Below are 115343 nucleotides of genomic sequence, written 5' to 3'. Positions count from 1 at the left end.
CGGCGTCGTACAGCTGGGCCTGGGGCTCGACCAGGCGATCAACGGTCGGACACTGCAAGAGAAGGAAGCCGGTGTCGGGAACATCACCTGGGGCCTGTTCAATGCCGTGCCATTGGCAATCGCTGGCGCCCGTGGAGCCAAGGCGCTGTTCGAGTTCAAAAGCGAGGGTTTCGTCTCGCCTACGCGCCTGAACGAACAGTTCGGTTACCCACTGAGCCCGATCACTCCACCTCGCTTTCCGGAACCTGAGGGTGCGCGCTATTTCCACACGCCCGAGTCGATCCTCCCCCTACCGGATGGCGACCAGGCCATCGCCGATTCCGTTGTTCGAGTGCCGCTCTACAACGGCGATCCCGACCACCTCAGGGTGAGCATCGCTGACTACAACGATCACGTCGTTTATGACGTGGAGCGCGATGTATTCATTCGTGAAGAGGACCTCAACGAGATAGACCCCGTCGGTTACATAGCCCAGGCCGGAAGAAGGGACCTGGTGCCGGCGCCCACCACCCGCCTAATCACCAACGCCATGCGCACCCGAAGCCTGCGTGCGCTGGGGGTCAACCTTCCGTTACCGGTAGAAATACCGATGCAAGCCACTGACAGCTACCCCATCCCCAAGACGGTCAATTGCCTCTGGGTAGGCGACAAGGTCATCAACCCTGAACTGCTGACCAACCTGGGCAAGAATGCCGCACGGCTCAAGGACAGTGACTATTCTCTGCGCCTGTTCCTTTCGCGCGCCAACCCCGACGTCTATGCCGAAAACCAGTGGCTGCTCGCTGCGCAGGCACCAGGGCTGCAGGTTCTGCCGCTGGAAGAGCAAGCCTTCTTCAGAGTATTTCGGCAGAGCAAGTACTACGCCCAATATGATGCAGCGCTGGATGGCAATGGCGGTGTCGCCAGCAACTACGCCTCGGCATCCGACGTGTTGCGCTACCCTATGCTGCACCACGAAGGGGGCTTGTACATGGATGTGGACGATACCCTGCTGAGCCAAGGGGAACATCCGCAGGTTATCGATGGGCAAGCGGCGGACAGCCCCAGCGAAGCCATCGACCAGGTTGAACTGAGCACTACGCCCGATGGCCTGCTGCTGGCGCCGCCGATGTCCAACGAAAAGATGGGCATGAACTGCCTTTACAACACCAGCCTGATCGGCAGCCACGCCGGCAACCCCACCCTCGAGGCCATTTCCGAAGAAATGCATGCCCGCTTCCAGACCAATCCGGACTTCTACGACAGCAAGCCCAGCCTGGCCGATGACCCGGCCAACTTCTATCGCTATGCCAACCGCCTCAGCCGCATGACCGGCCCAGCCTTGCTCAGCGATGTGGTCGACCGCCACCTGCCGGCGCTGCGCACCTTGCGCCAGATCGTCAATCTGTACGCCATGCCACGGATCAACGCCTACCAATACCTCGACCTGCAGCGTGGCAAGGACGCCGTGCGCACGCTGCTGCCGCTGAATCGCTTCGCCAAGGTCGGCGGCAATCACTCATGGAGCAAATAAGTCAGTAGCAAGGTGCAGGGAACTACCTCGCACAGTCGCTGAGTGGTCTTTTACCGCGAACTGGATATCGCCAATCATCGTGATTGGGACAAAACCCAAGAAAAAACAAGGCGACTTGCGTCGCCCTGTTCATCACTCGCCGCGGTGCAGCTTGCTCATCAACTGCGCCTCGGCCTGGGTCAACCCACAGGTCTGGGTCAACTCCTCGACACTGGCGCCCATCCCCACCAGCTTGGCGGCCTGGGCGAAAGTGACGCTATTAGGGTCGCGCTGCTCGAGTTGCTGGAGCTTCTCGGGCAGCGGCGCCACTACCGCGCGCAGTTCATGTATCGCTTCGCCCATGCGCACGGTGCCATTCTGGTAGTCGTCCAGGCGTTTGGCGAGGTCCTTGATGCGCTGGTCACGCAGCGCATCGCCCTGGGCCTGCTGGGCGGCCAGCTCGCGCTGGCGCTTGCTGTAGTTGAGGAAGAACCACAGGCTCAGCGCCCACAGCAGCGCCAGGAAGATGACAGCAACCTCGAAGATCAACTCAGATGTTCTCCAGCTCGGACCACTCTTCCTCGGTCATCATCTTGTCCAGTTCGACCAGGATAAGCAGCTCGCCGTTCTTGTTGCACACGCCCTGGATGAACTTGGCCGACTCTTCGTTGCCGACGTTCGGCGCGGTCTCGATCTCCGACTGGCGCAGGTACACCACTTCAGCGACGCTGTCGACGAGGATGCCGACCACCTGCTTGTCCGCCTCGATGATGACGATACGGGTGTTGTCGGTGACTTCGCTCGACATCAGGCCGAAGCGCTGGCGGGTGTCGATCACCGTCACCACGTTGCCGCGCAGGTTGATGATGCCCAGCACATAGCTGGGGGCGCCCGGTACCGGGGCGATCTCGGTGTAGCGCAGGACTTCCTGCACCTGCATGACATTGATGCCGTAGGACTCGTTGTCCAGACGGAAGGTTACCCACTGCAGGATCGGATCTTCGGAACCTTGTGCAGACGACTTTTTCATTCCCCTAGCCCTCAAAATCCGCCATTGGCGGTGTGCTCTGTATTGCCGCGGCAGTAGCGGCGTTGATTCAGTTGTGTTTGGTGTTCATCTGCTTGACCGCGCCACTGGCAATCAGCTCGGCCAGTTCGGCGACATCGAGCAGCGCGCACATGTGTTCAATCACCGTGCCGGCCAACCATGGGCGTTGGCCACGCTGGCTGCGCCATTTGATCTCGTTCGGGTCCAGGCGCAGCGAGCGGCTGACCTGGTGCACGGCCAGCCCCCATTCGTAGCCCTGGACCGAAATGACGTATTGCAGGCCCTGGCGGAAGTCGTCCCGGTAGCGGTCAGGCATGACCCAGCGGGCAGTATCCAGCACCTTGAGGTTGCCCGCCTGGCAGGTGAGGATGCCGAGGAACCAGTCCGGCTGGCCGAACAGCGGCGTCAGCTCCTGGCCGGCCAGGGTATAGATCGAGCCCAGGCACACCAGCGGTACCGCCAGGGTCAGCCCGGCGACATCGAACAGCAGGCATTCGAATGGTTCGGCGGCCCATTCAGGGCGCCCATCGACCGTCGCCGGAGGTGTTGGCGCGGCAGGCGCCGCCGGCACGTGCAGCTCCACCAGTGGCGTCGCCGGCTCGATGGCCGGGGCTTCGGTCAACAGCGGGATGCTGGCTTCAGCCACCACCTCGCGCTCGACCACTGCTACCACCGGCTCCATGACAGGCGTGGCGGGCGGCAGCACGGTTGGCAGGACCTTGGCCTGCGGTTCGGCGAAGGGCCGGGACGCAGGCGCGGCTGGCATGACCTGGCGCTGAGCATCGCGGGCCTGCTCCTCGCGGACCGCCGCCTCGAACTCATCGCCGGGAGCCTGCTCCACGGGCGGCGCGACAGGCAGATCCCGCTCGGGCGGCAACTCGAACGGCTCGGTGGCTTCCTGCAGCAAACCATCAAGGTAGGACTGCAAGGCCATCTGTGGCTTGCTGGTGATGTGCGGTGCCTGGTTCATCAGGCCACCTGCAGCGCGGAGCGGTAGGTGAGCAGATGCTTGAGCAGCGCCCGGTAGGCCACCACGCCACGGCTCTTGCCATCGAACTGCGAGGGCGTGACGCCGTTGCGGCTGGCATCGCGCAGGCGCGTATCCACCGGGATGTAGCCTTGCCAGACCTGATCGCCATAGGTGTCGCGCAGCACTTTCAAGGTACCCAGCGAAGCTTGCGTGCGGCGGTCGAACAGGGTCGGCACGATCTGGTACGGCAACGCCTGCTTGCGCGAACGGTTGATCATGCCCAGCGTGCCAACCATGCGCTCCAGGCCCTTGACCGCGAGAAACTCGGTCTGCACCGGGATCACCAACTGCTGACTGGCGGCCAGGGCGTTGACCATCAGCACGCCCAGCAAGGGTGGGCTGTCGATCAGGGCGAAGTCGAAATCCTGCCACAGCTGCGCCAGACTCTTGGCGATCACCAGGCCCAGGCCACTCTGGCCCGGCGACTGACGCTCGAGCACCGCCAACGCGGTGCTCGACGGCAGCAGCGAGATACGCTCGTCACTGGTGGGTAGCAGCAGCTGGCCTGGCAGCCCCTCGGGCACCGTGCCTTTGTGCAGGAACAGGTCGTAGCAGCTGTGCTCCAGCGCATCGGGGTTGTGCCCGAAATAACTGGTCATCGAGCCGTGCGGGTCGAGGTCGACCACGACCACGCGCTTGCCCGCCTCGGCCAGCAGGCCGGCCAAGGCGATGGTGGTGGTGGTCTTGCCGACGCCACCTTTTTGATTGGCTACTGCCCAGACTCTCATCGTGCGTTGCTTCCTCCCGGTATGGCCGCCTGCCCTGCCGGGAACGGTGTGAAGTTCAGTGACGGGGATTTGACGAAATCAGCCCCCGGTCCTCGGTGCTGGCGAGGCTGGTGCACTTTGTGTGCCAGCCCGGCGCATCGCCGCATCCGGGGTGGCGTTGGCGCTGCCGCTGCCGGTCAGGCTGCGACGCACCTCCAGATTGCGCGAAATCACCAGTACCACCCGGCGGTTGCGCGCACGGCCGTCGGCATTATCGTTGCTTGCCACCGGCTGGTACTCGCCGTACCCCACCGATGCCATGCGCGCCGGGTTGACCCCTTCCATGGCCAGCAAGCGGACGATGCTCGCGGCCCGCGCCGACGACAGCTCCCAGTTTGTAGGGTACTGGGCGGTGCGGATCGGCAGGTTGTCGGTGAAACCCTCGACGTGCACCGGGTTGGCGAACGGCCTGAGGATCTTCGCCACCTTCTCGATGATCTCGAAGGCGACATCACTGGGCATGGCATCGGCGCTGGCGAACAACAGCGAGGAGTTGAGCTCGATCTCCACCCACAGTTCATTACCGCGCACGGTCATCTGGTTGGACTTGATCAGGTCGCCGAAGGCGTCACGCACATCGTCGGTGATGGTCTTGAGCGGGTCGACGCTGGTCTGTGCCAGGCCCGCGTCGGTCTGCTCGCTGTCCTTGATCAACGGCTCGGCCGGTTTGACGCTCAGCGGTCGCTCGTCGCCGATCGGGATCGGCTTCATGCTGCGCTCGGGGTCGTTGAACACCCCGATCAGTGCCTGGGAAATCTGCTTGTACTTGCCTTCGTTAATCGACGAAATCGAGTACATGACCACGAAGAAGGCGAACAGCAGGGTAATGAAGTCAGCATACGAGACCAGCCAGCGTTCGTGGTTCTCGTGCTCTTCGATCTTGCGACGGCGGGCCATGGCTTACTCCATGAAGCCTTGCAGCTTCAGCTCGATCGAGCGTGGGTTCTCGCCTTCGGCGATCGACAGCAGGCCTTCGAGCAGCATCTCGCGGTAACGCGACTGGCGCAGGGTGATGGCCTTGAGCTTGTTGGCGACCGGCAGCAGAATCAGGTTGGCACTGGCCACGCCATAGATGGTGGCGACGAAGGCCACGGCGATGCCGTTGCCCAGTTGCGACGGATCGGCGAGGTTGCCCATCACATGGATCAGGCCCATTACCGCGCCGATGATACCGATGGTCGGCGCGTAGCCGCCCATGCTCTCGAACACCTTGGCGGCCTGGATGTCACGGGACTCCTGGGTCAAAAAGTCGACTTCGAGGATGCTGCGGATGGCTTCCGGCTCGGCGCCGTCGACCAGCAACTGCAGGCCTTTGCGCGCATAGGGATCGGGCTCGGCATCGGCCACGCCTTCCAGGCCCAGCAGGCCTTCCTTGCGCGCCGTCAGGCTCCAGTTCACCACCCGGTCGATGCCGCCGGCCAGGTCCACCCGTGGCGGGAAGAAAATCCAGCGAATGATCTGCAGGGCACGCTTGAACGACGACAGCGGCGACTGCAGCAATGCCGCCGCCAGGGTACCGCCCAGCACGATCAGCGCCGCCGGGCCGTTGATCAACGCACCGACGTGGCCGCCCTCCATGAAGTTGCCGCCGACGATGGCGACAAAGGCGAGGATCAGGCCGATCAGGCTCAACACATCCATCAGACGCACGCCTCGACCAGGTGCTTGCCGATCTCGTCCAGGCTGTAGACGGCGTCGGCGAGGTTGGCCTTGACGATGGCCATGGGCATGCCATAGATCACGCAGCTGGCTTCATCCTGCGCCCACACGGTGCTGCCACCCTGCTTGAGCAGGCGCGCGCCTTCGCGGCCATCGGCGCCCATGCCGGTGAGGACCACCGAGAGCACCTTGTCGCCGTAGGACTTGGCGGCGGAGCCGAAGGTGATGTCCACGCAGGGCTTGTAGTTCAGGCGTTCGTCGCCCGGCAGGATCTTCACCGTGCCACGGCCGTCGACCATCATCTGCTTGCCACCCGGGGCCAACAGGGCCAGGCCCGGGCGCAGTACGTCACCGTCCTCGGCCTCCTTGACACTGATCTTGCACAGTTTGTCCAGGCGCTCGGCGAAGGCCTTGGTGAAAGCCGCCGGCATGTGCTGGATGAGCACGATCGGCGCCGGGAAACCGGCGGGCAGTTGGGTCAGCACCCGCTGCAGCGCCACCGGACCGCCCGTGGAGGTGCCGATGGCAACCAGCTTGTATGGTTTGCGCTTGGGTGCCGGCGAATGCGTGGCAGCCGGTGCCGCGGCGCGGGCCGGGGCGGCAGTGCGCGCAGGCGCGGTACCGGCGAAGCTGCTGGCTGGGGCATGGCTGCTGGCCGGTGCCGGCGCTGCGGCCGGTGCCGGGCTGGAATAGGCACTGAAACGGCGGTTGCTGCGCGAGATGGTGTGGACCTTCTCGCACAGCATCTGCTTGACCTTCTCCGGGTTACGCGAGATGTCTTCGAAATTCTTCGGCAGGTAGTCGACCGCACCGGCATCCAGGGCGTCGAGGGTGACGCGGGCGCCTTCGTGGGTCAGCGAGGAGAACATCAATACCGGCGTCGGGCAGCGCTGCATGATGTGACGCACTGCGGTGATGCCGTCCATCATGGGCATTTCATAGTCCATGGTGATGACATCGGGCTTGAGCGCCAGCGCCTGGTCGATCGCTTCCTTGCCGTTGGTCGCGGTACCCACGACCTGGATCGTCGGGTCGGACGCGAGAATTTCCGAGACACGGCGGCGGAAGAAACCGGAATCATCCACCACCAGGACCTTGACTGCCATAAACACTCCGTTAGGCGGCGCACCCGCCTGGGCGCGCCACCGAAATCAAATACGCCGGGCGGCGTAACGCTTGAGCATGCTCGGGACGTCGAGGATCAGCGCGATACGGCCGTCACCGGTGATGGTCGCGCCGGACATGCCCGGGGTTCCCTGCAGCATCTTGCCCAGCGGCTTGATCACCACCTCTTCCTGGCCGACCAGCTGGTCGACCACGAAACCGATGCGCTGGGTGCCGACCGACAGGATCACCACATGACCTTCGTGCTGCTCCTCGTGCTCGTGGTCCTGGACCAGCCAGCGCTTGAGGTAGAACAGCGGCAGCGCCTTGTCGCGCACGATCACCACTTCCTGGCCGTCGACCACGTTGGTGCGCGACAGGTCGAGGTGGAAGATCTCGTTGACGTTGACCAGCGGGAAGGCGAACGCCTGGTTGGCCAGCATCACCATCAGCGTCGGCATGATCGCCAGGGTCAGCGGTACCTTGATGACGATCTTCGAGCCCTGGCCCTTGGCCGAGAAGATGTTGATCGAGCCGTTGAGCTGGGAAATCTTGGTCTTCACCACGTCCATACCGACACCGCGGCCGGACACATCGGAGATCTCGGTCTTGGTCGAGAAGCCCGGGGCGAAGATCAGGTTGTAGCAGTCCGACTCGCTCAGGCGGTCGGCCGCGTCCTTGTCCATCAGGCCCTTTTCCACGGCCTTGGCGCGCAGGATGCTCGGGTCCATGCCCTTGCCGTCGTCGGAAATCGACAGCAGGATGTGGTCACCTTCCTGCTCGGCGGACAGTACCACCCGACCCATGCGCGACTTGCCGGAGGCCTCACGCTCGTCGGGCATCTCGACGCCATGGTCGACGGCGTTGCGCACCAAGTGCACCAACGGGTCGGCCAGGGCCTCGACCAGGTTCTTGTCCAGGTCGGTTTCTTCGCCGACCAGTTCCAGGTTGATCTCTTTCTTGAGCTGGCGGGCCAGGTCGCGAACCAGGCGCGGGAAACGCCCGAAGACCTTCTTGATCGGCTGCATGCGCGTCTTCATGACCGCGGTCTGCAGGTCGGCGGTGACCACATCGAGGTTGGACACGGCCTTGGACATGGCCTCGTCACCGCTGTTAAGCCCCAGGCGCACCAGGCGGTTACGCACCAGCACCAGCTCGCCGACCATGTTCATGATCTCGTCCAGGCGCGCGGTGTCGACCCGCACGGTAGTCTCCGCCTCGCTGGCGCCATGCTTGTCGGCGGCCGGTGCTGGCGCCCGGGCCGGAGCGGCAGGCTTGGCAGCGGCTGGCGCGGGAGCAGGCGCCGGCGCAGGCTTGGCAACCGGCTTGGCTTCGGCCTTGGCCGCGACAGGTGCGGCAACAGCGGCGGTTGGTGCTTCGGCAACAACCGCCTCGCCAGAGAACTTGCCCTTGCCGTGCAACTGGTCGAGCAGCGCCTCGAATTCGTGTTCGGTGATGCTCTCGTCAGTCGCCGCTGGTGCCGCGCTGGCTGCAGGCGCAGCAACGCCAGGCAATGCGTCGACGGCGAAGGTGCCCTTGCCGTGCAACTGATCGAGCAGCGACTCGAACTCGTCGTCGGTGATCTCATCACTGGCAGGGGCAGCGGCCGCTGGCTCACTGGCAGCGGTATCGGGCGAAAACTGGCCTTTGCCGTGCAGCTGGTCGAGCAACGACTCGAATTCGGCGTCGGTAATCTCGTCACCACCCGCGCTGACCTGTTCACCCTGCAGTTGCTCGTGAACCTCGGCTTCGGCCTTGACTGCATCGAGCGAGTCGAGCAGTTGCTCGAACTCGGTGTCGGTGATGTCGGGCTCGGCAGCCGGCGCTTCGGCGACAACGGCCACCTCTACCGGTGCCGGCTCTTCGGCGCCAGCGGGCTCGGCCAGGCGCGACAGCGCCGCCAGCAGCTCGCGGGTGGCCGGCGTGACGTCGGTGCGCTCACGTACCTGGCCGAACATGCTGTTGACCGTGTCGAGTGCTTCGAGCACCACGTCCATCAGCTCCGCGTCGACCCGGCGCTCACCTTTGCGCAGGATGTCGAACACGTTCTCGGCAATGTGGCAGCACTCCACCAACTCATTGAGCTGAAGGAAGCCGGCGCCCCCTTTTACAGTGTGGAAACCGCGGAAAATCGCGTTGAGCAGATCCGCATCATCAGGCCGGCTTTCCAGCTCGACCAATTGCTCGGACAGTTGCTCGAGGATTTCGCCGGCTTCTACCAGGAAATCCTGAAGGATTTCTTCATCGGCGCCGAAGCTCATTAAACGTGCTCCTTAAAAACCCAGGCTGGACAACAGATCGTCGACATCGTCCTGGCTGGACACGACGTCTTCACGCTTATCGGCATGAATCTGCGGACCTTCACCCCGAGTCGGATGTTTTTCTTGATCTTTTTCAGCACGCAACTGCTGGTGGTCATGTTCGATACCGGCAAAGCGGTCGACCTGGCTTGCCATCAGCACGAGCTTGAGCAGATTGCTTTCGACTTCGGTGACCAGCGTGGTCACCCGTTTGATCACCTGGCCGGTGAGATCCTGATAATCCTGGGCCAGGACGATATCGTTGATATGGCCTGCGACCTTCTGATTACCTTCGGCGCTGTGCGTCAGGAAACTGTCCACACGCTTGACCAGCTCACGGAACTCCGGCGCCGCCACCTCGCGGCGCATGAAGCGCTGCCAGTCGGCGGACAGGCTCTGGGCCTCGGTAGCAAGGTCGTTGAGCACCGGGGTGCACGCCTCCGCCAGGTCCATGGTGCGGTTGGCCGCACCTTCGGTGAGGCGGACCACGTAGGAGAGGCGCTCGGCGGCATCGGTAATCTGCGACACTTCCTCGGCCTGCGGCATGGCCGGGTCGATCTGGAAGTTGACGATTGCACTGTGCAGTTCGCGGGTGAGCTTGCCGACTTCCTGATACAGCCCGCGGTCGCGGGTCTGGTTCAGTTGGTGGATCAGCTGCACCGCCTCACCGAACCGGCCGCGCTCGAGGCTCTCGACCAGCTCCTGGGCATGCTTCTTCAGGGTTGATTCGAACTCACCCAAAGAGTTGTTGGTTGACTCCATTGCGCCCCCCAGACGTGACTCAGCCGTTGACGCGTTCGAAGATCTTTTCGATCTTTTCTTTCAGCGCCAGGGCGGTGAAAGGCTTGACCACATAGCCGTTCACGCCGGCCTGGGCAGCTTCGATGATCTGCTCGCGCTTGGCTTCCGCGGTGACCATCAGTACCGGCAGGTGCTTGAGGCGCTCGTCGGCGCGAACGGCGCGCAGCAGGTCGATACCGGTCATGCCCGGCATGTTCCAGTCGGTCACCAGGAAATCAAAATGCTCGCTGGTGAGCATCGGCAGTGCCGTGTTGCCGTCATCAGCTTCCTTGACGTTGGTGAACCCCAGGTCACGCAACAGGTTCTTGATGATCCGCCGCATCGTCGAAAAGTCGTCAACGATGAGGATTTTCATGTCTTTGTTCAATTAGACCTCCAAGCAGTCTTTAACGCGCTCGGCGCCGAGCGCGCGCTCAATCAATTCGGCACTACAAAAAAACGACTGCACTGAACCCGGGTTCAACGTGCCCGCCACTCCCCAAGGCGGCTGCGCAAACGCGCGGCGCACTGGCTGTGCAACTGGCTGACACGCGATTCGCTGACCCCCAGCACCTCACCGATTTCCTTGAGGTTCAGCTCTTCGTCGTAGTACAGCGCCAGGACCAGGCGCTCGCGCTCCGGCAGGTTGGCGATCGCATCGGCCAGCGCAGCCTGGAAGCGCTCGTCTTCCAGGTCACGCGCTGGCTCCAGCTGGCCGCTGGCACCGTCCTCGTGCAGCCCTTCATGTTCGCCGTCCTGCAGCAGGTCGTCGAAACTGAACAGGCGGCTGCCCAAGGTGTCATTCAAAATCCCGTAGTAATCATCGAGACTCAATTGGAGTTCGGCAGCAACCTCGTGATCTTTAGCGTCGCGGCCAGTCTTTGCTTCGACACAGCGGATCGCGTCACTGACCATGCGCGTGTTGCGGTGCACCGAGCGTGGCGCCCAATCCCCCTTGCGCACCTCGTCGAGCATGGCGCCGCGAATACGGATACCGGCGTAGGTTTCGAAACTGGCACCCTTGCTGGCATCGTATTTGTTGGCCACTTCCAGCAAGCCGATCATCCCGGCCTGGATCAGATCCTCGACCTGGACGTTGGCCGGCAGGCGTGCCAGCAGGTGGTAGGCGATACGCTTGACCAACGGCGCGTAGCGCTCGATCAGCTCGTACTGCGCATCCTTGGCGGCCTTGCTGTACATCTTGAAACCGCTCGCGTTCATAGCACCGGCCCTGCACTGGTGGGCTGCACCAGGCGCTCGACAAAGAATTCCAGGTGCCCGCGCGGGTTGGCAGGCAGCGGCCAGCTGTCGACCTTCTGCGCGATGGCCTTGAACGCCAGCGCACACTTGGACCGAGGGAAGGCCTCATAGACCGCCCGCTGCTTCTGCACGGCCTTGCGCACGCATTCGTCGTAAGGCACGGCACCGACGTATTGTAGGGCGACGTCGAGGAAGCGGTCCGTGACCTTGGTCAACTTGGCGAAAAGGTTGCGGCCTTCCTGCGGGCTCTGGGCCATGTTGGCCAGCACACGGAATCGATTCATCCCGTAATCGCGGTTGAGCAGCTTGATCAGCGCGTAGGCGTCGGTGATCGAGGTCGGCTCGTCGCACACCACCAGCAGCACTTCCTGGGCGGCGCGGACGAAGCTGACCACCGAGTCACCGATACCCGCAGCCGTGTCGATCACCAGCACATCGAGGTTGTCGCCGATATCGCTGAAGGCCTGGATCAGGCCGGCGTGTTGCGCGGGCGCCAGGTGCACCATGCTCTGCGTGCCAGAGGCCGCCGGAACGATGCGCACACCACCCGGGCCTTGCAACAGCACATCGCGCAGCTCGCAGCGGCCTTCGATCACATCGGCGAGGGTGCGCTTGGGCGTGAGCCCCAGCAGAACGTCGACATTGGCCAGGCCCAGGTCGGCGTCCAGCAACATCACCCGGCGGCCGAGCTCGGCCAGCGCCAGGGACAGGTTCACTGAAACGTTAGTCTTGCCGACGCCACCTTTGCCACCGGTCACGGCGATCACCTGTACGGGATGCATGCTACCCATGTCTGTTCTTTACCTTGTCTCGCTTGGACCCAGGCCACATGAGGGGCTGAACATTCAAGGCCACGGTCCGGCCGGGCAACCCCATGATGTAGGTACTTTGCACAGTATTCACCCTCAACCCGCGCGCTTGCCAGGGCTGTGGTACAGATCAGCGAACATGTCGGCCATGGCCTCGTCGCTGGGCTCTTCCTGCAATTGCACACTGACGGCGCGGCTTACCAACTGGTGCTTGCGCGGTAGCTGCAGGTCGTCGGGAATGCGCGGCCCATCGGTCAGATAGGCCACCGGCAATTCATGACTGATGGCCAGGCTCAGCACTTCGCCGAGGCAGGCCGTTTCGTCGAGTTTGGTCAGGATGCACCCGGCCAGGCCGCAGCGCTTGTAGCTGTGGTAGGCGGCGGTGAGCACCTGCTTCTGGCTGGTGGTCGCCAGCACCAGGTAATTCTTCGCGGCGATGCCGCGCCCGGCCAGGGTCTCGAGCTGCATGCGCAGCGCCGGGTCGCTGGCCTGCAGGCCGGCGGTGTCGATCAGCACCACGCGTTTGCGCAGCAGCGGCTCCAGGGCCTGGGCCAGCGACTCGCCCGGGTCGACGTAGGTGACCGGCACATTGAGGATGCGGCCCAGCGTCTTGAGCTGTTCCTGGGCGCCGATGCGGAAGCTGTCCATGCTCACCAGCGCCAGGTTGTTCGCGCCGTACTTGAGCACGTAGCGCGCGGCCAGCTTGGCCAGCGTGGTGGTCTTGCCCATGCCGGCGGGGCCGACCATGGCGATCACCCCGCCCTCCTCGATCGGTTCGATCTCGGGCACGTCGATCATCCGCGCCAGATGCGCCAGGACCATGCGCCAGGCATGGCGTGGTTCTTCGATGCCGGCGGTGAGGTCGAGCAGCTCGCGGGCCAGGCCACCGGAAAGGCCGAGGCGCTGCAGCCGGCGCCAGAGGTTGGCCTGTTGCGGCTTGCTGCCTTGCAGCTGGCTCCAGGCGAGCGAACCGAGCTGGACTTCGAGCAGCTCGCGCAAGCCGGTCAGCTCGAAACGCATGGCATCGAACAGGCGTGGATCAACCGGTGCCGACGCCGGCGCGGCAACCGCCGCGGGCTCATCGACATGCTGCTCGATCAGCGGCTCCGAGGCGGTCAGCGGCTGCCCGGCGAACAATTGCCGGTTGCCGCCTTCGACGGCATCGCCACGCCCGGTCAGTTCGGCCTGGGCGGTAACGATGCGCGACTGGGTCTTGCGCAGCTCGTCTTCGAGCTCTGCGTTGGGCACGCGCGGGGCCAGGGCGGACAGCTTGTAGTCCAGCGCAGCCGTCAGCTCGACACCGCCGGCAATGCGCCGGTTGCCAATGATGGCGGCATCGGAGCCGAGCTCATCACGGACCAGCTTCATGGCCTGACGCATATCGGCGGCAAAAAAACGCTTAACTTGCATAACCCACTACCTCAGCCGTTGGGGCCCACGGTGGCAACGATGGTGACTTGCTTGTTGTCAGGTATTTCCTGATACGCCAAAACATGCAAATTCGGTACAGCCAGGCGACCGAAGCGCGACAGCATGGCGCGGATCGGGCCGGCTACCAGAAGGATGGCCGGCTGGCCCTGCATTTCCTGGCGCTGGGCTGCCTCGATCAACGAACGCTGAAGCTTTTCGGCCATGCTCGGCTCAAGAAGAACACCATCTTCCTGACCCTGCCCGGCCCTTTGCAGACTATTGAGCAAGATCTGTTCCAACCTTGGCTCCAAGGTGATCACAGGCAGCTCGGACTCAACGCCGACAATGCTTTGCACGATGGCGCGGGACAATCCGACGCGCACCAGCGCCACCAGCGCGGCGGTATCTTGACTCTTCGCCGCGTTGTTGGCGATGGCTTCGGCAATGCTGCGGATGTCACGCACCGGCACCTGTTCGGCAAGCAGCGCCTGCAGGACCTTGAGCAGGCCCGACAAGGAAATGACACCCGGCACCACCTCTTCGGCCAGTTTCGGCGAGACCTTGGCCAGCACCTGCAGCAGTTGCACCACCTCCTCGTGCCCGATCAGCTCGTGGCAGTGCTTCTGCAGGATCTGGTTGAGGTGGGTGGCGACCACGGTGCTGGCGTCGACCACGGTGTAGCCCAGCGACTGCGCCTGAGCGCGCTGGCCGACATCGATCCACACCGCCTCCAGACCAAACGCCGGATCTCGCGAGGCGATGCCGTTGAGAGCACCGAACACCTGACCCGGGTTGATCGCCAGCTCCCGGTCGGGGTAGATCTCGGCCTCGGCCAGGATCACGCCCATCAGCGTCAGGCGATAGGCGCTGGGCTGCAGGTCGAGGTTGTCGCGAATGTGCACGGTGGGCATGAGGAAGCCCAGGTCCTGGGAAAGCTTCTTGCGCACGCCCTTGATCCGCGCCAGCAACTGGCCGCCCTGGTTGCGGTCAACCAGCGGAATCAGGCGGTAGCCGACTTCCAGGCCGATCATGTCGATGGGGGTGACGTCGTCCCAACCCAGCTCCTTGGTTTCGATGGCGCGTTGCGGCGATGGCAGCAGGTCCTGCTGACGCTGGGCCTCCTGCTGGGCGACGATCTTGGTCTTCTGCTGCTTCTTCCACACCAGGTAGGCGCCACCGGCGGCCAGGGCGCCGAGGCTGAGGAAGGCGACGTGCGGCATGCCCGGCACCAGCCCCATGACGATCATCAGCCCGGCAGAGACCGCCAGGGCCTTGGGCGAATCGAACATCTGCCGATTGATCAGCTTGCCCATGTCCTCGGAACCCGAGGCACGAGTGACCATGATCGCGGCGGCGGTGGACAGCAACAGCGATGGCAACTGCGCCACCAAACCGTCACCGATGGTCAACAGGGCGTAGACCTTGCCGGCGTCGGCGAAGGTCATGTCATGCTGCAACATGCCGATGAGCATGCCGCCGATGAGGTTGATGAACAGGATCAGCAGGCCGGCGATGGCGTCACCGCGGACGAACTTGCTGGCACCGTCCATGGAGCCGTAGAACTCGGCCTCCTGGGCGACCTCGGCACGGCGCGCCTTGGCCTGAACCTGATCGATCAGACCGGCGTTGAGGTCAGCGTCGATGGCCATCTGCTTGCCGGGCATGGCGTCGAGGGTGAAGCGCGCGCTCACCTCGGAGATACGCCCGGCGCCCTTGGTGACCACCACGAAGTTGATGATCATGAGGATGGCGAACACCACCGCGCCGACGACGTAGTTGCCGCCGATCACCACCTCACCGAAGGCCTGGATCACCTTACCCGCGGCGCCGTGGCCTTCCTGACCGTGGAGCATGACCACACGAGTGGAGGCAACGTTGAGCGCCAGGCGCAGCAGCGTCGCCACCAGCAGAATCGTCGGGAACGCGGCGAAATCCAGCGGACGCAAGGCGTAGACGCAGACCAGCAGGACCACGATCGACAGGGCGATGTTGAAGGTGAAGAACACGTCGAGCAGGAACGGCGGGATCGGCAACATCATCATTGCCAGCATCACCAGCAGGAGCAGCGGCACGCCGAGGTTGCCCCGGCCGAGACCGGCCAGGTTGTTACGGGCGCTGCTGATTAACTGAGTGCGATCCACCGCGATTCCTCTTCAAGCAAAACTTTGACGCCCAAGGGGCGCTTGGGCGTGGCTCTGCAAGAAGCCTTCCAACTTTGTCCGCCCAGGCGCAGAATGCGCCAAGGCGGACAGCTGTCAGGACCGGCGGAATCGACAGGTCTTCCTTCAACGGCTCGGCCGCATGCCATTGCCAGCGCGACACTGACGCATCTGGAATACACAGGACAGCAATCAACCAAACTTTCTATGTCGCTGATCAGTATAGTTGCAGCACGTTCATATCACCGGCTGTGCGCATGCGCCAAGAGGCAGAGTTACCCCATTCGTCGTAAGAATCAAAGGAAAAATGAATTTCATCCTTTTCGCCCTCTACCCACTTTCTATCCACCTTTATCCGCCCAAAGCCTATCTGATACCCCGTGAAATCCATAGTCTGATAAATGCGATCCTTATACGCATTCACTCTCTTATTGACCCCGCCTGCGTAAATCCAATTTGTTATGTTCCCCCCAGCATAATCCCAACCCAACGAGGCTTTTGTGAGAACAACAAAAGCCAACCTATGGCCCGTGTCCGACTTCAATCGCAAGTCATAGAGATCAAGATCCCTGACCCCATTTGCAATGCCTTCAGATATATCATGACGCCTGAGCTCGAAGTCTTCGCTGGTATAAGAATAGTTTCGAGACATCGCGTAGACAGTGGCAGAGTTATTGGACCGCCCCCTTGATGTCACGCCCTCACCCGCAGGCAACGAAGCATCCCGAGTATCATAAACCTTACCGCCGATGATCAATTTTGCCGCAACACGTGAACCCGGGGAAGCAGTGGACACTTTGATATAAAAAGTGACAACCGAAGCGCCCGGCTCTTTTGGCAGTGTGTCTGAGGGCGTGGGTTGGTATGGGTAGAACTCAAAATGTATGTCGACAGCACTCCGACTTTGACTGACCGTAAAGTACTCGGACAGCGATTCGCCGGTGTCGTAGTCCACCAGCGTTACAGCATCCAATACCTTCCGAGGAATCGGCACACCCCTCCCTTCACTATCTTCCGCTTTTAGCAAGACCTTTATATAGGTTTGCTGGAGACTATTTCCATAAAGCAGGCAACTGTCATTATCGAATATTGAACCACGGCCCGCCACCTTGAAAAAAGTGATGTTACTAATTTCCGCTGGCAATCGATGCTTGATCTGGAGATTCACGCGCTCTTCGGCTGATTCGAAATCAATCGCTAGACGGTGCACTGCGCCATACCGATCATACGCATCAATCTCCAGCGGCCGCCCCTGAGGAACATTTCCCTCTGCGCGGGAATCACCACGGACTCCTTGAGCAACGACAACGATCTGATGATCGTTGGGTGTCAAAACATGCTTGACAAGACGCTCCGCCAATTCAGTACCAGGTTCGATCACAGGATCGTAAGCAATGGCTGCCGACTGCGGAAATGCGACACCGACGACAGTTGCCAGATGCTGATTGGGTTGACCGTTCCCCCAGCGGATGAGGTTGCACCCCGTTACTGCTGACGAGGCAAAGTCGGCATGCGAAAAATCAACGTACTTTGGGCGCAAGGCATATTCGAAAACGAAACGGTCAAGCCTGTACCATGTAGGGTTGAACAGGCGATCACCCACTCGCATTCTTTTCTGCCAATGGTAATCCTCTGGAAAGCGGTAGCAGGGAGAGGGTTCGGCCAGCAACTTGTGCTCCAACTCAGCTGTCTGCACCCGGACCCCTGGCGCCTGGTCAATGGTGCCGCGCAACGTTAACGCGTCCCCCGGGGCAGCACTGCAGTGCACGTAAAATCTCTTCAATTTACCACTACTCGTTTCGCACGGCAGTTCAACGGGGACTGCCATATCGAAAGCCGACGGATAATAGTCATAGCGGTTGTCGTGATCGGATTGGTAGCACCACCCCAGGCTATCGACAACGCCTGGCAGCGCTACCCATTCCTCGTTAGCGTTCAAATACGCCAGGCCAAGCGAGTCATACTGCGCATCGGTTACTGTCTGACCATCAGCGGGTATGATCAGCACCGTCACTTCTATCTGCTGGCGCCCGTTGTTATAGACGCGGTCACTGCGGGAAGTCAGAAAAATACTGAATTGGTCCAACCAAGGTGATGATTCAGTTGCCGTAACGTTTTCAGAAGGCATGTCCGTCTCTCCTTGATAGATAATCGATGAGCGGACAGCTTAAGTTGCTGCTTAAGGGTAATTCTACTGTCAAAAATGCTAGTTGTACGGTCGCAAAATATAGGAGCAGGATACGCCACCCGGGCGGCACCCGATCTCCCAAGCGCAGAATACATCAAGGCGGACAGCTGTCACTCATCTCACCGCAGGTCCGATGGAATCGGCAGGTCTTCCTTAAGCGGCTCCGGCCATTTGCCCTTGCCGGCGCGACACTAGCAGTTCCAGGTACGCGAGGAAGCCTCTATTACCGTGTACGTGCCGCCAAACCGAACCTCGAACCCAGGCGGAGAGGCATTATTCGAGCGCAAGGACTTTACCTACGACGCTGAACAGGATCGGTACCAGTGCCCGGCAGGTCAGTGGTTGACGCAGTACAAAAACAAACGCCCCGCAAGTCGGGGCGTTTGGCGTAGGGCCTGTCAGTGTGCCTTCACACAGTCTGAATCATCCCAAATTTCCATGTAGCTAATGGGTCCAGTTGCAGCACGTTCATATCACCGGCTGTGCGCATGCGCGGATTGGCAGGATTACCCCATTCATCGTAAGCATTAAGGTAAAAATAAATATCTTCATTAGTTTCGCCTTCTATCCACTTTCTATATACCTTAATTCGTCCAAAGCCTAGCTGGAACCCCGAAAAAACCATAGCCTGAGAAATGCCATCCTTACTCGCAGTCACGCTCTGATTGGCCCCACCTATGTAAATCCAATTTGTTATGTTTCCCCCAGCATAGTCCCAACCCATAGAGGCATTTGTGCCGCCAACAAAAGCCAACCTATGGCCCGTACTCGGCTTTAATCGCAAGTCATAGCGATCAAGATCTCTGACACCTTCTGCGATATCACGATACTCATCATACCTCGTGAGCACGAAGTCTTGGTCGGTATAACGGTAGTCTTGAGACTTCGCGTCGAGAGTGGCAGAATTATTGGACCGCCCCCCTGATGTCATGCCCTCACCCGCAGGTAACGAAGCAGCACGAGTATCATAAACCTTACCGCCGATGGTCAATGTTGCCGCAACACGTGAACGATGGAAAAAAAGCACGGACGCTCTGATATAAAAAGTGACAACCGAAGCGTCTGGCTCTTCTGGCAGCGTGTCTGAGGGCGTGGGTTGGTGTGGATAGAACTCAAAATGCATGTCTAAAGCACTCCGGCTTTGACTGTATGCAAAGTGATGGGACAGCGGTTCGCCGGAGTAGTAGTCTACCAGCCTTACAGTGTCCAGTACCTCCCGAGGGATCGGCACACTACGCCCCTCGCTGTCTTCCGCTTTCAACATGACCTTTATGTAGGTTTGCTGGAGACGATTCCCATAAAAGAGGCACCTGTCATTATCGTTTTTTGAGCCACGGCCCGCCACCTTGAAAAAAGTGATGTTACTAATTTCCGCTGGCAATCGATGCTTGATCTGGAGATTCACGCGCTCTTCGGCTGATTCGAAATCAATCGCTAGACGGTGCACTGCGCCATATCGATCATACGCATCAATCTCCAGCGGCTGCCCCTGAGGAACATTGCCCCCTGCGCGGGAATCACTACGGACTCCTTGAGCAACAACAACAATCTGATTATCGTTGGGTGTCAAAACATGTTTGACAAGACGCTCGGCCAATTCAGTACCAGGCTCGATTACAGGATCGTAAGCAATGGCTGCCGACTGCGGAAATGCGACACTGACGACAGTTGCCATATGCTGATTGGGTTGACCGTCTCCCCAGCGGATCAGGTTGTGCCCCGCTGCTGCTGACGAGGCAAAGCCGGCATGCGAAAAATCAACGTGCTTTGGACGCAAGGCATATTCGAAAACGAAACGGTCAAGTCTGTACCATCCAGGGTTGAACAGGCGATCACCCACTCGCATTCTTTTCTGCCAATGGTAATCCTCTGGAAAGCTGTAGCGGGGAGAGGGTTCGGCCAGCAACTTGTGTTCCAAACTTTCATCTGTCCGCACCCGGACCCCTGGCGCCTGGTCAATGGTGCCGCGCAACGTTAACGCATCCCCCGGGGCGGCACTGCAGTGCACGTAAAATCTCTTCAATCTACCACTACTCGCTTCATACGGCAGCTCAACGGGAACTGCCATATCGAAACCCGACGGATAATAGTCATAGCGATTGTCGCGCTCGGATTGGTAGCGCCACCCCAGGCTATCGACAACGCCCGGCAACGCTACCCATTCGCCACTTGCGTTCAAATACGCCAGGCCAAGGGACTTATACTGTTCTTCGGTTACTGTCTGACCATCAGCGGGGATGATCAGCACCGTTACTTCTATCTGCTGGCGCCCGTTATTATAGACACGGTCACTGCGGGAGGTCAGAAAAATATTGAATTGGTCCAACCAAGGTGATGATTCAGTTGCCGTAACGTTTTCAGAAGGCATGTCCGTCTCTCCTTGATAAATAATCGAAGAGAGGACAGCTTAAGTTGCTACTTAAGAGCAATTCTACTGTCAAAAATGCTAGTTGCACGGTCGCAAAATATAGGAGCAGGATACGCCGCGCGGGCGACACCCGATCTCCCAGGCGTAGAATGCATCAAGGCGGACAGCTGTCACTCATCACGCCGCAGGTCCGATGGAATCGGCAGGTCTTCCTTAAGCGGCTCCGGCCGCTTGCCCTTGCCGGCGCGGCACTAGCAGTTCCAGGCGTGTGAGGAAGCCTCCATTACCGTATACGTGCTGCCAAACCGAACCTAGAACCCAGTCGGAGAGGCATTATTCGAGCGCAAGGACTTTACCTTCGACGTCGAACAGAATCGGTACCAGTGCCCGGCCTGTCAGCGTGTTCTCACACAGTCTGAATCATCCCAAATTTCCATGTAGCTGATGGGGCCAGTTGCAGCACGTTCATATCACCGGCTGTACGCATGCGCGGATTGGCAGGATAACCCCATTCATCGTACGCCTCAAGGTAAAAATAAACATCTTCATTAGTTTCGCCTTCTATCCACTTCTTATATACTTTAATTCGTCCAAAGCCTAGCTGGAACCCCGAAAAAACCATAGCCTGAGAAATGCCATCCTTATGTGCAATCACGCTATGATTGGCCCCACCTATGTAAATCCAATTTGTTATATTTCCCCCAGCATAGTCCCAACCCACAGAGGTATTTGGGCCGCCCCCAAAAGCCAACCTATGGCCCGTACTCGGATTTAATCGCAAGTCATAGAGATCAAGATCTCTGACACCTTCTGCAATATCACGATACTCATCATACCTCTTGAGTACGAAGTCTTGATCGGTATAACGGTAGTCTTGAGACATCACGTCGAGAGTGGCAGAACTATTGGACCGCCCCCCTGATGTCACACCCTCACCCGCAGGCAACGAAGCATCCCGAGTATCATAAACCTTACCGCCGATGATCAATATTGCCGCAACACGTGAACGCCGGGAAGAATACACGTTCGCTCTGATATAAAAAGTTACAACCGAAGCGCCTGGCTCTTCTGGCAGCGTGTCTGAGGGCGTGGGTTGGTGTGGGTAGAACTCGAAATGCATGTCGAAAGCAGTCCGGCTTTGACTGTACGCAAAGTGAAAGAGCAGCGGTTCGGCGGTGTAGTAGTCTACCAGCATCATAGTATCCAGTACCTCCCGAGGAATCGGCACACTACGCCCCTCGCTGTCTTCCGCTTTCAACATGACCTTTATGTAGGTTTGCTGGAGACGATTCCCATAAAAGAGGCACCTGTCATTATCGTTTTTTGAGCCACGGCCCGCCACCTTGAAATAAGTGATGTTACTAATTTCCGCTGGCAATCGATGCTTGATCTGGAGATTCACGCGCTCTTCGGCTGATTCGAAATCAATCGCTAGACGGTGCACTGCGCCATATCGATCATACGCATCAATCTCCAGCGGCTGCCCCGGAGGAACATTTCCCCCTACGCGGGAATCACCACGGACTCCTTGAGCAACAACAACGATCTGATGATCGTTGGGTGTCAAAATATTTTTGACAAGACGCTCGGCCAATTCAGTACCAGGTTCGATCACAGGATCGTAAGCAATGGCTGCCGACTGCGGAAATGCGACACTGACGATAGTTGCCACATTCTGACTGGGTTGACCGAGCCCCCAGCGGATGAGGTTGCGCCCCGTTACTGCTGACGAGGCAAAGTCGGCATGCGAAAAATCAACGTTCTTTGGGCGCAAGGCATATTCGAAAACGAAGCGGTCAAGCCTGTACCACGCAGGGTTGAACAGGCGATCACCCACTCGCATTCTTTTCTGCCAATGGTAATCCTCTGGAAAGCTGTAGCTGGGAGAGGGTTCCGCCAGCAACTTGTGCTCCAACTCAGCTGTCTGCACCCGGACCTCTGGCGTCTGGTCAATGGTGCCGCACACCGTTAACGCGTCCCCCGGAGCGGCACTGCAGTGCACGTAAAATCTCTTAAATCTACCACTACTCGTTTCGCACGGCAGCTCAACGGGGACTGCCATATCGAAACCCGACGGATAATAGTCATAACGGTTGTCGCGCTCGGATTGGTAGCACCACCCCAGGCGATCGACAACGCCCGGCAGCGCTACCCATTCGCCGTTAGCGTTCAAATACGCCAGGCCAAGCGAGTCATACTGCGCATCGGTTACTGCCTGACCATCAGCGGGTATGATCAGTACCGTCACTTCTATCTGCTGGCGCCCGTTGTTATAGACGCGGTCACTGCGGGAGGTCAGAAAAATACTGAATTGGTCCAACCAAGGTGATGATTCAGTTGCCGTAACGTTTTCAGAAGGCATGTCCGTCTCTCCTTGATAGATAATCGATGAGCGGACAGCTTAAGTTGCTGCTTAAGAGCAATTCTACTGTCAAAAATGCTAGTTGCACGGTCGCAAAATACAGAAGCAGGATACGTCGCGCGGGCGGCACCCGATCTCCCAGGCGCAAAATACATCAAGGCGGACAGCTGTCACTCATCACGCCGCAGGTCCGATGGAATCGGCAGGTCTTCCTTAAGCGGCTCCGGCCGCTTGCCCTTGCCGGAGCGATACTGCCGAATCTGGAACACATAGGCCAACACCTGCGCCACCGCCAGGTACAACCCCGCCGGAATCTCCTGCTCGATCTCGGTAGAGTAGTAGATGGCCCGCGCCAGGGCCGGCGATTCAAGGATCTGCACCTTGTGCTCAACCCCGATCTCACGGATCTTCAAGGCCATGAAGTCCGTACCCTTGGCCAACAGCAACGGCGCCGAGCCACCCTTCTCGGGGTCATACTGCAACGCCACCGCGTAATGGGTCGGGTTGGTGATGATCACATCGGCATCCGGCACCGCCGCCATCATCCGCCGCTGCGACATCTCCCGCTGCAGCTGGCGGATCCGCTGCTTGACCTCGGGCTTGCCTTCACTGTCCTTGTACTCGTCCTTGACCTCCTGCTTGGTCATCTTCATCTTCTTGTTCGTCTGGAACAGCTGGTACGGCACATCGAGCCCGGCAATCAGCAGCAACCCCGCCGCCATCCACAAGGCGCTCCAGCCCACCACCTGCACCGCATGGATGATCGCCTGCTCCAGCGGCTCATTGGCAATGGCCAGCAACGCCTCGCGGTCACTGGCCAGTACCAGCAACGCCACCATCAGGATCATGACGAACTTGGCCATCGCCTTGAGCAGCTCGGTCAGCGCGTTCATCGAGAACATGCGCTTGATCCCCGACAACGGATTCATCCGGCTGAACTTCGGTTGCAGCAGGCTCCCGGAGAACAGGAAGCCACCCAGGGCGATCGGCGCAACGAAGGAAATCACGAACAGCAGGATCAGGATCGGCTGCACCGACCAGATCGCCATCTTGCCCGAGGCCAGCAGGAACGCACCCATGCTGCGCTCGTCGACGATCACCTCGCGCGTCAGGCTGAAGTTCATGCGCATCAGGGTCATCAGCGTTTCCGCAAGATAGCCGCCGAATGCCAGCAAGCCACCGGCGCCCGCCAAGGTCACCGCGACGGTGTTCAGCTCCTTGGAGCGGGCAACCTCACCCTTCTCCCGTGAGTCGCGCTTGCGCTTCTCGGTGGGTTCCTCTGTCTTGTCCTGACCGCTTTCGCTCTCTGCCATGCTCAGCGCGCCCGTGCCAGCTCACGCAGCCACTGCAGCGCTTCGCTGGCCAGTGCCTGATAGTGCGGAAGGATGTCGGCCAGGCCGACCCAGAAAATTCCCATGCCCAACACCAGGGTCAGCGGGAAACCGATGGAGAAGATGTTCAACTGCGGTGCGGCGCGGGTCATCACGCCGAAGGCGATGTTGACCACCAGCAAGGCCGCGATCGCCGGCAGGATCAACAGCAGCGCGGCGCCCAGCACCCAGCTCAGGCGCCCGGCCATCTCCCAGAAATGATTGACCACCAGGGCGTTGCCCACCGGCAACGTGGTAAAACTCTCGGTCAGCACCTCGAACACCACCAAGTGACCGTTCATCAACAGGAATAGCACACTCACCAGCATGGTCAGGAACTGACTGATCACCGCCACGTTGACCCCGTTGGCCGGGTCGACCATGGAGGCGAAGGCCATGCCCATCTGCACGGCGACGATCTGCCCGGCAATGACGAACGCCTGGAACAACAGCTGCAGGGAAAACCCGAACAGCGCCCCGACGATGATCTGCTCGGCGCACAGCAACATGCCCCGCAAACTCAAAGGGTCGATCTCGGGAAGCGGCGGCAGGCCCGGCACGATGACCACGGTGATGGCCACGGCGGCGTATAGCCGCACCCGCGCCGGCAGCATCTTGGTGCCGAAGATCGGCATGGTCATCAGCACCGCCGCCACCCGGAACAGCGGCAGGATGAAGGTGGCGACCCAGGTGCCGATCTGCGTGTCGGTCAGCTCCAGCATGGCAGCCTCAACCGATCAGCTGCGGAATGCTGGTGTACAGGCCGATGAAGTACTCCATGAACTTCTGCACCAGCCAGGGCCCGGCGACGATCAAGGTGATCAGCATCACCAGCAGGCGCGGCAGGAAGCTCAGGGTCTGTTCGTTGATCTGCGTGGCCGCCTGGAACATCGCCACCACCAAGCCGATCAGCAGGCTCGGCACCACCAGCACGGCAACCATCAGGGTGGTCAGCCACAAGGCGTCACGGAACAGGTCGACTGCGACTTCAGGTGTCATGCAAGGCTCTCCTTGACGGCGTCAGACACCGCCGAAACTGCCGGCCAGGGTACCCATGATCAGCGCCCAGCCATCGACCAGCACGAACAACATGATCTTGAACGGCAGCGAGATGATCAACGGCGACAGCATCATCATACCCATGGCCATCAGCACGCTGGCGACCACCATGTCGATGATCAGGAACGGAATGAAGATCATGAAACCGATCTGGAACGCGGTCTTGAGCTCGGACGTGACGAACGCCGGCACCAGGATCGTCAGCGGCACCTGGTCGGGCCCGGCGATGTCGGTGCGCTTGGACAGGCGCATGAACAGGTCGAGGTCACTCTGCCGGGTCTGCGCCAGCATGAAGTCCTTCAAGGGCCCCTGGGCCTTGTCGATGGCCTGCTGGGCGGTCAGTTGCTCGGCCAGGTACGGCTGCAGCGCGTCCTTGTTCACGCGCTCGAACACCGGCGCCATGATGAACATGGTCAGGAACAGCGCCATGCCGGTAAGCACCTGGTTCGATGGTGTCTGCTGTAGGCCCAGGGCCTGGCGCAGGATGGAAAAGACGATGATGATGCGGGTGAAGCTGGTCATCAGGATGACGAACGCCGGAATGAAGCTCAGCGCCGTCATGATCAGCAGGATCTGCAGGCTGACCGAATACTCCTGCTGCCCGTCCGCCCCACTGGACAGGGTGATGGCCGGGATCGACAGCGGGTCGGCGGCCAGGGCCAGCGGCGCGGCCAGCAGCAGCGCCAAGGTCAACAGAAAGCGCACTGCGCCGCTCATCACGTCTTGTCCTTATGATCCTTGCCCATCAGCTCGAGCAGCCGCTGGGCGAATTCCGGTGCGGCCTGGCGCGCCGTGGCAGGCACGGTCACGGGTTCGGCCAGCACATGCAGCGCTTCGATGCTGCCGGGGGTATGGCCGATGAGGATCTGCTCCTTGCCGACCTGCACCAGCAACAGCCGGTCACGCGGGCCGATGGCCCGGCTGCCGACGATCTCGATGACCTGGGCACCGCGCTGGGCGTTGCCCTGCATGCGCCGCAGCAGCCAGGCCAGGAAGAAGATCAAGCCCACCACCAGCAGCAGGCCGAACACCATCTGTGCCAGCTGCGCCCCCAGCCCGCCCGGCAGCGGCGAGCCTGCTGCCGGCGCGGCGGCTGGCTCGGCGGCGGCGATCACCACCTCGCTGGCGAGCAAGGCACCGAGGGCCGTGACGCCCCGCATCATGTGCTTCACTCAGCGCAGCTTCTTGATACGTTCGCTGGGGCTGATCACGTCGGTCAGGCGGATGCCGAACTTCTCGTTGACCACGACTACCTCGCCATGGGCGATCAGGGTACCGTTGACCAGCACGTCCAGCGGTTCGCCAGCCAGGCGATCCAGTTCGATCACCGAGCCCTGGTTGAGCTGCAGCAGGTTGCGGATGCTGATCTCGGTGCTGCCCACTTCCATGGAGATGCTCACCGGAATGTCCAGGATCACGTCCAGGTTCGGGCCTTCGAGGCTTACGTGCTCGTTAGGTTTGGGCGAGCTGGCGAACTCTTCCATCGGCAGGCGGCCGGCGCCGGAGCCCGCGGCATCGGCGGCCAGCAGCGCGTCGATGTCGGACTGGCCGGCATCGCCGGTTTCTTCCAGGGCGGCAGCCCACTCATCGGCCAGGGCCTGTTCCTCTGGAGAGTTGATCTCGTTTTCGTTAGCCATGATTTCCTCGACAGGCATTCAATACGTTGGAGCGACCGGCACGCCTTCAGCGGCGCTCGATCGGGTCGATGATCTGCAGCGACAGGGTGCCTTTGTGCGACCCCAGCCGCGCCTTGAACGACGGCACGCCGTTGGCGCGCAGCACCAGGTGTTCCGGCAGTTCAACCGGAATCACGTCACCGGGCTGCATGTGCAGGATGTCGCGCAGCTTCAGCTGGCGACGGGCAACCGTGGCCGAAACCGGGACATTGACGTCCAGCACGTCCTCGCGCAGGGCCTTGACCCAACGCTCGTCCTGGTCGTCCAGGTCGGACTGGAAGCCCGCGTCGAGCATCTCGCGCACCGGCTCGATCATCGAGTACGGCATGGTCACGTGCAGGTCGCCGCCGCCACCATCGAGCTCGATGTGGAAGGTCGAGACCACCACTGCCTCGCTGGGGCCGACGATGTTGGCCATGGCCGGGTTGACCTCGGAGTTTATGTACTCGAAGTTGACCGGCATGATCGCCTGCCAGGCCTCCTTGAGGTCGACGAAGCACTGGTCCAGGACCATGCGCACCACGCGCAGCTCGGTCGGGGTGAACTCCCGCCCCTCGATCTTGGCGTGGCGGCCGTCGCCACCGAAGAAGTTGTCCACCAGCTTGAACACCAGCTTGGCGTCGAGGATAAACAGCGCGGTGCCGCGCAACGGCTTGATCTTGACCAGGTTCAGGCTGGTCGGCACGTACAGCGAGTGCACGTACTCACCGAACTTCATCACCTGCACGCCGCCCACCGCCACGTCGGCGGAGCGACGCAGCAGGTTGAACATGCTGATGCGGGTGTAGCGGGCGAAACGCTCGTTGATCATTTCCAGGGTCGGCATGCGCCCCCGGACGATACGGTCCTGACTGGTCAGGTCGTAGCTCTTGATGCTGCCGGGCTCGCCGGTGCTCTCGGTTTGTACCAGCCCATCGTCCACCCCATGCAGCAGGGCGTCGATCTCATCCTGGGACAGCAGGTCCTGCACGGCCATCTATGTGCTCCTACTGCAATACGAAATTGGTGAACAGCAGCTGGTCGACGACCGGCCTGCCGACTTCCTTCTGCGCCACTTCCTGGACCACCGCAGTGGCCTTCTGGCGCAGCATCTCCTGGCCGACCGAGCTCGCGGCAAGGGTGTCGAAACCCTGCCCGGAGAACATCATCACCAAGTTGTTGCGAATCACCGGCATGTGTACTTTCAGCGCTTCCAGGTCGGCCTGGCTGCGCCCCTGCATGGTGATGCTTACCTGCATGTAGCGCTGCCGACCGTTCTGGTTGAAGTTGACCACGAAGGCCGGGGCCAGGGGTTCGTAGATCGCCGCCGGCTTGACGTTGCTCTGTGCCGCCTCGGGTGCCGGCTCCGACCCGCTCTTGTGCATGAAGAACCAGGTAGCACCTACCGACAGGCCGACCGCCAGGAGCAGGGCCAGCACCAGCAGCAGGATCAACTTGAGTTTGCCTTTAGCGGCGGGGTCTTTCACTGCGTCACTCTTCGCCATGCCAATAATCCGTCGTCCATCGGGGTTTCAAAGAAGGATGACGTGGCTTGAGCAAGTGTTATGCCAGATTTGCCAGAGTGGCAATGTAGCGGCCTTGAGGCGGGACGCGCCTGCTGTCGCAGGCACGTCGGCCAGGCCGGCAACTGTCAGGCGTAGTAGTCGACCATGCTGTCGCCGACCACCGCCTGATGCTCGACGGGACGCCCGGCGTCAACTTCACCACTCTCGCCGGCAGCCTCGGCACGGCGCGCCGCAACCCCGGACAGGCTCGACCCACCCTGCTGCGCCTGCTGTTGCTGCTGACCACGGGACTGGTCAGCGACGCTGACGTCCGGCTGCGCCAGGCCCTGCTGGGCGAACAACTCGCGCAAGCGATGCAGCTGGCTGTCGAGCGCATCACGCACGCCGGCATGACCGCTGACGAAATGAATCTGTGCGGGCTGGTCCGCCGCAACATTGACGCGAATGTCCAGACGGCCAAGCTCTGCGGGCTCAAGCTGGATATCCGCCGACTTGAGGTTCTGGCTCGACAGGTACATGACGCGGTTCACCAGCCCCTCGGTCCAGGCACCCTGGTTCATGGCCAGGGGTTGCTGCAGCGGGCTTGGAGTCACCGGCACGGCATTGGCGGTCTTGGGCGTCGCCGCCTGGGTGAGGCTGGCCAGGCGATCGGCGAAGTCATCCACGCGCGTATCGCTGCTGGCCCCCTTGATATCCTTGAGACCATCGTCGATCAGCCCCGCGAAGGCCTTGTCGCCGCGCTCGGAATGCCCGGCCTCCGATTCGGCCCTCTGCACCAAATTCGCCAAGGTATTGACGGCCGTGGCAGCCGGGTCGGCAGGTGCCTGGCTGCTGTCGGAACGGGCGGCCGCATGGGCGGACGTGGTGCCCTTGGCCTGGGCATCGTGCTCCAACGCCAGGCGCAAGGTCGGCATGTTGGCCAGAGGATCGGCCTCGGGATCGAACGCGGCATTCTTGGCGGCCTCATCGACCGCCGCCGGCGGCAATACAGGCTGCGGCACCTGCGCTGCCGCCTGCAACACCGGGGCAACCGCTTCGGCCTGGGCCTGGATCAACTGCGCTCCCGGCTGGGCATCGGTGACCTGCCCTGCTACCAGGCTGGCATCGATAGGCGTGGTATTGCCGCTGTCGGCAGATTCGTCCGCTTCCTCGGCCGGCTTGGGGGCCGTGGCCACTGGCAAGTTCTTGCCGTCATCGGCAACCGTCGGCTTGCTGCTTTCCTCCGGCTTGCCGCCAGCGGCCGGGCCGGCGTCCTCCTTGGGCTTGACCTGATCGGCGCCTTTGGCAACCTTGTCGTCGCGCGCTGGAACGCTGTCGCGCCCCTGCCGGGCCATGACCTGATCGAAGCCTGCGCCCTGGCTGGCCGGGCCCTGCAGCGATTTGTCCGGCACACTGGCAGCCGGGCGCGACGTCTTGTTGACGAGGCTGGCTTGCAGCAAGGGATTGGATGCGACAGGCATTGAAAGGTCTCCGCGGCAGAACTGGTAAAGTGCGTCTGTGCGAAGAAAAGCAAAACTCGCGCCAGCTTTTACTCCGTGGCTACTCTTTGCCACTCGTCACGGTAAAAGCGCCGGACTTCGATGTACTCCAGATCGATGCGGTTGATCAGATCCTCGATACCGTACAAAGGCTGCTGGCGCACTCGCTCTTCCAGCTCCCGGCACAGCTCGGCCAGGCCAACGGCCCCCATGTTGCTGCTGCTACCTTTGAAGCTGTGTGCGGCCAGGCCAAGCTCATCGGCATCCTTGGCCTCATGGAGCTGGCTCAGGCGTCGCTCGGAGTCTTCCAGGAAAGTTTCCAGCAACTGCAGGTAGCCATCTTCCATGACCTCCCGCAAGTCACTCAACACCTTCTGATCGATATGCATGTCCACCACTTGCTCACTCCCTGATCAAGCCTGATTAAGCCCGAGCCGCGGCCTCCCGACGCCGCCGGCTCACCATTGGAACTCCACACGCGCCAGACGACCACCTTCCAACCACTGGGCATTGCCTGCCAGCCGCCGCACCAGACTTACTCCACGCCCACTGAAGCCCTGCGCCGCGGGCTCGCCGGCAAGCATGCCCGCCACATCGAAGCCCGCCCCACTGTCGCGAACCTCTATCGTCAGACGCCCACCCGCCCCCTGCGGTTCCACCCGCAGGGCAATGCCGACAACCCCCTGCACCTGCCGCGCCAGGCGCTCGGCGCGCTGGCGATAGTACTCGGAGAAGCCCTCGGCGTCGCGCTTGAGCCCCGAGTCGAGGCCAAGCACGCCGTGCTCCAACGCGTTGGAATACAGCTCGCTGAGCACGCTGTGCAGCCTGCCGCTGCTGGGGCGCAGCCCATGTATTTCTTGCAACAGCTGTACCAGGTAAGGGACCGGGTTGAAACGTCTCAGGCTCTCGCCACGCAGTTCGAACTGCATCGACCAGTCCAGCGGGCTGGAACGACCGCTGTCGGAATACACCACGGCTTGGGCCATCCCGTGGTCAGGCTCCAGCATGCGGATATCACACAGGCTGATGTCGTCACGGGACTGGCCACCGAAGCGTGCCAGCGCCTGCATGACCTCATCGAACAGCACAGCCGGGTCTCGATTGACGGCCAGGACCTGGCGCAAGCGTTGCACACCGAACAGGCAATCCTGCGCATCTCCGGTATCGACCACGCCATCGGACAGCAGGAACAAGCGCTCCCCCGCCGCGAGCGGGATCACCTCGGTGGTGTCGTCGAACTGCTCGGGAGGCAGGATCCCCAGTGGCAGGTGGCGGGAAGGCAGCACTTCGAGCACCTCGCCTGCCGCGGACAATCGATAGCCATCCGGCATGCCGCCGTTCCACACCTCCACCGTTGCTCGCTGGAAGCTGAGCTTGAGCAGCAGCGCACAGCAGAACATGTCCACGGGCAGGATACGCTTGAGCTTGGCGTTCATCTCCCGCAGTGTTTCGACCAGGCCATAACCCTTGGCGGTCATGCCATAGAACACCTCGGCCAACGGCATCGCGCCGACCGCCGCCGGCAGGCCGTGGCCGGTGAAGTCACCCAACAGCACATGCATGTCGCCCGAAGGCGTGAACGCCGCCAGCAAGAGGTCGCCATTGAACAGCGCGTACGGCGATTGCAGGTAACGTATGTTCGGCGCATTCAGGCAGCCGGCATGGGCAACCTTGTCGAACACCGCCTTGGCCACTCGTTGCTCGTTGAGCAGGTGATGATGATGCCGGGTGATCTGGTCACGCTGCTCGAGCACCGTCGCCTGCAACCGGCGCAAACGGTCCATGGCGCGGATCTTCGCCGCCAGGATGACGGCGCTGTAAGGCTTGGCCATGAAGTCGTCGCCCCCGGCCTCGAGGCAGCGCACCAAGCCCTCTTCTTCGTTGAGCGATGTCAGGAAGATGATCGGCACAAGGGCCTCGCCGGCCAACGCCTTGATCCGCCGCGCCGCTTCAAAACCGTCCATGACCGGCATCAGGGCATCGAGCAGCACCAGTTGCGGCCGCCATTCGGCGAACATTGCCACGGCCTGCTCACCGTTTTCGGCGGTGAGCACCTCATGCCCCTGGCGCCGGACGATCTGCGCCAGCAACAGGCGATCCGCAGCGCCGTCTTCGGCCACCAGCACGGTCAACGCCTGCTCGGCGGACATGACGGCACTCAACTGATGTCGAACAGTTTTTCGAAATTGGAGATGGCGAGGATCTTGCGCACATCCGGGCTCGCATGAACCACGCGGATATCCGACTCCTCACCGCCGACATGGTCGCGCAGCAACAGCAACATGCCCAGCGCCGAGCTGTCGAGGTAAGTGGCCTCCTTCAGGTCGACCACCACGGAGTCCGGGCGCGGACGCTGCCGCTCGTAGGCATCCCGGAATTCCTGGTGCTTGCCGAAATCGAAACGACCCTTGACCTTGATCGTCAGCTTTTTCCCGTCCTGTGAAAAATCAGTTTCGACTGCCATGCGAGCGATTCCTTCGATGATGGCGAATGCGACTTCTGAAGGTTTAGCAGGCGCTGGCGACAGGCGCCAGTCAGGTCGATCAGGGGTGGCTCTGGCGCGGCAGACGCTGGGACAGCTCGTCGAGCAGCTTCTGCTCGCGCTTGTCCTCGGCCCGGCGCGCTTCGTCCAGATAGCGCTGCACCAGCTTGCGCAAGCCTTCCACCCGGGCATAGGCCTGCTGCCAGGTGTTGCGGGCGTTGTTCAGGTTGTTCTGGTGCCAGGCCATGCTCTGGCGCTGCTGGGTCATCGCCGTTTCCAGCTGGCCGAGGAAGCGCTGGTAGTTGACCAGCCAGTTGCCGTCGACACCCTGGCTGCCGCGATTGATCCACTGCTGCTGATAGGCCTCGCGGAAGCTCTCGAGCTCAGCCTGCTTGGCCTGGGCATCGCTGAGCAGCTTCTGGAAATGCCCCAGGCGCTGGGCGGCCTTGCGCTCGGCCTCCTCGGCCATCTCGACCACCGGCACCAGGCGTGCGGCTCGGCTGGGCTGGGCCATGGTCTATCAGCCCGCTGGCGGCGCGAATACCGCCGCCAGTTCTTCGCGGCTCTGCGCCATGCCGACGTTCTCGTCCAGGCGCTGGCGCAGGAAGTCCACCAGCTTGGGCTGCAGGGCAATGGCCAGGTCGGTTTCCGGATCGCCACCAGCCACGTAGGCGCCGACGCTGATCAGGTCACGGCTCTGCGACAGGCGCGACCACAGCTGCTTGAACTTCTGCGCCTGGCGCAAATGGTCGGGGTCGACCACCTGCGGCATGACCCGGCTGATCGAGGCCTCGATATCGATGGCCGGGTAGTGCCCTTCCTCGGCCAGGCGCCGGGACAGCACGAAGTGCCCATCGAGCACGCCCCGCGCCGAGTCGGCGATCGGGTCCTGCTGGTCGTCACCTTCGGACAGCACCGTATAGAACGCAGTGATCGAGCCACCACCCGGTTCGCCGTTACCGGCACGCTCCACCAGCTTGGGCAGCTTGGCGAACACCGAGGGTGGATAGCCACGGGTAGCGGGCGGCTCGCCGATGGCCAGGGCGATCTCGCGCTGGGCCTGGGCGAAACGGGTCAGCGAATCCATCAGCAGCAGGACGTTCTTGCCCTTGTCGCGGAAGTACTCGGCGATCCGCGTGCAGTACATCGCGGCACGCAAGCGCATCAGCGGCGCGTCGTCCGCAGGCGATGCCACCACCACCGAGCGCTTGAGTCCCTCCTCACCGAGGATGTGTTCGATGAATTCCTTCACCTCCCGGCCCCGCTCGCCGATCAGGCCGACCACGATGATCTCGGCCTCGGTAAAGCGCGTCATCATGCCCAGCAACACCGACTTACCAACACCAGTACCGGCGAACAGCCCCAGGCGCTGGCCGCGGCCGACGGTGAGCAGGCCGTTGATGCTGCGGATACCGACATCCAGCGGCTGGCTGATCGGGTCACGGTTGAGTGGGTTGATGATCGGGCCGTCCATCGGCACCCAATCCTCGGCCTTCATCCCGCCCTTGCCGTCCAGCGCACGACCGGCGCCGTCAAGCACCCGGCCGAGCATGCTCATGCCCATGGGCAGGCGACCGCTGTCATCCAGCGGTACCACGCGAGCACCGGGCGCCAGGCCGACGATGCTGCCGACCGGCATCAGGAACACCTTGCTGCCGGCAAAGCCCATGACTTCAGCCTCCACCTGCACCGGGTGGTAGCTGTCGTCGTTGATCACCAGGCAGCGGCTGCCCACCGCGGCGCGCAGACCCTCGGCTTCAAGGGTGAGGCCGACCATGCGCAGCAGGCGCCCCTCGACGATCGGCTGGTCGGGCAGCTTCACCGCATCGGCGTAGCCCTCCAGGCGCTTGCCGAAACTGGTGCGGTCAAGGCGCATCGGGTTCACCTGCCGGGACGTCCAGCTCAACGGAAATATCCGCCGCCGCCGGGTGCAGGGCCTGGTCGTGGGACTGGTCGAACAGTTGCGCCACGGCCTTTTCGATACGTGTTTCCATGGTAGCATCGATACGGCTATGGGCGGTTTCGATACGGCAGCCACCCGGCAACAGCGCTTCGTCCTCGAGTAACTTCCAGCTTTCCTCGTGTCGCTCGCGCAAGGCCTTGGCCAGCTCGAAATCCTGCGGGTTGAGGTGGATGCGAATGTTGTCGGCGCCCATCGGCAGCAGTTTCAGCGCTTCGCGCAGCACATGGGTGATCTGGCTCGAATCGCTGCGCAATTCGCGACCGATGACCTGGCGGGTCATGCTGGCGACCAGTTGCACCAAGGCCTTTTCGATCTGGGTATCCTGCTCGGCGATCGGCTCGAGCAGATGCCCCATGATCTGCTCGAGGCTGGCCAGCTTGGCTGCCAGCGCCACTTCGGCTTCCTGGCGCACTTTCAGCTGGGTGCTGTGGAAACCTTCGCGCTCGCCGGTGGCGAAGCCTTCGTTGTAGGCCTCCTGGCGAATGGCTTCGAGCTCCTCGAGGGTCAGCGGCTGGACTTCCTCCAGCGGTACTTCCTCGACTTCTTCCTCGATGACTTCAGGCTCAGGTTCCGGCTCGGGTTCCGGCTCCGGATCGAAGCTGGGCAGCGCCCAGACGTCGACGCCCTCGAGGTCGCGGGCACGGATCAGGTCGCTGGGGTGTTCGGTGGTGGACATGCTCAAAAACCTCTTTAGCGGCAAGCATCAAGCTTAGAGCAGCAAGAAAAGGCAGCCCTCGCTCGGTCCGCCGTTTCTTGTTGCTTGCCGCTTGAGACCTGCCGCTTAAATCATTTCCTCGGCGCCCTTGCCGCCAAGCACGATCTCGCCGGCCTCGGCCATGCGGCGGGCGATGGTGAGGATTTCCTTCTGCGCCGTTTCCACGTCGCTGACCCGTACCGGCCCCTTGGCCTCCAGGTCGTCGCGCAGCAGCTCGGACGCACGCTTGGACATGTTCTTGAAGATCTTGTCCTTGACCCGCTCGTCGGCACCCTTGAGCGACACCACCAGCACGTCCGAGGATACTTCGCGCAGCAGCGCCTGGATGCCACGGTCGTCGACGTCGGCCAGGTTGTTGAAGACGAACATCAGGTCTTCGATCTGCTCCGACAGGTCGCTGTCGATCTCGCGGATCGAGTCCATCAGCGCGCCTTCCACGGAGCTGTCGAGGAAGTTCATGATATCGGCGGCGCGCTTGATGCCACCCAGGGTGGTGCGCGCGGCATTGGAGTTGCCGGAGAACTGCTTCTCGAGGATCTGGTTGAGCTCCTTGAGCGCCGCCGGCTGCACGGTGTTGAGCGACGAGACGCGCAGGACGATGTCCAGGCGCACCTTGTGGTCGAAGTTGCTCAGCACCTCGCCGGCCTGGTCGGGGTCTAGGTAGGCGACCACGATGGCCTGGATCTGCGGGTGCTCGTAGCGGATGACATCGGCCACGGCACGCGGCTCCATCCACTTGAGGCTGTCCAGGCCGCTGGTGTTGCCACCGAGCAGGATGCGATCGATCAGGCCGTTGGCCTTGTCCTCGCCGAGGGCCTGGTTGAGCATCTTGCGAATGTAGCCGTCGGAACCGACGCCCAGGCTGGTCTGGTCGCCGACGATCTCGACGAACTCGCTCATCACCTGCTCGACCTGCTCGCGATGGACGTTGCCCATCTGCGCCATGGCCACACCGACCCGCTGCACTTCCTTGGGCCCCATGTGGCGCAAGACTTGCGCGGCATCGGTCTCGCCGAGCGAGAGCAGGAGGATGGCCGCCTTGTCGACGCGGCTCAGCTTGGCGGTAATGGCTCGATTGTCACTCATCGGCGTTGATCCACTCTTTCACGACCTGGGCCACGCGGCCCGGGTCTTCGGCCACCAGGCCCTTGATTGCGTTGAGCTGTGCCTCGTAACCCTCGCTCGGGCTCGGCAACAGAATGCTTGTCGGGCCACCCAGGCTGACGCGGTCGTTGGCCAGTTCGCCATCCAGACCGATCATGCCGCCCAGCTCCATGTCGCTGTCCGTGGCCGCCTGCTTGCCGCCACCTGTAATGTTGTTGAGCACCGGCCGCAGCACGCCGAACACCAGCACCAGGATGAACAGCACGCCCAGCACTTGCTTGACGATGTCCCAGAACCACGGCTGCGAGTAGAACGGAATATCGACCAGCTCGTCGCCACGGTCGGCGGCGAACGGCACGTTGATCACGGTGACGCTGTCGCCACGGCTGGCATCGAAGCCCACGGCGTCCTGCACCAGGCGGGTAAAGCGCGCCAGATCCTCGGCGCCCCACGGAGTACGGGTCGTCTCGCCGGTGGCGGCGTCCAGCTTGACCTGGTCATCCACCACCACGGCCACCGACAGGCGGGTCAGGCGACCTTGCTGCTGGCGGGTGTGGCTGATGGAACGGTCCAGCTCGAAGTTCTTGGTGCTTTGCTGGCGCTTGTCGCTCGGGTACGGCGCGAGCATCGGCTGGCCGGTGGCCGGATCCATGATCTGCTGGCCATTGGCATCCACCAGGGGTTGGCCGGGCTGGATGGCACCGGCTGGCGTGGCGGCGGCCTTGGCGTTCTCGGGCGCGGAGGCACCGGCCGGCGGCTGGTTGCTCAACGCCCCCGGCACACCTTGCGGACCCTGGCTGCTGGCACGTTGCTCGTTGACCGACTGCTCGCTGCGCAGCGCAGGCTGATCAGGGTTGAACTGTTCGGAAGTGGACTCGACGGCACTGAAGTCGACATCGGTCGACACTTCGGCCTTGTAGCGGTCGTTGCCCAGCACCGGCTGCAGGATGTTGTGCACACGCTGGGTGAGCATGCCTTCCATGCGGCGGCTGTAGTCGAACTGCTTGCCGGCCATGGTCAGGGCGGTGTCCTGCAACTGATCGGAGAGCAGGTTGCCTTTCTGGTCGACCACGGTCACCTGGGACTTGTCCAGTTCCGGGACACTGGTAGCCACGAGGTTGACGATGGCCATGACCTGCCCAGCCTCAAGCGCACGCCCTGGGTACAGCTCAACCAGTACCGAGGCACTTGGCTTGCGCTCGTCGCGCACGAACACCGAACTCTTCGGAATCGCCAGGTGCACGCGGGCAGCCTTGACGTTGTTCAGGCTCGACACGGTGCGCGCCAGTTCGCCCTCCAGGCCACGGCGGTAGCGGGTGGCTTCCATGAACTGGCTGGTACCCAGGCCCTGATCCTTGTCGAGCAGTTCGAAGCCGACATTGCCATCGCTTGGCGCCACGCCGGCTGCTGCGAGCTTGAGGCGCGCACGGGAGAGATCGTCGGCCTTGACCAGCAAGGCGCCGGAGTTCGGCTCAACCTTGTAGGGAATGTCGGCTGTGGCCAGCGCGTCCACCACCTGTTTGGTGTCCATGCCCGCCAGGCTGCCATACAGGGGCCGATAGTCCGGCTGCTGCGACCAGAGCACCACGGCAAAACCAATGGCCACACTGGCGGCCAGGCCGACCAGCAGGCCGACCTGACGCAGCATGGGCATCTGCGAGATGTTTTCCAGGAACGCCATGCCGAACAGCGGCGGCTTGGCAACTGGCGGGCCACTCTTGGCGGGGGCGTTATCGACGACTGCTTCGGCCATGACTCACTCTCGCCCTTATACCGGCATCTGCATGATGTCCTGGTACGCCTGTACCAGCTTGTTGCGCACCTGGGTCATGGCCTGGAACGATACCGAGGCCTTTTGCGAGGCAATCATCACGTCAGTCAGGTCGACACCGCTCTTGCCGATCTCGAAGGCATTGGCCAGCTGGGAGGAAGCCTGTTGCGTTTCATGCACCTTGCCAATGGCCTGGCCGAGCATGTCGGCGAAGCTGCTCTGGCCAGGCGCCAGCTCAGGCGCGGCGGCAACCTTGGGCTGGGACATGGCTTCGGCCTGCATGGCGCGCATGTCCAACATCAGACGATTGAATTCAACACCTTGGGTCATGGACTTCTCTCTCCGGCTGCCGCACTTTTTTTGACACTCGTGCAGCGAATGGGTTGGAGCTAGCAAGAGGAGTGCCAGCCAACCCGAAAATCATTCAAAACGACGTATCAACCGAACAGGCTGGCCTCGACATCCAAGCCCGCGTCACGCATCTGCGCCAGCTTGTAGCGCAAGGTGCGCGGGCTGATGCCCAGGCGTTCGGCAGCCTCCTTGCGACGCCCGCGCTCGGCGCGCAAGGTGTCGATGATCATCTGGAACTCATGACGACGCATGTCGTCACCCAGCCCTCCAGCTTCGGCACCCAACTCGGCGGATAATGGCTCAATAGTGGCCACTTTTGGCACCGACAATGGAATGGCGCCAGCCAGACAGAAATCCGCCGCTTCGATCACTCCACCCTGCTGCAAAATCAGCGCACGCTGTATCGCGTTGTCCAGTTCGCGTACGTTGCCCGGCCAGGCGTAGGCCTGCAGGCACGCCCGCGCCTCGGCGGACAAGCGGACCTGGGCATGACGCATCTTTTGCGCATGCCGTGCCAGCAAGCGCTCGGCCAGCGGCACGATATCGGCTGGGCGCTCGCGCAGCGCCCGCCACGCCATGGGGAATACCGAAAGACGGTAGTACAGGTCTTCCCGGAAACGCCCGGCCGCCACTTCTCCTGCCAGGTCACGGTTTGTCGTGGCGAGAATGCGGATATCCAGGGCGATGGGCTTGCGCCCACCCACACGCTCGACCTCGCGCTCCTGCAGCACGCGCAACAGCTTGGCCTGCAAGCCCAGCGGCATCTCGGAGATCTCGTCGAGCAGCAGGGTGCCGCCGTCGGCCTGCTCGAACTTGCCGGCCTGGGCGGCGATCGCCCCGGTGAAGGCGCCCTTCTCATGGCCGAACAGGGTCGCCTCGAGCATGTTGTCCGGGATCGCCGCGCAATTGATCGCCACGAACGGCTGATCCACGCGTCGTGACTGCTGGTGGATATAGCGCGCCAGCACCTCCTTGCCGGTCCCCGACTCGCCGGAGATCAGCACGGTGGAATCGCTTTGCGCGACCTTGGCCGCCAACTCCAGCAATTGTCGGCTGGCAGGCTCGCAGGCCACCGGCCCCTCTTCGCCCGCCGATGCGCCGGACCCGACGGCATGCCGCGTCACCAGGCTGAGCAGCGCCTTGGGCTCGAACGGCTTGACCAGATAGTCGACAGCTCCTTGACGCATAGCTTCGACGGCCCGCTCAACCGCCGCATGAGCGGTCATCAGCAATACCGGGAGTTGCGGGTGGTTACGGCGCAATTGGGCCAACAACTGATGACCATCCATGCCTGGCATGTTCACATCGCTCACCACCAGACTGAACGACTCTTCGGTCACCGCCAGCAAGGCGTCTTCGGCACTGCCAACGGCACGGTGGCAGAAACCACCGATCTCCAGGGTATCGACCAGCGCCTGACGCAGGATCCGGTCATCCTCCACCAGCAGAACCTTGACGCTCATTGACTCGCCTCCAACCGTCCATCAATCAACGGCAACACGACGCTGACACACGTGCCACGGCCTAGCTTCGAACGCAGGCTCAGGGTGCCGCGATGCGCCCGCACCACAGCCTGCACTACCGCCAGGCCGAGGCCGGTGCCGGTGGCCTTGGTAGTCAGGAAGGGCTCCCCCAGCCGCGCCAGCAACGCGGCGTCGATGCCGCTGCCAGCATCGCTGACACATACACGCAGGCTATCCTCGCGACGCGACAGGTGAACCTTGAGCTTCGCCGGCCCGCTGCTGGCCTGCAGGGCATTCTCGATCAGATTGAGCAGTGCGCCGACCAAGGTGTCGCGATTACACAGCAACTCGCCGAGGTGACTATCACACTGCCAGCGCACCGCATGCCCCTGGACATGAGCATGGGCCGCCTGCTGCAAGGCCTGGAACAGCGCCTTCGGGCTGATCCGGTCATTGAGTGGCAGCTCGCCACGGGCAAACACCAGCATGTCGCGCACCTGATGCTCGAGCTCGTGCAGGCGCTCCTTGAGATTGCCGGCGAAGCGCTGGCGAGTCTCGTCCGCCAACACCTGCTCCGGGTCGGCCAGATGGCCGGCGTACAGCATCGCCGCCGAGAGCGGCGTACGAATCTGATGGGCCAGAGAGGCGACCATGCGCCCCAGCGACGACAGGCGCTCGTGCCGCGCCAGCTGGTCCTGCATGCGACGGGTTTCGGTCAGGTCATTGAGCAACACCAACTGCCCAGGCTCGGCATCCAGCGAACGCGTGGCGATGGACAGGCGCCGCCCGTCGCGCAGCGAGACTTCATGGCCGTCATCCTCCCGCGGAGCGAAACTGCGGGCGATCACCTGGCGCCAGAGCACGCCCACCAACGGCTCGCCGAGCAGCTCGCAGGCCGCCGGATTGGCCTCGCGCACGAAGCCCTCGGCGTCGATCACGATGACTCCGCCCGGCAGCAGGTCCAACAGATTCTGCAGACGGTTGGCCAGGCGCTCCTTCTCGTCCAGCTCGGCCATGCGCTGCGCGCTGACCACCGCCAGCTCGCCCTTGAGCTCGCTGACCCGGGCCTCGAGCATGTTGTAGGACTGGCTCAGTTGGCTGGAGACCTGATCGAACAGGGCAAACGCCTGCTCAAGACCCTGCCGGCTTTCCTGCTCGAGCGGGGTGTGTCCTCGCGGATCGGAGGAATGGGAACGGTGGGCGGCCTGGGGCATCGTGCTCTCTCGCGTGGCTGACCGTCATAAAAACGGTATGTTGCCAGCGGTGTAGCAATAGCCGTGCCGGAGATGAGGACAATGGCAGGTGGGTTAGTTGATCGAACTCAATGGCCGGAGCGATTACCCACTCCGGCCATTTCGACTTGCCGGGCGAAATCAGTCGTCCGCCTGTTCCTCGCCGCCCTGGCGACTCATGCCGTACTTGCGCATCTTCTCCACCAGCGTGGTACGGCGGATGCGCAGGCGCTCGGCAGCCCGGGCGACGATGCCGTTGGCATCGTCCAGCGCCTGCTGGATCAGCCCTTGCTCGAGGCTGCCGAGGTAGTCCTTCAGATCCAGGCCTTCAGGCGGCAGCATGGCGTGGCTGGCGAAACTCGGCGCATGCCCGTTGATAGCCACACGCTCCTCGAGATCGCTGCGCAGGCTGTCGACCAGCTGCTCGTCCTCGTCATCCACATAACGGAACTTCTTCGGCAACTCCGCGACGCCAATCACCCCGTAGGGGTGCATGATCGCCATGCGCTCCACCAGGTTGGCCAGTTCGCGGACGTTGCCCGGCCAGCCATGACGGCACAGCGACATGATCGAGGCGGAGTTGAAGCGTATCGAGCCGCGTTTCTCGTGCTCCATGCGCGAGATCAGCTCGTTCATCAGCAGCGGGATGTCTTCCACCCGCTCGCGCAGTGGCGCCATCTCGATAGGGAAGACGTTGAGGCGGTAGTACAGGTCCTCACGGAAGGTCCCGTCCTCGATCATGGTCTCCAGGTTCTTGTGCGTCGCGGCGATGATGCGCACATCGATGCTCTGGGTCTTGTTGCTGCCGACGCGCTCGAAGGTGCGCTCCTGCAGCACGCGCAGCAGCTTGACCTGCATCGGCAACGGCATGTCGCCGATCTCGTCGAGGAACAGGGTACCGCCGTTGGCCAGTTCGAAACGCCCGGCACGGCTGGTGATAGCCCCGGTGAAAGCGCCCTTCTCGTGACCGAACAGCTCGCTCTCCAGCAGCTCCGCCGGGATCGCCCCGCAGTTGACCGGCACGAACGGCGCTTCGCGACGCTTGGAGTGGTAGTGCAGGTTACGCGCCACCACCTCCTTGCCGGTGCCGGACTCGCCGAGGATCAGGACGCTGGCGTCGGTGTCGGCCACCTGCTGCATCATCTGCCGCACGTGCTGGATGGCACGGCTGGTGCCCACCAGGCTGCGGAACAGGTTGGGCTCGCGCTGGCGACCGCGCTCGCGGGCCTGGTCGTACATTTCGCGGTAGACCTGGGCACGGTGCAGGGAGTCGAGCAACTGGCTGTAGCTCGGTGGCATCTCCAGGTTGGAGAGCACGCGACGACGCAAGTCCTCGGGGAACTCCGCGGAAGAAATTTCGCCCAACAGCAGCACCGGAAGGAACTCATCCCACCCAGCCACTGTCTTAAGGAGCCCCAGCACACTTGCCGGGGCATTTACTGTGCCGATGAGGACACACAGCACTTCACGGCTGGAAGACAAACCCTCGACCACCTGCTGCCAGTCCTGGCTGGAGCAAGAAAGGTTTTCTTCGCCGAGAAAATTCAGGACCACCGCCAGATCGCGGCGGCGTTCGCTGTCGTCATCGATCAGGAGAATCTTGGTTTCACGCCACATGCAATAGCAACTTCCCTAGTCATATCGGCGCCCGAAGGGCGTGCACGACATCATTCCGACTGAATGGTCAGTGTTCGGACGTCTGAATTTCGAAAACAGCCACTAGTAAAGTCAAAAAGACCGAAGCAGTCAAATTTATGGCGCCTCTTACTCAGTTCGGTGCATCTTAACTGAATAAATGGTAAACCTTCGACGCATTCTTTGCTTGGTTGATCTGGGTCATTTCATCGGCGATGGCCTGGCGCTCACCGGTAGTGACGCTGACCAGCTCGCCATAGACCTGCAGCAACCCTTCCAACCGCTCCCGGATCAGCGCCTCGTCCAATGCCGGGGCACTGAGCATGTCATCGATGCAGGCGCGGCAGGTTTCGTCGAGCCTGCCGATGGCTTCCCAGTCGCGCGCGCCCAAGGCTTCGAGCAGGGCATCACGGGTGTCGTCGAATCGTTGCAGCTCGCTATTCACCTTGCTCTCCCCTCCCCGCCTCAGGCGGGCTGCTGCGCATCGGCAATTGCATCCCAACCGGTCTTGACGGTGATCAGCAACTGCGCGACCTCGTCGATGATCGCCGGGTCGTTGTCGATGTTGGCCTGCATCAGGCGGTTGGTCATGTAGGCGTAGAGGCTGGACAACTGCTCGATGTAGGCAGGGTCTTCGCTCTTCTGCGCGTCGAGGCCGTCGTTAAGCCCGATGATGATGTCGATGGCCTTGCCGAGCATCAGGCCTTTTTCAGCGACGTCGCCACGGGCCAGCGCACCTTTGGCCTGGGCCATGCGATCGAGCCCACCCTCCATCAGCATCTGCACCAGGCGATGGGGCGTAGCTTCGGAAATCTGGGCATGGGAATTGACCTTCTGGTACTGCCGAAGGGCTCTCATGGGATTCATCTTGCGACCTCGTGACGGGCAAAAACGGTAGGTTCGATAGTCCCTGTATCGGGCTGGCGGCGAAAAACTTTACCACCCGATGACATGAAGCCGGGCATCATGCCCGGACTTCACGCGACGTTCACGGATTATTTGTCGTTCTTGGCGTTGTTCAGCGCATTGAGCGTGCCCAGCACGTTCTGCTGCTGCTGGCGCAACTGGGAGACCAGGGTATCCATGCTGTTGTACTTGTCCTGCAGGCTGATGCGCAGGGCTTCCATACGCGTGTCCAGCGTGTCCTGCTCGGTCTTGAGCTTGGTCAGGCTTTCGGACAGGGCCTTGGAGCGCTCGGCCAGGGTGCCGGTGCTGGCCTTGGCATAGGGCTCGGTGGCCTTCTGCAGACGCGCCAGCAGGCCATCCTTGCCATTGAAGATGCTGGTCAGGTCACCGGCGTTGGTAGCCGCCGCCTTGTCCCACTTCTTGTCGTCGAGGCTGAGCGTACCGCCATCCTGGGACGACGTTACACCAAAGGCGGCAAGCGACTTCATCGTGCCGTTGCCGGAAAGCGCGTTCATTTCTTCACGGATCGAAGACATCAATGCGCGCATGGACGCATCACCCGTGAGCGCGGCGGCAGTCATGGTGCCGTCGGCATTCTTCGTCACTTTGGTCTCGGCGTTGACCGCCTTGATCAGCGCGTTGTAGGTGTCGATGAAACCTTTCAGACCCGACTTCAACGCGCTGGAGCTGGTGGTCAGCGACAGCGTGGTATTGAGGAACTCTTTGCCATCTTTGTCCTTGGGCGAAACACCCACCAGCTTGATATTCAGGCCGCTCACCGCGTCGCTGATATCGTTGCTCTTGGACTCCATGGAGATGCCATCGAGCTTGTACTTGGCATTCTGGGGCGGATCCACGACCGTGTACCCGGTGTCGATGCCCGAATTCCCCGACAGAGTGATATCAGAACCCACCCCCATCTTGTTGGAGGTGATCACCAGGCGCGAACCCGAGGCGTCGGTCAGTACGTTGGCACTCAGACCCGCAGTCCCGAACTGGCTGTTGATCGCTTCACGCACCTGCTGCAACGTAGCGCCCGGCGGGATACTCACGTCGTGGTTCTTGCCATTCTGGGTAATGGTCAGCTTGGTTGCCGTGCTACCGGGATTGACCACGCTATTAGCGCCACCGGCGTACACCTTGGTGGACACTTTGGACGCAGACGCCAACTGCTCCACCACCAGGTTGAACGAGCCAGTGGCCGCACCCGCACCTGCGGTGATGGTGGCGACTTTCTCGTCGGAAGACTTCAGCGCCAGACCACCGAAGCTGTTGTCGTTGGTCATGCTGGTCAGAGCACCACGGAAGGCATCCAGGGCCGCCTGGATCTTGCCGATCGAGGACAATGTGGTGGTTGCCTTCAGTGTCTGGGTATTGATCTGTGCCTGCTTCGGCGCCTTCTGCGCGTCCACCAGGGACTTCACAATCGCCTGGGTATCGATGCCCGATCCGATACCGCTGATAGTTGAACCTGCCATCATTGCTCTCCTTATTCGGTAGCTGCCGGGTCCTTGACGACTACACGCCTCAAATGACCGACAGCAACAAAAATCATGCCAGCCTACACCTTGTCATCAAACAACAGGCTGCCGGCTTCGCTGAGGCTTTGTGCCAGCTTCAGCGCGGTTTCCGACGGGAGTTGGCGGATCACATCACCGGATTCGGTGGCGATCACCTTGACCACTACCCGGCCGGTGGAATCATCGATTGAAAAATCCAGCTTGCGCTGGCTCGATTGGACGAAATCACGGATATCGCCAACCGCCTTCTCCAGGTCTTCGCGGGTGTGCGGCTTGTCATCGGCAGCCACGGTTTCCGGCACCTTGGCAGGCACCAGCGGATCCTTGGCAGCCGCCACTGCCTGAGGCAGCACCGGAGGATACACCTGGTTCAGCTTGACACTCATGTCCATGCTTCGAACTCCTCATGTCAAAAAAGCGAAAGGGCACGTAAACGCGCCCTTCCACCTCTTACTCAGGCGCCTGAATTACTGAAGCAGTTTCAGGACCGAGGAAGGCAGCTGGTTAGCCTGCGACAGGATCGCAGTCGAAGCCTGCTGCAGGGTCTGCTGCTTGGTCAGCTCTGCAGTTTCCGAAGCGAAGTCAACGTCCTGCACGGTGGAACGGGCAGCGGTGGAGTTCTTCTGGATGTTCTGCAGGTTGTCGACGGTGGTGGTCAGACGGTTCTGGGTAGCACCCAGGCCCGAACGGACGCTGTCGATCGAACCGATGGCCTTGTCGATGACGGCCAGGGCGTTCTGGGCCTTGGTGGCGTCGGTGACGTCGGTGTTGGCGATGGTGGTCTTGACCGACGAAGCGTCGGTACCGGCGTCGAACAGGCCGGTAACACCAGCGCCGCTCAGAGCGTAGCCCTTGGCCGAGTCCAGGTTCACAGCGCCAGTGGCGATCAGGCCGTCAGCCAGAGCGACGCCAGCACCGTAGGTGCCCGAGCCGTCCTTGGTTGCAACAGTGATGGTACCGGCAGCGGTGGAGTTGGCGAACGAGATGTTCTCGCCGGTGTCGGACTTGACCGACAGGGTGCCTTTGGCTTCGTCGTAGTTGACGCTGATGCCCAGTTTGGCAGCGTTCGACTTCAGCTGGTCAGCCAGGTTGGCGGTGTCTTTGACGCCGACGAACTTGGTGGTCTGGCCGCCAACGGTCATGTCGAAGGTAGCAGGAGCGGTAGCAGCACCGGCGCCGACAACGAACTGAGCTTCGGTGCTGGCGGTAGCGCTCAGGCCACCAATGGAACCGTTCAGCTGGCTGGCGATGGTCTTGGCGGAAGCGCCAGCGGCAACAGTGACGGAAGCGGTCTGGCCGTTACCAGTAATGGCGATGGCGCCGCCGGCAACACCAGTGGTGCTTGGGGCAACGCCCAGGCTCTTGATCTGCTGGGAACCGATGTTGCTGGCAGCAACGTTTTCCAGGGTCAGGTTGATGGTTTCGTTGGCGTTGGCGCCGACCTGGATGGCCTTGGTGCCGTAGGAACCGTCCAGCAGCTTCTGGCCACCAAAGGTGGTGGTGGTGGAGATACGGTTCAGTTCGGCGGTCAGAGCCTGGTATTCGTCGTTGTTCGACTTACGGTCGTCGGCGCTCAGGGAGCCAGTGGCCGAGGACAGAGCCAGGGTACGCATTTTTTGCAGGATGTCGGTCGAAGCCTGCATCGCGCCTTCGGCGGTCTGGGCGATCGAGATACCGTCGTTGGCGTTCTTGACTGCCTGGCCCAGGCCGTTGATCTGGCTGGTCAGACGGTTGGCGATCTGCAGGCCGGCAGCGTCGTCTTTGGCGCTGTTGATGCGCAGGCCGGAAGACAGGCGCTGCATCGAAGTGGTCTGGGCGGTGCTGGCCTTGTTCAGGTTAACCTGAGTAGTAACCGAAGCAATGTTGGTGTTTACAGTTAAAGCCATGACGAAATCCTCGTTGGATGGGTACTGCGGCTTCCGGCCCTGGCATCCGCCGGGTATGGCCTAGAGAACCTTCGTAATGGTTATCGTCGTCTGCGTGGGTTGCTTGAGGGCATTTTCGAAAAAAAAATGCCATCACCCCGCCACCCCTATGAAATCAGGGGTTTATCGATTTGGCGGCGGACGATCATGGCCTGCCGTGCAGCCCAACGCGACTCACCCCCACAGTAACCATCCCACCTTCCGAGCATAAAAAAAACGCCTGACGGGGTACGCCAGGCGTTTTTTTGATACCACATCGACTCAGTCGCGATAGAGAATCGCCGAACCCCACGACAGTCCAACACCGAAACCACTGATGGCCACACGCTGCCAGCTGCTGTCGAACATATGCTTCTGCAGCAGCAACGGCACGCTGGACGACACGGTATTGCCGGTCTCGAGCATATCCTTGACGAACTTCTCCGGATGCTGCTCCTCGAAGCGTCGCGCCACGGCATCGACGATCGCCGCGCTGCCCTGGTGGATGCAGAACGCATCGATATCCGCGGACTGCAGGTTGCTGGCCGCCAGCAATTCATGCAGGTGCGCCGGCACCTTGACCAGCGCGAAGTTGAATACCTGGCGACCGTTCATGAAGAAAGTGCCATCGCTGACCTTCAGGTGCTCGGCACCCGAGCCATCGGTACCGAAACGCGCCTCGCCCAACTGCCATACGGCATCTTCACCCATCCAGGTGGCGGTGGCGGCATCACCGAACAGCATGGTGGTATTGCGGTCTTCCGGATCGACGATCTTCGAATACGGATCGGCGGTGATCAGCAAGCCGTTCTTCAGCCCGGCCGCCTGCATGAAGCCCTTGATGGCGTACAGGCCGTAGACATAGCCGGAGCAGCCCAGCGACACGTCAAAGGCCGCCACGCGGGTCGACAGGCCCAATTTGTTCTGCACGATCGCCGCCGTGTGCGGCAGCCCTTCTTCGTCACCGTTCTGGGTGACCACGATCAACACATCGATCGACTGCGGATCCAGCTCCGGGTTGTTGGCGAACAACGCACGGGCCGCCTCCACGCACAGGTCGGAGGTCTCCTGCTCCTCGGCCTTGCGCGGCAGGAAGGAGGCGCCGATCTTGCCGAACATGAACTCTTCGTCCTTGCCGAACTTCGCACCCTGGACGTAGTTGTCCAGGCCAGCGGTGGGCACGTAACTCGCGATGCTTTTGATGCCAATCATTCTGGCTTCCCAATGAAAACAGCCAAAGACCGCCACTCGATGGATTGAGGGCGCCAACTACCGGGACGAGGGCAACAGGCCTTGGCCAGGCCGACATCTGGCCTGCCCTTCTGCGCACCGGTAACAAAATGCTGCAGCAGCTGCCGCATAGAATACAGGGAAGATGCACGATTTGACTCATTAGTCACAGTCAATTCTCGCCAGACACCTTTCAAAGCAGGCGGCCAGACACGAAAAAGCCCCGGCAGCGAAGCGCTGGCCGGGGCTTTTTGGTAGAGCGCAATCAGAGCTTGTTGAACAGACTCAGCTGCGAGATACGCGAGAAGGCCAGCTGCGAAGCTTCGAGCATGGCCTGCTGCAGGGTCAGCATGATCGACGCTTCGGCCATGTCGGTGTTGCCGATGGCGTCCTGGGTGATCTTGTTGGCCGTGGTCAGGCTGGTGTTTTCCTGACGCTGGATATCGATCGAATTGCCTCGCGCACCAATGGAGCCACGGGTGATATCCACCTGCTCGCGAGCACTGGCGAGGTTGGCGACCGCCGAGGCAACGGCGTTCTTGATCGCGTTGTTGTTGCCGTCATTGCCAGGCGGCGCATCCAGCGCGGAACGCAGCTGGCTGAGGGTTTCCAGCACGCTCTGGTTCTGGTGGTTGTTGGCATTGATGGCGAACTGGTCACCCGCCTGCGGCGCACCGGATACCTGGTAGGTCACCCCTGCCACCGTCAACGCCGGCGCGGTGAAGGTACCGCTGGCCACCGGCTTGCTGTCTGCGGTCAATGGCTGGGCATAGAACTCGTAGGTGTTCGCCCCGGTGAACTTGATCACCGCGCCATTGCTCGGGAAGGTGCTGCTGTAGGCAGCCTGGTCGGTCACGGCGCTGCCAGTCACCTGCGCGCTCGACGGGTTGCCGGCGCCACGCACGGTGGTCAGCGAATCGGGACGGGCCTGCACACTGAACTCACGACCGGCGAAGACAGCATTGGCATCATCGCCTTCTTTCAGCGATGCAGTGACTTCGAATTCGACGCCACGCAAGGCGATGCGGTTACTGCCCTCGGTCTTGCTGTCGAAAGTGCCATTGGTCGCTGTTTCGGCGGTGATGTCGTTGCCCAGGGCATCGGTCACCGTGTACTGGGTGGCGCTGGTGAAGGTGATCTTGTACGGCTGGCCAGCGGTAAAGCTGCTGTTGAACGTGTTGTTCGAGGTCATCAGCCCCGGCGACAGCGCAACCTTGCCATCATCGACCGCCGGCGCCACCAGGGTGGACTCGGTACGGCTCTTGTTCTTGGCCGAATCGAAGATGCTGAAACCGGTGTCGTTGGTCGCCAGGCTCAGGGTGTCGGACACCTGCAGGCTCAGCTGGGTCTGGTCGCCCTGGTAGCTGTAGCTGCCATCGGCATTGCGCACATAGGGTGGCGACGAAGTCTTGGTGCCACCAAACATGTAGTCGCCGTTGGCATCGCGCGAATTGAGCAGGCCGAAGATATTGGCCTCGATCTCTTTCAGCTCGCTGCTGATGGACACGCGATCGGCATCGCTGACCCCGGCGCCACCGGCGCGGATGGCCAGCTCGCTGGCACGCTGCATGGCATCGTTGATGGTGGACAACACGCTCTCTTCCTGCAGCAGCGAGTTGTTCACCGTGGTCATGTTGCCGTCGTACTGCTTGAGCAGCGCTTGCTGCTGTTGCAACAGCAACAGACGCGCGGCGCCGACTGGATCATCGGCAGCGGTCTGGATGCGCACACCGGTGTCGATCTGCGTCTTGCTCTTCATCAGGTCAGCGAAGTTCTTGGTGTAGCTACTGGCGCTCGACTCATAGAACTGAGCGGTGGAAATACGCACGATGGCTACTCCTTAAAGGGCGTTGATCAGAATGCTGAAGGTTTCCTGCGCCGCCTTGATGATCTGCGACGAAGCGGTGTAGTAATGCTGGAACTTGATCAGGTTGGCCGCCTCATCGTCCAGGTTGACACCGGAAACCCCGTTGCGGCTATCCTTGGCCGCATTGAGCACGGCCGTGGTCGCAACGGTATCGATTTTGGCCTGATTGGCCTTGGCGCCGACGCGCTCGACCAGCGAGGCATAGGAGGATGTAAAGCTGGTACCGCCGCCGGAGTTCATGCCGACCGTGGATTTGGTCTGCAGGCCCAGCAGCGCCTGGGCGTTGCGGTTGTCGGACTTGCCGTCGGCATTGAAGCCGAAGCTGAAGCTGTCATTGGCGGCCGGACTGCCGCCCACCGAGGTCTCGACACTGAATTTACGCGGATTGCCGCTACCATCGAGGATTGGCGCACCGGCGGCATCACGCATTGGCACGTTGATGGTCAGCTTGTTGTCCTGGCCGGGCACGATGGTGCCGGTGCCGATGGAGTTGCCTTTGGCATCGAACAGTTCATAAGCCTGCGTACCACCACTGGCCGCCTGGAACACCATGCGCACCGGCATCGAGTGCTTGATCGAATCCTGGATCAGCGCAGTGTCGGCGCCACCGTAGATGTTCAGGTTGGCACCGAGATTCGGCGGGGTGATGGTGCCGGAACCTTTATTGCCGCTGCCGACGATGCCATTGATCGGGCCAGCGAACGCCAGCTTGTTGGCATCGGTGAGCACGGTATTGATCGAACCCGCCGCCGTGCGGGTCGGGCTGACCTTGAAGCTGTCGCCAGCCGCCAGAGCGCCCCCCTGGAGTTTGAGGGTGAAGCCGTCGATCACCGGCGGCGGCGTGGTGGTCAGGTCGAAGTTGCCCATGTCGGTGCCGTCGGAGCGGCGCACGCTGTACTGATTGGGGCCGGTGAACTTGACTTCGTAATCGTAGGTGGTGAGCGCGCCACTGTTGGCGATGGTCACATCCAGATTGCCGGAGCCGGCGCTGTTGCCAGCAGCCGCCAGGCTGCGCTGGCTGACCGCCATGGCGCTGTTGATGCTGGAGAACAGCGCGCTGCCGAACTGCCCGTTGGCATCCAGGCCCTGCCCCAACTGGCTGTTGATGCTGTCCGCCACCACCAGGGCCACGCGGCCCAGCTCATTCATCGACGGATTGAGCACGTCCTGGCGATAGCGCAGCAGGCCACCCATCTGCCCGCCGGTGACCACCGAGGTGACGTCGGAGGAGAAGGTCGGGTAGTTGATCTGCAGGCTGTACTGGCTGTTGTCCGTGGCGCTCGGCACCGCGCTCAGGGTGTTGGCGCGGTTGCCGGTAACCAGCGACTGGCCATTGCCCAGGTACACGTCGTAGTTGCCGTCGCGCTGCTGCACGGTGACGCCGACCAGCTCATTGAGCTGGCGGACCGCTTCGCTGCGCGCATCCAGCAGGTTGTTCGGCGAAGCGCCGGACGCCGACAGCTGAGTGATCTGCTTGTTGAGGTCGGCGATGCTCGAGGTCAGCTTGTTGACCTGGCCCGACAGCGTGTCCAGCTGGCTGTTGATGCTGTCGTTCTGCTTGTTCATCTCGCTGGAGATGGCGTTGAAGCGGTTGCTCAGGGTTTGCGCCTGGGTCAGCAGCAGTTGGCGCGAGGCGACGTCACTAGGCTTGGCCGAAGCGGTCTGCAGCGCCGAGAAGAAAGCGGTCAGCACCGAGCTGATGCCCGTGCTGCTCTCGGCCAGCAGTTTGTCGATACCCGTGATCTGATCCTGGAACGCCGCCGCGTCGGTGTTGAGCGAGGTAGCGGTCTGCAGTTGATTGTCCAGGTAGGCGTTGTAGATGCGGCGCACATCCTGCAACGTAGTGCCGGTACCGACGAAGCCGACGCCGATATTGTGCGAGGCGCCGGTGCCCTGGATGACCTGCTGCCGCGAATAGCCGGAGACCGCCGCGTTGGCGATGTTGTTACCGGTGATGGACAGCGCGGTCTGGCTGGCATTCAGGCCGGAAAGCCCGATCGAGATCAGAGACATGCTTCAATCCTTATAGATTCGTGTTAGTGCCGGCCATGGCGTATTCCTGGGTTGGCCGCAGCTGCCGGGCAATGCTGATGATCTTGCGGGCGTAGTCCGGATCGGTCGCATAGCCTGCCTTCTGCAGCTCTCTTGCAAACTGTTCCGGGTTATCGGCGGCACCGACGGCATCTTTATAGCGGTTGTTGTTCTGCAACAGGCTGACCAGGTCGTGGAAGCTGTCTTGGTAGGAGTCGTACGAACGGAAGGCCGCCGTCTCCTTGACGAACTGACCGCCACGGAACTCGCTGGTGATCGCCCGCGCCTCGCCACCCTGCCAGTTGCCGGTAGCCTTGATGCCGAACAGGTTGTGGCTGCTGCTGCCGTCGGGGTTGCGCATGACCGACTTACCCCAACCGGTTTCCAGCGCCGCCTGGGCCACCAGGTAACGCGGATCGATGCCGATGCGCTTGGCCGCCTGCTCGGCCATCGGCAGCATTGTGGCGACGAAGGCATCACCGTTGCTGAACGCCTTGTTCGGCGCCAGCGGCGGCTGAGCCACGGCCCGGCCGAGAATACGCATGCCCTCACGCGGCGCAGCGAATGTCTGTGCCGGCTGCCAGTCGCCCCGGGCAACGCCGGCGAGCGAAGGGGCATTAAGCGCCGTGTCATTGCCATTTGCGCCAGCAACGGCGGCGGGCGGCACGATACCGGCCAGCAAACGGTCGGTCAGCTTGCTCGGCAGCGCCAGGCGACGCGAGTTCAGCGCCGCCACATCATTGCGCCCGGTCACAGACTGTTCGACGCGCGCCGGGTTGACCATGCGGCTGCCCCACAACGCCGGGGCAGCAACGTCGGTTCGTGGGAACGGACTGGTGTTGACGCTACCCTTGTTCTTGCTCAACTGGCGCACCAACACATCCTGCAGACCGATACCACCACCCTGGCGGGACATGCTCACCGCCATCTGCTGGTCGTACATGTCACGGTACTGCTTGACCGTGTCGCTGTTCATCGGGCTGTCTTCGTCGGCCATCACATCGGTGGCCTTGCGCGATGCCTTGAGCATTTCGCTGACAAACAGCGATTCGAATTCCTGGGCGACCTTGCGGATATTGCCCTCACTGTCGCGATCGCCATGCTTGAGCGAGCTCAGGCGATTGAGGTCGGTAAAGGCACCACTGTCGGCGCTACCGGAAATCAGGCTTTTCGTATTCATCCCCGGCGTCCTCAGATCACGATCAGGTCGGCCTGCAACGCGCCGGCCTGCTTCAGGGCTTCAAGGATCGCCATCAGGTCGCTCGGCGCCGCACCCACCTGGTTCACCGCGCGAACGATTTCATCCAGCGTGGTACCCGGGCCGAACTTGAACATCGGCTTGGCTTCCTGCTCGGCGTTGACCCGCGAGCGCGGCACCACGGCGGTCTGGCCATTGGAGAACGGGCCCGGCTGGCTGACGATCGGGTCTTCGGTGATGGTCACGGTCAGGCTGCCGTGGGTCACCGCTGCCGGCGAGACCTTGACGTTCTGGCCGATAACGATGGTGCCGGTGCGCGAGTTGATGATGACTTTGGCCACGGCCTGGCCCGGGTCGATCTCGAGGTTCTCGAGAATGGACAGGTAATCCACGCGCTGGCTCGGGTCCATCGGCGCGGTAACCCGCACCGAGCCGCCATCAATCGCCTGCGCCACGCCTGGCCCCAGCAGTTCGTTGACCTTGTCGACAATGCGCTTGGCAGTGGTGAAGTCCGGGCGATTGAGGTTCAGGGTGAGGCTGTTGCCCTGGTTGAAACCACTCGGCACCGCCCGCTCGACCGAAGCGCCACCTGGAATGCGCCCGGCGGACGGGACGTTGACGGTGATCTTCGAGCCATCACGACCTTCGGCGTCGAAACCACCGACCACCAGGTTGCCCTGGGCGATGGCGTAGACGTTGCCGTCGATACCCTTGAGCGGCGTCATCAACAGGCTGCCGCCGCGCAGGCTCTTGGAGTTGCCGATCGACGACACGGTGATGTCGACCACCTGGCCAGGCTTGGCGAAGGCCGGCAGGTCGGCATGCACCGACACCGCGGCAACGTTCTTCAACTGCACGTTGCCCGAACCTGGCGGCACCTTGATACCGAACTGCGACAACATGTTGTTGAAGGTCTGCAGGGTGAACGGAGTCTGGGTGGTCTGGTCACCGGTACCGTTCAGGCCCACCACCAGACCGTAGCCGATCAGCTGGTTGGCACGCACGCCGGAAATGCTGGCGATATCCTTCAGGCGCTCGGCGTGGGCACCGAAGGCACAGGACAGAAGCAGAGTCGCGGCAATCAACCGCCTAGCGTTGAACATGGTCATCCGTACTCAGAAAGGCCAGAGCGGGCTGATGAAGAAACGGTCCAGCCAACCAGGCTGGCTGGCATCGGCGAACGAGCCGGTGCCCGAATAGGTGATGCGCGCGTCGGCCACACGGGTGGACGGCACGGTGTTGTCGGTGGCGATATCGTCGGCCCGCACCAGGCCGGCGATGCGTACCAGCTCCTCGCCGGTATTCAGGGTCATCCACTTCTCGCCACGCACCGCGATGATGCCGTTGGGCAGCACTTCGGCCACGGTGACAGTGATCGAACCGGTCAGGGTGTTGCCCTGGGTCGCCTTGCTGTCACCCTTGGTGGAGCGGTCACCGCTGTAACCGGCCTCGAGGGTAAGGTCGCCGCTGCCCAGCGGATTGTTGGTGTTGGGCACGGTACCGAACAGCGAAGTCAGGCCGAGGTTGGCCTTGCTGTTCTTCTGGATCTGCGAGCCAGCATTCTTGCTCGCCGAGGTACGCTCGTTGAGGGTGATGGTGATGATGTCGCCAACCCGGAACGCCTTGCGGTCGGTGTACAGGCCCTGCTCGAAACCGGCCTGGTAGATCGAACCGTTGTTGGCCGCCGCCGGCAACGGGGTGCGCGGCAGGACCGGCGCATAGTACGGATCGTTGGGCTTGGGCGGCGGCGCGACGCAACCGGCCAACGATACCGCCCCCCCCAGGGCGAACACGGACAACAGACGTTTCATGACTCTTACCTCTAGGCAAAACAGGCGCTGCAACAGCGAGCGGATGGTCAGCGGCCCGCACCCGGCGGGCCGCCACGGCTTACAGCTGCTGGGTGACGAACGACAGCATCTTGTCGGCGGCGGAGATGACCTTGGAGTTCATCTCGTAGGCGCGCTGGGTGGTGATCATGTTCACCAGCTCTTCGACGGTGCTGACGTTGGAGGCTTCCAGGGTCTGTTGCTGGGTGGTGCCAAAGCCGTTCAGGCCCGGCGTGCCAATTTGCGGCGCGCCGCTGGCGGCGGTCTCAAGGAACAGGTTGCCGCCGATGGCCTGCAGGCCGGCCGGGTTGATGAAGTCGGCGGTTTGGATATTGCCGATGACCTGCGCGGCCGGGTTGCCGGCGGTAGTGATCGAGACGGTGCCGTCCCGGCCGACAGTGAAGGTCTGCGCATCTGGCGGCACGACGATGGCCGGCTCCAGGGCGAAGCCGTTGGCGGTGACGATCTGGCCGTCGGAGTTCAGGTGGAAGGTACCGTCACGGGTGTACGAAACGGTGCCGTCAGGTTGCAGGATCTGGAAGAAACCGCGACCGTCGACCGCCATGTCCAGCGGGTTCTCGGTAGTCTGCAGGCTGCCGGCGGTGAAGCTCTTCTGGGTGCCGACGATGCGCACACCGGTACCGACCTGCAGGCCCGAAGGCAGCTCGCTGTCCTGGGTCGATTGCGCACCAGGCTGGCGTTTGATCTGGTACAAAAGATCCTGGAACTCGGCGCGATCACGCTTGAAGCCGGTGGTCGAGACGTTGGCCAGGTTGTTGGAGATGACCGCGAGGTTGGTGTCCTGGGCGGACAGGCCGGTTTTAGCGACCCAAAGAGCCGGAAGCATTTAGTGTTCTCCTCGTGCGCCTGTTTTACGGCACCCGTTCAAATGTAGTTAGCCGATTTGCAAAACCCGAGCCATGGCTTCATCGCCTTCCTTGGCCGCGTTCATCATCTTGATGTGCAGTTCGAACTGACGCGACAGCGCCAGCACCGAGGTCATTTCCTCGACGGCGTTGACGTTGCTCGATTCCAGGAAGCCCGAGACCAGGCGGACGTTGACGTCGGCGTCGGCTGGCTGGCCGCTGGCGGTGTGGATCATGCCATCCAGCCCCTTGGTCATACCCTTGATATCCGGATTGACCAGCTTGATCCGGTCGACCTCGGCCATCACTCGCGGATCCTCGCCCATGGCGCGGATGCTGATGGTGCCATCGTCGCCGACCTCGACCTTCTGCTCGGGCGGAATCGCGATCGGGCCACCATTGCCGATGACAGGCATGCCGTTGCCGGCACGCAGCACGCCCAGGGCGTCAATGTTCAGGCTGCCAGTGCGCACATAGGCTTCGCTGCCATCGGGCGCCTGCACGGCGATGAAGCCCTTGCCGGCAACCGCCACGTCCAGTTCGCGACCGGTCTCGACCAGCGCACCTTCACTGAAGTCGGTAGCCGGACGCTCGGTCATGGCAAAGGCACGTGCCGGAAAGCTGTCGCCAAACACCGGCATCGAACGGGCCTGCTCCAGGTCGCGCTGGAAGCCATTGGTGGAAACGTTCGCCAGGTTGTTGGCATGGGCCTTTTGCGCCAGCGCGTTCTGGCTGGCACCGGTCATGGCCACATAAAGCATCTTGTCCACAGCATCTCCTCTACGCGAACCTTGCCGCGCTGTCGTTGGCAAGGGCAAAGCAATTATCGAACCAACATTACAAAGCCCCGCAACACGGGGCTTTCAGGGCATCCTACGGCGGTTGGCGTCAGTTTATCGGCGAATACTTGCCGCAGGCGGCAAACCCACGTCAGTCGTCACGACAGGCGCCGTTACGGTAGGGGCCAGAATGACGCTTCCAGCCCTCACCCGGATCGTTGGCCGAGCACATGTAGCGCCCGGTCGCCAGGCTTTGCCACTGATACCAGGGCGCCGGCGCGGCCCCCAGCGACAGCGCCACCAGCAACGTACCGGTCACGACCACGAACACCGACAACTTCTTCATGACATCACTCTCCGCACTGCCAGATGTGAAAAAGCCCCTGCGGGCAGGGGCTTTTTCACGCCACGATCATCAGGTCATCTGAATGATGGTCTGCATGATGGTGCTTTCGGTGGAAATGGTCTTGGCGTTGGCCTGGTAGTTGCTCTGCGCCTTGATCAGGTTGACCAGCTCACCGGTCAGGTCGACGTTGGAGTCTTCCAGGGAGCTGCCGGCGATACGGCCCAGGGTGCCGGTGTCCGGCTCGCCGATGATCGGCACGCCCGAAGCGTAGGACTCTTTCCAGGCAGTGGCGCCGACCGGGGTCAGACCCTGCAGGTTGGCGAAGTTGGCGACCACCACCTGACCGATGACCTTGTTCTGGCCGTTGGTGAAGTTGGCAAACATGTTGCCGCTCTGATCCACGGTCAGGCCGGCCAGCTCACCGGTGGCATAACCATCCTGGTCCTTGGCGGTGGTGGCCGAAGCTGCGTTGTACTGAGTGGTGGCCAGCATATCCAGGGTCACACCACCGGTACGCGCGGTGGCGCCATTGCCGACCCAGGTACCCGCCGCGTTTTTCTCGGCAGGCACCCAGCCGGTCAGCTGGAAGGTCTTGTCCGCGGCGATGGTCAGGCCACCGGTGACCGCACCGGCAGTCATGGCCGCGGTGTCGAGCTTGCCGCCCGAGGTGAACGGCAGCTTGTTCGCCAGCGGCGTGGTCAGCGCCGGGTTGGCAGGGTTGCGACCATCGATGGTGGTGTACATGGTCCAGGAGTTGGTGCCGGCATCCTTGACGAAGTACTGGTTCATCTGGTGTTCGTTACCCTGGCTGTCATAGACCGGGGTGTTGAAGGTGTAGTTGTAGCTTTTGACATTGGTCGGGTCGAACGGCGCAACCGAAGGCGCGGCGTCACTGGAGTTCAGATTGACGGTTTCAGAGATACGACCGGTCGGCTTCGGCGACAGGTTCGAGGTATCGATCTTCAGGTTGGTCAGCGAGCCCTGGATGACCTTGCCGTTCTCATCCACCGGATAGCCTTGCAGGTTGGCGCCGTTGGCGTTGACGACATATCCTTCCTTGTCGCTGTAGAAGGCACCGGAGCGGGTGTAGATACGCGAACCGTTGTCGTTCAGGGCGAAGAAGCCGTTGCCGTCAATGGCCATGTCCAGCGCCTGGCCGGTGCCGTTGATGTTGCCCGGGTTGAACATCTGCGAGACCGCCATGGTCTTCACACCGCTGCCCACCTGGGTCTTGCCGCCGGCGGTGCCGCGGATGGACTGCGAATACTGGTCGCCGAACTCGGCGCGCGACGCCTTGAAACCGCTGGTGGCAACGTTGGCAATGTTGTTGCCGGTAACGTTCAGTGCCTTGTTCGCCGCATAGAGACCGCTAAGGCCGATATTGAAAGACATGTACTCGCTCCTTGTGCCGATTCTGCGGCGTTAAATTCCGATAGTGGTTACTTTGGAGATGCCGACTTTGCCGATGCCGGCCAGGTCGAGCATCATCTCGCTGCCGTTCTGGAAGCTGACACTGTTGACCTTGGCCGGCAGCAACGTGGCCAGCGTCTTGGCCTTGCCGTCGACCTTGGTCTCGGCACTGAAGGTGTAGGTACCCGGATCGACCGCCTCGCCCTTTTCGTTTTTGCCATCCCAGATGAAGTCAGCGGTGCCGGCCTTCTGCGCGCCCAGCTCGATGGTCTTGACCACGTTGCCGTCCTTGTCCTTGATGGTGACCTTGCCTTCGGTGATGTTCGACGGCACCACGACCTGGCCATTGAAGCTCTTGGTGGTGTCGACCACCGCCTTGTCGCTCGCCACGATCACCGAACGGCCGACCAGCGAGGTAGCCTGCAATGCCTGGGACGAACCGATGCCGGTAAGGATGCCGTCGACCGACTCCTTCAGCGACTGGATGCCTTCGAGGCTGCTGAACTGCGCCAGCTGCGCGACGAACTCGCCGTTGTCCTGGGGATCGAGCGGGTTCTGGTTCTTCATCTGCGTAACCAGCAACTTCAGGAACGCATCCTTGCCCAATGCGCTGCCGGCCTGGCCGGTGCTGGCATTGTTCTTGGTGGTAGGCTTCTGCAGCGACTCCAGATAGCCGCTGCCGACCTTGTTATCGGTATTGGTGGTAGTCATTTAGGCTCGCTTACTGACCCAGGGTCAGCACTTTCTGCATCATGTTCTTGGCGGTGTTCATCAGTTCGGCGTTGGTCTGGAACGCGCGGCTGGCGGAGATCATGTCAGCCATCTCCTCGACCACGTTGACGTTCGGGTAGTAGACGTAGCCGTCCTTGTTCGCCGCCGGGTGGTTCGGCTCGTAGCGCGCCTCGAGGTTGCTCTGGTCCTCGATGATGCCCTTAACCTGTACGCCCTGCCCCGCTTCGCCCTGGTCCTCGAACAGCGACTGGCCAGCGCCACCCTGGGCCTGCTGGAAGGTGGTGGCGAACACCGGATGACGGGCACGGTAGGTCTGGTCGATGCTCGACGAGACGGTCTCGGCGTTGGCGATGTTCGAGGCAACGGTGTTCAGGCGCGTGTTCTGCGCGCTCATGCCGCTACCGGCGATGTTGAAGACACTGGCAAGGGACATGGTCACTCTCCGCGCAGGGCCGATACCAGCCCTTTGAATTTGCTGTTGAGCAGGGTGAAGCTGGCCTGGAAGCCAACGGCGTTTTCGGTGTAGTTCGATTGCTCGATCTGCGCGTCCACGGTGTTCTGGTCGATCGACGGTTGCATCGGGGTGCGGTACTGCAGCGTGTCGTCCATCATCGCCAGGCCTTCAGCCTCGATGTGGCGATTGTTGGTACGGTCCAGGGCGATGCGCCCGTTCTGCTGCTTGTCGGCCTCGGCGGCGAGCACCGACGAGAAATCCATGTCGCGCGCCTTGTAGTTCGGCGTGTCGGCGTTGGCGATGTTGTTGGCCAGCACCTCGGCACGCTGGGCGCGGAAGCCCAATGCCTTTTCGTGGATGCCGAGCGCCTTGTCGAAGCTGATGCTCATATCGGGGAAACCTTCAGAGGTTGACCAGAGTTTCGTTGGCTTAGGCTTTAGCAAGGGTTGTGCCAACCACCACAACCCCGATAAACAGGGGTCCAATGGGCTCAGCACATGATGGGCATGCCAGAAAAGCGGCAAAGTGCTTCCGCTTCGCACGCAACAAGCGGCAATTGCCAGGCGGCAAAAGCGGCAAAACAAAAAATTGACGTCAAACAACCATGCCCATTAGCCATCATTCGCGGTAGGATTCGCGCCCCGCGCAGCGCTGTGGCACGAAGCCACCCTTCTCGAAAGCCAATGGTTTCTACCCACGCATGGATGCGCGACGACTTTTTACTGTTTTCCAAGGATAGAAGCCGTGGCTTTGCCAACCTTCCGCAAAACCCTCCTCACCCTGGCCATCAGCGCCGCGCCCCTGCCTTCCCTGGCTCAGACCGTCACCCTGAACGACAGCGGGTTTCGCAGCGAACACCAGGTCATCAACGACGACCTGGCGTTTGCCGGCAGCTTCACCGGCCAGGACAAGAGCGCCATCCATCTGTTCGACACCCGTATCATGGGTGACCTCACCTTCAACAGCACCATCAACGACAACGACAACGACCAGACGGCCATCGCCACGACACAGGATAGTGATGGCATCCACATCGCCAGCAGCAACCTGAGCGGCGAACTGTTCCAACTCGGCAACGTCAAGACCACCAGCAGTGGTGGTGCTGCCCTGCGCCTGCGGGCCAGCACCCTTGATGGCGACCTGCGCAACCTGGGCCAGCTCAAGTCCACCACCGGCGTCTTCGCTGTCAGCGGCGTGCAGAACTACGGTATTGACCTGGCCTCCCCCAACACCGGCACCACGCTAGTCAGGGGCGATGTACTCAATGCCGAGGGGGCGCTCATCGAGGCTTCCTCGCCTGAAGCGCGCGCCATCAACGTGGCCGGCGCCAACCTGGAGGGCAAGGTCATCAACCGCGGCCTCATCCGCGCGACCAGCAGCAACGCTATCGGCATCCTGGCCACGTCCAGCCCCGACAGCCGAACGATCAACGCCGTGCTTGCCGGCGTCGAGAACCACGGCGAGATCTTTGCCGGCACCGAGGGCATCGTGCTCGATGGCGCGACCCTGACCGACACGCTCGGACGGCACGTCATCAACACCGGCCGGATCACGACCAGTGGCACTGCCATCAGAATCGGCAACGTCGCCCTCGATGGCCCAGGCATGCAGCCTTGGCAGAAGGCCAATGGCGACGTGAACATCTTCAACAGCGGCAGCCTCTGGGCCGACGTCGCCATCGATGCCAGCGCGAGCAGTCACCCGGTCGAGCTGATCCTGCGCGAAGGCAGCGAGATCTACGGCACCCTCACCGGAATCGCCAACATCGAAGTCGAGGGCGACAGCACCTACGGCACCACCGTCATCAACCGCGGTAGCACCGATATCCGCCTGGTGAACGACGGCTGGCTCGATGTCGGCAGCGCCGGCGATCCTCCCGTCACGCTTCACTTCGACTCCGACCACACCCGCATCGACGGCAACCTGCGCGTGGCCGACAACTCGGCGCTGGGTATGCTGCTCTCCGAGATGACCACCCCCAACGAGGCCATCGTCAAGGTCAGCGGCATCACCGAGTTCGGCCAGAACGCCAGGATCGCCCTGACCCCGGAAGGCGATGATTTCCAGGCAGGCGGCACGCGCTACCTGCTGCTCGAAGCCGGTCGGGTGAATGTGCTCGACGCCAGCGGCACACCCAAGGTTGTCAGCACCTCGGCGATGCTCAACGTCACGAGCAGCACCCTCGAGGACAACAAGGTCTACGCGATCGTCAGCACTCAGCCCACCGAACGCCTCGAACAGATCGTGACCGGGCAAGGGGGCGACGGCAACGCGCGACAAGCCCTGGGCAACTTGGCCGAGGCCGGCTTGCTGGCACGCCTGGGCAAGCATGATCCGCTGTTCCTCGCCGCCGCCGGCGCTGACGAAGCACGACTGGCCAGGCTCGCCGAACAACTGGCGCCGGACGTCAGCGACGGCGCCCGCCAAGCCGCCATGGCCAGCCAGCGACTGATCGGCAACGCCATCGCCAGCCGCTCCAGCAGCCTGCGCGCCCCTCACGCCAGCGAAGCACGCAGCGCCTCCGGCGTGTGGATGCAGTCGCTGTACAGCGATGCCAGCCAGCAGCAGCGCGATGGCATTGCCGGCTACAACGCCTACAGCCGCGGCATGGCGGTCGGCGCCGATGCCCGGCTTGACGACCAGTTCACGTTCGGCACGGCCTACAGCTTCATCGACAGCGACATCAACGGCAAGCACGGCAACAAGACCCAGGTACAGAGCCATGCCTTCTCGCTGTATGGCAGCTACACCCTGGAAAACTACTTCGTCGACGCCAGCCTGACCTACAGCTTCAACGACAACGAAGGCAAGCGTGAGATCGCCGGCACCCGGGCCAAGTCGGACTACGACAGCAACCTGCTGGGCCTGAACCTGGTGGGTGGCTACAGCTGGCAGCTGAATCCGCGACTGCTGGTCGAGCCGCGCCTGGCGGCGCGCTACAGCCGCGTCGACATCGACAGCTTCAACGAGAAAGGCTCGTCTGCCGCACTCAAGGTCGAGGCACAACGCTACGAGGCCATCGAACTGGGCGCCGGCGTGCGCGTGGCCAGCCAACTGCCGCTCGGCGCAGGCACCCTGGAGCCGCAGCTGAAGGTGATGGCGTATCACGACTTTGCCGCCGACCCTGTGCAGAACACCGCGACCTTCGTGCTTGGCAGCGCACCCTTCGTGAGCCACGGCGCCAGCGTGTCGCGCAACAGCTACGAGGCCGGCCTGGGTGCGGACTACAAGCTGGGGGCGGTGAGCGTCGGCGTCAGCTATGACTACGTGGGCAAATCGGGCTTCGATGCCGACGTGTTCTCGGCAAGGTTGCGCTACGCGTTCTGACGCGCCATCCCAGGCAAGCCCGCAGCAAAAACGAAAAGGCCGGTATCGCAGGATACCGGCCTTTTTGACTTGGCCTTACTTGGCCTGGTAGATGATCCCCGGGCTGCACTGAACCATCTGGTAGTGGTCCGGCAGCCCGTTGAGCGCCTCGGACGCGCCAAGGAACAGGTAGCCACCGGGCTTGAGCGTGCCGTGAATGCGCATGAGGATGTCCTTCTTGACCTGAGCCGAGAAGTAGATCAGCACGTTGCGGCAGAACACGATGTCGAACTTGCCCAGCGGCGCATAGCTGTCGAGCAGGTTGTAGGAACGGAACTCGACGCGGCTGCGGATCGGCGCCTTGATCGCCCAGCGCCCCGGCCCCTTGATGTCGAAGTAGCGCTGCAGGCGCTCCTGCGACAAGCCGCGGGCGATGGCCAGGCTGTCGTACTCACCGGTCTTGCAGTTGTTGAGCATGGCGCCCGACAGGTCAGTGGCGACGATCTGCGCGCCCATCTTCAACTGGCCAAGGTTGGTCCGCTCGAACTCGTCGATGGCCATCGACAGCGAGTACGGTTCCTGCCCGGAGGAACAGGCCGCCGACCAGATGCGCAGGCGCTGGCCCGGGTTGTTCTTGATGAACTCCGGAATCACCTTGTTCTTGAGCACCTCGAATGGATAGGTATCGCGGAACCACAGCGTCTCGTTGGTGGTCATGGCATCGACCACCTGCTCACGCAAGCCACCGCGTGGCTGGGTCTGGATGCGTTGCACCAGCTCGCCCAGCGACTTGATGCCCTGTTGCTCCATCAGCTTGTTGAGACGGCTGGAGACCAGGTACTGCTTATTCTCGCCCAGCAGGATGCCACAGGCTTTCTCCAGGAAGACCCGGAACTGTTCGAAATCCAAATTACCCGTAGACAATGCTGCCGCCTCTTTATCAATCGCTAGCGCCGGGGACGAACCCCGGCCGTTTTCAATGGCTCGCCTTGATCCGATCGACCACGCGCTGGGCGAGATCATCCGGCTTGAACTTGGCCAGGAAGTCATCGGCCCCGACCTTCTTGACCATCGCCTGGTTGAATACCCCGGACAACGAAGTATGCAGGCAGATGTGCAACTTTTGCATGCGTGGATCGCTGCGAATCTCCGCCGTGAGGGTATAGCCGTCCATTTCCGGCATTTCAATATCCGAGATCATCATGAGGAACTCGTCCTCAGGACGCTTGCCCTCGTCCACCAGCTTGCGCAGGTAATCCAGGGCCTGGCGACCATCGTTGAGCGCCACCACCTCGACGCCCACGGTCTGCAGGCAACGGCTTACCTGCTTGCGCGCCACCGACGAGTCATCGACGGTCAACACCCGCAGCATCACCGCCTTGTCCTGAACCTCGGCATCGATCACACCATCCGACACAGACTCGGACGATGGCGCCACCTCGGCCAGCACCTTCTCGACATCGATGATCTCGACCATGCGGTTGTCGACCCGGGTCACGGCGGTCAGGTAGTGATCACGCCCGGTGCCCTTGGGTGGCGGATGGATCTCTTCCCAGTTCATGTTGACGATGCGCTCCACCGAGTGCACCAGGAAACCCTGGGTCTTGGTGTTGTACTCGGTGATGATCACGAAGCTGTTGCGCGTCTCTTCCTTCAGCTGCGGAAGGCCCGTGGCCATCGACAGGTCCAGGATCGGGATGGTCGCCCCCCGAATGTTGGCCACGCCGCGCACCACCGGATGAGACCTGGGCAGCAAGGTCAGGTCCGGGCACTGCAGTACCTCGCGCACCTTGAACACATTGATGCCGTAGAGCTGGTCGCCATTGAGGCGAAACAACAACAACTCCAGGCGGTTCTGCCCCACCAGTTGCGTGCGCTGGTTGACCGAATCCATCACTCCAGCCATGCCGGACTCCTTCAACGATTGCCTGTGTACCAAATCGGCACGGGCTTTGCTTTTTTGAACGCCATGTACACGAAAACGACAAATTTCCGACGACTGACGCGCCTGTTGACCGGCTCACTGGCCGCCCTGTGCCTGCTGGCACCCGGCATACGTACGCTGGCGGACGCTTTTACCTTGCCTGAACAGCTTATCGGTGTCACTCAGGGGTTTCTTGAATTCACCGTAGAGGATTATCTGGCGACCACCCAGACGCCGGGGCGCTACGAGATCCAGGTCAACACCCTGGACCCGCGCCTGCGCATGCCGTTGTGCAGCCAGCAGCTGGATGCCTCGCTGGAAAGTTCGACGCCGCTCGGGCGGGTCACGGTACGGGTGCGCTGCGATGGCGCCGCGCCCTGGACGGTGTTCGTCCCGGCCCAGGTGCGCCTGCTGCGCGACGTGGTGGTGATGACTCGCCCGCTCAAGCGCGAAAGCGTGGTCGGTGAAGGCGATGTAGCCATGCGCGAGCGCGATGTAGGCACGCTGGGCCCCGGCTACCTGACTCAACTGGACCAGGCGCTGGGCATGAAGCTGCTGCGCCCCACGGTGCTCGACCAGGTGCTGACGCAACAGCACCTGGAGCAGGCCGAAGTGGTGCGCAAGGGCGACCACGTGGTGATCATCGCCCGCAGCGGCAGCCTCAGCGTGCGCATGCCGGGCGAAGCATTGGACAAGGGCGGCCTGCAGACGCAGATCCGCGTGCGCAACCTGAACTCCAAGCGCGTGGTCAAGGCACGGGTCACAGGGCCCGGCCAGGTCGAGGTGGCCATGTAGCAACACCCCGCGTCGGGATACTGACAGAACGCTGGCGATGTGGAACCGCGCACCCTAAACTGTGTCACACATCGGGTTGCGCACGCGTGCCGAGAGGCGGTGATGCATTCACGCCTAAAGTTTTGCTCGGGTAGGCCGAAAGCAAGGCATGCGTCCTAATTCCCAGGGGTTTTGAACATGGTCATCGACTTCAGTCGTCTAAACAATTCTCCGTCCGTCACGGGCGGCGTTCGCGGCAATGCCGCACCGGGCACCGCCGATAAAGCCGGCGCGGCCAGTGAAGCGCCAAAGCAGGCCAATGCCAGCGGAGAAGCCGTACACCTGAGCCCAGAGGCCCAGCAATTGCAGAAGATCAGCGACAAGCTGCGCGACCAGCCAACCGTCAACAGCGCCCGCGTGGCGGAGTTGAAGCAAGCGATCGCAGATGGCAGCTACAAGGTCGATGCCGACCGTGTCGCCAGCAAACTGCTTGATTTCGAAGCCCAGCGCTGACCCTCAGGCGCGCTGACTTCAAGGACGCAATCGCCAAGAGTTAGCCATGCACGACATCACCTTGCTGCAACTGATCGAAAACGACATCGCGCCAACGCAGGAACTGCTCGAACTCCTGCAAAACGAAGCGATAGCCCTGCACGGCCGGGATATGCTGGCCCTGGAGCACATCCTGGCCCGTAAACAGTCGTTGATCATCTTGCTCGAGCAGCAGGGCAAGCGCCGCAGCCAGCTGCTGCTGGAGCTCGGCCTGAGCGCCGACCGCGCCGGCGCACAGGCGCTGGCCGCGCAGTCGAGCAACGGCGAGGCCATCATGAGCCGCCTCGATGCCCTGGGCGAGCTCATGGACGCCTGCCAGCAGGTCAACGAGACCAACGGCCGGATCATCCAGGTCCAGCAGCAGACCACGGCCAACCAGATCAGAATCCTTCAGGGTGGCGATTCTCCGTCGCTCTATGACAGCCGTGGCGGTACCTCGCCAATGGCCAAGCCCCGCGCACTCAGCCAAGTGTGATTAGTTCTATCTTAGTTATTTCAAGGCACGGAACATACTGGCAAAATGCCGTAACTTGCGTGTGCCGTTTTGCCTGGAGATTGATAACCCGTGTTCAATGAATCCGATGCTCCCCAGCCCCCAAAGGTGCTGACCACCCCTTTGGAGATCGCGGCCAACTTGCGCCAGCTGCTGGATAGCCACGACCCGCTGATCATCAGCTTCCATGAGCGCAGCCAGCGGTTCCAGAGCTATGTGGTGCATGTCGACCGGGAAAGCGGTGTCCTGGCACTGGATGAAATGATCCCTCGCGACGGCGAGAAGTACATCGAGAGCGGCGAACCCTTCCGCATCGAAGGCTTCCACGACGGCGTGCGCATCGCCTGGGAAAGCAGCGTACCGCTGACCATCACCGAGATCGACGGCCACCGCTGCTACCGTGGCCCGCTGCCCGATGAAGTGACCTATCACCAGCGCCGCAATGCCTTCCGCGCCGCGCTGAAGCTTTCGCAACTGGTCGACGTGACCCTCGATGGCACCCACCTCAAGGGCAATGGCGCGCTGCGCGGCAAACTGCTGGATATCTCGGCCACCGGCTGCAAACTGCGCTTCGATGGCAATGTCGAGGATCGCCTGCAACTGGGCCAGGTCTACGAGCGCTTCAAAGCCGGCAACCCACTGGGGTTGACCGACACCCTGGTCGAACTGCGCCACCTGCACTTCGAAGAGCGCATCAACACCACTTTCGCCGGGGTGCGCTTCCACAACCTCAACGGTCAGGCCCAGCGCAAGATCGAGAGCTTCGTCTACCAGCTGCAGCGTGAAGCGCGGCGGTTCGACAAGGACGACTATTGATCGTCGCCAGCCCATGAAAAACGCCACCCCTCGGGTGGCGTTTTCATTGGTGCCTGAGCAGGCCGTTTAGGAAACCGATTTGCCCACCTCGCCTTGCGCCTGCGCAACGGCATCCTCCTCGGTATCTTCCGCCGCCACCGGCGCCTGCATCACATCCTGCACCGTCCGCTCATCCACCCGGGGATCGAGCGCTGCCGACAAGGGCGAGCCCGCCGCCGGCATCGCCACGTGCCCCAGTGGCGCATCCTGGACCTGATGCAGCCCGGTGACCGCCTTGGGCCGAATACGCCAGACCAGCACCAGCGCGAAGAACACGAAAAAGGCGTAGAGCATCTGCGCCCCCAGCAGCTTCATCAGCACCCCGGCCGCCAACGGCCCGATACAGGCGCCCACACCATAGGTGACCAGCAGCATGGCGGTCAGCGAGACCCGCCGCTCGCTCTCCACGTGGTCATTGGAGAACGCCACCGCCAAGGGATACAGGCAGAACTGCAACAGCGATATGACAAAGCCCATGGCAAACAGCAGCTCGAGCGGAACCCCCGGCAGGATCGCCAGCGGCGCGGCAGCCAGGGCCAGGCCGATGGCCACGCAGCGGATCAGCACGGCGCGGTCATAGCGGTCGGAAAGCCAGCCCAGCGGCCACTGCACCAGCAGCCCGGCAAAGATGCAGCAGCCCATGAACAGGCCGATCTGCTCGGTGCTCAGCCCCTGGCTGGACGCATACAGCGGCGCCAAGCCATAGAAAGAGCCGACGATCAGGCCCGAACCGAGCACCGTGGACAGCGATTGTGGCACGCGCTTGATGAAGAACTTCGGCTCCATCGGCGCCGGGCGCAACGGCGCGGGGTGAATGCGCCGGGTCATGGCCACCGGCACCAGGCACAAGGCGAAGCACATCGCCACCAGCATCAGCAGTTCCGGCCCCAGCTGTGGGTGCACCACCAGGATCAACTGGCCGAGCACCAGCCCCAGGTAGGAGGCGATCATGTAGCCGCTGAACACCGCGCCACGGTGCTTGGCGTCGGCTTGTTCATTGAGCCAGCTCTCGATGACCATGTACTGGCACATCATCCCCAGGCCGACGATCATGCGCAGCCCGACCCAGGCCGGCAGCCAGTTGGTCAGCCCATGCCCGAGCACTGCTGCGCCGACAATGCCGGCACAAGTGGCATAGGCACGGATATGTCCGACCCGGCCGATCAGCCGATGCCCTACCTTGCCCCCCACCGCCAGGCCGAAGTAGTTGGCTGCCATCAACGCACCGATCCACAGGCTGTCGACATGATCGGCGGCCAGGCGCAAGGCCAGGTAGGTACTCAGCAGGCCCGAGCCGATCAGCATCATCAAGGCAGCGAAGTACAGCGACTGAAACGGCTTCCAGATATTTCGCATACGTCCCGTCAAGCTCCTTGACCAAGTGGCGTTGGGTTGCAGGCAAGCATAAAAGCAAATCCATCTTGGCACAGGCCCCCAGGCAGCAAAAAGAGCCGTGGGGGCGCATCCAGTAGCGGTCGTGTCGCGCTCAGGCCTGCGCGGCCAGCACACGGCGCTCCCAGGGGGTGATTTCATCGAAGAAATCGCTCAGCTCCAGGGTCTTGGTGGCGATGTAGCCTTCGATGAACTCCTTGCCGAACAGTTCCCGCGCCAGGGCGCTGCGCTTGAGCCGCTCAAGCGCGGCATGCAAGGTGCAAGGCAGGCTGAGATGGTCCGGCACCTCGAACTCGCCCTGGATCGCCGGCGTCGGCGCAATCTGCCGCTCGATACCGTGCAGGCCGGCGGCAAGGCTTGCGGCAATGGCCAGGTAGGGGTTGGTATCGGCGCCCGGCAGGCGGTTCTCCACCCGCCGCGCCACAGGTGAGCTGGCCGGGATGCGCAGGCCTGCCGCACGGTTGTCCTCGGACCAGCAGGCGTTGTTCGGTGACGCATAAGGGTGGCACAGACGCTGGTAGGAATTGACGTTCGGCGCGAACAGCGCGGTGAAGTCGGCCAGGCAGGCCTGCAGGCCACCGATGAAATGGTGGAAGGTGTCGGTCGCCCTGCCCTGCTCGTCGCTGAACACATTGCGCCCGCTGCCGACCTCCACCAGGCTCTGGTGAATGTGCATCGAACTGCCGGGCGTGTGTGCCAGTGGCTTGGCCATGCACACCACGGTCAGGCCATGTTTGAGCGCGACCTCCTTGAGCAGGTGCTTGAACAGGAAGGTCTGGTCGGCCAGCAGCAAAGGATCGCCGTGCAGCAGGTTGATCTCGAACTGGCTGACGCCCATCTCGTGCATGAAGGTGTCGCGTGGCAGGCCCAGCGCCGCCATGCAGCGGTACACCTCGTTGAAGAACGGGCGCAGACCGTTGTTGGAGCTGACACTGAAGGCCGAGTGGCCCATTTCCCGGCGTCCGTCCTTGCCCAGCGGCGGCTGGAACGGCTGGGTCGGGTCGGCGTTGGCGGCAAAGACGAAGAACTCCAGCTCGGTCGCCACCACCGGGGCCAGCCCGCGCTCGGCGTACCGGGCGATCACCGCCTTGAGCTGGCCACGGCTGGACAACCCCGAAGGAGTGCCATCGAGCTCCACCGCATCGCAGATCGCCAATGCCCGAGGTTCGTCGCTCCAGGGCAGGTGGTGGATCTGCGAGGGTTCGGCCACCAATGCGAGGTCGCCATCGTCGCTGCCATAGTATCTTGCCGCTGGGTAACCGCCCATGATGCACTGCAGCAGCACGCCACGGGCCATCTGCAGGCGACGCCCCTCGAGGAAGCCCTCGGCGGTCATCACCTTGCCGCGGGGCACGCCGTTGAGGTCGGGGGTGACGCACTCGATTTCGTCGATGCCCTCCAGGAGCACTGCCTGGTTCTGCGGGCCTTCGGTCGTCATGACGCTGTCCTTCTTGTTGTGTTCGCATGCCGGGAATGGCGACGCACACAACATAGGCCGGGGGTGTTTAAAATATCAAGCACCCCAGGCACCGCGCCCGGATCATTGCTCGCGCAACGTCATGCCATTGGCCGGCAGCGGCAACGCGGTCTTGTAGCGCACCTGCTTCAAGGCAAAGCTGGAGCGAATGTTCGCCACCCCGGGCAAGCGGGTCAGGTAATCGAGAAAGCGCTCCAGTGCCTGGATGCTTGGCAGCAGTACCCGCAGCAGGTAGTCCGGGTCGCCGGTCATCAGGTAACACTCCATCACCTCCGGGCGCTCGGCAATTTCTTCCTCGAAGCGATGCAGCGACTGCTCCACCTGCTTTTCCAGGCTAACGTGGATGAACACATTCACATCCAGACCCAGCGCCTCGGGCGACAGTAGCGTGACCTGCTGGCGGATCACCCCCAGCTCCTCCATGGCCTTGACCCGGTTGAAGCACGGCGTGGGCGACAGGTTGACCGAGCGCGCCAGCTCCGCGTTGGTGATGCGGGCGTTTTCCTGCAGGCTGTTGAGGATGCCGATATCCGTTCGATCCAGTTTACGCATGAGAGAAATTGACCTGGTTTTTGTGTTTGTACGGAATGTTTATCTGCGCCACAGGAGAAAGGCAACGAACTTGAGAGAAAAATTCTCCTGCCGTCCCCCTATGATGTAAAAAGACGCTGACCTGCCAGTCACGAGCCGGCAGTCAGCGGCGGCCGCTTCAAAGCTCACAAAAACAACATTCGAGCGAGCGTAAAAAGCATGAACGAGTACGCCCCCCTGCGTCTGCATGTGCCCGAGCCTACAGGCCGGCCAGGCTGCCAGACCGATTTCTCCTACCTGCGCCTGAACGACGCCGGTCAAGTCCGTAAACCCCCTATCGATGTGGAAGCCGCTGACACCGCGGACCTTTCCTACAGCCTCGTGCGCGTGCTCAACGAGCATGGCGACGCCGTTGGCCCGTGGGCCGAGGGCATCGAGCCGCAGGTGCTGCGCCAGGGCATGCACGCCATGCTCAAGACGCGCATCTTCGACAGCCGCATGGTGGTTGCCCAGCGTCAGAAGAAGATGTCCTTCTACATGCAGAGCCTGGGCGAGGAAGCCATCGGCAGCGGCCAGGCCCTGGCCCTGAACCGCACCGACATGTGCTTCCCCACCTATCGCCAGCAGAGCATCCTGATGGCCCGCGACGTGTCGCTGGTCGACATGATCTGCCAGCTGCTGTCCAACACCCGTGACCCGCTCAAGGGCCGCCAGCTGCCGATCATGTATTCGGTGCGCGAGGCCGGCTTCTTCACCATCAGCGGCAACCTGGCCACCCAGTTCGTCCAGGCGGTCGGCTGGGCCATGGCCTCGGCGATCAAGGGCGATACCAAGATCGCCTCGGCATGGATCGGCGATGGCGCCACCGCCGAGTCCGACTTCCATACCGCGCTGACCTTCGCCCACGTCTACCGCGCCCCGGTGATCCTCAACGTGGTCAACAACCAGTGGGCGATCTCGACCTTCCAGGCCATCGCCGGGGGCGAGTCGACCACCTTCGCCGGCCGTGGCGTGGGTTGCGGCATCGCTTCGCTACGAGTGGACGGCAACGACTTCATCGCGGTCTACGCCGCTTCGCGCTGGGCCGCCGAACGCGCCCGCCGCGGCTTGGGCCCGACGCTGATCGAGTGGGTCACCTACCGCGCCGGCCCGCACTCGACTTCGGACGACCCGTCCAAGTACCGCCCGGCCGACGACTGGAGCCACTTCCCGCTGGGCGACCCGATCGCCCGCCTCAAGCAGCACCTGATCAAGCTTGGCCACTGGTCCGAGGAAGAGCACCAGGCGGTCACCGCCGAGCTCGAGGCCGAGGTGATCAAGGCGCAGAAGGACGCCGAACAGTTCGGCACCCTGAGCAACGGCCATATCCCCAGCGCCGCGTCGATGTTCGAGGACGTGTACAAGGAAATGCCCGACCACTTGCGCCGTCAGCGCCAGGAACTGGGGGTCTGAGATGAACGATCACAACAACAGCATCCATCTGGAAAACGCCATGTCCACCACCACCATGACCATGATCCAGGCCCTGCGCTCGGCCATGGATGTCATGCTCGAGCGCGATGACAACGTGGTGGTCTATGGCCAGGACGTTGGCTACTTCGGCGGCGTGTTCCGCTGCACCGAAGGCCTGCAGACCAAGTACGGCAAGTCCCGCGTGTTCGACGCGCCGATCTCCGAAAGCGGCATCGTCGGCACCGCCGTGGGCATGGGCGCCTATGGCCTGCGCCCAGTGGTCGAGATCCAGTTCGCCGACTACTTCTACCCTGCCTCCGACCAGATCGTCTCGGAGATGGCCCGCCTGCGCTATCGCTCGGCCGGTGAGTTCATCTCCCCGCTGACCCTGCGCATGCCTTGCGGTGGCGGCATCTACGGCGGCCAGACCCACAGCCAGAGCCCCGAGGCGATGTTCACCCAGGTCTGCGGCCTGCGCACCGTCATGCCATCGAACCCCTACGACGCCAAGGGCCTGCTGATCGCCTCGATCGAATGCGACGATCCGGTGATCTTCCTCGAGCCCAAGCGCCTGTACAACGGCCCGTTCGACGGCCACCACGACCGTCCGGTGACGCCATGGTCCAAACACCCGCACAGCGCCGTGCCGGATGGCTACTACAGCGTGCCGCTGGACAAGGCGGTGATCACCCGCCCGGGCAACGACGTCACCGTGCTGACCTACGGCACCACCGTGTATGTGTCGCAAGTAGCGGCCGAAGAGAGCGGCGTCGACGCCGAGGTCATCGACCTGCGCAGCCTGTGGCCGCTGGACCTGGAGACCATCGTCGAGTCGGTGAAGAAAACCGGCCGCTGCGTGGTCGTGCACGAAGCCACCCGCACCTGCGGCTTCGGCGCGGAACTGGTATCGCTGGTCCAGGAGCACTGCTTCCATCACCTCGAAGCGCCGATCGAGCGCGTCACCGGCTGGGATACCCCCTACCCCCACGCACAGGAATGGGCCTACTTCCCCGGCCCTTCGCGGGTAGGTGCGGCACTGAAACGGGTCATGGAGGTCTGAATGGGCACGCACGTCATCAAGATGCCGGACATTGGCGAAGGCATCGCGCAGGTCGAGCTGGTGGAATGGTTCGTCAAGGTCGGCGATGTGATCGCCGAAGATCAAGTGGTGGCCGATGTCATGACCGACAAGGCCACCGTGGAAATCCCTTCGCCGGTCAGCGGCAAGGTGCTGGCCCTGGGCGGCCAGCCTGGTGAGGTGATGGCGGTCGGCAGCGAGCTGATCCGCATCGAAGTCGAAGGCAGCGGCAATCATGTCGACACGCCTCAGTCCAAGCCGGCCGAGCCGGCACCTGCGCCGGTCAAAGCCGAAGCCAAGCCCGAGGCGCGCCTTGAAGCAGCGCCGCAAGCCGTCGCCAACCACAGCGCCGCGCCCATCGTGCCGCGCGAGGCCCATGACAAGCCATTGGCCTCCCCGGCGGTACGCAAGCGTGCCCTGGATGCCGGTATCGAACTGCGCTACGTGCACGGTAGCGGCCCGGCCGGGCGCATCCTGCACGAAGACCTCGACGCCTTCATCAGCAAGCCGCAGAGCAGTGCCGGGCAGGCACCCGGAGGCTACGGCAAACGCACCGACAGCGAGCAGGTGCCGGTGATCGGCCTGCGCCGCAAGATCGCCCAGCGCATGCAGGACGCCAAGCGCCGCGTCGCCCACTTCAGCTACGTCGAGGAAATCGACGTCACTGCCCTCGAGGCCCTGCGCCAGCAGCTCAACGCCAAGCATGGCGACAGCCGCGGCAAGCTGACCCTGCTGCCGTTCCTGGTGCGCGCCATGGTCGTCGCCCTGCGCGACTTCCCGCAGATCAACGCCACCTACGACGACGAAGCCCAGGTCATCACCCGCCACGGCGCGGTGCACGTCGGCATCGCCACCCAGGGTGACAACGGCCTGATGGTGCCCGTGCTGCGCCACGCCGAAGCCGGCAGCCTGTGGAGCAACGCCAGCGAGATCGCCCGTGTCGCTCACGCGGCGCGCAACAACAAGGCCAGCCGTGAAGAGCTGTCCGGCTCGACCATCACCCTGACCAGCCTCGGCGCCCTCGGCGGCATCGTCAGCACCCCGGTGGTCAACACCCCGGAAGTGGCGATCGTCGGCGTCAACCGCATGGTCGAACGGCCGGTGGTGATCGACGGCCAGATCGTCGTGCGCAAGATGATGAACCTGTCCAGCTCGTTCGACCACCGCGTGGTCGATGGCATGGATGCCGCACTGTTCATCCAGGCCGTGCGCGGCCTGCTGGAACAGCCTGCCTGCCTGTTCGTGGAGTGATCATGCAAGAGCTCATCAACACCACCCTGCTAATCATCGGTGGCGGCCCCGGCGGCTATGTGGCCGCCATCCGCGCCGGGCAACTGGGGATCCCCACCGTCCTGGTCGAAGGCCAGGCTTTGGGCGGCACCTGCCTGAACATCGGCTGCATTCCGTCCAAGGCGCTGATCCACGTGGCCGAGCAGTTCCACCAGGCCAGCCGCTACACCGAACCTTCACCGCTGGGCATCAGCGTGTCCTCGCCGCGCCTGGACATCAGCCGCAGCGTCGAGTGGAAGGACGGCATCGTCGACCGCCTCACCAGCGGCGTCGCCGCGCTGCTGAAAAAGCACGGTGTGAAGGTGATCCATGGTTGGGCGAAGATCCTCGATGGCAAGAGCGTCGAAGTCGAAGGCCAGCGCATCCAGTGCGAACACCTGCTGCTGGCCACCGGCTCCAGCAGTGTCGAACTGCCGATGCTGCCGATTGGCGGGCCGATCATTTCCTCCACAGAGGCCCTGGCGCCCAAGGCCATGCCCGAGCACCTGGTGGTGGTCGGCGGCGGCTACATCGGCCTGGAACTGGGTATCGCCTACCGCAAGCTCGGCGCCAAGGTCAGCGTGGTGGAAGCCCGCGAACGCATCCTGCCGACCTACGACGCGGAGCTCACCGCGCCGGTGGCCGACTCGATCAAGAAACTCGGCATCGCCCTGTACCTGGGCCACAGTGTCGAAGGCTATGCCGACGGCTGCCTGCTGGCCAGCGACGGCCAGGGTGGGCAACTGCGCCTGGAAGCTGACCAGGTGCTGGTGGCCGTGGGTCGCCGTCCACGCAGCAAAGGTTTCGGCCTGGAAAGCCTGGACCTGAAGATGAACGGCGCCGCCATCGCCATTGATGAGCGCTGCCAGACCAGCATGCGCAACGTCTGGGCCATCGGCGACGTGGCCGGCGAGCCGATGCTGGCGCACCGGGCCATGGCCCAGGGCGAGATGGTCGCCGAGATCATCGCCGGCAAGACGCGACGCTTCGAGCCGAGCGCAATCGCCGCGGTGTGCTTCACCGACCCGGAAGTGGTGGTGGTCGGCAAGACCCCGGAACAGGCCGGCCAGCAAGGTGTGGATTGCATCGTCGCGCAGTTCCCCTTCGCCGCGAATGGCCGAGCCATGAGCCTGGAGTCGAAGAGCGGCTTCGTGCGCGTGGTGGCTCGCCGTGACAACCATCTGATCCTCGGCTGGCAAGCCGTGGGCGTGGCGGTTTCCGAACTGTCCAGCGCCTTTGCCCAGTCCCTGGAGATGGGCGCGCGCCTGGAAGACATTGCCGGGACCATCCATGCCCACCCGACGCTGGGCGAGGCGGTGCAGGAAGCGGCGCTGCGCGCCTTGGGGCACGCACTGCACATCTGATTGAAGACACTGAAGCGGCACTAGCCGATTTGGCCCGCTGCGCCCGAGGCGCCGCGGGTCTTTTTTTGTCCATCACTCGGCTACGGTGTTCTTGCCATCCGCCTTGGCCCGATACAGCGCCTGATCCGCCCGTGCCAGCAACCCGCCGACATCGTCACCCTCACGCCACTGCACCACGCCATAGCTCATGGTCAGCCGACACGTGCCGATGGGCTCGATCGCCGCCATCGCCGTGCGGATCGCCGACGCCACCTCCCTGTTCCAGCGATGTGCGCGGCAACACCACGGCAAACTCATCACCTCCCCAGCGGGCCAGCAGCCCCCGGCCACCCAGGCACTGACGGATGCGCGCGGTGACCTCGATCAGCGCGGCATCCCCGCGGGCATGACCGTGCAGGTCGTTGATCGGCTTGAAGTCGTCCAGGTCCATGGCGATCAATGCCAGTGGCTCACGGAAGCGCCGGGCGCGCTCACACTCCTGCTGGAGCGTTTTCTCCAGGCGATAGCGGTTGGCGGTACGGGTCAACGCATCCCGCTCGGCCAGTTCGCGGTTCTCATCCAGTTGCCGCTGCAACTGCTGGTTGACCCATGACAGCTCACGGGTACGTTCGGCCACCTGGCCCTCCAGCGAATGGTTGCGCTGTTCGAGCTCCTCCACCAGGCGCTTGCCGGCGTCGATATTGCGATGGGCCCCGAGCATGCGCGCCACCGAGCCATCGGCGTTGCGGGCGATGATATGGCCGGTGTCCTCGACCCACAGGTAACTGCCATCCTGGCAACGGCACCGGTACTCGATGCGGTAGCGCTCGTTGCGCTGGGTAATATAGGCCTCGAAATGCGCCATCACCCGCGGATAGTCCTGCGGGTGTATCACGCTTTCCCAGGTCAGCACGGAGTTGTCCAGCGAGTGGCTGGGGTAACCTAGCATCGCGTACCAGCCCGGGTTGCGGTAGACGTAGCCGCTGTTGGCATCCCAGTCCCAGATGCCGTCGCTGATCAGTTCGAACAAGGTGTGCAATTGCTGCTCGGTGAAGCCAGCCGGTATCGGCTTTGCTGCCTGACTCATGGACGCTCTCCCTGTTGCCCAGCAACTGCGCCCCGTAACCGGTGCTGCCGACACTTGCTATTTTTTGCCGCTAGCGGCAATACCGTTCCTCTGCCGGGCAAGCATATTCCGAGCGAGAGGTCGCCGGAATAGCCCTTACGGCCTATTTTGCCGCTCCACCATCGCTGGCACAGCTTTTGCCCCTTCAGTCGCCTCTCTAACAGTCGTTCATGGAGGAAACATGCTTATCACAGCGAACGGCCTGGGGTGGCAGACCGTGCAGCAACAGCAACGCAGCGTTCTCGAACAGCCTGCAGCACAGTTGCCCGCGCTCCAGCCGCTGATGGCCAGCGCGAAAACCTCGGCGCAGCAGAACAATCAGGGCAGCACTTCGCAGCAACACGCCGAAGACAATCGCAAGGAGGCCTTCGCCAAGCTGATGGTCATGCTGCAGAATCCGGACGTGGCCAAGCGTGAACAGGCCAGCGTGGGCAAACAGGAAGGATCCAGCGCCCTACAGGAGTTTCGCGATTACATGGCCAAGTCGCCGGCAGAGAAGATCAAGGAAAAGATGCTTCAGGAGCTGGGCTTGAGTCCGGAGGAGTACGACGCGTTGCCGCCCGAGCAGAAAATGAGGGTCGATCAGCTGATCGCTCGACGCTTGCAGGACGAGCTCGAGCGGAAAACCCAGGCCAGGCTCGAGCAGCAGGCGCAGCGAGAACAGGCCACCACCCAGCCGCAAAGCGTCCTGGCCTCGACAAATGACGATGATGCCGAGCGACGCTACACCGCCAAGCTTTGAGCCGGGCTTTGTCCCCGGTCCGGTAGCAGCGCTTTGGATCCCCTGACCCGAGCAGGCTGGGCAAGCGGGTCAGGGCAATGTTCGAGTCGCAGTGCTATCCGGGCATCACTTCCGTGGCCTGTTACAGGTCAGGCAGGGATTGTTCGGTAGGGCTGTCGAGACCTAACAATTGAAGCAGCGTATTCTGCACCACCGCATAGTTGATGACCGCGTCGTATCGATCAAAAGTGGCTGATGAGCGACTGCTCAAGGCCTGGAATACATCCTGTTCCACACTGAGCAAATCATTCAGGCTGCGATACCCCAGTTTGTACTCCTCCTGGTAGACATCTCGGGTATGCGTTGCAATTTTCACCTGGTAGATACTAGTGTGAACACGCGCCTCTGCGCCTTGCCAATTACTCAACGCGGTTGCAGTTTTTTGCTCAACCTCCAACCACGCTTGATTAATACTCGCTTTTGAAGCTTCCAGCGCCTCGTGTGCCTGCAACACACGCGCGGAGACAGCGCCCCCCTGATAAATCGGTATATCAACGGTCACACCGAACTGACTATCCCAAGCCGGCACAGAATCATTATAGTCACGCTCATACTTGTGCAGGCGTGAAGCACTGAGACTAATGGTGGGCCTATGTTGCGCCTTTGTTGCCCCGAGCAAGGCATCGGCCGCTTTTTCCTGGGCAATGGCTGATCGCACGGATGGAATTGACCTGAAATCAATCACACCCTGCGTTTGCGGAGAGGCCTGTAATAGCACTTCGGGAAGATCCGCCAACGAATCGACCTGCCTACCAGTCAGTTGTGCAAGCGTGGCCTTGGCATTAGCCAACTGATTGCGGTATTGCTCCAGCGTTGTCGTCAAGGCCGCGACACGACTGGTCGCCTGTAACGCATCAGACGCCGAGCTCAGCCCCGCATTCAATCGGTATTCTGCAATCCCCTTGACCTCCTCCAGGGAAGCAAGCATTTTCTCAGTGACACGCACACTATCCTGGTAACGCTTGACACTGGAGTAGGCCAATAACGTATCCCCCGTCACCTTGGTTACCGTACTCATCAATTCATCACGATAAGATTCAGTGAGGTAGGTCTGATTCCGTATAGCCCCCGTCGTTCTACCAAAATCATAGACCAACTGTTTCAACTGCGGTCCGTAGACATACTCACCATGTTGACCATAAGTACCTGACAGGCTGAGCTGTGGATAATAAGCACTTTTCGCCTCATCTTTCTGCGCCTCACCTTTCCTGATCTGCGAGAAAGCCTGACTCAATGCAGGGCTGCGTGCATACGCAAGAATAATCGCGGCGTCTGGCGTCAAGAACGAAACATCGCTGGCCTTGAGTGCGGGGAGGCTGTCTTCATAAGCGGCCCATGCGCACACGGGTTGCACGGCAACCCAGACGATGGCTAACGCGGTAGCCCATCTGCACACCCGTTGCGCAACAAGAAAAACTTCAATCTTTCTCGAGCACATGAAAGCCCCCCCTGTATCACTTTGCATCTAAATCTCCAGCCTCAGAATTTGGTCTTTGCATACGACGGGCGTGGTCTCCAAGGCCACCCGGCCCCTCTCCTCGCGGTTGTCACTCGACCGCTACCACAGGGGTAGATGTACCGATCTCCTGCCGTCCTTAAAACACGAATGCGTGGCAAGAACTTATGTGCAATTGCAAGCGCCTCCCGGTCGTCCGCGTCTGGCGAGGCGGGCACTGCCTGATCAATACGCGAGGGTAACGCTAGCCACGCAGGAACAAGGCCCAATGCAATTTCAAGCAAATCTCAATGTATGCCAGAGATATGATCACCCCTAGACGTTGACAAGGGATCCTATTCGTGAACACTGCAGAAGAAACAACACGGGCATTTATTCTTACTGCCCTGAAAAACATAGGCGTTGCCCCGGACAAGTTGCAGGCAATTGACCAAGGTGCCGAAATCTACGGCGCGCAGGGGCTGCTGGACTCTATACACCTTGTCGGCCTGATTTCGGCACTCGGCGAGTGCATCGACAAGAATGCAAGCCAACCTGATAGTTTCTTCGATATTCTCGATCAGGACCTGTTCGACAATTTCAAGGATCTCAATCGAATCGAATCGCTATTAAACGGAAAATTCAGCCATGTCCGCTTTTTCGCTTGATAGCCAATACATCAGTTCCGACAAAATCGAAGGCATAGCCTATCACCACCTGGCTGACAGCGTGCCCACGCCTTTCTATGCATACAGCGCCTCCCAGATAAAGGCGGATTTCGCCGAACTCAAACGCGCGCTTCCCCAGGGCATTGACTATTTTTATTCGCTCAAGGCCAACCCGAACAAAACACTGGTTGCGTTGCTCCACCAGGCCGGAACAGGTTGCGAGGTCTGTTCTCTGACGGAGTTGGAGATTGCTTTACGGCAAGGCGTGGCGCCGAGCGATATTATTTTTGTCGGCCCCGGCAAACACATCGATGAGTTGACCCAGTGCTGCCTGGCCGGCATCAAAGCGGTGGTGGTTGAATCCATTGAAGAGATGCTGCTGCTCAATGAGATCGCCGCAAGCCTGGACGTCACCCAGCGTATTGCCTTGCGGATCAACCCAGACTTCACCGGCGCAAAAGCCAAGTTGGTGATGAGCGGCAAACCTCGACAATTTGGCATCGATGAACAATTGTTGCCGCAGGCATTTGCCACGCTCCGCGAACTTGCACAGTTGAGCCTGACCGGCATCCATGTGTACCTGGGCACCCGGATTCTTGACTGGCAGGCCCTTGCCGATAATACGCAAAACATCCTGACACTGGCTGCGACACTCCAGCAGACCTATGACGTCGACCTGGACTTCGTCGATGTCGGCGGTGGCTTCGGCGTGCGCTATTTCGACAAGGAAAAAGCACTCGACCTGTCTGCCCTGGGCGCAGCACTGCTGCCGCTGGTGAACGACTATCGGCAACGCTTTCCACGCTGCAAGATCGTAATCGAGCTGGGCCGTTTCCTGATTGCCCGCGCCGGTATTTTTGTCACGCGGGTCAATTACCTCAAACCCTCGCGGGATGAATGGTTTGCCGTATGTGATGGCGGCGCCAACTGCCACGGCAGCGCTGCTGGCATCAATGCCCTGGTTCGCCGCAATTTCCCGATGGCCCGTCTTGGCCCCTCCCGGGACGGCGATCAACATCGCTATCAGGTGACCGGCCCCCTGTGTACCCCCACCGACGTGCTGGGCGAAAACATCATGCTCGCCGAGCTTCGCTCGGGAGATCTGATCGGTATAGGCCATTCCGGTGCCTATGGCGCCAGCGCTTCGCCGGTCGGCTTTTTAAGCTTCGGTCACCCTGCAGAAGTGCTTGTGGAAAATGACCAGGCTTATCTGATCCGCATGGCAGATAGCGTCGAGAGCCTGCTGGCACCGCAAGTGTGCCAGCGCCTGGCATTGCCCAATACCTGAAGGATTCGCCATGTCTCTTGAGTTTGCGGCCACTCATATCCTGTGGCGTCAGTTTGAAAGAGAGGCAGACTCGCCTGCCGTGAATGATGGTCAGTTGAAAATAGTGACGGATTTCGTCGACGCCTTCTTTCACTCACAGGGTCATGATGGACAGGCGCAGGACCTTCATGCTGCTCGCTGGTACGCCGCACAGCATCAGTCGTTCAGGGCAATGCTGAGACAGTTGCTCAGGGAACTGGCTAACCAGGTCCGACTCGATGACCTCGACCTGGTTGTGCTCGCTCATTGGACGCCGGATGTGGAGGTCGGTTGCTCAGTGACCAACGCCATCATCCATGAGTCGGGTAGTCGCGACGCCTTTGGTATCGCCATCAGCGATCACGGTCTGAGCGGCGCGTTTCTGGCATTGCAGGTCATCGAGGATTACCTCGGCGATAGCGACCGTGATGGTCATGGCAAAAAAGCCCTGCTGCTGATCGCTGACCAGGACGCCATTCTGTATGACAGCCCCAGCCTGGCGCGCTTCGATCCTGTGGCCAGCGCCTGCATCGTGATGCTGCGCAACCTGCCAGGCAATCGGCCCGGCGGCCAAATCGCCGGTATTGCGTTCAAACACTATCGAAGCATCCCTTTTCCGATCACGGAACAGGCATTGGACGACTTGCTCGTCGACTTGGACATGTTCACGCCCAGTGAAGACTTGTTGCCCCTGCTGATCCTGACCACGCCGGCCCTGGCGGGGCAGCTGCGAGAACACCGGCAATTGGCTGATCACCGCATCGAAAGCTGGGATGATTCGTTACTTTCCTGCGCCCCGTGGGCCCGACTGGAACAACTCGCGCCGAGCCACCAACGCATACTGCTGATGCTGCCGGAGGGCAATGCCCTGTCCTGTGCAGGTTTTGTGGCGGGGACTTGAAATGTTCATCCATACGATCACCAGCCTGGTCGCCGCGAATCTCACGCCCTTGCCCGCCCTGGCGGAAAAGTATGCCTGGGGTCAGCGCAACACCAAGATCTTCAGCCGTTTTCATCGGATGGAATCGGCCAGCCTCTTCGAGCAGGAGGCGCTGCCTGACTTGATCATGCAGCTGTTGCAGAAGTTCCGGGCCGAATGTGACCCGATACTGTTTGGGCGCATTGGCTACGTAGCCTGGGCGCACTCGCTGAATTGTCCCAGCCCTTTTGACCTGTTCCCTGGCCTGGCCGGCCAATTGCGCAGGTTCCTGGGACATCCGCAGCTCGAGTTCTTTTCGGTCACCCAGGCGTCCTGTGCATCGGCGCTGGTGGCACTGAAGCTTTTCGACGCCAGGCTCGCGGCCGCTCAAGCCAGGCAGGACAACGTCTGTGGCTTACTGATCAGCGGCGAAAAGTGCTTCCATGACACCGTGCAATACGCCGATCAGAATGGCTATTTCGGCGAAGCATTCTGCGCGACGCTGCTTGGCGCAACCTCCTCGCCCGGTGCACTGCGCGTGAGTGCCGTGCACATCCAGCAACTGGCCGCCTACGGCACACGCATGCGCGCGACGGATCGCGAAAGTGAAAACGCCTACGATCACGCCTTCATACCCACCATGCTGGAGACAGTGCACACCGCCCTGCGGCATGCGGGGCGACGCCCCGAAGAGCTGCGCACGCTGATTCCCTACCATATCAGCCCGCCCACCTTCGACAGGATCGCAGACGGTGCGGGCTTTCCTCGGGCCATCATTTACCGCCGCCATCTCTACCAACTGGGCCATTGCTTTTGCAGCGATGCGTTCCTCAACCTGGAAAGCCTCCTGACGCACCGTGATGACACCGTCGCCGTGGCCCCCATTCTGGCCCTGGCGTCCGGTATCGCGGGGACTTTTGCAGCCATCGTTGTTGAATTGACTAATGAGGATCAGAAATGAGCACGAACCATTTGACCCAGTGGCTGGTGCTGGCAGCGCAGCAGTTCCCCGAGAAGACGGCATTGATCGAGGGTGAGCAGACGGTGACCTGGAGCGCGCTTCATCAACGGGTGATCAATACCGCCACCTATCTGCGCCAGCAACAGGTTGAACGCGGCGACAGGGTGATGGTGTGGCTGCCAAACGGGGTGGATTTCGTCGTCTGTTTCTGGGCCGTGCAGTATCTGCAGGCTGTGTTCGTTCCGGTGAATCCGGATACACCGATAGCCCGGGTAGGCTGGTTACTGGAGAACGCAGCGTCGCAGCTGTTGATTGCCCAAAGCGGACAGGCCGCAGCGTTGGCAACGGCAGCGGTCGCCCCTGATCTGCGCGTGCTGTTTGATCGAGCACCCGACGGGCAAGAGAGCGATTCGTCGCGGTTGTCCCTGGAACAGGTAACCGCGCTTGCACCAGCGCTGCCCTTGCCTGTTCGAGGAGCACTGGATATTGACCTGGCCTGCCTGATCTACACCTCAGGTTCAACGGGCGACCCCAAGGGAGTCATGTTGACCCAGCGCAACATGCTCAGCGCGGCAGACTCCGTCGCCACCTATTTGCAACTGCAGGCCAGCGACCGGATTTTCTGCACGATCCCCATGAGCTTCGACTACGGGTTGTATCAAGCGATCATGACGACCAAGGTCGGCGCAACGCTGATTATCGAAAAGGATTTCAGCCGCCCGCTGTTTGCTCTGAAACAGCTGGTCAAGCACAAGGCCACCGTTCTGCCGATCGTGCCCACGCTGCTGGCGATCATCGCCCCCTTGGCCAAACGCTATGACTTCTCCTCACTGCGCACGATCACCAACACTGCGGCGGCCTTGCACCCCAGCGATATAGATCTGTTGCTCACGCTCTTCCCCCAGGCCGAGATCTTTTCCATGTACGGCCTGACCGAGTGCCATCGCTGTACCTGGCTGCCGCCGGCCCTGCTGTCCCGACATAAAGACAGCGTGGGCCATGCCATCCCCAATACCGAACTCTGGGTTGTCGATGATGAGGGCATTGCGCACCGCAAGAATGCCACGGGTGAACTGGTGATCCGCGGAGCCACGGTGATGAGCGGCTACTGGCGAAACCCGGAACAGACCGCGAAAAAGCTGCGACCGGGCCCCTTGCCCGGCGAATCGGTCCTCTACACCGGCGACGTGTGCCGGCTGGATGAACAGGGGTTGCTGTATTTCCTGTCGCGCAAGGACGACATTCTCAAAACCAACGGCGAAAAAGTTGCCCCCCGGGAAGTCGAGGGCGTGCTCAAGCGCGTGCCGGGGGTGCTGCAGGTCGCGGTGATAGGCCTTGCCCATCCAGTCCATGGCGATGAAATCGTCGCCTGTATCGAATGCATCACGCCCCTGGAGACCGCGCAGCTCAAAGCATTCTGCCAGGTCCATCTCGAAGCCTATAAACGCCCGCACCGCTACTACTTCAGCGAAGCGCTGCCCAAGAACAACAACGGGAAGGTCGACCGCGGCCAGTTATCCGCCCTGCTGCCACGCCGGGAAAACAACCTCAACGCCGGATGCACACAATAAACAGGGAGTCAGAATGCATACGCCAACCATAATTGAAGCCATTGGCCTGGTCCTGGAAAGTACAAACCTGTCCGAGCTCAATGCCCAGACTCATCTGGAACGCGACCTGGGATTCGAAAGCGGCTTGTACATCGAACTGATCATGTACCTTGAAGAGCAAATCGAGGACCTGGTGCTCGACCCTGCCACGCTGGAGTTCCAGCACTTCGAAACCGTGGGCAGTTTGTCGAAGTTCATTGAACTTCAGCTCACCGGCCGGGCGGCATGAATGGACGCCTGGTCTGAGCTCATAAGCATATTTATGCGCTTCGCCGATCGATCGCATACCGCCTGGCACCACCATTCACTGACATACAGCTATGCCGCGCTCAGTCAGCGTGCGCAGGATATCGCCGATGAAATAGTCCGCCTGCAGGCTGGAACCGACACGCCGCTGGCGCCGGTGCTGGTGCATGGCCACAAGTCATTCGATTTCCTGGCCGCCTGGTGGGCCTGCATCCTGTGCGGTTGCCCGATCGTGCCGGTCGAGTCGGATAACACGCCTGAGCGGCTGGAGCGGATAACCCATACCGTCGGGGCACGCTTGATCCTGAACAGCGAGGTGCTCCCACTGTCCGCCACGCATGCCAGGGTGATCGCCCTCGCCGCCCTGCCTTGGCAGCTCCATGATGACGCGGCGTTGCAACACCTGCTGGACGGCACCCGCAGACGAATCGACAACGCCCTCGCCCCTGGGCTGGCGTACATCATGTTTTCATCGGGGACTACCGGCGCGCCCAAGGGCATCCAGATCAGCTTGTCCAACCTGGTCGACTTCGTGACCTGGATACGCAACGACTTTCCACTGCATGGGACCATCACAGGCAATGTACGCTACTGCTTCGATGTCTGCCTGTTTGAAATCTGGCTTGCCTGGCAGTTTCTGCAACCGCTGTCCGTGCTCGATCACCGAGACCTGATCAACACCCGCAAGGTGATTGCCCAGCATGCGCACATGGCACTGACCTGCTGGGTGTCCACGCCGTCGATGGTGCGTCTGTACCTGCTCGATCCAACTTTCAATGCCGACGCACTGGCACATTTGCGGCGCTTCATCTTCTGCGGTGAAACGCTGCCCAAAGAGATCGTCACCCAATTGTGGGCACGCTTTCCGACCTGTGAGGTGATCAATACCTATGGCCCCACTGAATGTACCGTGGCCGTTTCACAGGTGCTGATCACCCCGGACATGGTGGCCTCGCCACTGCCCCTGCCGATTGGTCGTGCCAGGCCCGGCGCGTGCCTGCAGCTTGCCCAGCCCGTGGACGCTGCGGGTCGGGGGCAACTGCTGATCAGTGGCCCGTGTGTCGGTCCTGGCTACCTCAATGCTGCATCTGCGCGTCAAGCCAGTTTCAGCCGTCAGCAGGGGCAAGCCACTTACGCCACCGGCGATATCGGCCTGTACGACGGGGCCTGGTACTACTTCATGGGGCGCGAAGACGGCGAGGTCAAGATACAGGGACACCGTATCGACCTGCACGAGATCGAGCACTTCCTGCGTGAACACAATCTGGTCACCGATGTGGTTGTCGAGCCGTACTGGCGCAAGGGCAATGCCGAGGCGATACAGGCCTGCGTGATCCTCAACGGGCACTGCGAACTTTCGCAACTTGGCAGCGCCATGCAAGCCCATTTTCCCCCGTGGGCCATCCCACGTTACTGGTACAGCACCCCAAGCACCGTACTTAATCATAACGGCAAACTGGATCGTTCAATTGCCCGGCAACGCGCCATGGACAACGGAGAGAAATATGTTTTTATCGCAAATCAAACCGCTGTTTGAGCGGCTCAAGTATCAAGACAGCTCGACCGCGCTGATCAACCAGCAGGGCATATACAGCTTTGCCGAACTGGGCTTGCGCACCGCCGCGATCGCCCAGCTACTCGCGCCATGGGCTGGTCGTAACGTGCTGGTTCACGGGCATAAGCAAATGGATGCCGTGGCCGCGATGCTGGCGTGCATCAACCAGGGATGCTGCTTTACCTTCGTCGATCAATCCAACCCCGTCGCACGGGTTGAAAAAATCGCCGAACTGATCCGCGCCGAACTGATCCTCACGGCGACGGCAGCCCCACTGGAAGGCCTGGAACGCTGGCCACAACAGGTCCTTTCGGCCTTGGAAAATGGCGATCCGGCGTCACTGTCAGTCGAACCCGACCTGACTCAGCCGGCCCTCTATGTGCTGCCCACCTCGGGCAGTACCGGTGAACCGAAGGGCGTCATCGTCAGTTATGAGAACTTCGCCGCGTTCTCGGGCTGGTACAGCCCGCTGATCAGCGACGATATCGCACATGGATGCCATGTGAGCCATGCCTGTTTCTCCTTCGACATGGGCCTGCTGGATCTCTTCCCGGTGCTGTGCCAGGGCAGAGCCCTGCTGATGCTGGATCATTGTCACAACATGCTGCCCCGACAGAACATCCGTCTTATGTCCCGGCATCCCCAATGTCCTGCCACCAGCTGGTTTTCCACGCCGAGTTTTGTCGATCTGATGTTGAAGGACCCGTTGTTCGACCGGCAACAATTTCCGGATCTGAAGCGGTTCTTCATCGCCGGCGAGCGCGCCGCGCTGGGACTGGTGCACCAACTCCAGGCCCGCTTCCCCGGCCTTGAAGTAATGCACGGCTATGGCCCTACCGAGTGCACCGGCATGACCCATACCTTCGCCATTGGCCAGCCGCCCGAGCACAGTGCCGGACTGCTGTCCCTTGGCCCTGCCTGCGGGCAGAACCGAGTCAGGATCGTCGATGCCGATGGCCATGACCTGCCGCCCGGGGAAATGGGTGAGGTGCGCTTGTACGGTCCGCAAGTCGCATTGGGCTACCAGCCTGAAGACGACCCGCGCAACAGCGCATTCGGCCAGGACGAGTTCGGACGTTACTACGCCACCGGGGATCGCGGGTTCGAGGATCACGATCGATCCCTGTTCATTCACGGCAGGGACGACAATCAGCTGAAGCTGCACGGCAACCGCGTCGAGCTGGCCGAGATCGAGAGCAGCGTATGCCGCCATGAGGACGTCATCCAGTGTTGCGTGGTGCCGATCAAGGAAGAGGGCAAGGTCACTGACCTGCAACTCTTTGTTCAGCTGCGCGAGGACACCGCGATTCACCGTGAAGGATTGCGCCGTTTCCTGGCAGAACAGTTGCCCGGCTACATGATTCCGAAGTCCATGTTCTTCTGTCCGACCTTCCCTTTGACGCTGCATGGAAAGATCGATCGCCAGCAACTGGTGCAACAGCACAACGTGTTGTCTCCGGCAACTTGATGGCTATTTGCAAGCACATATAAAAAACATCCCTTCACGATCGCGAAAATCTCCAACACTCCCTGCACCGGTGCCACATAGGCGCCGGTGCAAACGATCTCCCCAAGGATGAAGGGCGACGCGATGCGTTTCAGTCATATCGGTTACGTGGTTGGCGACAGCGAGGCAACGGCTGACGCGGTTAAACCGTTTTTCCCGGTTGTCGTCCGCTACAAAGAGTACATGGCCGCACAAAAAGTGTTCATCACCCTGTTGGCGACCACTGAAGGGGGCAGCCAGGTGGAGTTGGTCGAGCCGCGGGAAGACAACCTCCCCTTGCGCGAACTCCTGGCCAAATCCGGCAAGTCTTCACTGCCCTACCACATCTGCTTCGAGGTCGATGACTTCGACGCGCAATTCAGAAGGATGAAGGCCGCAGGCTGGATCGTGCTGACACGTCCCTTCAGCGCCTTTGACAGCAACCACCGCTCCAGCCATCTCTATCACCCTGATGCCGGGATCATCGAAATCATGTCGGGCCCGCTATGAATCAGTTCCACGATGATGCCTTCGCCAGTCAGCCCGGCCCACTGGGCGCGGACGCTCAACAGGTTGCCGAGCAACTGCGAAACTTCGGCGATACACGACAGGTCCTGAGCCAATGGTCGTTCGCTCCGGCGCTGAATCAGCTCGGCGTGCCCGAGCGATATCAGACAGCGCCACGCCATCAGGTGTCCAGCCTGGCGGCGCGCTATGAACTCTATGAACAGGTGGGCTTCGTCTCCCCGGCGCTCATGTTCAGTGCCCCCGGGCCGAGCATGGCGGCCTATGTGGTGGCAGGCCTGGGCAACGCACAACAGCAGGATGCCTTTTTCGGTCAGTTTCAACAGACATTGTGCTGGTCATGCTTTGCGATGACCGAGCCCACCCAGGGAAGTGATGCCGGGGCCATGCAGACCACGGCGACAGCGGTAGACGGAGGATTCCTCATTTCCGGCTGCAAGATGTTCATCGGCAACGGAATGATCGCCGAAACCGGTGTGTTGTTTGCGCGCACCGCGCCGGGGCAGTTGGGGATCAACGCCTTTCTATTCAGGCCGCAAGACCCGGCCATCATCCGTCACCGCCTGGCACTCACCGGACTTGACGGCACCAACCTAGCGCATATGCAGTTCGACAAACTGTTTATCCCGACAGAGGATTTGCTGGGACAGCATTTGAAACCTACCCAGCGCTTTGCGCTGTCGGCAATGGCCACATTCAATGCACTACGCCCCTGTGTGGGGGCACTGGCGCTGGGGGTGGCACGACGCGCCTTGCACGAGTGGCAAGCCTGCCTCACGCCCACTCAGACACAGGCACGACTGCTGGCACAACTCAAACGACGCTGGCATGCAGTTTACCGTGAGGCGTTGACGGTCTGTCAGCGAGCGGATGAACACCAGGCCCCGGCAAGAAGCCCCGGCATGGTCAAGACCGCCTGCGTGATCATTGCCGAGGAAATAGTCAGCCAGCTTATCCATGCGTTCCCCGCAGACCGAGGGCCTTTGCCGACGGCGCTATGGCAGGCATTTCGCGACGTAAAGGCCTTTGAATACACCGAAGGAACACGCCAGATCCACCGACTGAGCCAGAATTTTTCCTCTCGACACGCAAGCCAGGAATGCCAATGACTATCGCCCCCATGGCGCAGGGTCAACTGAACATCGTCAGTACCTGCGAAGCCGTTACCCTGGACAGTCGGCACTTCATTGCCACCCCCCGGCAATCGCACCAGGCTCATTGGTACCAGCACTGGCCACACATCGATTGTGGCGAACGCCTGCATGCCAGGGCCGTTGTCGATTTGTGCCGAAGCATCGTCAGCGAGCCCTGTCCGACCCTGTTGGTTTACGACAGCCTCCACCCGGCTGCCCGCGGTGCCACTCCCCTGCTGCAGAGCCTGCTATCCCAATGCCCAGGGTTCATCGAAACCTTTGGCATATGCAGTGGCCGCTTCGATCCGGAGCACGCCGGATTGCTGGCAAGCACACTACTTCAGCCCGGACAACGCCTGCTCTATCTGCATGATCCGCTCGAACGCCTGAGTTGCGACCCGCTGCCGCAACAGGCAACCCTGCACTACCTTGTTTTTTCTGCACAAGCCTCGGGGGAGCAATGGATACCCAGCTTGCCTCACTGATCGAGCGCCTGGCAAAGCCCTCCCTGCTGCCGATGCGTCCGACCGAGTCGAGACATCTGGCCACCCTGAAAACCGAGGTTGTCACCTGCGGGCCCTACCGCAGCCGCGTACTGGTTTACCCAAACCATGATCCACAGGCCAAAAGCGCCCTATTGCTACACGGCTGGGGGGGCCACCCGATGATGCTGTCCGAGGTGAGAGCGTTGCTTCAGGACAGCGGTTATCGTGTCTACATGCCCTTTCTGCTGGGCCATGACCCACAGTCTCCCGCCAGTTGCGATTTTCCCGGCCAATGCCCGCTGTTGTTGGCGCTGCAGGTCAGGTACGGCCCATTCGATAGCGTGGTTGCCCATTCGGCAGGCGGGATCATCATGGCGATGGCCCACTGGCAGGGTCTGATCCTGGACCGGGTGGCGCTGCTTTCAGCGCCAGCCTCATTGCCCAGCCTGCTGCAGCATGCGCTGTCGCATCAGCAGATCGGGAGGCATCACCTGGCATCGCTCGATAGCCATTACCAGAGCCGCTACCCCATGCCTGCCAGCTTGAACACCGCGCATCCCTACACCTTCAGCGGTGCTCGCGCACTCATCATGCACGGCAACCAGGACCAGAGAATCGCCCCTGCCGATGCCGGGCGCATCCATGCTCAATTACCGGATAGCCAGTTGCTGGTAGTCGAAGGCACAGGCCACCTGGGCATCCTCTCGCACCCACGAACTCGACAGGCCCTGGCCAGATTCCTCTGCAGGCAAAACACCGATCATGAAAAAGGGCACACCTATGTTGGGGCATATTGAGTCCATAACCCTCCACATTCCCGAACAGCGCAAATCACTGGTCGCGGCCGCTCACGCCCTTGGACTGAGCGCGCTCGATGTCAGGATGTTCTCACGCTTCTATGGGCTGGCGAGCTTCCCGCGTCAACCCGGCTCGGTGGATGACCTGATACGTCCGCTGCTGGAACAGTTCGTCGCCGCGCATCCTGACATCATCACGCGCATCCGCCATGTGATGCACGCCCATACGGTGCCCACGCTGCGCCCGTTTCACGAAACAGGCAGACCCCTGCTCGACGCGTGCGGATTTGCCGATGACACCGAGTACTGCAGCCTGACGATGGGCCACTGTGCAACCGCATTGCCTGCCGTGGAGTATGCCTGCAGCCGCCTCGAGGACGGGGAGTACGCCTTGCTGCTGGTGGGCGAAAAGGCCTTCCATCCAAAGGTGGAACTGCTCGATGACACTACCATCATGGGCGAAGCCGCCTGTGCCGTGCTGCTCAATCGATCGGGAGCGCGCGGCAAGGTCACGTCCCGCTACAGCGAACAGGCCGGCGAGTTCAGTCAACAAAAGGGCGATGAACCGAGAACCGATCCGGCATTCGCCGATGCCTACTTCGCATTCGTCAGCGATGCCATGCGCAGTGCCGCCAAGCATTTCGGTTGCCCGCTGGACACTCTGAACTGGATAGCCCCACACAATGTCAACCTGTCCTCCTGGCAGAAAATAGCCGACGAACTCGCGATCCCCCGCGCCAGGATCTTTCTGCAGAATGTTCCTCGCTATGGCCATTGTTTCGGTGCAGACCCTTATCTCAACCTCGCCGCGCTCATCCGCGGGCAACAGCTGTCTGCCGGCGACAAGGTAATGCTGGTCAGCGTCGGTATGGGCGCCACCTTTTCCTCGCTGTTGCTCGAGCTACCCACAGGCAGTGAAATCCCTGTGTTTTGCAACCTGAAGCAATACCCGGAGTTCGGGCCGAACTAAGTTAAGGCTCAGTTCATCCTCTACTCGAACGCCGACACTCATGAGCGATATCACCCGTTGCTATCCACAACTTCACGCACTGTCAGAGCGACTTCTCGCTGCCGGGCAGCTCGCAGAAAGCGACCTTCAACAGGCGATTGCCTGCCTGGACCATCCAGAGCTCAAAAGCATCGCCTGCATCGGCATCCCCTCGCGGTTCAACCTCTGGGAAACACCGGCATTTTCCAATGTCAGCTATTCCCGGCACCTGCAGATCATCGAGTACCTGAGCCGAACGGACGCCAGCGCCATGATGCTGCTGCCAGGGGCCTCCCTGAGTACCCGCGCCATTCTGACCCTGGGCAATGAACAGCAGCAGGCACGTTTTTTTGCCTGCTTCGACGAACGCCCGGCCTGGACATTCTTCGCCGTTACAGAAGCCGACATCGGTTCGGATGCCAGTGCCATCACCAGTGAACTCACGCACAGTGAACGGGGCTGGCGGCTCAACGGTACCAAGATGCTGATCGGTGGGGCCATGCTGGCGAGCGCAGGCCTGGTGTATGCACGGTATGAACGAAGCCAGCGGCTGGTCATGGTGTTCCCTGAGGCGGCCGAGCCCACCTTGCAGCGTGACTCATTGGCCACCGTCGGCCTGGCCGGTGCCGGATTGACCCGCCTGACGTTCAAGGAACACCGTATCGAGGAGGAAGATATCCTGGGCCACGACCGTCGTGAACTGCTGCAGGGGCTCAACTCCCTGAGCCTGGTATTCGAACGACATCGGCCCATGGTGGCGGCCATGGCGCTGGGCACGACCTTTGGCCTGCTCACAGCCCTCTCCGTCCGCCCCCTGCCGACTGCCGCGCGACGTTGGGTCGCCAGGCTGTGGCGAAAGTATCGCGCGATCTATCAGCAGATGCTGACGCTGGCAGAGGGTTACAGCAATGGCCAGCATCAGCATGCCCTAACCAGTCAACTCAAGCGCAACGCCACCCGCCTGGTCGAGGAAACAGCCTGCCTGCTGCCCCATTGGCTGAATCGCGACGACTGGCTGGAAGATCACTTGTTGCGCAAGCGCTACCGCGACAGTTTTGCGTTCGAGTACATGGAGGGCACCAGCAACATCCATCTGCTCAATAGCTGGCGACCACCCGTAGCCCAGGGAGTCGGCCTGTGACACTCTGCCTCGATCCTGCCGACATCGTATTCCAGTCATTTCACCACACCGAAACGCCCCAGCCGGAGTGGAAGGCTGAAACGGCTCACTGGCGTTCTTATGTACAGCACTTCTTCCAGGCCAACGGCCAGGCTCTCAGTCCGCAGCACGATCAGGTGCAAGCCTGGGTCGATAGCCAGGAGCGTGCTTCCTTCAGCGACATGATCGCTGTGCTGTTGCCCCGGCTGTCTGCGGTCATCCAACCTCAGCGGGTGAAGACCGTGCTGATGGCGCATTGGACGCCAGACCTGCATATGGGCAGCTCGGTGGTCAATGCCGCCATCCACCAACTAGGGCTTTGCGCCTGCCTGGCATTGGCCATCAGCGACCGCGGAGCAGACGCAGGCCTGTTCGCCCTGGATGGCCTCAATGATTGCCTGGCGGGTAAGAATGAGGACGGTCTGTTACTGATTGCCGAGCAGAAAAACCTGATGTACTTCTCACCACTGATGGCGGCACTGCAACCGGAAAACAATGCCTGCGTCTGCCTGCTGAACAAGCAGCAGCGCGGGCTGCGCTACCGGGGGTTCAGGCGTGCGCCCCATGCGCAATGGTCCAATGAACGGCTCTCGCACGTCATCGGACAGCTGGGATTGGTCAACGAACGCCTGACCCTGATTGGTCCTGCCCGGCTGCTGGAGGCGGCGTCCGCCGGCACTCGGGCGTTTGCCAGTAACCCTCACTTGTTGTGCGCCGCCCCTTTCGTTGCGCTGCGCACCTTCTGGGAGCCGCAACGCGACTACCTGCTGATCAGCGAAAACGACAACGGAATCAGCCTGTGCGGATTCGCAGCCGAGGAGGACCGCCCATGAACATCGCGTCGCTGGTCACCTACATCCCGCCCACCAGGATATCCCTCGAGCAAGTCGTTGCCCATCGCGGCGGCGCGGCGTCAGAAGCCCGCACCTTCAGTCAGCTTTTCGGTATGCGGGAGGCATCGACCCTGGCGACTGACGAAAGCGCCGAAGACTGTTTCCGCGCCTTGCTGCAGCAATTGCGGGAAAGCCTGGATGAAGACGAAACGATTGATGCGCTTATCCTGGTCCAGGGCCTGCCCGCTCGTTCCCAGCGCCAGAGCGTAAACTTGCAGGCGCTGCGCCACGAATCGGATTTCATCGCGCAAGATGCGCCGCTGCTGACCGTCAACCAACAAAACTGCGCCACCCTGTTCTGGGGATTGCGCCTGGCCGAACGGTTGCTGGCAAGTGGCAAGCATCGCTGCGTGGCGTTGCTGACTGGCGACACGCTGGCCGATTTTGATCTGGCCGAGCGCTACATTCCCGGCTGTACGATGATTGGCGACGCCTTCGCCGCCGCCCTGCTCAAACCCGGAGGCGGTCAACGCAGGGTTTCTGGCATCCACTGCTTTTACCATCCTGGATTCTGGCAGGGCCTGGACGGCAGTCGCGAGGACACCAAACGCTTCTATCAGTCGCACAATACCCTGGTCGACCAGGCGCTGGCGTCCTACCCCAAGGATCTGCGCGAGCAGGCCTGGCTGCTGCCGCACAACATCAACCGCCTCAGCTGGCAAACCTGGCTGCGCCATCCCGACAATCAGCAACGCGCGGTCGCCACGGATCTGATAAGCCACTGCGGCCACTGTTACTGCGCGGACCCCCTGCTGTTGCTCGACAGCTACGCCCCTGAGGATACCGGCCGACCTGCCCTGCTGCTCTCGGTGGGCCTGGGCGGCTGGGTAGGTTGCGCGGCCATTACCGCTGACACCTTACCGGAGGCAGCCCATGCCCAGTAATCCCAATGCCATTGCGAACGTCAGGCCATCCGCCGCCAAGTATGCGCAACTGGGTTTCCTGAAAATCGCTGAAAGCGCTTGTCGCCAGCATGGAGACAAGGTCTGGATCGGTGAGGAAGAGGATGCCGTGCTGTTGCTGGCGGGCGCTCGACATATCCGTTTTTTCCTTGAGAACGAAAGCAGTTTCCATAAGGAACTGGATAACGGCACTTCAGTCAGGCGGATCCTGCTGGGTCAATCGCTGATCACTGCGCGGGAAGGTGAAGAGTGGCATCTGGCAAGAAAGTTGACCGCACCGTTGGTCAATCCGAAATCGCCACTGCTCAAACAGGGCACCCAACTTTCCGCGCGCTGGCTGGTGGAAACACTCCAGGACCCGCAGAAGGATTCGATGCAGGAAGTCTGCCTGCAGTGGGCACTGATGTGCGTCGCGCAAGGATTCGTCGGCCCCACGCTCAGCCCGCTGCAACTCGACAGTCTGATCAATCACTTTCGCAGGATCTACCAGCAATTGATTGTCGCTGCGACGACCGAGGACTATGCCACATTGTCCCGACACCCGGCCCTGCTCGCGTTCCGTGAGGAACTTGAATCGATGATCGGACCGCTGCTGATGGGCGACGGTGGTGCAAAGGTCGACATGCTGCAACGCTTCTGCCAGTCATTGGATATCAAAGCCCATCCGCATGAAAGGGAACGGGCGATCAGCATGCTGCTGGGTAATCTGGTGGCCAGCGTGGATAACACCGGCGTTGCGCTGCTGTGGTGCCTGACCCACTTGTCACAGCACCCCCGGTATCAGGAGCGGGTCCGTGAGGAATCCAGCCAGGGGAAACGCGACATGGCCAGCGCCATCGTCAAGGAGTCGCTGCGCATCACACCGGTTACGGCATTTTTCGAACGCAACACCCTGAGCCCGGTGGAGATCGACGGCGCGTTGATTCCCGCCGGCGTCAAAGTGCTGTTTTCACCCTGGCTGGTCCATCGCAATGCAGCGCATTGGCCGGAGCCATTGAATTTCAGGCCTGAGCGCTTTCTTGAGGGGAGAAAAATTGCTCGGGAACAATTTGTGCCCTTCAGCGTGGGCAAGCGCAACTGCGTAGGCATGGCGCTCGCACTTGAGCAGCTCACCACCGCCATCGAAACACTGTGCGGCCATTGCCACTTCACCCTCTCGCCTTCGACCGCTCCGGCCGCTCTCACGCCATTTTATGGGTTGAATGTGATGCCCAGGGGCGCGGTCGGTTTCACCATCGAATCCGTTGACCGGAACATTCAGCATGAATGCATCGCCTAACCTGGCGGGAGATGCCATCCCGCAACTCAGCGTGTTCTGTTTTTCGGACGTGGCCCGGGACAGCTTTGCAGAAAAATATGAACAGTTGCTTAGCACCGCCAGGCTGGCGGACACGCTCGGCTTTCACGCGATCTGGACCCCTGAACGACATTTCCACACCTTCGGTGGGATGTTCCCCAATCCCTCTGTAGTCAGCGCCGCGCTGGCTGTCACCACACAACGTATCGCCATTCGCGCCGGCAGCGTGGTACTCCCCCTTCATGATCCGCTACGCGTCGCGGAAGAGTGGGCGCTGGTGGACAACCTCTCTCACGGCCGGGCCGGCGTAGCGTTTGCAGCGGGCTGGCAACGCAATGATTTCGTCCTCATGGCCCAGAACTACCGTGAGCGTCAGGAGATCCTCTTTTCTTCCCTGGAGCAGATTCGAGCGCTGTGGCGCGGCGAGTCGGCGACCCGCCACGAACTTTCCTTTCCAGGGCACCCGGAACCGGTCACGTTGCAAACCTGGCCGCCGGCCTATCAAGCCGACATCCCGGTCTGGGTCACGACGGGAAGCAATCCCTTGCTGTTCAGTGAGGCCGGTAAACGCGGCTTGAACGTACTGACTCACCTGATCTCGCAAACCCATGAGCAACTGCAGGAAAACTGCGCCCGCTATCGCCTTGCGCGCCACGCAGCGGGGCTGGACCCGGCAGGCGGCAAGGTCACGCTGATGATGCATAGTCAGGCCGGGGAAGCCAGGGAGTCGTTGTTGCCACGTCTGCGGCCGGCCATGACGGGTTACCTTCGCGCGTTCATGCAGCTCTCTGAAAACCTCAACGCCCCTGTGCTTGATCGGGAAAAGGCTGAAAAAAAGAAAGCCTACGCCCTCAAATGGGGGGTAGAAAAGTACCTCGACCACTACGGTCTGTTTGGCTCTGCCGCAGAGTGCCTCGAGCAACTGCAACAGCTCAAGCGTGAAGGCATCGACGAAGTAGCAGGGCTGATAGACTTCGGCATGCCGCAGGAAAGTGTTGAAACGACATTACGTACACTGGCGACATTACTGTGAAACAAGGAGGTTGTATGAGCGACATGAAATCGATGACGCTGGTGCTTGCACTAGTGGCCAGCACGACCAGCTACTCTGCACTGGCCGCAGAAAAAACCTTTCCGCTGAACACCTTTACCAGCGTTGAAGTACGACAAGGCATAAACCTGTCGATCAAATGCGCTGCAACGTCATCCATGGTGGTCTCGGGCGCTGCGGATACGCTGGATAAACTCCAGGTCAGCACAAACGATCAGGCACTGTTGATCGTCAATGACGCCGCGAAAGACGATCGCTTCTTCTCCCGCTCGCTGGATATCACACTGTATACCGACAAACCCCTTACCGGGCTGACCGGACAAGCCGGGATCAAAATGGTCGTGCCTGCCTGTGCCATCGATCCATCCAGGCTTACGGTGGCAGGCAGCATGGGCACCGATATCCAGATCGAGGGCAAGACGGGTGAACTGGCTCTCGACCTGGCAATGGGCGGCACCTTCAATAAGAAACCGTTGCCCTTCACTGCTGATGTGGCGCATGTCCGCATGAGCATGGGGGCACAATCATCCCTGTGTCAGATCCCTCGGATCAACGGCAGCCTATCGGCCGGTGCACAGCTGTCTGTCAGCCCATCGGCGCAGGTCGATACCGGCGCCGCGGGCTCGTTCGCCAGCGACATAACAACCTCTGAATGTTTGTAGGCGACAAGTCTCAACCGCCCACTTCGGTTCAATGGCAGCCCAGATGCCATTGAACTGACGATTGCCGAGCAGCGGGGATCGCCGTGAAAGCCAGACAGAAATGCGCGTCCCCTTGCACCTGGCAATACTGAATTTGCCCAGCACTGACGAGGGGCTCCACCATGACCGGTGCCCAACCGCTGGCACCCGCCTGCGGGATGACGCAAAAACTGCCAAGCGATTGGGTCAGCCCGGTACCTCGTGCCTTCAACCAAGCTTCCTTCATGCTCCAGAGTTGCGTGAAACGGGTAAGGTAGTTTGCTTCATCAAGCGCCAGCCAGCATTGTTCATCCGGGTGGAAAAAGCGTCGGGCAATGGCTTTTTTCACCGTGACTTTGCCGCTGACCATTTCCAGGTCAACCCCGACTTCATGGTCGCGACACAAGGCGATGGCAGCCGAATGACCGCTATGGGTCAGGTTGAAACGCAGCCAGGCGTGCTCAGGCAGCCAAGGTTTGCCGGTAGCGGTTCTGGCGATACGCACGTGCTCAACCGGTATCGCCAGGTAGCTGGCCAGCACCTGGTGCAGCCAACCTTGCGCACGTTGGCGAACCGTCATCTGCGCTCGCACATCGTCGAAGTGTCGCAGCAGGCAGACGCCTTGGCCGTGGATCAGTTCAGGCAGGGGATTGCATTGGCAAATTGATGGTGACCTTGCACCCGGTCTGTTCATGACGATTTTCCAGAGACAAGTAACCGCCGTGACTTTCGGCGATTTGCCGGCACAAGATCAGGCCGATGCCGGTGCCATTGGGTTTGGTGGTATAGAAGGGTACGAACAGATTGTTCGGATTGGTCAGCCCCACGCCCTGATCGAGGATCGTTATCAGAATCCGGCCCTTCTCCTCGACCCAGCCGATGTCGATACTGTCGGTACCGCTGCCCATCGACTCATCGGCATTCTTGATCAGGTTGATCAGCAATTGATGGACCTGCACCCGATCAAGACTGGCCATCAGTGGGCGCGGCCCGTTCAGGTTGATCACCCGATGGGGGAACAAGAGCGGCAACTCTGTCACCAGGGCTGCCAAATCCATCCGCGCCTTCTGCGCGGGTGCCAGTTTGCCTAATTGCCTGTAGCTGCTGATGAATGCGATCAGCTCATGGGCACGCCGGTTGATCAGATCGATACCTTCGGTAAAACCAGGGGGCAGCTGGTCGGAATGATGCCGGTAATGCTGTTGCAACATTTGGCTGATGGACGCGATTGGGCTGAGGGAGTTGTTGATCTCGTGACTGATCACACGCAGTAGATCCTGCCAGGCTTTCTGCTCTTCCTGACGCAGCATTTCGTCGACATCACTGACAAACAACAACACATGGCGGACACCATCCACCATGTAGGTATCACTGGTGACCTTGTAGCGCCCCCGTCGCCCCTCATGATCGGACACGACGGGGTGCCCGGTATTGGCATTGCGCAAAAGTTTGTCCAGCTGCCAGCGGCTGGCCGTACCGCCAATCAACGCTTCCAGCGAGGCACCCGACATGCACGAGGCCGCAGGGTTACACCAGATCAGACGATGGTTGCCGTCCAGCGCATAGATCGCGACCGAAATATTGGAAATCACTTTTTGCAGCAAGAAGTCCATCTCCTGCTGCTGCTGACGGTGGCGCGACAACTGGCTGGAAATGGCGTTGATTTGCCCAATGAGCCCCTCGAAAACCCCCACCCCAGTGGTCACGCCTCGCAGGCTGAAGTCTTGCTGCTCAACCGCTTCCAGCAAATTGGAAATGACATTGACCTTGTAAACCAGCTGCTGGAAAAAGTGATAACAGAAATAGACCAGCGTCACCCCCAGAACAAACAAGGTGAACAGCTTGAGATAAATGGATTGCTGCGGAAACAGCCAGAGCAGCAAGTAGGCGACAATAGCGCCTATCGGTGCCAGGCTGTACAACAACAGGTGACGGATCTCGAAGGCTTGGAAAAACTTACTCATGGCAAATTTTAAGTTTCTCAAGCCGGCGATAGAAAGCACTGCGGCTGACCCCCAGGGACTCTGCGGCCTTGACCGCATTACCCTCATACTGACGCAAGCGCTGCAGCAACAACGTTTCCTCGGCCTCGGCCAGGGTGCACCCGTCCGTGAACCCTGACGACAGGTCGGTGACCTGGCCCACCGCGCCCTGGATCGATACCGAGAACGGCAGGCAAAGGTCTTCCAGGTCGATCACATTGGCGCGACACAACAGTACGGCGCGCTCCAACAGATGGCTGAGCTCGCGAATATTGCCAGGCCACGAATACTCCAACAGCCCCTGACGAGCCTGCGGCAAGAGCACGGGCCGAGGCTTGTTGTACTTACGCGCAAATCGTTTGAGGAAGCGCTCGGTTAGCGGCTCGATATCTTCCAGCCGTTCCCGAAGCGGCGGAAGCTGGATCTGAATCAGGTTCATGCGGTACAGCAGATCCTGACGGAACCGCCCTTCCGCCACAGCCTTGTCCAGATCGGAATTGGTGGCGGCAATGATCCTGCATTGCGTGGTCTGGGTACGTGAGGACCCGACGCGCTCGAATTGCCGCTCCTCCAGCACGCGCAACAGTTTCACCTGCTGTGTCAGGGGCAGGTTGCCGATCTCATCGAGGAACAGGGTCCCTTTGTCGGCCAATTCGAAGCGACCGATCCGGCTCTCCCGGGCGTCGGTAAAGGCGCCTTTGACATGGCCAAACATCTCGCTCTCAAACAGCTGCTCGTTGATACAGCCCATGTTCACTTCGACGATACTGTGTTCGCTGCGCGAGGAAATTTGGTGGATATGCCGCGCCAGCAGGCTCTTGCCGGTGCCGTTCTCCCCCAGGATCAGCACGCTGGTATCGGTCACCGCGACCTTTTCCACCAGGCTCAGCAGACGCTTCATAGCGGGTGAACGAACCACCCACTCGCTGTCCATGTCCTCTTCGAGCGCCAGCTTGAGCAGCTTGTTTTCTTCGCGCAGGCAATCACCTGAACGGCGCGCCTGGCTCAGGTTCATCTGCTGCTGGACAATATTGAGTAATCGTTCGTTATCCCAGGGCTTCTGGATGAAATCAGCCGCGCCCGCACGCATGGCGTTGACGATAATGTCGACGCTTCCCCACCCGGTCATCGCGACGGCAGGCAAGCGATCATCATACTTCTTCAGCTCGGCCAGCAACTGAAGGCCCTCCATGCCTGACGTGGTGTCTTTCTGGAAGTTCATGTCCATCAGTACCAGGTCGACAGGCCTGCCGGCCAAATGCGCCAGCAGGCGGTCCGCCTGGGTTTCCAGGGTCACGTCATAGCCTTGCAGGCGCAACAGGATATCGAGGCTGGTCAGGATTCCCGTGTCATCGTCCAGGACAAGGATGTGTTTCTTATCGTTCATTTCAAGCATCCTGCTTGATGCGCAGTGCCCGTGAGCACAGCGCTCGTTTATTCATGACGAATTGCATCAGCGGGCGACATATTGGCTGCCCGTCGTGAAGGAAGCCAGACCGCCAGCGCCACGACCAGCGTGATCATCAGCGCAACCAGGCAGAACAGAAGCACGAAAGGCGTGTGCCCATTACCCAGGATGCGCGTCAACCTGGGCGCGGCCAGGAATGCCAGAGGCAGGCCGATGACAAGACCGATCAACAACTGCTTGCCCCCCTGGACCATCAGCATACGCAACAAAACATGCTCAGTGGCGCCCATGGCCATGCGCAAGCCAATTTCCTGGGTACGCTGGCTGATCAGGTTGCACATCACCGCATAAATGCCCGTTGCCGCCAGGATCATCGCCACCAGGCCGAACAACATGAAAAGATTGGCGATGAAATGCAACCCTGCGGTGTTGCGAGCCAAGCGCTCATCCAGCGTCTGGATCTGATTGACGGAAAGATTGCTGTCCACCTGACGAACCGCGTTGATCAGGGCGGGCCCGACCGTTTCCGGACGCGGAGCTCTCAGCACCAGCATCAATGAGGCTGCTGGCTGCTGCTGCAAAGAGCGATACACCGTGGCGCGGTGACGGAACGCGCTGAAAGGCCGGCCATGAATGACACTGGGCACCACGCCCACCACATTGTACCAACGTTGGTCGTCGCTATCGCGAAAACGCAGACGCTTGCCAATGACGTCACGCTCTCCCGGCCAGAACTGTTCGGCGAAAGACTGACTGACAACCACCACCGGCTGTGAGTCCTGAGTATCACTGTGGACGAACTCCCTGCCCGCCACAGGGGAAATACCCATCGCCGACAGGCTGCCCGGCATGACCTGCACATCATTAACCATCGGGTGAGACCAGCGCTCGTTCCTGTTGTTGGTCGAAGAGTCGGCATCTACCTGCCGCGGCACAGTGAATTGACCCACGGCACTGGTGGTCAGCGCGACACTCTCGACGCCTGGGATCGCGGCGGCGGCATCGCGCAGGCGCTGGTAGAACAGGATACGGCTTGCATCGTCAGGGTAACTGTTGACGTTGAGGTGGATTTGCCCGGTCAGGTAGTCAAGGGTTTTGACACCATAGTCAGCCCGGGTCGCCTGATACACCAACAACGCGAACAGCGCACTGATACACAGGATCGAACAGGAAAGCGCCACTTCGAAGATGACCAGGCTTCGTGAAACCCGACCGGCGCCACGGCTCTGCGCCCCCCGTGTGCCATCACGCAGGACATCATTGAAGTTGCCACGGACGATTTTCCAGGCCGGCAATGCACTGGTGAGCACCGCCGTGACAAGCACCAGGACAAGGGCATTGAAGATCAGCAGATTATCGAGCGACAACTGCCACCAGAATGGGATCTTGTTGGGCACGAAACCAGGCAGAATCGTGTTGGTTATCTCCAGCCCCCAGGCAGCCAGCAGGACCGCCACGATACCTGACAGCGAACAGATCAACAGGCTTTCCAGCATCATTTGCAGTACCAGGCGACCTGCAGGCGATCCCAGTGCGACCCGAATCGCAATCTCCTTGGCGCGCGCGGTCGTTCTTGCCAACAACAGATTGCCGACGTTGCAGCAGGCCAGTAGCAGCACAAAGCTGACGGCGACCAACATGACGATGAAGATCAGCGTGCTCTCCTCGCCCATGAAGTTTTCCTGGAACGTCAGCACCTGAGCGGAAAGTCCTTTGTTGCTCTCCGGATACGCCAGCGCCAATGACTGCATTACGCCATTGAGGTCGCGGTTGCCATCCTCGAGGGCCACACCAAGCTTCAAGCGCGCATACACCGACACTTCCGGAGCGCCCTTGCGCACCAGGTACTGCGAGGGTTGAAGCTGTGAAGGTAGCCACAGGTCGTGGAAAAAGGGGAAGGCAAAATTTTGCGGCATGATGCCGACGATACGGGTATGGACACCATTGATCCTGACATCGCGACCGATAAGTTGCGCATCAGAGGCAAAGTAGTTCTGCCACATGGCGTAGCTGATCACCGCCACAGGCTCGGCCCCGGCCTGAACATCTTCCTGATTCAGCACCCGCCCTCGGAAAGGCTGAACAGCTGCATAGGAGAAGAGTTGCTCAGTGCTTCTGATGGCCATGTAGGACACGGCCTTGTTTCCATCGCTGATATCTGCGCGTTCAGCATAGAAATAGCCGATGTCCTCCAACTGGGTAGCGCGCGCCTTGATTTCGCTGTAGTCCATGAAGTTCAGTCCGGAGTCGCTCAGGCTGACCCCATTCACTGTCGGGTTGACCAGCACCATGCTCTTGCCGTGCGGATAAGGAAGCGGCGAAAACATGATGGTGTTGATCACTGAAAACATGTACAGGGTCAGGGCCAGACCACAGGACATGATCAGCACCGTCACGAAGCTGAAGCCGGGGCTTTTCAGAAGCAGGCGCAGTGCATAACGAATGTCGAAAAGCATTTTATGCTTCCTTCACCAGGGTCAGTTGCGCCACCAGCTCTCCATCGCCGACCACCTTTCCATCGGACAGGACAATACGGCGCTGGGCACGCTCAGCCGAACGAGGGTCGTGGGTCACGATACAGATCGTGGCGCCTTCCCGATGCAAGGTATCGAGGATGCCCAGCACCGCTTCGGCGTTCTGCGAATCCAGGTTACCAGTGGGCTCGTCCGCCAGCAGGATCGATGGATTGCCGACTATGGCCCGAGCTACCGCGACGCGCTGCTGCTGTCCACCGGAGAGTTGTGAGGGATAGTGGCGGCTACGGTGAGACATGTTGACCTTGGTGAGAGCCTCGGCGACCCTCTGCTGCCGTTCAGACTTGGAAATGTCGCTGCGGTAGGTCAGTGGCAGTGCGACATTTTCTTCAATCGTCAAATCACTGATGAGGTTGAACGACTGGAAGATGAAGCCGATATCACGATTACGCACCTGCGCCCGCTGCTGCTTGGAGATGTTTTCAACATTGTGACCGGCCAGCCGATACATGCCGCTCGACGCTGTATCCAGCAACCCCAGAACTGACAGCAGAGTCGATTTGCCACAACCTGATGGCCCCGAAATGGCCACATACTCGCCTTTGCAAATGGTGAGCGTGATCTTGCTCAGCGCATGGGTTTCGATTTCATCAGTCAGGAAAATTTTGTTTACGTCAGTCAGTTCTACCAAAGGTTCCATCTTTACTGTCTCCAGGGCATTGTTCCGGTAGCCGGCGTGAGCTGCTTCAGTTGGCAATTTTGATCTGATCAGCACCCTGCCAGGCGGTGCTGTCGCTGAGAATGATTTTGTCGCCAGCCTGGAGCCCGCTGGTGATCTGGATGTAGTCAGCTGAACCTTGCCCGAAATCCACTTTGACTTTGGTCGCTGAACGATCCTTCTGGTCCAGCCGGTAGAGCATGGAAGACACATTATTCTGTGCGAAAGGCGGGCGCTCGACATACAACGAGTGATTGATTTTCGTCACCGAGATCAACCCGTCGACACTCAGATCAGGACGGGCCTCCTGTGGCAAAGGTTGATTGAACGTCACGTCCACCTTGACCGTACCGCTGGTCACCGCAGGGTCAACCCTCGATAACACACCGGTGAACCGGCTGCGACCAGTGTTGATCGTAACGGCCTGCCCGACAGCAAGATCGCGCGATTGTAATTCGGGCACTTTGAGTTCGGCATACAGTTCTGTCTCTTTGGCAAGACGGGCAATATCACTACCGACCGTTACCCGCTGCCCTACCTGAACGTTCACATCCTGTAGAACACCATCTATCGGAGATGTGACCTTGAGTGAGTCAACCTCTTGCTGCCTCAGCGCAACCAGTGATTGCATTTTATCAAGGCGCATGAAGTTGGCCTTTTTATCCGCTTCGACACTAAGCTTGAGCATCCCTAACCGTCGCTCTTCAAAGCTGACCTGCTGAGTATACTGTTCAGTGAGAAGACGCGTGGTTTCGTATTCCAGCCTGGGCACGGCTTCACTGTATTGTTTCTGCGCTGCAAGTCGTAGTGTCGATCCAAGCAATCGCGTCTTTGCCTCGAGTATGACCGATTCTTGAGTGAGCACCTTGTTTTGCAGCTCGGCATTCTTGGCGTCGGTTTCTGCCCTGAGCGCGTTGAGCTCCAGTTGATTCTCCTGAAGCCGCTGCTCGAGCGTCGGATTGCTCATGACAACCAGTACTTGCCCCTTGCTGACTTTCGTACCGGCCTTGTAGATGATCTCTTCGACCCGCGCCTCGATATTCGCCGCCACCCAATTGATGTCCCGCGGTAAAAGCACGCCATTACCGCGAACCTCAACGGAAAAATCCCCATACTTGACCTCGGCAACCGCGACGCTGCCGAGAGGCACTTGATAAGGCGAAAACCGATAGTTATAGATTATCAGCAGCAGTACCAGCGAGCAGACGCCAACGGCAACGGCTTTACTGTACTTCTTCAGTGCTCGTCTATTTCCCGACTGCGGGATCGAAATATCCATAATCACACCAATTTTGATATTACCGACAAGCACAGGCATATTCCATGCCAACAACCAACATTCCTCATAAATATATGATAATGAGAAGAAAACCAACCGTGAGCAGATACGGCTTGGTTTGCTTTTTCGAGCAGGTGTCTCGTTTTCGGCACGAAAGAAAATCTTGAATTTTCTAGCTAATCAGTCCTGGAGCCAAGGCCCAAGAAAATCAGAGGTCCCAAAAATGGGACGCCCTTCAGCGAGCCGCGAAAAAATCCTCCGAAAATGGGACTGAGCCGTCCTCGAATCGTAAGCAACATAAAAAATACTTAATAAACAATATGTTGCGACGCAAAAAAACGTGGCATAGCAATTGCTTACTCAGTCACGAGCCAAAAGCTTACATAAAAAATAAGAAATCTCGCCACTGAGCGCTGCAGAACGGAGTCTGTATGTGGGATCACAAAATCTCGAATGCTGAAAAGACCCTATTTACACAAAAAATAATGGATGACCTGTACAAACGTCATTTTGAGATCTATGGCAGGCACGCACATACAGAGAAAGCACTGTGCATTGTCACAGTGATAAATCACATCATCGATAACATTTCAGAGGAGATTACCCTGGAGGACCTTGAAAAAATCTGCGGCAAAAGCCGATTTGATATTTGCCGAATGTTCAACCTTTTTTACGGCGTCACGCCGATCAAGTGGATGTGGCGCGTACGACTGGCACTGGCCAAGGAGTTCATCCACCTCGCCCCGGACTGGTCACTGACCGATATCAGCTACGCTTGCGGATTTTCCTCTTTGCCTCACTTTTCCAGAAGTTTCAGCAGGGCCTACAACAAAACCCCGTTAAAATTTAAACAAAGCGTAACGAAGTCGATCAAGCAAATGGCAAAGAAAGAATCCTCCGAGTATGACTTTATCTTCGGCATGCAGAGGAACGATTTCTCGCGAAACATGCTACTCAACAACATCAGCTCATTATAAACCTGCCCACCTGCCGAGCTGGTACGGTCATCCGCTCGCGCAGGGAATGGATAAAACTAGAAAAACAGCATCACGGTAAAGCTGCCGCCCCACTATTGCCGAACAGCTGCAGGAATGACAGCTGAGAGATCGATAAGCACGATGGGAATAGAGCGGAAATGATTTGAGGGGGAGACACGAAGGTGCAGAGGCAACCCGGAGTCATCACGGTTACTCTCTGCGCACAAAAAACATGACGCTAGTGTGGTGTTTCACAAATAACGACCCTCGCTCGCGAGCATTTTATTGGTCGTATTTGCCAAATACCGCACTCGTGTCCCGGAGGTTTGACAGCGCTGCACGCAGGCGCAAGGCGGGAGCAATGAGAGCGGAATAATCTTCCTGCTCCACAGGCTCCAGAAAAGCAGCAATACGGCTGAACACAGTAGCATCACGCAGTGCGCCATTGTGCCCCTTGCCTTCAGTTACAATCAGTTCACTGTTGTCAAGGACATGGTTAAGCACCATGGCCTCCTCCATATCAATACTCACGTCGCCCTTGTCATGCAGGATCAGGACAGGCTGTTTGATTTTCGCAATCAACTCGGGGCCAATCTTGTCAGGGTGCACGCCGTAACGTAGGCGGTAGAGATTTTTCATGGGTGTTGCAATATGCCTGGGCAGTTTGTGACTCAGCACATAGTTGTCCAACACTTCCCCGAAGCTGCAAGGGCTGCTGATCAGGATCATTCGCTTGAAACATAGCCCTTGCAAAGCGGCCATACAGCTTATCAACCCGCCGGACGAGTGTCCGATCACGACCGAAAAAGGGCCATATTGTCGTTCGATATCAATGACGGACTTGGAGAGATCGTAGAAAGAGACACCCTTGCCGGGAGACACCCCGTGTGCCGGCAGGTCAGGTGCGAAGACCGTGTATCCCTTCGCCTGCAAGCGCTGCGCAAGGTGTCTGAGCATGATGCTCCGCCCGTCCCAGCCATGAAGCAGCAAGACTTTCTCGGCGGCCTGCTGGGATTGCGGGTAAATGAACATTTTCAAGAATGTGTGGCGCCAGGCGAAGTTTTCCTGCTGGCATTGATCGAGTAGTTTCAGCTCTGCCGGCTTATAGGGCAAGGGCCTGGTTTTCTCGAAAAGGCGCAATGCATACAGCGCTGAGAGGTAGGAAGACATAAAATCAAGCGCATACAGGTCAAACAATCTTATCAAGCGGCACGTGCGGACATAGTGTGTCGTCGGCCTGACCTTGGCCTTCATCAGCAATGTCGGCCTGAGCTGCATGATCACCAGGACACGGAGATAGTTCTGGTGAATCAGGGCCACCATCAGCAACAGGGGATAGACAACACTAAAGAACATGCTCACTGCCTATCTTGTTCGCCAGCCGCCAGTACTCGTTGGCGAAGGCCAGGAAGTTAATCGCACTGAACAGCATGATGACGCTCATCATTGAGTTCAAATTGGAGAAATGCTCCCAGCCCGCCAGCAAGACAATCACCATGAGCAGCTCTATGATTAACGTCAACACCAGCACACGACGCGCCTGATCGAGCTGTTCCAGCAACGCCTGCAGAGATGCCACACACGCCGTGAGGAAAAACGTCGGCAGTAATATCACCATCATCTGGCGACTGGCCTCCCTGATCGCTCCATCACTTGAAAGGATACCGATCAATATGGCCTCGCCGCAGTAGACCCCTAGCGTCAGCAGCAAGTAGAGCCCACCAATGAACATCAGCCCGCGGTGTAGGAGGCGTTTTAGCTGCTCACCGCTACAGATCGCCAAGCGCTGGTTGATCAGGATCGCCAAGGCAGAGCCACAGGCCACGGCAGGAATGACAATGAACATTCTGATCTTGGTAATGATCAGGAACGCGGCGACATAGTGTTCACCCAACGTGCCAATCAACGGGAATACCAACAGCGAACTGATGAACACCACGATGAAAGACGCGAAGATCGGCAAGCCAACCTGCTGGATCAGGCCTTTCAATCGCGCAGAAAAGGCCTGCGGGCGGTCATCCTGCTGCTGGTGACCGACCCGCCAAACCAGCCATGTCGCAATCGGGATCAGCAGACTGGAGGCCAGGGCATTGGCGACGATGATGGAATAGAAGCCCAAACCGTAGACGTGGTAACTGGTGTAACAAATGCTGGCGTTCAGGAGGATGTAGGCAATGACCAGTAACATGCTCACTGCACTCTTGCCCTGCCCGCGCAAGGCGCTGTTGCACATCTCCAGCTGAATGAACGGCAACGTCGACAAAAAGTAGAGCGGCAGCGCCTCTTGATAGAAGCCCCCTCCAGAGACAGGCAGCAGCTTCTCCAGCCAGGTGGCGGTCAGCGCAATCGTCCCGCTCAGCAAGGCGACCAGCAGTATCCCCAGGACAGACAAGATCAGGGTCGCCCTCAAGATCTTCTGCCTTGACCACAGGTTTACAGACCTGGCACTGAATACCTGATTGCTGATCGCCAGGCACTCGAGAATCGCCAGAAACAAAAAGCTGAACGGCTGCAGCATCGACAGCCAGTAAATCGATGTCGTCTCAGCGCCATGTCCCAGGATCGCGGTCTGGATGTTTTGTGAAAATGACACCGCGACGGCAACAACAATCATCGGCCAGGCAAGCTTCAACAGGTCCGCGATATCCCGGCCTGCCCCCTGACGTTGCGACAGAACCACGCCCGATGATGTGTTCACGCAAGCACTCCCTCGACGTCACACCGAGCAGGGGGGTATTGCCCTGCCGCTTTGCCATGAAGGCTGTAGAACATCATCGAGAGGTAGGCCAGCGTGTGTGCCGCACCAAGCAGATAGCCATGGCCTCCCATCAACTTCTCTGCCCTGTTGCTCAACAGAGTGATCTGCCAGTGGTCTTCTTCGACGTCCTGGAAGTCCTGCTCAGCGCTACGTATTTCCCATTGCGACACCAGCAGGCTGCACTGGCTGCTCAGATCCGCAAACTCGGCTTTGATCAGCTGATGCCGGGTGGTTTTAACGCCGAAACTCCTACGCGAAGACAAATGCGCCCAACTCATGTCCAGCATGCGCATCAATAGCCCCAGGCGGGCAGCGACTGAGACAACCAGCTGGGTATCATCGACGGCGATCACCTGCTCCCCACCCTGGAATTGCAGATCAAGACCGAGGGAAGCAAGCACCCTGTCTGCCTGGAGCGATTGGACAGTTGCCTTCTGCTCGTGCGGCACGAGTTGATAGCCCTGGCAGAATGCGTCCCCGGCCTGATGAGGCAACTCAAGACGCAATTGTCGCACGGCGTCTACGGGCTCATTGCCTGCAAATAGCTGATAAACCCTGTTGAACAGACCTTCAGGCATGGGAGCCCTCCAACTGCAGGTGCAGCTCAATCCAATGGGTCAATTTACCGACTGTGGTGAAGGCGTCCTGATTGATCTGATCGGGCTCAAACATCAAGCCCGGGATTTTTTCTTCGAGTGTCAGTAAAAACTGTACAAACAACACCGAATCCAGATCCAGATCCTCATTGAAGTCCGTTTCTGGTCCAACCAATACAGGTGAGGACATAACATCATTGAGTGCTTCATTAACGGCCAAAAGAAGATGTGACATGTACAACCTCGCTGCGCTGGTTTCTTTCAATTAAAATACATGAGAGCGTAACGCCCATACCCATGGTGAGACAGACAATCCTTTCCCCTGCAAACACCTTTAACAGCGCGGACAGATTGAACAACGCATCCGAGCAGTAAGCATGCCCATAGTTGGAAAAATGTTCGGTAAACAGAGTGCCTTTGAAATTCAGCTTGGCGGCCACTTTCTTCAGCATCGGCAAATCCAGGTTGCCGGGAACAATTGCATCAACACTGTCAGGCGAGACGTTGAATTTATCCAGCGCCTGGAGATAAAAGTCATGATACTCCTGCTCCAGCGATGCATAGCGCTCACGCCGAAGCACGGCAGGCGCATTCCGGTGATTATCATAAAAGGACGGCAGGTGCCTCACCGCCGTATGCCTCACGTCCCACTGGGCAGCCCCCGCGTTGAGCAGCATCGCCGCCGGTACTTCAGCCAGCACGGCATTATCCAGTCGATTGATTGCGCTGTGGAACGCCTTCTCCCCTGTGAGCAGCAGCAGTGGCTCACCGCTTTTACTCAATCTATTCTTGAACAAATGGATGGCCGACAAGGCAGATGCGCAATGGTTCATGCTGACGCTCAGCACTTCCCAATGACCAATGCCACAGGTTTCGGCAAGGTTCTTCAACCAATGATTATCAAAGAATGTGTTATGCGTCTGCGTTTTGGCATACACCAGACACCCTTTGACTTTTTTGACCTGAGGATGTGCAACAATCAGCGCGCCCAGCGTCTCCATCAACATGTTTCCATGTGTTTGCGAAGACAGCCCGATTGACTGCAGCGCATAGTAGCGCTGCAGCACCTTGCAAGTACCTGGCTTTAAATCATGCGAGTGCTCAAGCGCAGTCAACGGTGCCAATGAAATACGATCCGGCAACCAACATATATCATTAAGTGGCAGCATAACGCTCCCGCACGGAGTAAGTAATTAGGTACCTGCTACATTACCCACATGGTCCCAGAAACAGATCACGCTTTTTGCCTACGATTGCTTGAACGGCATGATTTTCCCATTTGCAGGTCCCACAAATGGAATTTCGACGGTCTTAGGTTGAGCCCGTGGCTGCTCAAGTGAGTGCCTCGGGAACACCATGGCCGCCAGCGTGCCGACATTTGAATGTCGGTCAGGCGAACGGCTATTTCGAAGCAAAAAAACCCGACAGACGACGGTCTGACAGGGCTTTGCATTGCCGAAGGCGCTCAGTTGACCGTCCTGCGCCCATGGAGGCTCGGAGAGGGGTCATGCGTTGCTGAAAAATGCCTTGAAAGAATGGCGTCCCAGGGCAGGTTCGAACTGCCAACCTTCCCCTTAGGAGGGGGATGCTCTATCCAATTGAGCTACTGAGACACTGGAGCCAACAGCGGACGCTGTACGGCGGGGACGGCGAGCATGTTAACCAGCATGTGCGCATTTGTCATGTATCAATCGGGCATTATGCACGTCGGTCTTTTTCCCTGCGTGTCAGCGATAACGCCTTCGGCGCGCAACAGCGCGATCAAGGCCTCGACCGCACCGGCCAACGGCCCGGAGTTGTCCACGACATGCACGCCGGGATCATAGGCCTGCAGCCTGAAGTTGCGGGCCAGGCGTTGCTCTATCTGCTCGATACTCTCCCGCCCCCGGGCCAGCAAGCGCTGGCGCAGCACCTGCGGCGAAACGACCAGCCCCACGGCCACGAGGTCGGGGTAGCGCTGCCGGGCGATCGGCAGGTACGCCCGCGAACCGTTGACCAGTACCGAGCGCCCCGCAGCGAGCCACGCATCCAGCTGCACAGGGATGCCGTAGCGCAGGCCATTGGCCTGCCAGTCCAACGCAAAGGCCCCCGCTTCGCGCATCACCTCGAAACGTTCGGCGCTCACGCCATGCGCGGCTTCTCCCTTGGCTTCGGCAGAGCGCGTTATGACCCGCCGGGCGACTTCGCCCCCCTGGGCGAACAATCGCTCACGAGCCGCCTCGAGCAGGGAATCTTTTCCTGAACCAGACGGTCCCATGAGGAATATCAGGCGCCCCCTTGAGGCCGCCCCACCGCTTGCGTCATATTGCATAGCCACTATGCTCAATGTATGGGAAACCAGCGCATTTGATGATTTTCCCTCACCCTTTGCTGTCTTTTACCAGATTTTGACGGCATTTCTCTGACACCTGTGCAATTCGATGAATGTGAAACTTTTCAAACCAGTGCTCATTTCTGATAATTGGTACTGGCAAAAAGCCTTTATCGAGATCACTATTTGTCACAGAATTGACGCCAAGGAAACGGCGACCATGAGGCAAGATGAAGAACCAAAATCACATCACGGTTGAACATTTTGTCGTCGCCGCGGTCGTACTTCCACCGTGCGGCCAATTTGAGAACCGCTCCCCTGAACCAGAACAACCGGTCAATTTATATGCGCCCAATGAAACAGGCTATCTACTCCAGCCGCACCGCTGACAAGTTTGTCGTCCGCCTGCCAGACGGGATGCGTGAGCGCATTGCCGAGGTAGCGCGCAACCATCACCGCAGCATGAACTCCGAGATCATCGCCCGCCTGGAGCAGAGCCTTATCCAGGAAGGTGCTCTCGGTGACGAGCTGAGCATGCGCCTGGACAGCCCAGAGCTCAGCCTTCACGAACGCGAACTGCTGCAACGCTTCCGCCAGCTGTCCCACCGCCAGCAGAATGCGCTGGTCGCCCTCATCGCTCACGATGTGGAAATGGCCGCCGACGCGTCCTGATCCTGCCAAGCGCACACAAAAAAGCCAGCGTAAGCTGGCTTTCTTGTTTCTGGCGTTCCGTCGACCTACATCAGGAACAGCGTTGCCAGGCCGAGGAAGATGAAGAATCCACCACTGTCGGTCACGGCAGTGATCATCACGCTCGACCCCATTGCCGGATCTCGGCCCAGGCGCGTCAGCGTCATCGGGATCAGTACACCCATCAGCGCTGCCAGCAGCAGGTTCAAGGTCATCGCGGCGGTCATGACCAGCCCCAGTGACCAGCTACCGTACAGCCAGAACGCCACCACCCCGATCACACCGCCCCAGACCAGGCCATTGATCAACGATACCGCCAGCTCCTTGCGCATCAGGCGGCTGGTGTTGCCTGGAGACACCTGGTCCAGCGCCATGGCGCGAACGATCATGGTAATGGTCTGGTTGCCGGAGTTACCGCCGATGCCGGCAACGATCGGCATCAATGCCGCCAGGGCCACCAGCTTCTCGATGGAGCCTTCGAACAGGCCGATCACCCGCGACGCGACAAACGCGGTGATCAGGTTGATGGCAAGCCACGCCCAACGGTTGCGCAGCGAGCGCCAGACCGAGGCGAAGATGTCTTCCTCTTCGCGCAGACCGGCCATGTTGAGCACTTCGCTCTCACTTTCCTCACGGATCAGATCGACCATTTCATCGATGGTCAGGCGGCCGATCAAGCGCTCTTTCTTGTCCACCACCGGAGCGGATACCAGGTCGTATCGCTCGAAGGCCTGAGCCGCGTCGTAGGCATCTTCCTCGGGGTGGAAGGTCACCGGGTCATTGGCCATGACCTCCGCAACCTTCTTGTCCGGGTCGTTGACCAACAACCGCTTGATGGGCAGCACGCCCTTGAGAATACCGTCGTAATCGACCACGAACAGCTTGTCGGTGTGCCCTGGCAGCTCCTTGAGCCGGCGCAGGTAGCGCAGTACCACTTCGAGGCTGACATCTTCGCGGATGGTGACCATCTCGAAGTCCATCAATGCACCGACCTGCTCCTCGTCGTAGCTCAGGGCCGAGCGCACACGCTCGCGCTGCTGGGCATCGAGGCTCTCCATGAGCTCATGAACGACGTCGCGGGGCAATTCTGGAGCCAGGTCGGCGAGTTCGTCGGCGTCCATCTCCTTGGCGGCCGCCAGCAACTCGTGATCGTCCATGTCGGCGATCAGGGTCTGGCGCACCGCATCGGAGACTTCAAGCAGGATGTCGCCGTCACGGTCGGAGCGCACCAGCTGCCAGACCGTCAGGCGATCGTCCAGCGGCAGGGCTTCGAGGATGTGGGCGATGTCTGCGGGGTGCAGGTCGTCGAGCTTGCGCTGCAGCTCGACCAGGTTCTGGCGGTGGACCAGGTTTTCCACCAGGTCATGGTGATGACCTTCCTGACGGTGTGTCAGGTCCTCGACCACCCGCTGGCGCTGCAACAGCTCGATCACCTGGGCCAGGCGATCCTGCAGGCTGTCTTGGGTTTTCTTTACTTCGATTTCGGTCATAGGCGAACTCCACTCCCAGCAGCGGAGCACGCCGGGAGAATCAATCGGTCAGATCTGTCTGTATGAAGCGTGTTAGCGAGTAACTACTGGGTAAGTCCATGGTGGTATTCCACAAGCCCCGGCGGGGCTGACGGGCGCAATCATACACTGTGCAAGCTGTCGGATCGCTTAAATTTTTGGCTAGAACAATCGTTTGCGCGCTAAAGCTGTGACAACGCTCGAAGCCATCAGTGCGACGGTTGCTCTGGCGTTAAAAGCACATTCGTTTTGTGACGACTCGATCTAGAACTGCAGATCCTTGCAAGGATCACCTACAGCAGTAGCTTAGATGGACATCTGCGACAATTCAGCGCATTCGGAAAACAAAAAGCCCGCTCAAATGAGCGGGCTTCTTGATGTATGGCGGACTCAGCAGGATTCGAACCTGCGACCGCTCGGTTCGTAGCCGAGTACTCTATCCAGCTGAGCTATGAGTCCGTGGTGGTAGTTTTAGGCCAGATTACCACTGGCTTGTTGAAGCGTCTTTGCAAGCAGAGCCACTTCAAAAAGTGGCGGACTCAGCAGGATTCGAACCTGCGACCGCTCGGTTCGTAGCCGAG

The 115343-nt window shown here is 60.8% G+C and carries 107 protein-coding genes, 2 tRNA genes and 3 pseudogenes (1 of these 112 running past the window's edge); 34 read left to right on the top strand and 78 right to left on the bottom strand.

The genetic code is table 11. From position 1 onward, the window contains the following. Positions 1–1513: the 3' portion of a dermonecrotic toxin domain-containing protein gene (locus tag ACODS9_RS13475; protein WP_489094032.1), read on the top strand. It extends 1238 nt beyond the left edge of the window; 1513 of the gene's 2751 nt are visible here — the last part of the coding sequence; its start codon lies off the left edge, out of view; it ends in the stop codon at positions 1511–1513. Positions 1514–1645: 132 nt separating this feature from the next. On the opposite strand, the gene ACODS9_RS13470 is transcribed toward ACODS9_RS13475, so the two are convergent. The 15 genes from ACODS9_RS13470 to ACODS9_RS13400 all read right to left on the bottom strand — a co-directional run bounded on the left by ACODS9_RS13470 (position 1646) and on the right by ACODS9_RS13400 (position 17946). Then, positions 1646–2041, bottom strand: a complete 396-nt coding sequence (locus ACODS9_RS13470; RefSeq protein WP_023630608.1) for a DUF2802 domain-containing protein — start codon at positions 2039–2041, stop codon at positions 1646–1648. A 1-nt stretch (position 2042) separates the two neighbouring features. Beyond that, positions 2043–2522, bottom strand: a complete 480-nt coding sequence (locus ACODS9_RS13465) for a chemotaxis protein CheW (protein ID WP_023630607.1) — start codon at positions 2520–2522, stop codon at positions 2043–2045. A 67-nt stretch (positions 2523–2589) separates the two neighbouring features. Continuing rightward, positions 2590–3510, bottom strand: a complete 921-nt coding sequence (locus ACODS9_RS13460) for a CheW domain-containing protein (protein ID WP_401106073.1) — start codon at positions 3508–3510, stop codon at positions 2590–2592. Continuing rightward, positions 3510–4298, bottom strand: a complete 789-nt coding sequence (locus ACODS9_RS13455) for a ParA family protein (RefSeq protein ID WP_046854695.1) — start codon at positions 4296–4298, stop codon at positions 3510–3512. The genes ACODS9_RS13460 and ACODS9_RS13455 overlap by 1 nt, the downstream gene beginning before the upstream one ends. Positions 4299–4376: 78 nt before the next feature. Further along, complete coding sequence (motD, locus tag ACODS9_RS13450) at positions 4377–5234, bottom strand: flagellar motor protein MotD (protein ID WP_367858273.1); 858 nt, start codon at positions 5232–5234, stop codon at positions 4377–4379. 3 nt (positions 5235–5237) lie between these two features. Beyond that, positions 5238–5978, bottom strand: coding sequence for a flagellar motor protein (locus ACODS9_RS13445; protein WP_023631606.1), 741 nt, complete (start codon positions 5976–5978; stop codon positions 5238–5240). Next, a complete protein-coding gene (locus tag ACODS9_RS13440; protein WP_367858272.1) occupies positions 5978–7102 on the bottom strand; it encodes a protein-glutamate methylesterase/protein-glutamine glutaminase in 1125 nt (374 codons plus the stop codon). The genes ACODS9_RS13445 and ACODS9_RS13440 overlap by 1 nt, the downstream gene beginning before the upstream one ends. Before the next feature lie 45 nt (positions 7103–7147). Next, positions 7148–9361: a chemotaxis protein CheA gene (locus ACODS9_RS13435; RefSeq protein WP_401106076.1), complete on the bottom strand. Its 2214-nt coding sequence runs from the start codon at positions 9359–9361 to the stop codon at positions 7148–7150. A 12-nt stretch (positions 9362–9373) separates the two neighbouring features. After that, positions 9374–10162, bottom strand: a complete 789-nt coding sequence (locus ACODS9_RS13430) for a protein phosphatase CheZ (RefSeq protein ID WP_046854691.1) — start codon at positions 10160–10162, stop codon at positions 9374–9376. A gap of 19 nt (positions 10163–10181) precedes the next feature. Then, positions 10182–10556 carry a chemotaxis response regulator CheY gene (locus ACODS9_RS13425; protein ID WP_023630863.1) on the bottom strand — a complete coding sequence of 125 codons (375 nt, stop codon included), beginning with the start codon at positions 10554–10556 and terminating at the stop codon, positions 10182–10184. Between the two features lie 104 nt (positions 10557–10660). Further along, the gene (gene fliA / locus ACODS9_RS13420) at positions 10661–11401 is read right to left on the bottom strand and encodes an RNA polymerase sigma factor FliA (RefSeq protein WP_038706555.1); all 741 of its coding nucleotides are present in this window, start codon (positions 11399–11401) and stop codon (positions 10661–10663) included. Beyond that, positions 11398–12231, bottom strand: a complete 834-nt coding sequence (gene fleN / locus ACODS9_RS13415) for a flagellar synthesis regulator FleN (protein ID WP_023630864.1) — start codon at positions 12229–12231, stop codon at positions 11398–11400. The genes fliA and fleN overlap by 4 nt, the downstream gene beginning before the upstream one ends. Before the next feature lie 114 nt (positions 12232–12345). Then, positions 12346–13659: a flagellar biosynthesis GTPase FlhF gene (gene flhF / locus ACODS9_RS13410; RefSeq protein WP_367858270.1), complete on the bottom strand. Its 1314-nt coding sequence runs from the start codon at positions 13657–13659 to the stop codon at positions 12346–12348. Positions 13660–13670: 11 nt separating this feature from the next. Further along, positions 13671–15800 carry a flagellar biosynthesis protein FlhA gene (flhA, locus tag ACODS9_RS13405; RefSeq protein ID WP_489094031.1) on the bottom strand — a complete coding sequence of 710 codons (2130 nt, stop codon included), beginning with the start codon at positions 15798–15800 and terminating at the stop codon, positions 13671–13673. Positions 15801–16035: 235 nt separating this feature from the next. Next, positions 16036–17946 carry a hypothetical protein gene (locus tag ACODS9_RS13400; RefSeq protein WP_489094030.1) on the bottom strand — a complete coding sequence of 637 codons (1911 nt, stop codon included), beginning with the start codon at positions 17944–17946 and terminating at the stop codon, positions 16036–16038. Positions 17947–18201: 255 nt separating this feature from the next. On the opposite strand from ACODS9_RS13400, the pseudogene ACODS9_RS13395 reads away from it, so the two are divergent. Continuing rightward, positions 18202–18372, top strand: a pseudogene (locus ACODS9_RS13395) (IS5/IS1182 family transposase); the annotation flags it as partial. Between the two features lie 43 nt (positions 18373–18415). Here the strand turns inward: ACODS9_RS13395 and ACODS9_RS13390 are convergent. Further along, positions 18416–20374 (bottom strand): hypothetical protein, encoded by a 1959-nt coding sequence (locus ACODS9_RS13390; protein WP_489094029.1) that lies wholly within the window; start codon positions 20372–20374, stop codon positions 18416–18418. A gap of 255 nt (positions 20375–20629) precedes the next feature. Here ACODS9_RS13390 and ACODS9_RS13385 point away from each other — a divergent pair. Continuing rightward, positions 20630–20773: pseudogene (locus ACODS9_RS13385) on the top strand (IS5/IS1182 family transposase); the annotation flags it as partial. Between the two features lie 7 nt (positions 20774–20780). Here the strand turns inward: ACODS9_RS13385 and ACODS9_RS13380 are convergent. The 40 genes from ACODS9_RS13380 to flgB all read right to left on the bottom strand — a co-directional run bounded on the left by ACODS9_RS13380 (position 20781) and on the right by flgB (position 60001). Further along, positions 20781–22736, bottom strand: a complete 1956-nt coding sequence (locus ACODS9_RS13380) for a hypothetical protein (RefSeq protein WP_489094028.1) — start codon at positions 22734–22736, stop codon at positions 20781–20783. Positions 22737–22906: 170 nt separating this feature from the next. Continuing rightward, on the bottom strand, positions 22907–24049 hold the full coding sequence (gene flhB / locus ACODS9_RS13375; RefSeq protein WP_401106089.1) for a flagellar biosynthesis protein FlhB: 1143 nt from the start codon (positions 24047–24049) through the stop codon (positions 22907–22909). Positions 24050–24051: 2 nt separating this feature from the next. After that, complete coding sequence (gene fliR / locus ACODS9_RS13370) at positions 24052–24828, bottom strand: flagellar biosynthetic protein FliR (protein ID WP_110702466.1); 777 nt, start codon at positions 24826–24828, stop codon at positions 24052–24054. Between the two features lie 7 nt (positions 24829–24835). After that, the gene (gene fliQ / locus ACODS9_RS13365; protein WP_023630488.1) at positions 24836–25105 is read right to left on the bottom strand and encodes a flagellar biosynthesis protein FliQ; all 270 of its coding nucleotides are present in this window, start codon (positions 25103–25105) and stop codon (positions 24836–24838) included. Between the two features lie 21 nt (positions 25106–25126). Then, positions 25127–25882 (bottom strand): flagellar type III secretion system pore protein FliP, encoded by a 756-nt coding sequence (fliP, locus tag ACODS9_RS13360; RefSeq protein ID WP_367858267.1) that lies wholly within the window; start codon positions 25880–25882, stop codon positions 25127–25129. After that, the gene (gene fliO / locus ACODS9_RS13355; protein WP_401106448.1) at positions 25882–26325 is read right to left on the bottom strand and encodes a flagellar biosynthetic protein FliO; all 444 of its coding nucleotides are present in this window, start codon (positions 26323–26325) and stop codon (positions 25882–25884) included. The genes fliP and fliO overlap by 1 nt, the downstream gene beginning before the upstream one ends. Positions 26326–26337: 12 nt before the next feature. Further along, positions 26338–26802 (bottom strand): flagellar motor switch protein FliN, encoded by a 465-nt coding sequence (gene fliN, locus ACODS9_RS13350; RefSeq protein WP_031315050.1) that lies wholly within the window; start codon positions 26800–26802, stop codon positions 26338–26340. Positions 26803–26848: 46 nt separating this feature from the next. Further along, the gene (gene fliM / locus ACODS9_RS13345) at positions 26849–27817 is read right to left on the bottom strand and encodes a flagellar motor switch protein FliM (protein ID WP_023630491.1); all 969 of its coding nucleotides are present in this window, start codon (positions 27815–27817) and stop codon (positions 26849–26851) included. 10 nt (positions 27818–27827) lie between these two features. After that, positions 27828–28325: a flagellar basal body-associated protein FliL gene (fliL, locus tag ACODS9_RS13340; RefSeq protein WP_367858266.1), complete on the bottom strand. Its 498-nt coding sequence runs from the start codon at positions 28323–28325 to the stop codon at positions 27828–27830. Between the two features lie 146 nt (positions 28326–28471). Next, a complete protein-coding gene (locus tag ACODS9_RS13335; RefSeq protein ID WP_489094027.1) occupies positions 28472–29806 on the bottom strand; it encodes a flagellar hook-length control protein FliK in 1335 nt (444 codons plus the stop codon). 68 nt (positions 29807–29874) lie between these two features. After that, complete coding sequence (locus ACODS9_RS13330; RefSeq protein WP_367858264.1) at positions 29875–30222, bottom strand: Hpt domain-containing protein; 348 nt, start codon at positions 30220–30222, stop codon at positions 29875–29877. Between the two features lie 60 nt (positions 30223–30282). After that, complete coding sequence (locus tag ACODS9_RS13325) at positions 30283–31974, bottom strand: SpoIIE family protein phosphatase (RefSeq protein ID WP_489094026.1); 1692 nt, start codon at positions 31972–31974, stop codon at positions 30283–30285. An 8-nt stretch (positions 31975–31982) separates the two neighbouring features. After that, positions 31983–32288: an STAS domain-containing protein gene (locus ACODS9_RS13320; protein ID WP_104445088.1), complete on the bottom strand. Its 306-nt coding sequence runs from the start codon at positions 32286–32288 to the stop codon at positions 31983–31985. A 79-nt stretch (positions 32289–32367) separates the two neighbouring features. Further along, the gene (fliJ, locus tag ACODS9_RS13315) at positions 32368–32820 is read right to left on the bottom strand and encodes a flagellar export protein FliJ (RefSeq protein WP_110605508.1); all 453 of its coding nucleotides are present in this window, start codon (positions 32818–32820) and stop codon (positions 32368–32370) included. Between the two features lie 6 nt (positions 32821–32826). Then, complete coding sequence (gene fliI, locus ACODS9_RS13310) at positions 32827–34182, bottom strand: flagellar protein export ATPase FliI (RefSeq protein ID WP_038706560.1); 1356 nt, start codon at positions 34180–34182, stop codon at positions 32827–32829. Then, positions 34172–34945, bottom strand: coding sequence for a flagellar assembly protein FliH (gene fliH / locus ACODS9_RS13305; protein WP_489094025.1), 774 nt, complete (start codon positions 34943–34945; stop codon positions 34172–34174). The genes fliI and fliH overlap by 11 nt, the downstream gene beginning before the upstream one ends. 105 nt (positions 34946–35050) lie before the next feature. Next, complete coding sequence (fliG, locus tag ACODS9_RS13300; protein WP_023631000.1) at positions 35051–36070, bottom strand: flagellar motor switch protein FliG; 1020 nt, start codon at positions 36068–36070, stop codon at positions 35051–35053. Then, positions 36063–37841, bottom strand: a complete 1779-nt coding sequence (gene fliF / locus ACODS9_RS13295) for a flagellar basal-body MS-ring/collar protein FliF (RefSeq protein WP_023630999.1) — start codon at positions 37839–37841, stop codon at positions 36063–36065. The genes fliG and fliF overlap by 8 nt, the downstream gene beginning before the upstream one ends. A 15-nt stretch (positions 37842–37856) precedes the next feature. Next, positions 37857–38189, bottom strand: coding sequence for a flagellar hook-basal body complex protein FliE (gene fliE, locus ACODS9_RS13290; protein ID WP_023630998.1), 333 nt, complete (start codon positions 38187–38189; stop codon positions 37857–37859). 107 nt (positions 38190–38296) lie between these two features. Then, positions 38297–39673 carry a sigma-54-dependent transcriptional regulator gene (locus tag ACODS9_RS13285; protein ID WP_489094024.1) on the bottom strand — a complete coding sequence of 459 codons (1377 nt, stop codon included), beginning with the start codon at positions 39671–39673 and terminating at the stop codon, positions 38297–38299. Further along, positions 39670–40887, bottom strand: a complete 1218-nt coding sequence (locus ACODS9_RS13280) for a sensor histidine kinase (protein WP_489094023.1) — start codon at positions 40885–40887, stop codon at positions 39670–39672. Before ACODS9_RS13280 ends, ACODS9_RS13285 begins: the two co-directional genes overlap by 4 nt. A gap of 159 nt (positions 40888–41046) precedes the next feature. Continuing rightward, positions 41047–42522: a transcriptional regulator FleQ gene (fleQ, locus tag ACODS9_RS13275; RefSeq protein ID WP_401106107.1), complete on the bottom strand. Its 1476-nt coding sequence runs from the start codon at positions 42520–42522 to the stop codon at positions 41047–41049. 166 nt (positions 42523–42688) lie between these two features. Then, complete coding sequence (gene fliT / locus ACODS9_RS13270) at positions 42689–42985, bottom strand: flagellar protein FliT (protein ID WP_023629492.1); 297 nt, start codon at positions 42983–42985, stop codon at positions 42689–42691. Positions 42986–43005: 20 nt separating this feature from the next. Further along, positions 43006–43407 (bottom strand): flagellar export chaperone FliS, encoded by a 402-nt coding sequence (gene fliS, locus ACODS9_RS13265; protein ID WP_427594923.1) that lies wholly within the window; start codon positions 43405–43407, stop codon positions 43006–43008. Between the two features lie 128 nt (positions 43408–43535). After that, a complete protein-coding gene (gene fliD, locus ACODS9_RS13260; RefSeq protein WP_489094022.1) occupies positions 43536–44924 on the bottom strand; it encodes a flagellar filament capping protein FliD in 1389 nt (462 codons plus the stop codon). A gap of 83 nt (positions 44925–45007) precedes the next feature. Beyond that, entirely contained in the window at positions 45008–45358 is a 351-nt protein-coding gene (locus ACODS9_RS13255; RefSeq protein WP_489094021.1) for a flagellar protein FlaG, read from the bottom strand. 75 nt (positions 45359–45433) lie between these two features. Beyond that, on the bottom strand, positions 45434–46852 hold the full coding sequence (locus tag ACODS9_RS13250) for a flagellin N-terminal helical domain-containing protein (RefSeq protein WP_489094020.1): 1419 nt from the start codon (positions 46850–46852) through the stop codon (positions 45434–45436). A gap of 300 nt (positions 46853–47152) precedes the next feature. Continuing rightward, complete coding sequence (locus ACODS9_RS13245) at positions 47153–48082, bottom strand: ketoacyl-ACP synthase III (protein WP_489094019.1); 930 nt, start codon at positions 48080–48082, stop codon at positions 47153–47155. 283 nt (positions 48083–48365) lie between these two features. After that, a complete protein-coding gene (locus ACODS9_RS13240) occupies positions 48366–49928 on the bottom strand; it encodes a flagellar hook-associated protein 3 (protein WP_489094018.1) in 1563 nt (520 codons plus the stop codon). Between the two features lie 12 nt (positions 49929–49940). Further along, complete coding sequence (gene flgK / locus ACODS9_RS13235) at positions 49941–51980, bottom strand: flagellar hook-associated protein FlgK (RefSeq protein WP_367858254.1); 2040 nt, start codon at positions 51978–51980, stop codon at positions 49941–49943. Positions 51981–51990: 10 nt separating this feature from the next. Continuing rightward, complete coding sequence (flgJ, locus tag ACODS9_RS13230) at positions 51991–53178, bottom strand: flagellar assembly peptidoglycan hydrolase FlgJ (RefSeq protein ID WP_401106113.1); 1188 nt, start codon at positions 53176–53178, stop codon at positions 51991–51993. A gap of 11 nt (positions 53179–53189) precedes the next feature. After that, the gene (locus ACODS9_RS13225) at positions 53190–54299 is read right to left on the bottom strand and encodes a flagellar basal body P-ring protein FlgI (RefSeq protein ID WP_104445339.1); all 1110 of its coding nucleotides are present in this window, start codon (positions 54297–54299) and stop codon (positions 53190–53192) included. 12 nt (positions 54300–54311) lie between these two features. Continuing rightward, complete coding sequence (gene flgH / locus ACODS9_RS13220; RefSeq protein WP_110702406.1) at positions 54312–55007, bottom strand: flagellar basal body L-ring protein FlgH; 696 nt, start codon at positions 55005–55007, stop codon at positions 54312–54314. Positions 55008–55086: 79 nt separating this feature from the next. Beyond that, positions 55087–55872, bottom strand: a complete 786-nt coding sequence (gene flgG, locus ACODS9_RS13215) for a flagellar basal-body rod protein FlgG (protein ID WP_038706564.1) — start codon at positions 55870–55872, stop codon at positions 55087–55089. Positions 55873–55920: 48 nt separating this feature from the next. Continuing rightward, positions 55921–56661 (bottom strand): flagellar basal body rod protein FlgF, encoded by a 741-nt coding sequence (locus ACODS9_RS13210; protein WP_023629796.1) that lies wholly within the window; start codon positions 56659–56661, stop codon positions 55921–55923. A 160-nt stretch (positions 56662–56821) separates the two neighbouring features. Continuing rightward, the gene (locus tag ACODS9_RS13205) at positions 56822–57016 is read right to left on the bottom strand and encodes a hypothetical protein (protein WP_401106116.1); all 195 of its coding nucleotides are present in this window, start codon (positions 57014–57016) and stop codon (positions 56822–56824) included. A gap of 69 nt (positions 57017–57085) precedes the next feature. Beyond that, complete coding sequence (gene flgE, locus ACODS9_RS13200) at positions 57086–58408, bottom strand: flagellar hook protein FlgE (RefSeq protein ID WP_367858251.1); 1323 nt, start codon at positions 58406–58408, stop codon at positions 57086–57088. Between the two features lie 30 nt (positions 58409–58438). Beyond that, positions 58439–59137 (bottom strand): flagellar hook assembly protein FlgD, encoded by a 699-nt coding sequence (gene flgD, locus ACODS9_RS13195; RefSeq protein ID WP_489094017.1) that lies wholly within the window; start codon positions 59135–59137, stop codon positions 58439–58441. Between the two features lie 10 nt (positions 59138–59147). Then, positions 59148–59591: a flagellar basal body rod protein FlgC gene (flgC, locus tag ACODS9_RS13190; RefSeq protein ID WP_023629792.1), complete on the bottom strand. Its 444-nt coding sequence runs from the start codon at positions 59589–59591 to the stop codon at positions 59148–59150. A gap of 2 nt (positions 59592–59593) precedes the next feature. After that, positions 59594–60001: a flagellar basal body rod protein FlgB gene (gene flgB / locus ACODS9_RS13185; protein ID WP_330102340.1), complete on the bottom strand. Its 408-nt coding sequence runs from the start codon at positions 59999–60001 to the stop codon at positions 59594–59596. 355 nt (positions 60002–60356) lie between these two features. Between flgB and ACODS9_RS13180 the strand changes: the two genes are divergently transcribed. Next, positions 60357–62939 (top strand): autotransporter family protein, encoded by a 2583-nt coding sequence (locus tag ACODS9_RS13180; protein WP_401106120.1) that lies wholly within the window; start codon positions 60357–60359, stop codon positions 62937–62939. 75 nt (positions 62940–63014) lie between these two features. Here the strand turns inward: ACODS9_RS13180 and cheR are convergent, their stop codons facing one another. Both cheR and ACODS9_RS13170 read right to left on the bottom strand, forming a co-directional pair. Then, a complete protein-coding gene (gene cheR / locus ACODS9_RS13175) occupies positions 63015–63842 on the bottom strand; it encodes a protein-glutamate O-methyltransferase CheR (protein ID WP_489094016.1) in 828 nt (275 codons plus the stop codon). A 52-nt stretch (positions 63843–63894) separates the two neighbouring features. Next, positions 63895–64824 carry a chemotaxis protein CheV gene (locus ACODS9_RS13170; protein ID WP_110702387.1) on the bottom strand — a complete coding sequence of 310 codons (930 nt, stop codon included), beginning with the start codon at positions 64822–64824 and terminating at the stop codon, positions 63895–63897. Between the two features lie 63 nt (positions 64825–64887). Here ACODS9_RS13170 and flgA point away from each other — a divergent pair, with 63 nt between their 5' ends. The 4 genes from flgA to ACODS9_RS13150 all read left to right on the top strand — a co-directional run bounded on the left by flgA (position 64888) and on the right by ACODS9_RS13150 (position 67477). After that, a complete protein-coding gene (gene flgA / locus ACODS9_RS13165; protein WP_217868916.1) occupies positions 64888–65637 on the top strand; it encodes a flagellar basal body P-ring formation chaperone FlgA in 750 nt (249 codons plus the stop codon). A 177-nt stretch (positions 65638–65814) separates the two neighbouring features. After that, on the top strand, positions 65815–66129 hold the full coding sequence (gene flgM, locus ACODS9_RS13160; protein ID WP_110702385.1) for a flagellar biosynthesis anti-sigma factor FlgM: 315 nt from the start codon (positions 65815–65817) through the stop codon (positions 66127–66129). Positions 66130–66175: 46 nt separating this feature from the next. After that, the gene (locus tag ACODS9_RS13155) at positions 66176–66643 is read left to right on the top strand and encodes a flagella synthesis protein FlgN (protein ID WP_023629787.1); all 468 of its coding nucleotides are present in this window, start codon (positions 66176–66178) and stop codon (positions 66641–66643) included. 90 nt (positions 66644–66733) lie between these two features. After that, positions 66734–67477 (top strand): flagellar brake protein, encoded by a 744-nt coding sequence (locus ACODS9_RS13150; RefSeq protein WP_046854637.1) that lies wholly within the window; start codon positions 66734–66736, stop codon positions 67475–67477. A gap of 66 nt (positions 67478–67543) precedes the next feature. Here the strand turns inward: ACODS9_RS13150 and ACODS9_RS13145 are convergent, their stop codons facing one another. From ACODS9_RS13145 to bkdR, 3 genes are all read right to left on the bottom strand, one after another. Continuing rightward, on the bottom strand, positions 67544–68872 hold the full coding sequence (locus tag ACODS9_RS13145; protein ID WP_489094015.1) for an MFS transporter: 1329 nt from the start codon (positions 68870–68872) through the stop codon (positions 67544–67546). Positions 68873–69002: 130 nt separating this feature from the next. Continuing rightward, the gene (locus tag ACODS9_RS13140; protein ID WP_489094043.1) at positions 69003–70244 is read right to left on the bottom strand and encodes a glutamine synthetase family protein; all 1242 of its coding nucleotides are present in this window, start codon (positions 70242–70244) and stop codon (positions 69003–69005) included. Positions 70245–70448: 204 nt separating this feature from the next. Then, positions 70449–70937, bottom strand: a complete 489-nt coding sequence (gene bkdR, locus ACODS9_RS13135; protein WP_028691050.1) for a Bkd operon transcriptional regulator BkdR — start codon at positions 70935–70937, stop codon at positions 70449–70451. Between the two features lie 198 nt (positions 70938–71135). On the opposite strand from bkdR, the gene ACODS9_RS13130 reads away from it, so the two are divergent. From ACODS9_RS13130 to lpdA, 4 genes are read left to right on the top strand one after another with little or no spacing between them, the layout of a single operon-like run. After that, positions 71136–72368 carry a 3-methyl-2-oxobutanoate dehydrogenase (2-methylpropanoyl-transferring) subunit alpha gene (locus ACODS9_RS13130; protein ID WP_094011875.1) on the top strand — a complete coding sequence of 411 codons (1233 nt, stop codon included), beginning with the start codon at positions 71136–71138 and terminating at the stop codon, positions 72366–72368. Position 72369: 1 nt separating this feature from the next. Then, positions 72370–73428: an alpha-ketoacid dehydrogenase subunit beta gene (locus tag ACODS9_RS13125; protein WP_038706568.1), complete on the top strand. Its 1059-nt coding sequence runs from the start codon at positions 72370–72372 to the stop codon at positions 73426–73428. Beyond that, positions 73429–74697 (top strand): dihydrolipoamide acetyltransferase family protein, encoded by a 1269-nt coding sequence (locus tag ACODS9_RS13120; RefSeq protein WP_489094014.1) that lies wholly within the window; start codon positions 73429–73431, stop codon positions 74695–74697. Between the two features lie 2 nt (positions 74698–74699). Further along, a complete protein-coding gene (gene lpdA, locus ACODS9_RS13115; protein WP_401106130.1) occupies positions 74700–76079 on the top strand; it encodes a dihydrolipoyl dehydrogenase in 1380 nt (459 codons plus the stop codon). Positions 76080–76151: 72 nt separating this feature from the next. On the opposite strand, the pseudogene ACODS9_RS13110 reads toward lpdA, so the two are convergent. Then, positions 76152–77145 (bottom strand): annotated as a pseudogene (locus ACODS9_RS13110) (sensor domain-containing diguanylate cyclase). Between the two features lie 220 nt (positions 77146–77365). On the opposite strand from ACODS9_RS13110, the gene ACODS9_RS13105 reads away from it, so the two are divergent. Then, complete coding sequence (locus tag ACODS9_RS13105; RefSeq protein WP_401106134.1) at positions 77366–77926, top strand: hypothetical protein; 561 nt, start codon at positions 77366–77368, stop codon at positions 77924–77926. A gap of 121 nt (positions 77927–78047) precedes the next feature. On the opposite strand, the gene ACODS9_RS13100 is transcribed toward ACODS9_RS13105, so the two are convergent. After that, positions 78048–79430, bottom strand: coding sequence for a TolC family outer membrane protein (locus tag ACODS9_RS13100; protein WP_401106136.1), 1383 nt, complete (start codon positions 79428–79430; stop codon positions 78048–78050). Between the two features lie 332 nt (positions 79431–79762). On the opposite strand from ACODS9_RS13100, the gene ACODS9_RS13095 reads away from it, so the two are divergent. The 19 genes from ACODS9_RS13095 to ACODS9_RS13005 all read left to right on the top strand — a co-directional run bounded on the left by ACODS9_RS13095 (position 79763) and on the right by ACODS9_RS13005 (position 98043). Continuing rightward, complete coding sequence (locus tag ACODS9_RS13095; protein ID WP_401106138.1) at positions 79763–80068, top strand: hypothetical protein; 306 nt, start codon at positions 79763–79765, stop codon at positions 80066–80068. Next, positions 80049–81356 carry a type III PLP-dependent enzyme gene (locus tag ACODS9_RS13090; protein WP_401106139.1) on the top strand — a complete coding sequence of 436 codons (1308 nt, stop codon included), beginning with the start codon at positions 80049–80051 and terminating at the stop codon, positions 81354–81356. Before ACODS9_RS13095 ends, ACODS9_RS13090 begins: the two co-directional genes overlap by 20 nt. A 10-nt stretch (positions 81357–81366) precedes the next feature. Continuing rightward, positions 81367–82275 carry a hypothetical protein gene (locus ACODS9_RS13085; protein ID WP_401106141.1) on the top strand — a complete coding sequence of 303 codons (909 nt, stop codon included), beginning with the start codon at positions 81367–81369 and terminating at the stop codon, positions 82273–82275. Between the two features lies 1 nt (position 82276). Beyond that, on the top strand, positions 82277–83254 hold the full coding sequence (locus tag ACODS9_RS13080) for a beta-ketoacyl-[acyl-carrier-protein] synthase family protein (RefSeq protein WP_401106143.1): 978 nt from the start codon (positions 82277–82279) through the stop codon (positions 83252–83254). Continuing rightward, on the top strand, positions 83251–84825 hold the full coding sequence (locus ACODS9_RS13075) for a class I adenylate-forming enzyme family protein (RefSeq protein WP_489094013.1): 1575 nt from the start codon (positions 83251–83253) through the stop codon (positions 84823–84825). The genes ACODS9_RS13080 and ACODS9_RS13075 overlap by 4 nt, the downstream gene beginning before the upstream one ends. Positions 84826–84838: 13 nt before the next feature. Continuing rightward, positions 84839–85093 (top strand): phosphopantetheine-binding protein, encoded by a 255-nt coding sequence (locus ACODS9_RS13070; RefSeq protein ID WP_401106147.1) that lies wholly within the window; start codon positions 84839–84841, stop codon positions 85091–85093. A 33-nt stretch (positions 85094–85126) separates the two neighbouring features. Further along, a complete protein-coding gene (locus ACODS9_RS13065; protein ID WP_489094012.1) occupies positions 85127–86647 on the top strand; it encodes an AMP-binding protein in 1521 nt (506 codons plus the stop codon). Next, positions 86616–88133, top strand: a complete 1518-nt coding sequence (locus ACODS9_RS13060; protein ID WP_401106151.1) for an AMP-binding protein — start codon at positions 86616–86618, stop codon at positions 88131–88133. The genes ACODS9_RS13065 and ACODS9_RS13060 overlap by 32 nt, the downstream gene beginning before the upstream one ends. Before the next feature lie 108 nt (positions 88134–88241). After that, entirely contained in the window at positions 88242–88661 is a 420-nt protein-coding gene (locus tag ACODS9_RS13055) for a VOC family protein (protein ID WP_489094011.1), read from the top strand. Next, complete coding sequence (locus ACODS9_RS13050) at positions 88658–89785, top strand: acyl-CoA dehydrogenase family protein (RefSeq protein WP_401106155.1); 1128 nt, start codon at positions 88658–88660, stop codon at positions 89783–89785. Before ACODS9_RS13055 ends, ACODS9_RS13050 begins: the two co-directional genes overlap by 4 nt. After that, positions 89782–90294, top strand: a complete 513-nt coding sequence (locus ACODS9_RS13045) for a hypothetical protein (RefSeq protein WP_401106157.1) — start codon at positions 89782–89784, stop codon at positions 90292–90294. The genes ACODS9_RS13050 and ACODS9_RS13045 overlap by 4 nt, the downstream gene beginning before the upstream one ends. Further along, positions 90270–91091, top strand: a complete 822-nt coding sequence (locus tag ACODS9_RS13040) for an alpha/beta fold hydrolase (RefSeq protein ID WP_401106159.1) — start codon at positions 90270–90272, stop codon at positions 91089–91091. Before ACODS9_RS13045 ends, ACODS9_RS13040 begins: the two co-directional genes overlap by 25 nt. Continuing rightward, the gene (locus ACODS9_RS13035) at positions 91057–92061 is read left to right on the top strand and encodes a 3-oxoacyl-[acyl-carrier-protein] synthase III C-terminal domain-containing protein (protein ID WP_401106161.1); all 1005 of its coding nucleotides are present in this window, start codon (positions 91057–91059) and stop codon (positions 92059–92061) included. The genes ACODS9_RS13040 and ACODS9_RS13035 overlap by 35 nt, the downstream gene beginning before the upstream one ends. A gap of 40 nt (positions 92062–92101) precedes the next feature. Next, positions 92102–93220, top strand: coding sequence for an acyl-CoA dehydrogenase family protein (locus ACODS9_RS13030; protein ID WP_401106163.1), 1119 nt, complete (start codon positions 92102–92104; stop codon positions 93218–93220). Beyond that, the gene (locus ACODS9_RS13025) at positions 93217–94071 is read left to right on the top strand and encodes a hypothetical protein (RefSeq protein ID WP_401106165.1); all 855 of its coding nucleotides are present in this window, start codon (positions 93217–93219) and stop codon (positions 94069–94071) included. Before ACODS9_RS13030 ends, ACODS9_RS13025 begins: the two co-directional genes overlap by 4 nt. After that, entirely contained in the window at positions 94068–95015 is a 948-nt protein-coding gene (locus ACODS9_RS13020; protein WP_401106167.1) for a beta-ketoacyl-[acyl-carrier-protein] synthase family protein, read from the top strand. Before ACODS9_RS13025 ends, ACODS9_RS13020 begins: the two co-directional genes overlap by 4 nt. Continuing rightward, a complete protein-coding gene (locus ACODS9_RS13015; RefSeq protein WP_489094010.1) occupies positions 95005–96312 on the top strand; it encodes a cytochrome P450 in 1308 nt (435 codons plus the stop codon). Before ACODS9_RS13020 ends, ACODS9_RS13015 begins: the two co-directional genes overlap by 11 nt. After that, a complete protein-coding gene (locus ACODS9_RS13010) occupies positions 96296–97363 on the top strand; it encodes a MupA/Atu3671 family FMN-dependent luciferase-like monooxygenase (protein WP_401106170.1) in 1068 nt (355 codons plus the stop codon). Before ACODS9_RS13015 ends, ACODS9_RS13010 begins: the two co-directional genes overlap by 17 nt. A gap of 14 nt (positions 97364–97377) precedes the next feature. Next, positions 97378–98043 carry a GIN domain-containing protein gene (locus ACODS9_RS13005; protein ID WP_401106171.1) on the top strand — a complete coding sequence of 222 codons (666 nt, stop codon included), beginning with the start codon at positions 97378–97380 and terminating at the stop codon, positions 98041–98043. A 28-nt stretch (positions 98044–98071) separates the two neighbouring features. On the opposite strand, the gene ACODS9_RS13000 is transcribed toward ACODS9_RS13005, so the two are convergent. Genes ACODS9_RS13000 through ACODS9_RS12975 form a run of 6 tightly spaced genes read right to left on the bottom strand, consistent with a single transcriptional unit; the run spans position 98072 to position 105976 of the window. Further along, positions 98072–98755: a 4'-phosphopantetheinyl transferase family protein gene (locus ACODS9_RS13000; protein ID WP_489094009.1), complete on the bottom strand. Its 684-nt coding sequence runs from the start codon at positions 98753–98755 to the stop codon at positions 98072–98074. Beyond that, positions 98700–100025 (bottom strand): sensor histidine kinase, encoded by a 1326-nt coding sequence (locus ACODS9_RS12995; RefSeq protein ID WP_401106175.1) that lies wholly within the window; start codon positions 100023–100025, stop codon positions 98700–98702. Before ACODS9_RS12995 ends, ACODS9_RS13000 begins: the two co-directional genes overlap by 56 nt. Continuing rightward, on the bottom strand, positions 100018–101430 hold the full coding sequence (locus ACODS9_RS12990; RefSeq protein WP_401106177.1) for a sigma-54-dependent transcriptional regulator: 1413 nt from the start codon (positions 101428–101430) through the stop codon (positions 100018–100020). The genes ACODS9_RS12995 and ACODS9_RS12990 overlap by 8 nt, the downstream gene beginning before the upstream one ends. 47 nt (positions 101431–101477) lie before the next feature. After that, the gene (locus ACODS9_RS12985) at positions 101478–103907 is read right to left on the bottom strand and encodes an ADOP family duplicated permease (RefSeq protein ID WP_401106179.1); all 2430 of its coding nucleotides are present in this window, start codon (positions 103905–103907) and stop codon (positions 101478–101480) included. A gap of 1 nt (position 103908) precedes the next feature. After that, a complete protein-coding gene (locus ACODS9_RS12980) occupies positions 103909–104625 on the bottom strand; it encodes an ABC transporter ATP-binding protein (RefSeq protein ID WP_401106181.1) in 717 nt (238 codons plus the stop codon). A 46-nt stretch (positions 104626–104671) separates the two neighbouring features. Further along, on the bottom strand, positions 104672–105976 hold the full coding sequence (locus tag ACODS9_RS12975) for an efflux RND transporter periplasmic adaptor subunit (RefSeq protein ID WP_489094008.1): 1305 nt from the start codon (positions 105974–105976) through the stop codon (positions 104672–104674). Between the two features lie 377 nt (positions 105977–106353). On the opposite strand from ACODS9_RS12975, the gene ACODS9_RS12970 reads away from it, so the two are divergent. Continuing rightward, on the top strand, positions 106354–106899 hold the full coding sequence (locus ACODS9_RS12970; RefSeq protein ID WP_401106185.1) for a helix-turn-helix transcriptional regulator: 546 nt from the start codon (positions 106354–106356) through the stop codon (positions 106897–106899). 282 nt (positions 106900–107181) lie between these two features. On the opposite strand, the gene ACODS9_RS12965 is transcribed toward ACODS9_RS12970, so the two are convergent. The 7 genes from ACODS9_RS12965 to phnN form a co-directional block, all read right to left on the bottom strand. Beyond that, the gene (locus ACODS9_RS12965; protein WP_489094042.1) at positions 107182–108255 is read right to left on the bottom strand and encodes an alpha/beta hydrolase; all 1074 of its coding nucleotides are present in this window, start codon (positions 108253–108255) and stop codon (positions 107182–107184) included. Further along, a complete protein-coding gene (locus ACODS9_RS12960) occupies positions 108245–109597 on the bottom strand; it encodes an MATE family efflux transporter (RefSeq protein ID WP_401106186.1) in 1353 nt (450 codons plus the stop codon). Before ACODS9_RS12960 ends, ACODS9_RS12965 begins: the two co-directional genes overlap by 11 nt. Then, positions 109594–110235, bottom strand: a complete 642-nt coding sequence (locus ACODS9_RS12955) for a hypothetical protein (RefSeq protein WP_401106188.1) — start codon at positions 110233–110235, stop codon at positions 109594–109596. Before ACODS9_RS12955 ends, ACODS9_RS12960 begins: the two co-directional genes overlap by 4 nt. Next, complete coding sequence (locus ACODS9_RS12950) at positions 110228–110488, bottom strand: acyl carrier protein (protein ID WP_489094007.1); 261 nt, start codon at positions 110486–110488, stop codon at positions 110228–110230. The genes ACODS9_RS12955 and ACODS9_RS12950 overlap by 8 nt, the downstream gene beginning before the upstream one ends. Next, positions 110463–111422 (bottom strand): 3-oxoacyl-[acyl-carrier-protein] synthase III C-terminal domain-containing protein, encoded by a 960-nt coding sequence (locus ACODS9_RS12945; protein WP_489094006.1) that lies wholly within the window; start codon positions 111420–111422, stop codon positions 110463–110465. The genes ACODS9_RS12950 and ACODS9_RS12945 overlap by 26 nt, the downstream gene beginning before the upstream one ends. Positions 111423–111789: 367 nt before the next feature. Continuing rightward, a tRNA-Arg gene (locus ACODS9_RS12940) sits at positions 111790–111866 on the bottom strand. Positions 111867–111940: 74 nt separating this feature from the next. After that, positions 111941–112564 carry a phosphonate metabolism protein/1,5-bisphosphokinase (PRPP-forming) PhnN gene (gene phnN, locus ACODS9_RS12935; RefSeq protein ID WP_489094005.1) on the bottom strand — a complete coding sequence of 208 codons (624 nt, stop codon included), beginning with the start codon at positions 112562–112564 and terminating at the stop codon, positions 111941–111943. Between the two features lie 345 nt (positions 112565–112909). Between phnN and ACODS9_RS12930 the strand changes: the two genes are divergently transcribed. Next, a complete protein-coding gene (locus ACODS9_RS12930) occupies positions 112910–113236 on the top strand; it encodes an Arc family DNA-binding protein (RefSeq protein ID WP_003254499.1) in 327 nt (108 codons plus the stop codon). A gap of 65 nt (positions 113237–113301) precedes the next feature. Here the strand turns inward: ACODS9_RS12930 and mgtE are convergent, their stop codons facing one another. Together mgtE and ACODS9_RS12920 are read right to left on the bottom strand one after the other, a co-directional pair. After that, a complete protein-coding gene (gene mgtE, locus ACODS9_RS12925) occupies positions 113302–114744 on the bottom strand; it encodes a magnesium transporter (RefSeq protein ID WP_263160367.1) in 1443 nt (480 codons plus the stop codon). Between the two features lie 400 nt (positions 114745–115144). Further along, positions 115145–115221: transfer RNA gene (locus ACODS9_RS12920), tRNA-Arg, on the bottom strand. Positions 115222–115343 lie beyond the last annotated feature (122 nt).

This window comes from Pseudomonas sp. FG36 (assembly GCF_057809275.1).
The sequence above is the reverse complement of the archived record's forward strand: the minus strand, read 5'-3'. Positions and strand labels throughout refer to the sequence as shown.

Excerpts from the sequence above, each read along its gene's own strand:
- ACODS9_RS13465 (WP_023630607.1), bottom strand. The coding sequence starts at position 2,522 with ATGAAAAAGTCGTCTGCACAAGGTTCCGAAGATCCGATCCTGCAGTGG.
- ACODS9_RS13460 (WP_401106073.1), bottom strand. The coding sequence starts at position 3,510 with ATGAACCAGGCACCGCACATCACCAGCAAGCCACAGATGGCCTTGCAG.
- ACODS9_RS13455 (WP_046854695.1), bottom strand. The coding sequence starts at position 4,298 with ATGAGAGTCTGGGCAGTAGCCAATCAAAAAGGTGGCGTCGGCAAGACC.
- motD (WP_367858273.1), bottom strand. The coding sequence starts at position 5,234 with ATGGCCCGCCGTCGCAAGATCGAAGAGCACGAGAACCACGAACGCTGG.
- ACODS9_RS13445 (WP_023631606.1), bottom strand. The coding sequence starts at position 5,978 with ATGGATGTGTTGAGCCTGATCGGCCTGATCCTCGCCTTTGTCGCCATC.
- ACODS9_RS13440 (WP_367858272.1), bottom strand. The coding sequence starts at position 7,102 with ATGGCAGTCAAGGTCCTGGTGGTGGATGATTCCGGTTTCTTCCGCCGC.
- ACODS9_RS13435 (WP_401106076.1), bottom strand. The coding sequence starts at position 9,361 with ATGAGCTTCGGCGCCGATGAAGAAATCCTTCAGGATTTCCTGGTAGAA.
- ACODS9_RS13430 (WP_046854691.1), bottom strand. The coding sequence starts at position 10,162 with ATGGAGTCAACCAACAACTCTTTGGGTGAGTTCGAATCAACCCTGAAG.
- ACODS9_RS13425 (WP_023630863.1), bottom strand. The coding sequence starts at position 10,556 with ATGAAAATCCTCATCGTTGACGACTTTTCGACGATGCGGCGGATCATC.
- fliA (WP_038706555.1), bottom strand. The coding sequence starts at position 11,401 with ATGAACGCGAGCGGTTTCAAGATGTACAGCAAGGCCGCCAAGGATGCG.
- fleN (WP_023630864.1), bottom strand. The coding sequence starts at position 12,231 with ATGGGTAGCATGCATCCCGTACAGGTGATCGCCGTGACCGGTGGCAAA.
- flhF (WP_367858270.1), bottom strand. The coding sequence starts at position 13,659 with ATGCAAGTTAAGCGTTTTTTTGCCGCCGATATGCGTCAGGCCATGAAG.
- ACODS9_RS13400 (WP_489094030.1), bottom strand. The coding sequence starts at position 17,946 with ATGCCTTCTGAAAACGTTACGGCAACTGAATCATCACCTTGGTTGGAC.
- ACODS9_RS13390 (WP_489094029.1), bottom strand. The coding sequence starts at position 20,374 with ATGCCTTCTGAAAACGTTACGGCAACTGAATCATCACCTTGGTTGGAC.
- ACODS9_RS13380 (WP_489094028.1), bottom strand. The coding sequence starts at position 22,736 with ATGCCTTCTGAAAACGTTACGGCAACTGAATCATCACCTTGGTTGGAC.
- flhB (WP_401106089.1), bottom strand. The coding sequence starts at position 24,049 with ATGGCAGAGAGCGAAAGCGGTCAGGACAAGACAGAGGAACCCACCGAG.
- fliR (WP_110702466.1), bottom strand. The coding sequence starts at position 24,828 with ATGCTGGAGCTGACCGACACGCAGATCGGCACCTGGGTCGCCACCTTC.
- fliQ (WP_023630488.1), bottom strand. The coding sequence starts at position 25,105 with ATGACACCTGAAGTCGCAGTCGACCTGTTCCGTGACGCCTTGTGGCTG.
- fliP (WP_367858267.1), bottom strand. The coding sequence starts at position 25,882 with ATGAGCGGCGCAGTGCGCTTTCTGTTGACCTTGGCGCTGCTGCTGGCC.
- fliO (WP_401106448.1), bottom strand. The coding sequence starts at position 26,325 with ATGCGGGGCGTCACGGCCCTCGGTGCCTTGCTCGCCAGCGAGGTGGTG.
- fliN (WP_031315050.1), bottom strand. The coding sequence starts at position 26,802 with ATGGCTAACGAAAACGAGATCAACTCTCCAGAGGAACAGGCCCTGGCC.
- fliM (WP_023630491.1), bottom strand. The coding sequence starts at position 27,817 with ATGGCCGTGCAGGACCTGCTGTCCCAGGATGAGATCGACGCCCTGCTG.
- fliL (WP_367858266.1), bottom strand. The coding sequence starts at position 28,325 with ATGGCGAAGAGTGACGCAGTGAAAGACCCCGCCGCTAAAGGCAAACTC.
- ACODS9_RS13335 (WP_489094027.1), bottom strand. The coding sequence starts at position 29,806 with ATGCCTGTCGCATCCAATCCCTTGCTGCAAGCCAGCCTCGTCAACAAG.
- ACODS9_RS13325 (WP_489094026.1), bottom strand. The coding sequence starts at position 31,974 with ATGTCCGCCGAGCAGGCGTTGACCGTGCTGGTGGCCGAAGACGGCGCT.
- ACODS9_RS13320 (WP_104445088.1), bottom strand. The coding sequence starts at position 32,288 with ATGGCAGTCGAAACTGATTTTTCACAGGACGGGAAAAAGCTGACGATC.
- fliJ (WP_110605508.1), bottom strand. The coding sequence starts at position 32,820 with ATGGCCCAGCCCAGCCGAGCCGCACGCCTGGTGCCGGTGGTCGAGATG.
- fliI (WP_038706560.1), bottom strand. The coding sequence starts at position 34,182 with ATGCGCCTTGACCGCACCAGTTTCGGCAAGCGCCTGGAGGGCTACGCC.
- fliH (WP_489094025.1), bottom strand. The coding sequence starts at position 34,945 with ATGTCCACCACCGAACACCCCAGCGACCTGATCCGTGCCCGCGACCTC.
- fliG (WP_023631000.1), bottom strand. The coding sequence starts at position 36,070 with ATGAGTGACAATCGAGCCATTACCGCCAAGCTGAGCCGCGTCGACAAG.
- fliF (WP_023630999.1), bottom strand. The coding sequence starts at position 37,841 with ATGGCCGAAGCAGTCGTCGATAACGCCCCCGCCAAGAGTGGCCCGCCA.
- fliE (WP_023630998.1), bottom strand. The coding sequence starts at position 38,189 with ATGACCCAAGGTGTTGAATTCAATCGTCTGATGTTGGACATGCGCGCC.
- ACODS9_RS13285 (WP_489094024.1), bottom strand. The coding sequence starts at position 39,673 with ATGAGCGTCAAGGTTCTGCTGGTGGAGGATGACCGGATCCTGCGTCAG.
- ACODS9_RS13280 (WP_489094023.1), bottom strand. The coding sequence starts at position 40,887 with ATGCCCCAGGCCGCCCACCGTTCCCATTCCTCCGATCCGCGAGGACAC.
- fleQ (WP_401106107.1), bottom strand. The coding sequence starts at position 42,522 with ATGTGGCGTGAAACCAAGATTCTCCTGATCGATGACGACAGCGAACGC.
- fliS (WP_427594923.1), bottom strand. The coding sequence starts at position 43,407 with ATGAATCCCATGAGAGCCCTTCGGCAGTACCAGAAGGTCAATTCCCAT.
- fliD (WP_489094022.1), bottom strand. The coding sequence starts at position 44,924 with ATGGCAGGTTCAACTATCAGCGGTATCGGATCGGGCATCGATACCCAG.
- ACODS9_RS13255 (WP_489094021.1), bottom strand. The coding sequence starts at position 45,358 with ATGGACATGAGTGTCAAGCTGAACCAGGTGTATCCTCCGGTGCTGCCT.
- ACODS9_RS13250 (WP_489094020.1), bottom strand. The coding sequence starts at position 46,852 with ATGGCTTTAACTGTAAACACCAACATTGCTTCGGTTACTACTCAGGTT.
- ACODS9_RS13245 (WP_489094019.1), bottom strand. The coding sequence starts at position 48,082 with ATGATTGGCATCAAAAGCATCGCGAGTTACGTGCCCACCGCTGGCCTG.
- flgK (WP_367858254.1), bottom strand. The coding sequence starts at position 51,980 with ATGTCTCTGATCTCGATCGGGCTTTCCGGCCTGAATGCCAGCCAGACC.
- flgJ (WP_401106113.1), bottom strand. The coding sequence starts at position 53,178 with ATGAATACGAAAAGCCTGATTTCCGGTAGCGCCGACAGTGGTGCCTTT.
- ACODS9_RS13225 (WP_104445339.1), bottom strand. The coding sequence starts at position 54,299 with ATGTTCAACGCTAGGCGGTTGATTGCCGCGACTCTGCTTCTGTCCTGT.
- flgH (WP_110702406.1), bottom strand. The coding sequence starts at position 55,007 with ATGAAACGTCTGTTGTCCGTGTTCGCCCTGGGGGGGGCGGTATCGTTG.
- flgG (WP_038706564.1), bottom strand. The coding sequence starts at position 55,872 with ATGCTTCCGGCTCTTTGGGTCGCTAAAACCGGCCTGTCCGCCCAGGAC.
- ACODS9_RS13205 (WP_401106116.1), bottom strand. The coding sequence starts at position 57,016 with ATGAAGAAGTTGTCGGTGTTCGTGGTCGTGACCGGTACGTTGCTGGTG.
- flgE (WP_367858251.1), bottom strand. The coding sequence starts at position 58,408 with ATGTCTTTCAATATCGGCCTTAGCGGTCTCTATGCGGCGAACAAGGCA.
- flgD (WP_489094017.1), bottom strand. The coding sequence starts at position 59,137 with ATGACTACCACCAATACCGATAACAAGGTCGGCAGCGGCTATCTGGAG.
- flgC (WP_023629792.1), bottom strand. The coding sequence starts at position 59,591 with ATGTCCCTTGCCAGTGTCTTCAACATCGCCGGTAGCGGCATGAGCGCG.
- flgB (WP_330102340.1), bottom strand. The coding sequence starts at position 60,001 with ATGAGCATCAGCTTCGACAAGGCGCTCGGCATCCACGAAAAGGCATTG.
- ACODS9_RS13170 (WP_110702387.1), bottom strand. The coding sequence starts at position 64,824 with ATGGCTGGAGTGATGGATTCGGTCAACCAGCGCACGCAACTGGTGGGG.
- flgA (WP_217868916.1), top strand. The coding sequence starts at position 64,888 with ATGTACACGAAAACGACAAATTTCCGACGACTGACGCGCCTGTTGACC.
- flgM (WP_110702385.1), top strand. The coding sequence starts at position 65,815 with ATGGTCATCGACTTCAGTCGTCTAAACAATTCTCCGTCCGTCACGGGC.
- ACODS9_RS13155 (WP_023629787.1), top strand. The coding sequence starts at position 66,176 with ATGCACGACATCACCTTGCTGCAACTGATCGAAAACGACATCGCGCCA.
- ACODS9_RS13145 (WP_489094015.1), bottom strand. The coding sequence starts at position 68,872 with ATGCGAAATATCTGGAAGCCGTTTCAGTCGCTGTACTTCGCTGCCTTG.
- ACODS9_RS13140 (WP_489094043.1), bottom strand. The coding sequence starts at position 70,244 with ATGACCGCCGAGGGCTTCCTCGAGGGGCGTCGCCTGCAGATGGCCCGT.
- bkdR (WP_028691050.1), bottom strand. The coding sequence starts at position 70,937 with ATGCGTAAACTGGATCGAACGGATATCGGCATCCTCAACAGCCTGCAG.
- ACODS9_RS13130 (WP_094011875.1), top strand. The coding sequence starts at position 71,136 with ATGAACGAGTACGCCCCCCTGCGTCTGCATGTGCCCGAGCCTACAGGC.
- ACODS9_RS13125 (WP_038706568.1), top strand. The coding sequence starts at position 72,370 with ATGAACGATCACAACAACAGCATCCATCTGGAAAACGCCATGTCCACC.
- ACODS9_RS13120 (WP_489094014.1), top strand. The coding sequence starts at position 73,429 with ATGGGCACGCACGTCATCAAGATGCCGGACATTGGCGAAGGCATCGCG.
- lpdA (WP_401106130.1), top strand. The coding sequence starts at position 74,700 with ATGCAAGAGCTCATCAACACCACCCTGCTAATCATCGGTGGCGGCCCC.
- ACODS9_RS13105 (WP_401106134.1), top strand. The coding sequence starts at position 77,366 with ATGCTTATCACAGCGAACGGCCTGGGGTGGCAGACCGTGCAGCAACAG.
- ACODS9_RS13100 (WP_401106136.1), bottom strand. The coding sequence starts at position 79,430 with ATGCAAAGTGATACAGGGGGGGCTTTCATGTGCTCGAGAAAGATTGAA.
- ACODS9_RS13090 (WP_401106139.1), top strand. The coding sequence starts at position 80,049 with ATGTCCGCTTTTTCGCTTGATAGCCAATACATCAGTTCCGACAAAATC.
- ACODS9_RS13085 (WP_401106141.1), top strand. The coding sequence starts at position 81,367 with ATGTCTCTTGAGTTTGCGGCCACTCATATCCTGTGGCGTCAGTTTGAA.
- ACODS9_RS13080 (WP_401106143.1), top strand. The coding sequence starts at position 82,277 with ATGTTCATCCATACGATCACCAGCCTGGTCGCCGCGAATCTCACGCCC.
- ACODS9_RS13075 (WP_489094013.1), top strand. The coding sequence starts at position 83,251 with ATGAGCACGAACCATTTGACCCAGTGGCTGGTGCTGGCAGCGCAGCAG.
- ACODS9_RS13070 (WP_401106147.1), top strand. The coding sequence starts at position 84,839 with ATGCATACGCCAACCATAATTGAAGCCATTGGCCTGGTCCTGGAAAGT.
- ACODS9_RS13065 (WP_489094012.1), top strand. The coding sequence starts at position 85,127 with ATGCGCTTCGCCGATCGATCGCATACCGCCTGGCACCACCATTCACTG.
- ACODS9_RS13060 (WP_401106151.1), top strand. The coding sequence starts at position 86,616 with ATGTTTTTATCGCAAATCAAACCGCTGTTTGAGCGGCTCAAGTATCAA.
- ACODS9_RS13055 (WP_489094011.1), top strand. The coding sequence starts at position 88,242 with ATGAAGGGCGACGCGATGCGTTTCAGTCATATCGGTTACGTGGTTGGC.
- ACODS9_RS13050 (WP_401106155.1), top strand. The coding sequence starts at position 88,658 with ATGAATCAGTTCCACGATGATGCCTTCGCCAGTCAGCCCGGCCCACTG.
- ACODS9_RS13045 (WP_401106157.1), top strand. The coding sequence starts at position 89,782 with ATGACTATCGCCCCCATGGCGCAGGGTCAACTGAACATCGTCAGTACC.
- ACODS9_RS13040 (WP_401106159.1), top strand. The coding sequence starts at position 90,270 with ATGGATACCCAGCTTGCCTCACTGATCGAGCGCCTGGCAAAGCCCTCC.
- ACODS9_RS13035 (WP_401106161.1), top strand. The coding sequence starts at position 91,057 with ATGAAAAAGGGCACACCTATGTTGGGGCATATTGAGTCCATAACCCTC.
- ACODS9_RS13030 (WP_401106163.1), top strand. The coding sequence starts at position 92,102 with ATGAGCGATATCACCCGTTGCTATCCACAACTTCACGCACTGTCAGAG.
- ACODS9_RS13020 (WP_401106167.1), top strand. The coding sequence starts at position 94,068 with ATGAACATCGCGTCGCTGGTCACCTACATCCCGCCCACCAGGATATCC.
- ACODS9_RS13015 (WP_489094010.1), top strand. The coding sequence starts at position 95,005 with ATGCCCAGTAATCCCAATGCCATTGCGAACGTCAGGCCATCCGCCGCC.
- ACODS9_RS13010 (WP_401106170.1), top strand. The coding sequence starts at position 96,296 with ATGAATGCATCGCCTAACCTGGCGGGAGATGCCATCCCGCAACTCAGC.
- ACODS9_RS13005 (WP_401106171.1), top strand. The coding sequence starts at position 97,378 with ATGAGCGACATGAAATCGATGACGCTGGTGCTTGCACTAGTGGCCAGC.
- ACODS9_RS13000 (WP_489094009.1), bottom strand. The coding sequence starts at position 98,755 with ATGAACAGACCGGGTGCAAGGTCACCATCAATTTGCCAATGCAATCCC.
- ACODS9_RS12995 (WP_401106175.1), bottom strand. The coding sequence starts at position 100,025 with ATGAGTAAGTTTTTCCAAGCCTTCGAGATCCGTCACCTGTTGTTGTAC.
- ACODS9_RS12990 (WP_401106177.1), bottom strand. The coding sequence starts at position 101,430 with ATGAACGATAAGAAACACATCCTTGTCCTGGACGATGACACGGGAATC.
- ACODS9_RS12985 (WP_401106179.1), bottom strand. The coding sequence starts at position 103,907 with ATGCTTTTCGACATTCGTTATGCACTGCGCCTGCTTCTGAAAAGCCCC.
- ACODS9_RS12980 (WP_401106181.1), bottom strand. The coding sequence starts at position 104,625 with ATGGAACCTTTGGTAGAACTGACTGACGTAAACAAAATTTTCCTGACT.
- ACODS9_RS12970 (WP_401106185.1), top strand. The coding sequence starts at position 106,354 with ATGTGGGATCACAAAATCTCGAATGCTGAAAAGACCCTATTTACACAA.
- ACODS9_RS12965 (WP_489094042.1), bottom strand. The coding sequence starts at position 108,255 with ATGTTCTTTAGTGTTGTCTATCCCCTGTTGCTGATGGTGGCCCTGATT.
- ACODS9_RS12955 (WP_401106188.1), bottom strand. The coding sequence starts at position 110,235 with ATGCCTGAAGGTCTGTTCAACAGGGTTTATCAGCTATTTGCAGGCAAT.
- ACODS9_RS12950 (WP_489094007.1), bottom strand. The coding sequence starts at position 110,488 with ATGTCACATCTTCTTTTGGCCGTTAATGAAGCACTCAATGATGTTATG.
- ACODS9_RS12945 (WP_489094006.1), bottom strand. The coding sequence starts at position 111,422 with ATGCTGCCACTTAATGATATATGTTGGTTGCCGGATCGTATTTCATTG.
- phnN (WP_489094005.1), bottom strand. The coding sequence starts at position 112,564 with ATGCAATATGACGCAAGCGGTGGGGCGGCCTCAAGGGGGCGCCTGATA.
- ACODS9_RS12930 (WP_003254499.1), top strand. The coding sequence starts at position 112,910 with ATGCGCCCAATGAAACAGGCTATCTACTCCAGCCGCACCGCTGACAAG.
- mgtE (WP_263160367.1), bottom strand. The coding sequence starts at position 114,744 with ATGACCGAAATCGAAGTAAAGAAAACCCAAGACAGCCTGCAGGATCGC.